Here is a 114,168-nt window from a genome sequence, read left to right as displayed (position 1 = left end):
TCGATGGCCTCGAAGCCCGCGGCGCCGATACCTCGAAGCTGCGCGTTTCGGCCAACGCCCATCTGGTGGCTCCATACCACCAGACCATGGACAAGGTCACCGAGCGCTTCCTGGGCAAGCGTGCCATTGGCACCACCGGCCGCGGCATCGGCCCCGCCTACATGGACAAGGTTGGACGCCTCGGCATCCGCGTGCAGGACGTCTTCGACGAGTCGATCCTGCGCCAGAAGGTCGAAGGCGCACTGCGCCAGAAGAACGAACTGCTGGTGAAGATCTACAACCGGCGCACCGTGATCGTCGAGGACATCGTGTCGTACTTCCTGTCCTATGCCGATCGCCTGCGCCCGTTGATGATCGATTCCACCTTCGAGCTGAACAACGCGCTGGACGAGGGCAAGGTGGTGCTCATGGAGGGCGGCCAGGCCACCTTCCTGGACGTTGACCACGGCACCTACCCGTTTGTCACCTCCTCGAACCCCACCGCAGGCGGCGCCTCGGTCGGTTCGGGCATCGGCCCGACCCGCATCAGCCGTTCGATCGGCATCATCAAGGCCTACACCACCCGCGTGGGCGCAGGCCCTTTCCCCACCGAGCTGTTCGACGAGATGGGGATCTACCTGCAGACCACCGGCGGCGAATTCGGTGTGAACACCGGTCGCCCGCGCCGTTGCGGCTGGTACGACGCGGTGCTTGCCCGTCACGCCTCGCGCGTAAACGGTTTCACCGATTACTTCGTGACCAAGTTGGATGTGCTCACCAACATTGAGGAGATTCCGGTCTGCGTGGCCTATGACGTTGACGGAGTGCGCCACGACGAGATGCCGATGACGCAGACCGAGTTCCACCACGCGAAGCCGATCTTCGAATACTTCCCGGGCTGGACCGAGGACATCTCCGAGGCGCGGAGCATGGAAGATTTGCCAGAGAATGCGCGCAACTACATCCTGGCCCTGGAGAAGATCAGCGGCACGCGGATCTCCGCCATCGGCGTGGGTCCGGACCGCGATCAGACCATCGTGCGCCACGATCTGCTTAAGGATTAATTCCTAGACATTTGGGAGCCGTCGCAGTTCATTGATTGATGAACTGCGACGGCTCTTTTTTCGTGCGCTCGAACCTAAGACGTGTTGGTAGTGGGATTCAGTCACCCCAAGATGAAGTTCTAGGATTGGATGGCGGGCATGGTGGTTTCTCCGAACATGCACACCCAGCCCGTGGGTGGATCAAGAAGAAACTCGAATTCCAGAACAGATTACTGTCAGCGGGCATTACCGGGCACGAGGCCGGGCAGGTTCTGGCAGTCCGCAAACGAGGTACGGCAACTTTCATGGTCCCGGGTGGCAAGCCTGAACCAGGCGAGTCTCCTCTCGATGCGGGCGTGCGCGAAGTGAGTGGGGAACTGGGGGCCAGCTCCCTTTTCGCTAGGCACTTGGCGGAGTGAGCCGGCCGATGCGTTTTCTGGTGTCATCGGCAACGTCGAGGATCATGGGGGTGAACCAGCCTTCTGCGCGCGATTGCTCGATGAGCGCCGGGAGCGCATCAAGCATCTCTCCCAGGACGGTACGGATCTGCCTGGCGGCAATTTTCGAAGGGACACCCCAGGAGGCCGCTTCATCCATCAGATGCCTTCCATTGACCTCGTCGATGTGCGCACCGGCGCCTACGTGCAGGGACAGCTCGCGGTCGGCGTGCGCCCATGCGGCGGTGGGGACCACATCGTAGGCCGGCGCCAGTCGCACGGTTCCGTGGTCGATGGTCAACCCGATGTTCCGGGCGTGCATGTCGCAGTTCCCCAAGGCCAGATTCACGGTCAGGTATTTGAGCAGCAGTTCTCGCTCTTGCGGAGGATTTGAAGCGTTGTCGGTGAGGACCTGGGCGATTAGCTTCAGCGTGGGGGAGTTCTCTGCGGGTTTCTGGTACTTCTGCTTCATGCCGAGCGCTTGGCAGAAGTCCTCCTGGTGGATGCGCCGCACCGGTTTGGATTGGGCGTCGCGGTCGTAGCGTTCAACCAGGATTGCTTTGCGGCCTTGGACGGTGATGGCTTCGGCGGCGGCGGCGATTTGGCGTTTGGAGCGGCTCAGGCGCACGGAAGCTTCGACCAGTCTCAGGCCGAACAGTTCCAGCTCGGCGATGGACGGCCATTGTTCGGTGCCGTCTTCATTCAGCCGCGCGGGTTTGAGGATGTGGGTGGTGGGACTGCCGTCCAGGGGCATGCCGATGCGGGGTCCGTCGCGGACTACGAGCAGCTTGCCTTGGAGTCCTCCCAGGCTCACCCGGATGGAGCTGTCGATGCCGATGCCCAGGGGTGCTGTGGGCAGGCTGGCGATGGCCGTGGCCAGTTCCTCGTCGGTGGTCCAGAGGATTTCGTGCGGTTCGTTGTTGGGTTCTTCGCCCAGGGGGAGCACCTGGACGGCGCCGGCGCAGTCCTTGCCGTAGGCGCCGAGCATCATGAAGGTATCATCATGCGGGATTCTCGCCTTGTCGGCGAGCATTTTGCGGACGTCGTCTTCTGGCAGCAGACCGTCCAGGAAGTGGACGCATTCGACCCAGGCGTAGGGTTCTTCCCGGATGGGTAGCTTGGTGGACAGCAGTGCGCTGCTGTTTTGGGCTTCGGGGGTGTACTGCAGGGATATGGTGCCGAAGCCGTGATCGGTGATGGTGGCCGTGTGCACTCCGTCGAACCATAGTGCCAGTTGCGGGTCTGCCACGTCAGCTCCTCTTGACTCGGTGGTGGATGCTGCGGGCGTTGCGGGCCATGCTGTTGCGGATGGCGTTGGTTTCGCCGGAGTGGCGCGGGGCGATGAGCAGATCCAGGCCGAGGAGGGACATGATTTCGAGCAGGATGTTGGCGTTGCCGAGCTTGCCGTTTTCGATCGCGCTGATGGTGTTGCGGGAGATGCCGAGCTGGTCGGCGACGTCCTCTTGGCTCAGTCCGAGGTCGATGCGCTGTTTGCGCAAGGTGCTTCCTATGGCTTTGGGGTCGTTTCGCATGCGCCCGCCTTTCTCTTAAAGCCCATTTTATCGTGAATTAACCCCAATGACATCATAATGTACTGATTTTTGCGCTTTAGTAGGTCGGTGGCTTTAATGAGCAGAATCTTGTGCATTAGTGCGTGGTGAGCATTAACGCCCAGAAGTTTGGTCTTTAATCGCTGCGCGCCGCTAAAGACCAAAAAACTGCGCATTACCGCTAAGGTGCCACAAGGCCAGCACCACCAGCAAGCTGATCATCATGCTCGGCCTAGGGCAGCTGCCGCACCTACTATTTCAGGTGATGAAAATATGAGCATTAACGACAGATCGGAAATAAAGGGTTTCAATTTGGCGGGAGCGATAAAGATGCCGAGATTCCAACGCTGCAAAACTGCCGTTTCCAAGTTCCCGTACGGCAAAGACGCGTCCTGCTGAATTGTGAACTCATAATTTCATGGCCCTCCCGGATTCCTGCGCAGCCTATTCCGTGACGCTGGATGCCGAATAACAAAACGAGCCCCGTGCTCAGCGACGTTCACGACTGAGCGCGGGACTCGAATACGAGGGTTCGCCCCGATGTTGCCTACTGGTCTAGAGTGCTGACTCCTGTGCCGTAGTGCTGGCCGGAGCGTCCTGGATCTTGCCTGCCACTCGTTGATTCCAATGCTCGATGACCTGCGCCGAGGTAGGCCGGGTGAGCAGGGAGACCATCACGAAGGTCAGCGCCGAGGCAATCAGGCCGTAGTAGATCGGCTCATTTGCGTATACGCCACCGAATTTTTCCTCGGCCTGGATCTCCAAGATGATCATGGTGCCCAGGGTGACGACTGTACCGGCCGCCATGGAGGCCGCGGCGCCGATGCCGTTTCCGCGCTTCCAAATCAGCCCGCCAATGATGGCGACCAGCAGGCCGCCGACCAGAATGTCATAGGCGATGGTGAGCGCAGCGACCACATCATCAACCAGAATCGCCAGCGAGACCGTGACTATGCCGAGGAGTAGGACCCAGATGCGGTTTGCGCGCACGTCATGCTCCGGATTTTCGTCGGAGTTGGCCTGGATGGTCTTGCCGAACCAGCTGGCAACAAAGGGTGTGACGTCGGCGCGTGCCACGGTGGCCGCGGCGATCAACGCGCCGGAAGCGGTTGACATCATTGCAGCCACCGCCGCGGCCATGACCAAGCCGCCGACGGCAACCGGAAGCAACTGGGTTGCAACCTCGGCATAGACCACATCCTGGTTGGAATCTGCCCCAGCGATGTCCGGTAGGGCTACCCGGGCAGCCATGCCGATAATCGCTCCGGCAGCGCCATAAATGATGCAGTAGATCCCGGCGGTGGTGCCGCCCCAACGGGCTACCTTGGGAGTTTTCGCGGTGAATACGCGTTGCCAGATGTCTTGGCCGATGAGCAGCCCAAGGGTGTAGACGACAAAGTAGGTGATGATTGACTGCAACCCGATGCCGGTGAAGCTGAAGAACTCGGCATCTACTCGTTCGCGGATGCCAGCCATTCCGCCGGCTGCGTTCAAGGCGAAGGGCAGCATCAGCAAGAAGATGCCGATCGTTTTGATGATGAACTGCACCTGGTCTGCCAGGGTGATTGACCACATGCCGCCGATAGTCGAGTAGACCACTACGATCGCGCCGCCGATGGCGATGGCGTGCCATTTCTCCCAATCGAAGAGCACCACGAAGATCGTCGCGTACGCGCTGGTGGATGTCGCGCAGAGCATCAGGGTGTAGGCGAGCATGACCATGCCCGAGGTATTGGTGGCCGACTTGCTGCCGTAGCGCAGGGTCAGCATTTGGGACACCGTGAAGACCTTGAGCCTTTGCAATGTCGGCGCGAAGCAGAGCGAGAGCAGGATGACTCCGGCCCCGATGGCGACCACCAGCCACATTCCCGAGATGCCCCATTTGTAGCCCAACCCGACGCCGCCCACGGTGGAGGCACCGCCGAGCACGACGGCCGCCATGGTGCCGGTGTAGAGGAAGGGGCCTAGCCGACGTCCGGCTACGAGGTAGTCGCTGCTGTTCTTGGTGCGCGATTTTCCCCACCATCCGAAGAGCAGCATTGCCGCCAAATAAGCTGCAACGATTATTCCGTTGATGTATTCCATGAAGGTGGCCTGTGTTCTGTGAGGGCGGGCAATCAAGATTACCGTAAGTAAACTTTTGTTGTTCTACAGGCTATTGGTGATAGCGGTGTGTCGTCAAACACATGAAGCTTGCCCGGTGGTTGTTTCGACAGTTGCAGGGTATTCGAGACGCGGCCCGGCCAGCTGCAGGCAAGGCGAGGTGCGACTCGTCTGATTTACCCTTGGTTGTTGTGATGGAACACACTGACTTGCCTGTCGTAATTTTATGGACAATTTGACGAGCGATATGCATGATCGTTGGGCAACGTGTCATATTTGCGTAGCAATCCATGGATCTTGTGCGATGCTGCGTGGACTCGAGTACTGTTTCACGACGACGCAACGTTGCATCCGGTGCCTCTGTGGCACCTTTTTTCGTATGCGCGTCCCCCGATTTTTCGATAGAAAGACGCCTAAAAGATGAGTGAAAATGGTCAGCCGTCGACAATGAAGTCGGCCGGACACGTCATTGTCGACACCCTTGCAGCCCATGGAGTGGAACGCGCCTACGTCGTACCGGGCGAAAGCTACCTCGACGTCCTTGACGGCCTGCACCACTCGGCCATCGACACCATCGTCTGCCGCCATGAAGGCGGAGCCACTTATATGGCCGAAGCCGACGGCAAAATGCACCAGCGCCCGGGAATCGCGATGGTCACCCGTGGCCCGGGTGCCGCGAACGCCCATGTCGGTTTGCACACCGCGTGGCAGGACTCCACTCCGCTGGTGCTCTTCGTGGGACTGATTCCCTTCGAGCACCGGGGCAAGGAGGCCTTCCAGGAATTCGATCCGAAGGCCTGGTTCGGTACCGGCGCCAAGCGCGTGATGATCCTAGACCATCCCGATCGCGCCTCGGAAATCGTCGCCGAAGCCATGTTCGCCGCCATGTCCGGCCGCCCCGGCCCGGTGGTGGTCGGACTGCCAGAAGACATCATCACCCGGCAGGTGCCTGCGGAGGTGCACCCTGCGATCCCTGTCGCTACCGGCGGCATGACCGTCACCGACTGGAAAGCGTTGAACGAGGCGCTGCAGGAAGCCGATAAGCCGCTGTTCATCTTCGGCGGCAACGACTGGTCCCATGAGGGAGCGGCAAACTTCACCAGCTGGCTCGAAGAGCACGACCTGCCGGCCGCCGCCGAATGGCGTTGCGAAGGAACCGTGCCGTTCAACTCCCCATCATATGTGGGGCCCATCGGGTACGGCCGTCCCAAGCCCACCTATGACCTGCTCGAAGAAACGGACCTGCTCATCTTCGTAGGCACCGTGCCCGGAGACGTGATTACCGACGGCTTCAACATCCGCCAAAACTGGGATAAGAAGAACTTCCTGGTGACTATCGACCCATCGCTGCGTGGCCGTTCGGGGCCCGTCTCGCACCAGATCGTGGCCAAGCCCGACGTGTTCGTCCGCGACCTGATGCTCATGGACCTGAAGGTCAAGGACTCCTGGCGCGCATGGACTGGCCGCATGCGCGGCGAGCAGGAGAAATTCGCGCAACTGCCTTCGGCGGTTCCGGGGGAGGGCCAGGCCCGGATGGCAACTCTCATGGCCAACCTGGTCGAATCCCTCCCGGAAGATGCCATGGTGACCTTCGGGGCCGGCGAGCACACCAACTGGGCGCATCGATACTTCCCCACCAACGGCTACGCCTCGATGCTCTCGGCGCGCAACGGCTCGATGGGTTATTCCATCCCCTCGGCGGTGGCCGCTTCGCTGTCCTACCCGGGACGCCGCGTGGTCACCATAGCCGGGGACGGCGAATTCATGATGAACGGCCAGGAACTGGCCACCGCCACCCAGTATGGCGCCACCCCGCTGGTTATCGTCATGGACAACCAGCAATACGGCACCATCCGCACCCACCAGGAACGCCACTACCCGGGCCGGGTCTCCGGCACGCAGTTGCAGAACCCGGACTTCGCGCTGATGGCCCAGGCCTTCGGCGGGTACGGCGTGCGCGTCGAAAAGGACGCGGACGTTCCCGCGGCAGTCGAAGCGGCGCTCGCCGCCATCGACGGAGAAAAAACCTTCGCGTTGATCCATTTGATCGTGGAGCAGGGCATCAAGGCCTACTAGGCGGCTCCAAGTCGCAGTGCTCAGCGAGCGCCCGGCGGCGCTCGCTGAGTGCTTTAACCCCTGCCATGTACCCGGAAATCGGCCCCCCGATCGATTCGAGAGCCGCCGCGGAGGACCAAGCGGCCTGCCGTTGGCGCGGCCTGCAACCCGGGCAATGATAAATCCCACGCCTATCGCCTTGGCATGCCCGGTGGGACGGTTTAAGCTGAATTCCTACGGAATACGAGAGCAATCCAATCCCAACCCACCAAGGCGGAGAATCAGATGGCACAAATGAGCGAAGAGCTCATTGAGCAGTGGGCCGATGCCACTGCCGAAATCTACAACGAATCCCTATCCGGCATCTCGCTGACCCGAATGCCGGGCGCCGTAGGGCAATACATTGAGCTATTTGCACAGAGTGAAAACCTGACCTTCAATCGGGCAGCCACTCCACTTGACTACTTTGAGCGCCACCCATTCCTTGCGGTGACAGCGATCCTGAACAACGACGAAGCGCTGGAAGCGCTCGACGATGATCAGCAGGAAGCCTTGGACGAGATGGTGGGCTTCACCGAAGCCTGGTACAACTTCGACCAGGAGCAGGAACCCGAATTGGGAACCTCCGAAGCCGATGACGAGGACGACTGGTAAACCCAGATCCACAAGTACGAAGCCGATCTGCCCATGGTTCGCCGTGGACGGGTCGGTTTTTTGCTCGTCGAAACCGGCAGGCCGGAGCGGAAAACGGATCCTGCTATTTCCATATCGGATGATTGGTGGGACGATGCCGTTATGAGCCAGTTCAGCGTCTTTGAAAGCACCGTGGTGATTCACCTGCCGGTGCACCGCGTCTGGGAACTGCTGACCGACTGGGCGGCCACCCCGTTATGGATGCCGGGCATTGCCACCATGCATTCCGACGACGTGCAGCTACGCGTAGGCACGCAGCTGATATATCGGGTAGGCAAGCACGAGCGCCACTACCGGATCCACGACCTGATCGAGAACCGCCTGCTGGTGGCGCACACTTCCGAAAATCCAGATGGCCTCTCTTACCGTTTTGATTTGAAAGACGATGCCGGGTACACCGAAGTGGTGCTCCAGGTGGCGGTGATCAATCCGGATCTCACCGTTGAGCAATGCGAAGAGCTTGCCGCCTCGGTGCGCGAGGCGGAGGGAGATATGCTCGATCAGCTCAGGCTCTACGCCGAGCAGGCGCCGTAGCAGAACCTATTGGCTGTGCGGCATGCTGCGCTTGGCGTAGGCCTTGGAATCCTTGAACTCGGTTCCGGCGAAAAGCTGCTCGACGGTCACCAGGGTGTAGCCCGCCTGCCGAAGTTCTTCCACCAGCTGCGGCACGGCCTGGACCGAACTTTCATGGATGTCGTGCATCAAGATGATGGAGCCGGGGTTGACTTCCTCCATGGCTATTTCCACGGTCTTTTCCGGGTCATGATGCTGCCAGTCCATCGTGTCCACATCCCACAGCACCAGCGGGTAGGGCACCAGCCGGTCATAAACCGCGCCGTGGGAGCCATAGGGTGGCCGGAGGATATCGGGGCGCACCCCGGAGGCCTCTTCGATCGCTTCCGCGGTCCACTGCACCTCCTGCTCGATGCCATCGGCGGTCAGCGTGGTCAGATCCTTGTGGTCAAAGGTGTGGCTGCCGATCTGGTGTCCCTCTTGGGCCATGCGCTCCAGGGTTTTCGGGTGCTTCTTGACGTTTTTGCCCAGCACAAAAAAGGTGGCCGGGGTGTGCTGCGCGCCCAATTCGTCCAAAAGCCTGTCGGTGAACTCCCCGGGCCCATCGTCAAAGGTCAGCGCGGCGCACTTGGTGGCCGCGCAGTCCACGGCTGCGGGGCTTGGCTCGGCGGGCGTCGGCTGCGCCGCAGGTTGCGCGGCGCAGCCGGCAAGCAAGGCGATGGCGATAGCCAGCACGGAAAAGCGGTAGCCGCGGCGGGAGAACGAACTCATTCTTCAACCATCTACCTCCAATGGCGCTGGCGCCAAGCTGCCACGCCCCACGGCGCGAATTTCACGGCTAACTCTGCGCAGCCGGTTGCGCGGCAGAGTCCAGCGGATGCTGCAGCTCGTCGCGCGCAAACTTCCCGGCCCGCCAGGCGAGCAGCCCGAAGAGCGGCGAGGCCACCCCGGCAATGATGAAGATTGCTTGCAGGCTCATCAGCTGGCTCAGCGGCCCGGCGACCGCCATGGATAGCGGCATCAGCGCCAAGGAGACGAAGAAGTCCAGGCTGGAGATGCGTCCCAGCAGGTGCTTCGGCACGCGTCGCTGCAGCAGGGTACCCCAGATGACCATGCCCACGGCATCGGTGATTCCGAAGAGCAATAGAATCGCGAAAAGCATCCAAGCGGCATCCACGTATCCCACCAGAGCCAAGGGCAGGGTGCCTAGGCACCAGCAGGCGGTCATCACGCTCAGATAGCGCCGCGGGAATTTCGACGAAGCGATGAGCAGCGAACCGATCGCCGAACCAGCGCCGAAGAAGGCCAGGGTGTACCCGAAGAGTTTCGCGTCCCCGCCAAGGTTGTCGCTGACGATAAATGGCAGCAGCACCTCAAATGGTCCGATGAAGGTGAATACCGAGATGACCGAAAAGATCAGGGTCCAGCGCAACCAGCCGGTGCGCAGGGTGTAGCCCACGCCCTCGCGCAGCTGACGCAGCACGCCGGGTGCAGCGGCCTGCGGATCGGCATGGCCCGGAGCATCGTATTCCTTGCGGTGGGCTATGGTGCGCAGGACAAAGATCGCGATCAGATGGCAGATGGCGATCCCCGCGATGGCGTGCGCCGGGGAGACCGCGGCCACGAGGAAGCCGGCAACCATGGGGCCAATGGCGGTATGGACCACCGGGCGCACGGTGCCTTCCAATCCGTTGGCGGCCAGCAGGTCTTCGGGTGGAAGCATTCGTGGCAGCAGCGCCGAATAGGCCGGGTAGAAGAACGCGGAACCCGCCCCGGCGAGAAAGCCGGTCACGATCAGATGCCACAACTCGATGACGCCGGTGAGTGCCAGCACCGCGGTGGCGCTCATGATAAGCAGCGAAAGCAGCTGAACGAAAATTACGATTCTCCGGCAGGAGTACCTGTCCGCCAGGATGCCGCCGAGCAAAACCAGGGCGAGCAGCCCCACGCTGCTGGCCGTGGCCACCATGGACAGCTCCATTGGTCCGCCGCCCAGGCGGCGCACCTGGTAGACCATCGCCACCGCCCACATGCCCGCGGCAAAGGTGGAAATGATTAGGGAACTGGCTAGCAGCGCATAATCCCGGTGGGCGAATGGCTTGACTAGACGCAGCACCGAGTCTTGCAATCTGCTCATGGGTGCTCCTGCATAAACGTGCGTAAGACCAATCATCCAGCCACTGATTGAATTTTGTCAATCAGTAAATTCGGGTGCACGCAAAAGCCCCGTGCCGTACCTTTGATGGGTGCTGCACGGGGCTAAGCAGAGAAGCGTTGACTACTCGGAGTCGTGGTCAATTTCCAGCAGCGTTACCAGCTGCTCCAGGGAGGCCTCGGCCCCTTCGCCTTCGGCGCGCAACACGACCTTGGTGCCGTATTCGGCTCCCAGCCCCATCAGCGAGAGGATGCTCGAGGCATCCAGCGCGTCCTCGGCAGGTTCTCCTTCCAAGGCGATGGTGACCTCGACCGGAAGCTCACCGGCGGCTTCGGCGAAGATTGCAGCCGGACGGGAATGCAGGCCAACCCGGCTTCCAATGATTGCTGTACGTTCTGCCATGATGGCTCCTTTTGATCGGTGGTATTCGTAAGCTTAAAGTACTTAGGTCTTCGGTTACAGTCCGAAACGGTCGAGCTCGGGCAGCTGCGCGCGCACCAGAGCGCGAGCCTCATCCGCCGAGGCCGCCCGCAGGGCGAGGCGTGCCAAATCCTGCGCGGCCGCCAGGTCCACGGTGCGAAGCACCGCAGCAACCGGAGCGAGCGCACGTTTATTCATCGACAGCGTGCTGACTCCCAGGCCTACCAGCACCACCGCGAGCGCGGGATCCGCCGCGGCTTCACCGCACACGCCTACCGGTTTGGCCCCGGCGCCTTGCGCCCCGGCGCAGGTGGCCGCGACCATGTGCAGCACCGCAGGCTGCCAGGGGTCGTTGAGTTCCGCCAGCGAACCCAGCTGCCGGTCGGCGGCCATGGTGTACTGCGTCAGGTCGTTGGTTCCGATGGAGACGAAATCGCAGCGTTCCAGGATCCGCTCGGCCAACAGCGCGGCCGAGGGCACCTCGATCATCACCCCGGCGGTGGGCAGCTCCGCCTCGGCGACCAGCGCCGCGAAATCCTGGGCCTCGGCGGGCGTGGAAATCATTGGGGCCATGGTCCAGACCTCGGCCTGGTGGGCGGCGGCCGCCTCGGAGATCGCGGTGAGCTGGCGGGCCAGCACGCCGGGACTGGTGGTATCGGTGCGGTAGCCGCGCACCCCGAGGGCCGGGTTCGGCTCGCTGGTATCGGTGAGAAATGGCAATGGCTTGTCGGCGCCGGCATCCAGCGTGCGCACCACGACCTTCTGCCGCGCAAACGCCGCGAAGACCGCACCGTAGGCCGCGACCTGCTCCTCGTGGGAAGGTTCCTTTTCGCGTCCCAGGAAGCAGAACTCGGTACGCAGCAGGCCCACGCCTTCGGCTCCGGCCGCGGCGGCCGCCTGCGCGTCCTCGCCGCTTCCGACGTTGGCCAGCAGCGGGACGCGGTGCCCGTCGGCCAGCACGCCGCTGCCGTCAAAGTCCGGCAGCTGCTCGCGGTTGGCGTAGGTTCGCGCGATGGCGACCTCGACCTCGGTGGGGTTGCGCACCACCAGCCCGTCGATGCCGTCCACATACACCCGGTCCGCATCATGCAGCGCGGTGGTCTCGCTCGCCGCGACGATGGCAGGCAAGCCCAGGGAGCGGGCGATGATCGCGGTGTGGGACTGCGGGCCGCCGTCGCTGGTGACCAGCGCCAAGACCTTGGCCGGATCCAGGGTGGCGGTATCCGCCGGGGCCAGGTCCACCGCAACGAGCACAAAGGGCTCGTCCGAATCGGGGATTCCCGGGGCGGGGACCCCGCGCAGCTGGGCCACGATGCGCGCCCGCACATCCAGCACGTCGCCGGCGCGTTCGGCCATGTAGCCGCCGAGCGCCGCAAGCTGGGTGGCCACCGCGTCGGCGGCTTCCCAGAGCGCCGACTCGGCGCAGGTGCCCGAGGCGACAAGCTTCGTCGCAGACTTCAGCAGGCTGCGGTCGCTGGCCATCAGCGCGGTGGCCTTGAGCACCGCTTGCGCGTCTCCGGTGGCATGCGCCGCGCGTTCCTTCAGCTGGGCCGCGACCGCCGCGGTGGCCTCGGCCAGGCGGGCGGTTTCGCTCTCCACGCTGGCCCCCGGGGCAAACGGGGCGCCGTCGGCCGGGGCACTGATCGGATCGGGCATGCGCCGCACGGTGCCGATGACCCGGCCCGCGCTGACCCCGACGCCGGAGAACTTTTCTACGCTGTGGGTGCTCATGCGCCGACCTTCGCATTCTCTACGCCCGGCGTCGCGGACTTGCGGACGAATTTCTTCAAGATGATCACCAGCGCCGCGGAAACCAGCGTGCCGATGAGCGTTGCCAGCAAGAACATCGGCCAGGTGTTGTTCATCGCGAAGAAGACGAAGGCTCCGCCGTGCGGCGCCTGGCTGACCACATCAAAGGTCATGATCAGCGAACCGGTGACCCCGGCGCCGACCATCGAGGCCGGGATGACGCGCAGCGGATCCGCCGCGGCGAAGGGGATTGCCCCTTCGGAGATGAACGCGGCACCGAGCAGCCAGGCCGCCTTGCCGTTCTCGCGTTCGGCCCCGGTGAAGAGCCTCGGGGAGACCGCGGTGGCCAGCGCCATGGCCAGTGGTGGAACCATGCCCGCGGCCATAACCGCCGCCATGATCATCAGCGGTGCCGGGTTATCGGTAATCGAGCCGGCTCCCAGCCCTGCCACGGCGAAGGAGTAAGCGACCTTGTTGACCGGTCCGCCCAGATCCACCGCCATCATCAGGCCGAGAATCAGTCCAAGAATTGCCGCGGCGGTGCCCGACATGCCCGAAAGCCATGAGTTCAAGGCTTCGGTGAGTTTTGCGATCGGGCCGCCAAGGAAGAGGATCATCAGCCCCGAGGCGATGATCGAGCCCAGCAGCGGCACAATCACCACCGGCATCAAGCCGCGCAGCCAGCGCGGAACATTCCACGAGCTAATCCAGCGCGCCGCGAGTCCGGCAATCAGGCCGCCGACGATACCGCCGAGGAAGCCGGCCCCCATGAACCCGGCCACCGCACCGGCGGTGAAACCTGGGGCGATGCCCGGACGGTCGGCGTAGGCGTAGGCGATGTAGCCGGCCAGCGCCGGCACCAGGAAGCCCATGGACAACCCGCCGATCTTGAAGGCGACCGCGCCGAGGAAGGCCAGGAGCCCCTCGTCCGGCAGATTGAACAGCGTAGTTTCCGCCAGGTACTGATCGGCCACTTCGGTGATGTCGTAACCGCCGAGCAGGAAGCCCAAGGCGATCAGCAAGCCGCCGCCGGCGACAAACGGGATCATGTAGGAGACGCCGGTGAGCAGTGCACGCTTCAGGTCGGCGCCGAAGCCTTGCTTGCCGCCGCCCTGTTCGGATTCCGCGGCGGCCGTGCCGGCGGGAACCTTGCGCGCGTTGGGATCGGTGGCCGCGGCGATGGCATCCTGCAAGAGCTTTTCCGGTTCGTCGATGCCGCGTTTGACGGGAACCTGGATCACCGGTTTGCCGGCGAAACGCGAGCGGTCACGCACGTCGACGTCTACCGCGAAGATCACCGCGTCGGCGGCTTCGATTACCGCCGGGTCCAAGGCGGTTGAGCCGGAGGAGCCCTGGGTTTCCACGGCGAAGTCGATGCCGAGCTCCTCGGCGCTTTGCGCCAGCGAGTCGGCCGCCATGTAGGTGTGCGCGATGCCCGTGGGGCAGGCGGTGACCGCAACGATCTTGGAGACCTTCGCGGTAGCAGCCGGCGCTTCGGGCTGCGCGGCAGGTGCGGTGCCCGCCGCGGCAGGCGCCGTGGGGCTATCGGAGATCACCGCGGAGACCAGTGCGACGATTTCCTCGTCGCTCTTGGCTTCACGCAGGGCGCCGGTGAAGGTCTTCTTGACCAGTGCGCGGGCCAGCTTGGAGAGCAGCTTCAAATGATCCTTGTCGGCGCCTTCCGGGGCGGCGATGAAGAAGATCAGATCCGCCGGGCCGTCCTTGGCTCCGAAGTCCACCGGGGTGGCCAGGCGCGCCATGGCCAGGGTCGGGATGGTCACGGCCGCCGAACGGCAGTGCGGGATCGCGATGCCCCCGGGGACGCCGGTTGCCGTTTTGTCTTCTCGGGCCAGCGCATGCTCGGCCAAAGCCGAGGCGTCGGTGGCGCGGGAGGCCTGGGCCACCAAATGCGCCAGATGGTTGATGACCTCGGAGGTCGAGGTGCCCAAGTGCGCGTCGAGGGTGACGAGCTGGGTGGTGATCAGGTCGCTCATAGCTATGATCCTTGCCTTGGGGTTAGTGCGAGAACGGTGACGGCGTCCACGGTGAGATCGGATGGTGCGGGAATGGTTGAGCCGGGAAGTGAGGCCGCCGCCGCGCCGTAGGCGATGGCGGAGCCAAGACACTGATCCGGTGCTGCCCCGGAGATGGCCGCGAGCAGGTAGCCTGCCAGCGAAGAGTCTCCGGCGCCCACGGTGCTGCGGGCGGTGATCGGCTGGTGCCAGCCATGCCAGGCGCCCTGGCCCGTTGCCAGCACGGCGCCGTGCGCTCCGAGGGTGGCAAGCACCGCGCCGGCCCCGCGTTCGAGCAGGTCGCGGCAGGTGCTCGCGGTCAGCTCGGCGTCGGCCTCGAGCTGCTCCTCGGTGAGCTGCGAGCCCACCAGTTCGGCCAGTTCCTCGGCATTTGGCTTGATCAGATCCGGGACGTGGCTTGGGCCGTGGGCAAAGAGCTGGCGCAGCGGTTCACCGGAGGTGTCCACGGCGATGTTCGGGCAATTCACCCCGAGCGCATCGCGCAGTGCCGCGGTGAGCTGGGCGTAGAAATCTGCGGGTGCTCCCGGTGGCAGCGAGCCGGCCATCACCACCCATTGGGCTGCGCCAGCGGATTCCAGCACCAGCGCGCTCAGTGCGTTCAGCGCCTCGGCCGTGAGCACCGGACCCGATTCGTTGATCTTCGTGGTGGTGCCGTCCGGGTCGGTGATGGCGATGTTGGTGCGCAAGGGCCCATCGATGGGCAGCGCCTTGAACTCAAGCCCGTCGCCGCGCAGCGCCGCGATCAAGGGGTCATTGGCCGCTCCGGGGAGCAATGCCAGGCTCTGGGCACCGGCGATCGAGATCGCCCGGGAAACATTGACTCCCTTGCCGGCGGCTTGGGTGTGGCTTCTGGCCGCGCGCTGGACCGCTCCGTGGGCCAGCGGATCCAGCAGCTCGATGGTCTTGTCCAGGGCCGGGTTGCAGGTCAGGGTGATAATCATGCGACCACTACCTCTACCTCGGCTAGTTCCAGGGCGCGGGACAGCTCGGCTTCCGGGGCGTGATCGGTGACGATCGTGTCCACCTGGTCCAGCCGCGCGAAGCGGACCAGGGTTTCCTGCTCGAATTTCGAGGAATCCACCAGGAGGACCACCCGGCGGGCGCTGGCGACCAGCGCCGTTTTGACGGCGGCTTCCAACGGGTCCGGGGTGCTCAGCCCGAAGCCGGCATGCAGGCCGTTGGTTCCGATAAAAGCAATGTCTGCGCGGTAGTTCGCGTATTCCTGTGCGGTGCGCGCCCCGCTGCTGGCGCCGGTGATTCCGCGAACTCGTCCGCCAATCATTTCCAAGGCAATCTGCGGGCTTTGCATCAGCGCGGTGGCGATCGGCAGCGCGTGGGTGATCACCACGAGCCCCGACCCTGCATTGGTTTTCACCATGCGTTCGGCGAGAATCTCGGTGGTGGTTCCCGCATCGAGAATGACCGAGGCATCGGAGACCGGGAGCAGGCTCAGCGCGCGCTGGGCAATCCGGGCCTTGGCCTCGGCGTGGATGGCAGTGCGGGCTACATAGCTTTCCTCGCGGGTGCTCGCCTCGCTGGCCGCGACCGCACCGCCGTGCACCCGGCGCAAGAGGTTCTCTGATTCCATCTGGGCCAGATCGCGGCGGACCGTTTCGGCGGTGATCTCGAAGCGCTGGGCCAGCTGAGCGACGGTTACTTTCCCGGCATTCGCCAACTGATCAGTGATTAGCCGGTGTCTTTCCTCGGCAAACATCTGCGCCTCCATGAAGTCATGATCTACAACACACGAATCTGTGTTTCCATGACTTTATGCCCGTTTGCGTGGGGTAGTCAAGATGAAATCCAAAAATATTGTGGATTAATCTTTGCTTGCGTGGGGTTATCCGTTCAAAAGACAAAAATCGGTGGGTCCTCTCCGCAGAGGGAACCCACCGATCGAGGTATTGAGCCGAGCGCTACGCCAGGATCTGGCGTTTGGAAGAAATGACTCCGGTGTTGAAGCCGGCCAGGCGCAAGCCGCCGTGGAAGCGTGCGTGCTCAATCTTGACGCAGCGATCCATGACCACGTTCAGGCCCGCCGCCTCGCCGCGTGCGGCGACTTCCTCATGCCAGGATCCAAGCTGCAGCCACAGCGTTTTCGCGCCCACCGCCACGGCCTCATCCAGTACGCCGGGAAGGTCATCGTGCTTTCGGAAGACCTCAACCAGATCCGGGGTCTCCGGCAGATCCGCCAGCGACTTGTAGACCGGCTGGCCCAGAATCTCGTCGAGCACCGGGTTGATGAAGTACACCTTGTACTTCGAGGAGGACAGCAGGTAGGTGGCGACGAAATAGCTCGCACGCGAGGGCTTATTCGAGGCGCCAACAATGGCGATGACCTTTGTATCGCGCAGGATCTGCAGGCGTTCGGCCGCGCCGGGCGCCTGCCAGGTGCGTTCTTCGATGCTCATTAGTTCGCTCCCTTCGAAGCGGCTGGCACGGCGCAGGCGGCGCCGTCATAGGTGGGAGTGTCGAGCTGTTCGTCCGCGGTGGCTGCCTGCGAGGCGCTCAGCGCCTGATCAAGGTCCCAGATGATGTCTTCGACGTCCTCCAGGCCAACCGACAAGCGGATCAGGTCCTCCGGAACGCCGGCGGCAATCATCTGCGCGGCGCTCAGCTGCTGGTGCGTGGTGGAGCCCGGGTGCAGCACCAAGGTGCGCGCATCGCCGATATTCGCCAGGTGGCTGGCCAGCTGCAACGCCTCGATGAACTTGGTGCCGGCCGCACGCCCACCCTTCACGCCGAAGCTGAAGACCGAGCCGACGCCCAGGGGAAGCAATTCGGTGGCCCGCTCATGCTGTGGGTGGGATTCCAGGCCCGCGTAGTTCACATAGCCGACGCGGTCATCGGCTTCGAGCCACGCGGCGATCTGCTTCGCGTTGGCCAAGTGGTTGTCCATGCGCTGCGGCAGCGTCTCCAAACCCTGCAGCAGCTGGAAGGCCGACTGGGCCGGCAGGGAGGGACCGAAGTCGCGCAGCTGCTCGCTGCGCAGCTTGGTCAGGAAGCCGTACTCGCCGAAGTTATCCCACCAGGACACGTTGCCGTAGCTCGGCACCGGTTCGGTCATAGTGGGGAACTTGCCGTTGCCCCAGTTGAAGGTGCCGGCCTCGATGACCACACCACCCAAGGTGGTGCCGTGGCCGCCGATGAACTTGGTCGCCGAGTGGATCACGATGTCCGCACCGTGCTCGATAGGGCGCAGCAGGTACGGCGGGGTCAGCGTGGAGTCGACCACCAGCGGCAGGTTGTGCCGGTGCGCCACCTCGGCCAGGCCCTTCAGGTCTGCAATGTCGCCGGAGGGGTTCGCCACGATCTCGGTGTAGACGGCCTTGGTGTTTTCCTGGATGGCAGCCTCAAAGTCGGCCGCCTCGTTGGAATCGACGAAGGTGGTGTTGATGCCGAAGCGGCGCAGGGAGACGTCCAGCTGGGTGATGGTGCCGCCGTAGAGCTTGGAAGAGGCCACGATGTGGTCTCCGGCCTGTGCCAGCGCCGCGAAGGTGACGAACTCGGCTGCCATGCCGGAGCCGGTGGCTACCGCGCCGATGCCCCCTTCGAGGGAGGCCATGCGCTCCTCGAAAGCCGCCACGGTCGGATTGCCGATGCGCGAATAGATGTTGCCGTATTTCTGCAGGGCGAACAGGTTCGCCGCATCATCGGTGTCTTTGAAGACGAATGAGGTGCTCTGGTAGATCGGCACGGCGCGTGCGCCATGCTCGGCATCGGGGGTGCCGCCTGCGTGTAGCGCGCGGGTGCGGAATCCAAACTTGTGGTCGGCCATGGTGGCTTACGACTCCTTGTCGACTGGGTCTTCGGCAGGAATCCCGGGTCAATGTCGCATAACCCCTGGAGTCCAGTGGAAAGCAGCTCCATCGGTTCTGGCGGTAGCACCTGATCCACCGGCTGTGGCAGGTTGCTGCGGCGTCATCAAACCAGATCTCTCGGCCGCTCGGGATGGTTAAGTAATAGTCTGTCAATATGTCCTGGGATGACCCAACAATGAGTCCTAAGGTTGCGAAGGTTGAAGCGCAGACTGATTCGGGTGCGGCGCCGCGGTTACCCTATGCTCGAATTATGGACACCGCGCTAGCACTGGTACGACACGGGCAGACCGACTGGAATCTTGCGGGTCGGCTCCAGGGCCGCACGGACATCGAGCTGAACGAGACCGGCCGCGAACAGGCGCGTGCGGCCGGGCGAGCGCTCATGGGGGAGGGGTGGGATCTGGTGCTCGCCTCCCCGCTGTCCCGCGCCCAGGAGACCGCCGCGCTCATCGCCGCGGAACTCGGCGTCGACACCGGTGCCCCGGTTGCTCACGCGGTTGAACGCGGCTTCGGTCCGCTCGAAGGGCGGGTCATGATCGAAGTGACCGAGCGGGAAGCGGCTGCGCTGGCGGGGCAAGCCGAGAGCCGTGAACTGGTGCTGCAGCGGATGCTGCTCGCCTTGACCGAACTGATTCAGGCAAACCCCGGCCGCCGCATGCTGGTGGTCAGCCATGGGGCCGCCATGCGCATCACCCGCGACGCGCTCGCCGGGACCCGCGCCGAGCGGGGAGTGGAAAATGGAGAAGTCATTCCGGTCAGCCTTGCCCGGCTCGCCGAACTCGTTCAGGAACACGATCTTGCGGACGCCCGCTAGGCTCGTTTGCCACCCAGTGATTATCCGGCACCGGGCCGGTACTGCTTAAGCACCGCTAGGCAGCCGCGGAGAATCTTTCTCGAAGAAAAATCCCCACGAAATCTCACAAAACATCGCGGCGGTACGTTTACATGGTGAAAGCACCGAACCAGGAGCAGTATGAAACAGCCATTCGAACGCATCGTCCAGGCCCACGGGCTGAGCGTCCTTCGGGTTTGCCGCGCCCTGCTCGATGAGCACCGCGCGCAGGATGCCTGGTCCGAAACGTTTCTCTCCGCGCTGAAGGCGTACCCGGAGCTGGATGAGGAGGCGAATGTCCAGGCGTGGCTGGTGCGCATCGCCCATCGCAAGGCCGTCGATGAGCTCCGCCGGCACAAACCAGAACTCAGCCAAGCAGAGGTCCAGCCAGCCACTCGGGCATCGTCCGAGACCAGCGCGGAGGACCACGTGGCAAACATGGAGCTGTGGCAGGCAGTGAAGCTGCTGCCACAAAAGCAGCGGCTGGTCGTGGCCTACCGTTATCTGGGTGGGCTCGGCTATGCCCAAATCGCCGAGATTCTCTCCGGCAGCGCGGATGCTGCCCGGCGTGCTTCAGCCGACGGAATCAAGAACCTGCGAACCCACCTGTCGCAGGATCAACTACCAGGAGGCGACCGATGAACACGCAAACTCCAGACTCCAACCCGACCTCATCCGAGGCGCAGCTGCTGCGCGAGCTCCATACGCGCCTGGAGCGTAGCGCGGGGGAGCAGCAGTTGATCGATATCGCCTATCGGGTAGTGGATTCGCCCATCGGGCGGCTGCTTATGGCCTGCACGGAGGTGGGGCTGGTTCGGGTCGCCTTCGAAAGCGAGGGGCATGAATCGATCCTCGATATCCTGTCCGGCAAAGTGGGTGCGCGGATCTTGCGCGCGCCAGCAAAACTGGACAATGTCGCCTGGCAGCTCGAAGAGTACTTTGCCGGGGACCGGCAGGAATTCGAAGTGCCCTTGGACCTGCGCCTCTCGACCGAATTCCGCAGGCAAGTCCAGCTGGAACTGAGCCAGATAGGCTACGGCGAAACCTGGAGCTATGCCCGGATGGCCGAAAGGCTCGGCAAGCCCAAGGCGGTGCGCGCGGTTGGATCGGCCTGCGCCACCAATCCGCTGCCTATCGTCCTGCCCTGCCACCGGGTCCTGCGCACCGATGGTTCGCTCGGCGGCTATCTGGGTGGGCTGGAGACCAAGACCTACCTGCTCCGGATGGAAAATCCGGATCGTTCAGAACAAGCCCCGGTCCTTTTCTAGCCCGAGCCACGGAGCTAAGCCGCACAGACCTGGGGATGGTGCTCGGGGAGCGCTTGATAGCTCGGTAACGCAATGAACTATTCATCCGCGAACTCCGCGGCAAAGTGCCTCCACCTCGGGGCCCGCCCCACATGTTTTCTACCGCCGTTCTGCCCGCGTACTGGTGGCGTATTCCAATCGCTGCCTGCCCGGTTCATGTTAGTGTTGAAGCATGCCCTTTTTGGTTTCGTCCCACGTGCAGCGGTTGATCGCTGCGGTGTTCCCGAACTCAAAATTACTGACGAAACGGGCTAGCGGCACTAACGGGTGGATGAGTTCCTGGGGAACCAATGCCCATGGCGAGATCGCCGGCTGTCCACCACCGCGCTCCTGATCTGCGCGGCTCTCTGCTCTCTTTCTTGATCGGTGGATTCCGCGCGCCATCGCGCCCGCATACCTCTTCTGAGAAAGACACCTTACTTTGTCGCACCATTCTTCCGACGTAATTCGTCAAGCACCCCATTCCATCTGGCGTGGAATCCACCAGACATTAAAGCAGGACTCGGTCGGCGGCTTGTTGCTGCTGTGCGCAACGGTCGCTGCGCTGATCCTCGCCAATTCCCCCGCCGCGTCCTGGTATGAGGATCTACGGAACTTCACTTTCGGCCCCGAAGCGCTGCACCTGAATCTTTCGGTAGGCACGTGGGCAGCCGACGGGCTGCTGGCAATCTTCTTCTTCGTGGTCGGCCTGGAATTGAAGGAAGAGTTCGTTGTCGGCAAGCTTCGCAACCCACGCACCGCGTTGGTCCCCATCGCTGCCGCAATCGGCGGCGTAGCCCTGCCTGCGCTGTTCTACGCGTGGGTGATCACCAGCGCCGGGAGCGACGCGATCAACGGCTGGGCGATTCCTGCTGCCACCGATATCGCCTTCGCGATCGCGGTCATCGCAGTCGTCGGAAAGTTCCTCCCGCCGGCGCTGCGCACGTTCTTGCTGACCCTTGCGGTGGTTGACGACCTCTTGGCGATTTCGATCATCGCGATCTTCTACACCGATGATCTAGCGTGGCTGCCGCTGGCTCTGGCCCTGATTCCACTGTTGGTGTTTGCGTTCGCCGTGCAGCGCGGCGTGCGTGCGTGGTGGATTCTGATGCCACTAGGCATTGCGGTGTGGGCGCTAGTGCATGCCTCGGGTATCCACGCGACCGTGGCCGGGGTGCTGCTAGGTTTCATGGTTCCGGTGGTCGCAACCTCGCGGGCGCGGGTGAAGATCGGCACGACCAATGACGGCCAACCGGTATATGACGGGCTAGCGGCGCATTTTGCGGACCGCTGGAGCGTGCCCTCATCGGTAGTCGCCATCCCCGTGTTCGCCTTCTTCGCCGCGGGCGTGGCCGTGGGCGGGCTTTCGGGGCTGGCCGAGTCACTGCTCAGCCCGGTGGCCGTAGGCATCATTGCCGGCCTGGTGCTGGGTAAATCCATTGGCATCACCGCCTCCACCTTCCTGGTCACGAGGATTCCGGGGATCACGCTGGACCGGTCGATCAAGTGGGTGGATGTACTCGGGATGGCCTTCGTCGCCGGAATCGGCTTCACGGTCTCGCTGCTGGTTGGTGAACTCGCCTTTGGCGCAGATGGTGCCGAGGCACAGTATGTCAAGGTCGGGGTGCTGTGCGGCTCGCTGCTTGCCGCCGTGATCGGCGCCTTGATCCTCGCAGTGCGTAACCGGAAGTACCGCGCAGACTCATCTTCTTCGGCATAGCTTCGAAAGCTATTGCCCGGGAGCCTGCCTGTGGTTCAAAAATTAGGTCCTGCAAGGGCCAGCGTAGTAGAAAGCAGTTGACCTGATGCCTGATATTTCTTCTCTGCATGCCGACCGAAACCTGGCCTTGGAGCTGGTGCGGGCCACCGAAGCGGCGGCTATCGCCTCTGGCCCGTGGGTGGGTGCGGGGGATAAGCTGCGCGCAGATGGGGCGGCCGTGGACGCGATGCGTTCGCTGCTTGCCTCGGTGCGATTCGACGGGACCGTGGTGATCGGCGAGGGTGAAAAAGATCAGGCACCTATGCTGTTCAACGGTGAACGCGTGGGCACCGGCGAGGGGGCGAAATGCGATGTGGCAGTCGACCCGATCGATGGCACCCGGCTGACCGCCATGGGCCTTGAAAATGCGCTGTCCGTGCTGGCCGTCGCCGAGGCCGGGTCAATGCTCGATGCCTCTTCGGTGTTCTATATGGAGAAATTAGTGACCGGCCCCGAAGCCGCGGAATACGTGGATTTGCGGTTGCCGGTGAAGGAAAACCTGCGGTTGATCGCGAAGGCAAAGTCGGTCGATATTCGCCAGTTGACGGTGAGCGTACTCGATCGTGAACGGCACCAGAATCTGGTTCAGGAAATTCACGCGGCCGGCGCTCGGACCAAGGCACTGGTCGACGGTGATGTGGCGGCGGCGATCGCGGCGGTACGTGAAGGAACCGGCATCGACGCGTTGATGGGCGTTGGCGGCTCCCCGGAAGGCGTGATCACCGCGTGCGCCGTCAAGGCCCTCGGCGGAGTGATCCAGGGGCGGATGCATCCAACCAGCGGCGAAGAGCGCGAACGCGGTCTGGCTGCGGGCCTGGATATGGACAAGGTGTATTCCACCGGTGACTTGGTCCGCAGCGACAACTGCTATTTCGCGGCCACAGGCATCACCGACGGTGACTTGCTGCAGGGCCTGCGGACCGGGCCGCGGACCATCCGCACGCAATCGATCGTGATGCGCTCGAAATCCCGAACGGTCCGCGTGATCGATGCGGAGCATTCAACCAGCAAATGGGCGTAGCGGCTAAACCCCGATAGCGAGGGCGGCCCGGCCATGCGCAATGGCGTGGCTGCGGCGCAGCAAACCAACGAATTGGATGCGTACCCTCGTGGCTCATTTAAGAACAATGGCCGCCACCCCGCAAGGGGTGGCGGCCATCGTCATGAGGCTAGAAACTACTTATTGCGCAGTTCGAAGCGGTCGGCATCCATGAGCTTGGCCCATGCTGCGGCGAAGTCCTTGGCGAACTTCTCCTTGGCATCGTCCGCGGCGTAGACCTCGGCCAGTGCACGCAGCTCGGAGTTCGAACCGAAGACCAGATCAACGCGGCTGCCAACCCAGCGGCCGTCGGTGGTCGAGTAGGTCTTCTCCTCGGCGTCCGGGGTCCACTCGAGGCCCAGCTCCAACAAGTTCGCGAAGAAATCGTTGGTCAGCGCGCCCGGGGTTTCGGTGAAGACGCCGGTGTTCGAGCCGTCCCAGTTGTTGCCCAGTACGCGCAGGCCGCCGAGGAGCACGGTCGCCTCCGGGGCGGTCAAGCCCAGCAGGTTGGCGCGGTCCAGCAGCAGGTATTCAGAAGGCAGCTGCAGGAAGCCCGAATCGTAGTTGCGGAAGCCGTCGGCTACCGGCTCCAGCCAGGCGAACTGCTCCACGTCGGTCTGCTCCTGGGTTGCGTCAACGCGCCCCGGAGTGAACGGAACGTTTAGCTGCTGGCCGGCGGCCAGCGCTGCCTGCTCGACACCCACGTTGCCGGCCAGAACCACAACGTCGGCGAAGGAAGCCTTCACGGCCGAGGTCGCGTTGAATTCGGCAACGATGCTTTCCAGCGCCGCGATGACCGGCTTGAGCTGCTCAGGCTGGTTCACCGTCCAGGAAACCTGTGGTTCCAGGCGGATGCGGCCGCCGTTGGCGCCGCCACGCTTGTCCGAGGAGCGGAAGCTTGCTGCGGCCTTCCACGCGGTGGAAACCAGCTGCTGAACCGACAGCCCGGATTCGGCGATCAGGGACTTCAATGCGGCGATCTCGGTGTCACCCAGGGTGACCTCCGGAGCTGCCGGCAATGGATCCTGCCAGGTGAGGTCCTCAGCCGGAACTTCTGGGCCGAAGTAGCGGGACTTCGGGCCCATGTCGCGGTGGGTCAGCTTGAACCAGGCACGGCCGAAGGCATCGGCGAACTTCTCCTGGTTGTTCTTGAAGTCCTCCGAGATTGGACCGTAGATCGGGTCGAAGCGCAGCGCCAGGTCACTGGTCAGCATGCGTGGTTCGCGGCGTGCGGCTGCGTTGTGGGCCATTGGCACCATGTCGTCGCCTGCCCCGTCCTTCGGGCGCCACTGCTGCGCGCCGGCCTCGGAGTAGAACAGCTCCCACTCGTAGGCGAAGAGGATGTGGAAGAACTCGTTGTCCCAGCGGGTTGGGTGGTAGGTCCAAGTGACTTCCAAGCCCGAGCCGATGGTGTCATCGCCGTGCCCGGTGCCGAAGTCCGACTTCCAGCCCAGTCCCTGCATTTCCAGCGGAGCCGATTCCGGATCGCCGCCCTTGTGGGATTCGGCGCTGGCGCCGTGGGTCTTGCCGAAGGTGTGGCCGCCGGCGATCAACGCGACGGTTTCCTCGTCGTCCATGCCCATGCGGCGGAAGGTTTCGCGGATATCGATGGCCGAAGCCAATGGATCTGCCACGCCATCCGGACCCTCTGGGTTCACGTAGATCAGGCCCATCTGGACTGCTGCCAGTGGCGCCTCCAGATTGCGTGCGCCGGTGTAGCGTTCGCTCTCCAGCCAGACCTTCTCCGGACCCCAGTAAATGTCGTCGTCGGCTTCCCAAACGTCCTTGCGGCCGCCGGCGAAACCGAAGGTTTCGAAGCCCATGTCTTCAAGGGCCACATTGCCGGTCAGCACGATCAGGTCGGCCCAGGACAGCGACTGGCCATACTTCTTCTTGACCGGCCATAGCAGGCGACGTGCCTTGTCCAGGTTCACGTTATCCGGCCAGGAGTTCAATGGTGCGAAACGCTGCTGGCCGGCGCCTGCGCCACCGCGGCCGTCATGCGAGCGGTAGGTGCCCGCCGCGTGCCACGCCATGCGGATGAAGAACGGACCGTAGTGGCCGAAGTCAGCTGGCCACCAGTCGTAGGACTTGGTCATCAGTTCGGCAATATCGGCCTTGACGGCAGCAAGATCCAGCGCCTCGAAGGCCGCGATGTAGTCGAAGTCGGGATCCAGCGGGTTGGTGGCTTCCTGGTTCTTCGAAAGAATCTTCAGGTTGAGCTTATTTGGCCACCATTCGGTATTCGCATGACCCTGGGTAGGGTGAACGCGTCCGGCTCCTACTACTGGGCACTGACCTGCAGTCGTTTCTGACATGTAGTCTTCCTTCCGATAAGGGATTGGCTTGGTACTCCGTCTCCGTGCGCCGTTGGCCCGCGGAGACGAAAATTAGTTCCTTGCGGTACTTCTTTTCAGACAGTTCCCGTAGCCGGCTGCGCTGTCTTGGCTTGTTGGCAGTCCGGGCAGAGCCCCCAGTAGATGACCTCTGCCTCGTCGATGCTGAAACCGTGGTGATCCGAGGCATGCAAGCACGGTGCGGCTCCGACGGCGCAGTCCACGTCCGCCAGCGTTCCGCAATTGCGGCACACCACATGATGGTGGTTGTCGCCTACGCGGGTTTCGTACCGGGCGATATGACCGTGGGGCTGGATTTGGCGGAGCAGTCCAAGGCTGGTGAGAAGCTTCAGCGAATCGTAGACCGCCTGGTGGGATACCAGCGGGTGCTCTTGGCGCACTGCCTCGATAATGGTTTCGGTATCCGCATGGGGATGAGCTGTCACCGCGGCGAGCACCGCGACGCGCGGGCGGGTGACCCGCATCGATGCTTCGCGCAGCACCTTCTCGATTCCCTCGGATGTTGTCATGGTACTAGCTTGCCCTATTTATTTTGAATGAGTCAAGATAATTACTCGTATCTTTTCGCTCCGCTGAAAATTCGTGGTCAGAATCGGTTAAATGAATCTGGCCGACCTTCGCAAGAGCGGATGAAGGTCGGCCAGATCCAGTGGCGGCTAGGGACGAGCGCGGCAGATCTCGTTGAGCCGGGCAATGCATGGTTCATTTTGCAAGCTGGTGGTGTCCCCTAGTCTGGTGCCTTCGAAAAGCTGGGTCAGCAGGCGGCGCATGATTTTGCCCGAGCGGGTCTTGGGCACATCGGGGACCAGGACAATATCGCGTGGTTTGGCGATCGGTCCGATCTGCGTGGTGACGGTTGCGCGCAGCTCGGCGATGAACTGCTGCTGGCGGACGAGCGTCTGCGCATCGGGTTGCGCCGCGACCAGCGAGGCATCCAGCGGCACCACGAACGCGGTGGCCGCGTGCCCGGTTTTCTGATCGGGGGTCGGGCAGACTCCCGCCTCGACCACACCTGGGTGGGTGACCAGTGCGGATTCGATCTCGATGGTGGACAGCCGGTGTCCGGAAATGTTGATCACGTCATCGGTGCGTCCCAGAATGTAGATGTCCCCATCCTCATCGAAGCGCGCGCCATCCCCGGCCAGGAACCAGCCCTGCGCGGCGTACTGCTCCCAGTAGCTGGTGTAGTAGCGTTCCGGGTTTCCCCAGACCGTGCGGGCCATGGACGGGCCGGTCTGGGTGATCACGATATTTCCCTGCTCGTTGGGCCCCACGCGGCCGCCGGAGGCGTCCACGATGTCCACCGAAACGCCGGGCAGCGCCCGCGAAGCGCAGCCGGGCTTGAAATGCTCGTCGGTAGGCAGCGGGGAGAGGACGGTTGCGCCGGACTCGGACTGCCACCAGGTATCGACCATCGGGATGCCGCCGGGGGTGTCGCGCCCCAGCTGAGCGCGCAGCCAGCGCCACGCCTCGGGGTTGACCGACTCGCCCACGGTGCCGCCCACCCGAACCGAGGACAGGTCATAGCCGGCCGGAACCCCCTCGGGGAACCAGCCCATCAGCGAACGGACCAGGGTCGGCGCGGTGTAGTAGCTGGTGACCTTGTAGCGTTCGATGATTTCGAAGTGGCGGCCCGGGTGCGGTGCGTTGGGCACGCCCTCGTAGATCACCTGGGTGACGCCGTTGGCCAGCGGGCCGTAGATCTCGTAGGTGTGCGCGGTGACCCAAGCCAGGTCCGCGGTGCACCAGTGCACGTCGCTCGCGCGTTGGGATTCGTCGGGGTTGCCGAACAGGAGATTGTGGCTGTACGCGGCCTGGGTCAGGTACCCGCCGGTGGTGTGCACCAGCCCCTTGGGCTGCCCGGTGGTTCCGGAGGTGTACATGATGAACAGCGGGGTCTCTGAATCGAAAGCCTGCGCTGCGTGCTCGGTGGACTGAGTTTCCACCGCCTCGTGCCACCACACATCGCGTCCGGCGGTCCACGGGATCTCATCCCCGGTCCGGCGGATCACCAGAACCTTTTCGATGCTGTTTTCCCCGGATACCGCAAGATCTGCGTTGGCCTTGACCGGAACCGAGGTGCCGCGGCGGAACTGGCCGTCGGTGGTGACCAGCAGCTTGGCCTTGGTGTCCTCCACCCGGAACTTCAACGCCTCCGCGGAAAAGCCGCCGAAGACCAGCGAATGGATCGCCCCGATGCGTGCGCAGGCCAGGGTGATGACGATGGTTTCGACAAGCACCGGCAGATAGATGACCACGCGGTCCCCCTTGGCCACGCCGAGCTCCTGCAGGGCGTTCGCCGCCTGGCTGACGCGCTCCTGGAGGTTCCGGTAGGTCACCGCGATGCGGTCACCGGGCTCGCCCTCGAAGTAGAGGGCGACCTTCTCGCCGTTGCCGGCGGCCACATGGCGGTCGGCGCAGTTCACCGCGGCGTTGAGCTTGCCCCCGAGGTACCAGGAGATCTGCGGGCCGCGCTTGGCTTGTGCGTCTGCCGGGATGATCTGGCTGGTGGTGTGCCATGGGGTGTCCCAGTCAAGCAGGTTCGCCGCCTCGTCCCAGAACTCCTGGCGTGCCTCGGCGTTGGAGGGCTGATTTGTACTGGCCAATTCGATGGTGGTCATTGCGGTCCTTGAACGTGATTCGAGTTGTTGGCTTAGGTCCAGCGGTTGATCGCCCAGCGTTCTGCTACCGAGAGCAGGGCATCGGTGATCTTTCCGAAGACGGCGAGCAGGATAATTGTCAGGATCAACCGGTCGATGCGACCGTTGTTCTGCGAGTCGGTGAGCAGATAGCCCAGCCCCATGGAGGCGCCGAGCAGTTCGGCGGCGACCAGGAACAGCCAGGCCTGGGCCAAGGCGAGGCGAAGCCCGGAGAAGACCGAGGGAACCACCGCGGGAAGCTGCACGGTGCGCAGCAGCTTCAGGCCGTTCAGTCCGAACGCGCGCGCGGCTTCGATGAGCTGGCGGTCCACGTGGCGCAGGGCCAAGGCAACGGTGGTGAACACCGGGAAGAATGCGCCGATGATGACCAGCGTGACCTTGGAGTCCTCGCCCATCTTCATCCACAGGATGAGCAGCGGAACCCAGGCCAGCGAAGGCACGGCGCGCAGCGCCCCGATGCTCAGGCCGAGCAGTGCGTCGGCGAGCCGGGACAGTCCGACCAGCGCGCCGAACAGCAGGCCGAGCAGCGAGCCGAAGAAGAATCCGAGCAGTACACGCTGGGTCGAAATGCCCACATGTTTGCCCAGCTCGCCGCCTTCGAGCAGTTCGCCGGCCGCGGCCACCACGGCCGCCGGAGTCGGCAAGGACCACGGCGCGACGATGCCGGTGGTCGTCACCACCTGCCAGGTGAGCAAGACGATGAGCGGCAGGATCAGCGCGAGCAGCCAGTGCGGTAGCTTCAGAAGCCTGGCGCCAAGGCTTTCGCGTGCCTGCACCGGCGTGCTGGCTTGCTGGGTTTGGTTCGCTGAAGACATGTTGCTTATTCCCCGGCGATCTTCGTCGCGTCGGCCTGGGCAGCGAACTGCTCATCCACCAGGGATTCCAGCGCTTGATCGACTGCGTCCTGGGTGGAGACGTCCTTGTTGGCCACGAAGGTAGGTCCGATATTGCGCAGCACCGAAATGAAATCCTCACCCGGCACGGTGTCCACGTCGAGGTTCGAGCGTTCCTCGATCACCTGGGTGGCGACCGGGGCCTCCAGACCTGCAACCTCGGCCAGAATGCTCGCCGTTTCACCAGGATTGGCGGCGGCCCATCCGCGAGCCTTCTCGTAGGAGTCCACCACCAGCTGGGCGAGTTCGGGGCTCTCCTCGATGAAATCTTCGCGGGCATTCAACGCGCCATAGGTGTTGAAGTCCAAGTTACGGTAGAGCAGCTTCGCGCCGTCCTGTTCGGCATCGGCCATGATCGGATCCAGGCCGCTCCAGGCATCGACCGAACCGTTGACCAGCGCGGTGCGCCCATCGGCGTGCTGCACGTTCTGCAAGGTGATGTCCGAATCGCTCAGACCGGCTTCGGCCAAGGATTGCAGCAAGAAGAAGTAGGGGTCGGTGCCCTTGGTGGCCGCGACCTGTTTGCCCTCAAGGTCCTTGACCGACTTGATATCCGAGTCCTCGTTCACCACTAGGGCGGACCATTCGGGCTGCGAATACAGCGAGATGGTCTTGATAGGTGAGCCGTTGGAGCGGGCCAGCAGTGCTGCCGAACCGGCGGTGGATCCCACATCCACGGCATCGGCGCGCAGCGCCTCGTTGGCCTTGTTCGAGCCGGCCGACTGGATCCATTCGACGCTGACCCCTTGTTCCTTAGCGGCGGCGTCCAGCCACCCCTTTTCTTTCAGGACCAGGCTCAGCGGATTGTAGGTGGCGAAGTCGATGGACAGCGTCTGGCCGTCGGCTGCGGCGTTCTCGCCCGCGCATCCGGTCAGCACCAGGGCCGAAATGCCAAGCGTTGCTACGGATAGTGCGGCGCGACGGGAAAAACGATTCGAGAGCATGGAAAATCCTTGATTTGTGCGAATGGAAGGCCCGCGGGACCAAATGAGTGCGGTAGAAAGTGCTAGTGGTTCGTCGGATCAACGCCGAGCAGGCTCAGCAGCGCTGTGCGGTGGGCGACGAATTCGCTGCTCGTATGGCTGCGCGGGTGCGCCGCGGACAGGACTCGATCCTCGATCACGGTCGCCGAGGCCTGGCCCTCGGGTCGGCCCAGCACGACGATGCGGTCGGCGAGAGTCAGCGCCTCATCGACGTCGTGGGTCACCAGCAGCACGGTAGTCGGGAAAGACTTATGGATGGCCAGCAGCAGATCCTGCATTTTCATTCGGGTCAGCGCATCGAGCGCACCAAAGGGTTCGTCGAGAAGCAGGACGCCCGGGCGCCGGGCCAACGCGCGAGCAAGCGAAACCCGCTGAGCCATGCCCCCGGAAATTTCACGTGGGCGCAGATCTGCTGCGTGGCTCAAGCCGGTCAGCTCCAGCAGCTCGGCGATCAGCTGGCGCCCGGATTGCTTGTCGGTTCCCGGCGCAAGGCCGATGGACACGTTGTCTCGGACCGAGCGCCAAGGCAATAGCCGTGGTTCCTGGAATGCAACGGCGCACCGCTCATCTATCCCCGTCACGGCGCGGCTTCCGATGACCACCGACCCGGTGGAGGGGCGGTCCAGGCCGGAGGCCGCCCGCAAGAGAGTGGATTTGCCGCAACCGCTTGCGCCGAGAATTGCAACAATCTGGCCCGCTCCGAGGCGCAGATTCACGTCGCGAAGCACCGTGTTGCTTTCCTTCTTGGCGGTGAAAGTACGCGATAGCTCGAGGAACTCCACGTCGAGCGCCGTTGCGCTTTGGACGGTCTCGGGCAAGGCAAAGGCTGTAGTCATTTTCATCTCCATCGTTCCTGGCGGTAGCACCGGACACCGTTTGGTTTATTAACCGTGTGTGGTGGTTGCTGCGGCGTCACAGAGCCAGATCTCTTAGCCGCTCGGGATGGTTACACGACTATTACAGGCCTTCGAACGATTTCAATGCAAATCTTTCGTAACATGATAAATATTCGATAGATGCGTCACATCATCGTGATGTTTCGATTTTTATTTCACTGATCGCGCATTTGGCCGAAAAATCGCTAAACGCTAGGCGTTGTGTTCGGCCGCGTTAGGCAAGTGCTGTCCTTGATGCATTTCAATCTCCATCCGTGCACGACGAAATGTGACTAACCGGGTTGAGGACGAAGTAGACCTCAGGCTACAAATGATTACGAACCATCCAGAGCGACCGAGAGATCTGGCTCGTCGACGTCGCAGCAACCACCCACCTAAATATTGGCGCGGGACGGTGCTACAGCCAGGACCGATGGAAAGAATTGAGGACTTTCGATGTCATTTGGCGATCCCGCTGGCGACTTTAATGCGCTCAGCGACCCGTCTATTGCGGGTAGCGCGGTGGAGCTTGACGACCTTCCACAGGAACTTCCTACCCGGCAGCTGCTGAAAATCACCCCGGGCCCCGGCGCTGACGAGCAGTATGAACGGCTTGCCGGCATTTTCCGTCCGGTGTTCGCACAGATCGCCGCCGGTGCAAGGGAACGCGACCGGCAGCGGATCCTGCCTTTCGAACAGGTTGGCTTGCTGAACCGTGAGCGCTTCGGTGCGCTGCGCCTGCCGGTTGCCGACGGCGGCCATGGGGCGCGCTTGAGCGATGTCTTCCGGTTGCTCATCGAATTAGCCGAGGCCGACTCGCATGTGGCTCAGCTATGGCGCGCGCATATTGCCTTCGTGGAAAATGCGGTGCGGCTGGAAGATGCGCAGCTCCGTAGCAAATGGGTTGCCCGAATCAGCTCCGGGCAGATCGTGGGCAACGCCTACACCGAGGAAGGCGGCAACGCCCTCGGGTTGCTCAACACCAAGGTCACCGAGGAGGGGTCGCGCTGGCTGGTCAATGGGCGGAAGTTCTATTGCACCGGCACCATCTTCGCCGACTGGACCACCGTAGCGGTGGCGCACCCGCAACTCCCAGGGCGCCAGATCGCGGTAGTTTCCACCCAGCACAGCGGCGTGAAAATCCTCGATGACTGGGATGGTTTCGGCCAACAGCTCACCGGTACCGGCAGCACCGAATTCCACGAAGTTCCGGTGGACACCTTCATGCCGGAGGATCCCACGGATCCGGAAGCCGCGATCTTCCAACTCGTGCTCATGGCGGTACAGGCCGGAATCGGACGGGCGGCACTGAACGACCTGCGCTCCTCCGTGCAGGCGCGTACCCGCAGTTTCAGCACCGGCACCGGAGTTCCGGTGCACCGCGAACCGCAGGTCTTGCAGCTCGTCGGGGAGGTTTCCGCCGAAATCTTCGCCGCGGAGTCCGTGGTCATGGGCGCGGTGCTGGAGGTCGAAGCGGCCATGGCCGACGCGAACCTGAACGCCGAGGAGCGCTTTGCCGTGTGCGAACTGGCGGCAAACCGTGCTCAGACGATCGTGCAGCCGCTGGTCATCGGAGCGACCAGCAAGCTCTTCGACGCGCTGGGTGCATCTTCCACTCGCAATAGCTGCAATATGGACCGCCACTGGCGCAACGCCCGAACCATCGCGACGCACAATCCGGCGATCTACAAGGCGCGCATCGTGGGGGACTACGAGATCAACGGCGTGCAGCCCCAACGGCTGTCCGTCACCGGCACGGTAACCGGAGCAAACCGGTTCGCCGGCAGCTAGGCAACACTCCTCGAACACAGATTTTTAGACTTACAAGATTTTTCTTCTATGGATAGGGGCACACCAATGAGCGAGAACAAGCGCGAAATCCTTTTTAACGCCTTCGATATGAACTGCGTGGTGCACCAGTCGCCGGGCCTCTGGCGCCACCCGGATGACAAGGCGTCGACCTACAACACCCTGGGCTACTGGACCCACCTGGCCAAGGTGCTGGAAAAGGGCAAATTCGACGGGCTGTTCCTCGCCGACGTGCTGGGCACCTACGACGTCTACAAGGGCACCAACGAGACTCCGCTGCGCAGCGGAGCCCAGGCGCCGGTTAATGACCCGATGATGCTCGTCTCCGCGATGGCCGCGGTCACCGAGAACCTCGGCTTCGGCGTCACCGCCGGCACCGCCTATGAGCACCCTTATGCCTTCGCGCGCCGCCTGGCCACCCTGGACCACCTGACCAATGGCCGTGTCGGCTGGAATGTGGTCACCGGCTACCTGCCGTCGGCGGCCCGAAATATGGGCCAGGAAGACCAGATGGAGCACGACGAGCGCTACAACCACGCCGATGAGTACCTCGAAGTGGTCTACAAGCTGCTCGAAGGTTCGTGGGAAGAGGACGCGGTGCAGAACAACAAGGAATCCGGCGTCTACACCGACCATTCCAAAGTGCACCCGATCAATCACGAGGGCAAGTACTTCAAGGTTCCAGGCATCGCGATTACCGAGCCTTCCACCCAGCGTACCCCGGTGATTTACCAGGCCGGCGCGTCCAAGCGCGGCACCGAATTCGCCGCGTCGAACGCCGAAGCGATCTTCGTGAATTGCCCTACCCGTGACCTGCTCAAAGAAGCGGTCGCCAAGATCCGCGACGCTGCCGAGGCCGCAGGCCGTGGCCGCCACGACATCAAGATCTTCGCCATGCAGACCATCATCACCGCCGAAACTTCGGAACTTGCCCAGGCAAAGTTCGAGGACTACAGCTCCTACGTGGATATCGACGGCGCGCTGGCATTGCTTTCGGGTTGGACCGGCATCGACATGTCCGCTTACGGACCAGATGACGTGATTGGCGACGACGTGAAGTCCAACGCCATCCAGTCCTCGGTGGAAACCTTCAAGAAGGCCAGCGGTGATACCGGAAAGCCATGGACCATCCGGCAGCTGGCCGAATGGATCGGCGTGGGCGGATTCGGTCCGGTCTCCGTCGGTTCGGGTGCCGAGGTCGCCGAGAAGCTCATCGACTGGGTGGACTACACCGACGTGGATGGCTTCAACCTCGCCTATGCTGTCACTCCAGGTACCTTCGAGGACGTCGTCGAGTACGTGGTTCCCGAGCTTCAGGCACGCGGGGTCTACAAGACCGAATACACCGAGGGCTCGCTGCGCCACAAGTTGTTCGGCGCCGGCGACCGCGTGAAGGACACCCACCGCGCGGCCCAGTACAAGATCTCCAACCGATTGGCCACCAAGGCCTAAATCCTTGAAGATCAAGCGCTAGCAAAGCCAGCGAGTCCCCGCGAAATGTTGAATTCCGCGGGGACTCGCTGGCTTTAACGGCTATTTGGCCGGGTTCACCACCATGGCCGAACCGCCTCCGCGGCGGTTTGGTTCAGCCGCCGCGATCAAGGTCCCGTCTGCGGCGATTTCCACCGCCTCAACCGCACCGATCTCAGCCTGCGGGGTGAAGGAATCACCGGCGGCGGTGAGCTTGTGCCCGAAAGCCTCAAGCGCCGGCCCATAGGCCTCGATGAATTCGGGCTCCGCCGTCACCGCCGCGGTATTGCGCTGCGAGGCGCGCGGGGCCGCGATGGCTTCGCTCAGATCCATGCCCAGGTCAATGCGGTTCACCAGGGTCTGCAGCACCGTGGTGATGATGGTGGAGCCGCCGGGGGAGCCGATGGCGAGCATCGGTTCGCCATCGCGCAGCACGATCGTGGGCGCCATCGAGGAGCGCGGACGCTTGCCCGGCTCGATCCGGTTCGGGTCGGCGGGATCGTACACCGTGGAGAAATCGGTCAGCTCGTTGTTCAGCAGGAAGCCGCGCTCGGGCACCACGATGCCCGAGCCGCCGGTCTGCTCGATGGTCAGGGTGTAGGAGACGACGTTGCCCCAGCGGTCCACCACCGACAGGTGGGTGGTGGAGATGTTCTCGGTATCCTGCTCAACCACCGGCTCGCTGGTTGCCGCCGGGCACACTGCGTCATAGTCCTCGATGTCGCCCGGCGCCACCGGCTTCTCCGCGGCCTGTTCGGGGTTTACCGCGCACGCCCGGTCGACGCCGAAGAGCTTGTCGGTCAGCGTATCGGTGGGAACATCCACAAAGGCCGGGTCGCCGACAAATTTGCCACGGTCGGCGTAGGCCAGGGCTGTCGCCTCGAAGTAGTGATGAAGCGCGGTGGGCCGCTCCATGCCGGCGAGGTCGAACTCGCCGAGAACATTCAGCGATTCACCGATGGTGGTTCCTCCGCTGGAGGATGGAGCCATGCCGTAAACATCGAGGCCGCGGTAGCTGACCTGGGTTGGCTGCTGCTCCACGACCTCGTAGTCCGCGAGATCGGCGGTGCTCACATAGCCAGCCGGAACCGGGAGTTCGGTGTCCGCGGACGTGGGCGGAGCCTGCACCGTCTGGGATATTTCTTCGGCCATTTCGCCCTGGTAGAACGCCGAGGGGCCCTGCTTCGCCAGCAACCGGTAGGTCTGGGCAAGATCCGGGTTCTTGAAGATGCTGCCAACGTGCGGCGCATCGCCATCGGGCAGGAATAGCTCGCTGGTGGAGCCGAAGGTCGCGAAGCGTTCCTTGTTATCCAGGGTCTGTTCGCGGAATGTTTCATCGACAACGAAGCCGCGTGAAGCTACCTGGGTGGCTGGGTGCAGAACTTTCTTCAGGCTTTGGGAACCCCAATTGTCCAGCGCGCGCTGCCAGGTGGCCAGGGTGCCGGGCACGCCGACCGCCACGCCGCTGGTCACCAGTTCGGGAGTGAAGTTGTAGGGCTCGCCGGTTTCCGGATCGATGAAGGCATCTTGGGGCATTGCTGCCGGTGCGGTCTCCCGGCCGTCGATGGTGCTGATTTTTCCGGTTTTCGCGTCGTAGTACATGAAGTAGCCGCCGCCGCCGATGCCCGCGCTATAAGGCTCGGTCACGCCCAGCGCGGCCGCCGTTGCGACCGCCGCATCAACCGCGTTGCCGCCTTTGCGCAGGATCTCGATTCCGGCGGCGGTCGCTTCCGGGTCTACGGAGGAGACTGCGCCGCCGCTGCCTTTGGCCGTAGGCGTTTTGTCGGTCGCCCTGGGATCGGCGCTGGCCGGAAGGGCGGTGAAAGTTCCCAGTCCCAGCGCCAGTGCCGCGGCGCTGGCGATAGCTCTCGTACTTGCTCGTGACATACTTTGATCTCCTGAAAAGGTGGGGATGAAGCAAGCGCCAATTTACGGGAGAAGCACCTGAGACTTAGGCTGTGACACGCGTCACCGCGCATGCTTGTCGCTCATTACGCTCAGGTGAAGACTTCACTAGCGTCGGATTCACCGCCGTCGCCTCAAGGGCTTCGGAGGGCATGCCGCCACCGCGGCAGCCAGCGATCCGGCCACCGAATACAGCAGCTTCGGTGGCCGGACTGCGTTTAGGCTAGGAGAATGAGCAATGAACCTACCTCCGAGCTGCCCCCGGTAGATCTCGCCGCCGCCGCGCAAATGTGGGCTGACTACCGAAACAGCTGTGCCACCGATCCGGGCGACTACGTGGTGGAATACTTCGGAGACAGCGCTGAGCTCGCCGAGGCACTGCTGCATCAGGTAACCCACGGGCAGAAACGTGCCACCTCAAGCCTTGAAAACGAGTACCTTGCCGAGAACGAACCGCTTCCGCGGGTCGGTTCGCACTGGATCGCCTGCGACGGCTCCGGGACACCGAAAATTATCCTGCGTACCAGCGAGGTGACGCTGAAATCATTCGACCAGGTGGATGCAGATTTTGCCTTTGCCGAGGGCGAGGATGACCGTAGTCTGGCCAGCTGGCGCCGGGAACACGAAAAGTTCTGGAAACGGACGCAGCAGGCAGATTTCGCCAAGCAGTGGGAACCGGCAATGACCGGCGTGCCCGGTGAGCGGATCGTGTGCGAACGCTTCGAAGTGGTCTGGCCGCGCAGCTAGCTTCCAGGCACCTAATTCATCTCCACCTTTCGGTTCTGGAAGCTTGCTTTGCGTTCAGGCCCAGGGGCGTCCTCGCACCCGCCGAGTTCTCCTGAGTCAAGATGCGAATTCAGCGTCGTCACGTGGCGACATATGACGGGTGAGTCGCGCATTTATGGCCGGTTTTCCGCCGATCTGCGCACCGAGGTCGACTTCATGACGCGTATATAACGTCATGGTTGTTCACGAAGCGGGCACGGGCACAGACTGAAACTGTTCGATTCACCTATCGAATGGTAACCATCCAGAGCGACCGAGAGACCTGGCTCAACGACGTCGCAGCAACCACCCTCACGGGGCCGGTGCTACAGCCAGGACCGATGGAGCAGTCTGAAACACCGGCTTTGTTCCCGAGATTCAGAGCCTGGCGAAAGCCAGCGGCATCCTGAATCCGTGGATCGTCGCTGTTTGAGACTCTGCGCGGTGCCAGCACCAAGGAGAACAAATGCAAACGACGTTATCTGGACGATCACATGATTGAGATTCGCCAGCTGCATAAGCACTACGAAACGGCCCAGGGCCGTGTGGAGGTCCTCAAGGGGATCGACCTGGACGTTCAATCGGGGACAATCACCGCGGTGGTTGGGCCCTCAGGCGCCGGGAAGTCCACCTTGTCCCATTGCATCTCGCTGTTGGAAAAGCCCAGCAGCGGTCAGATCCTGGTAGAAGGCAAGGACTTGTCGGTGCTCTCTGGCAAAGAACTATGCGCCGAACGTCGTGCCATCGGCACGATCTTCCAGAACTCGGCCCTTTTGCGCCGCATGACGGTAGCCGAAAACGTTGCGTTGCCGCTGCGAAACCTGGGAGTAGTCCACCACGAGATGGAAAACCGGGTCGCTGAACTCCTGAATCGCGTAGGTCTGGCGGATTGGGCAAATTCGTACCCCGGAGAACTTTCCGGTGGCCAACGCCAACGCGTGGGCATTGCCCGAGCGCTGGCGCTGCGTCCGCGTCTGCTGCTCTCCGATGAAGCAACCTCGGGGCTCGACCCGGAATCCACCACGCAGGTGCTGGAACTGCTTGATTCCCTGCGCACCGACTTGGGCTTGGCGATTATCTTGATCACCCACGAGATGGATGTGGTGCGCCATATCGCCGACCGCGTCGCGCAACTCGATGGCGGTCGAATCGCCGAGTACGGCGAACTTCGAGGCCTGGTAGCGGATCCGGGATCGGTGACCGGTTCAAAGCTTCTGCCATTGCGCCCCGATCTGGTGCCCGCCGGCTACGACTTCACGCTGACCGTGGCCTACCAGGCGGCAAATGTGGACCCAGCCTGGATATCCCGGCTGGGAACCGAACATGGCGCGCGGGTCGCGCTGCTCGGTGGCTCCGTGGAAGCACACCACGAGGGAACGCTGGGCCGCGTTGAAATCGGTCTCGCGGGCATTGCCGCAGAACGAGCTATTGCCGTCTTGGCTGGATGGGGATTGCGCGCCACGCCACGATCCCAGCAGCTCCTCGCGAGTGTGGCCGACCGCGCGGAACGCATCGAGGTGGCGGTATGAGAATCCCAACCGAAAGCGCAGCGGTCGGTACCGACACCCCATGGAACGAACTGCCCGCCCTGATGCTTCCTGCCTATGGACAGACCTGGGCAATGGTCGGCATCGTGATGGTCTTGGTGATCATTTTTGGCGGCATCATGGGTTTGGCGCTGTTCAACACCGACCGGCAGGGTCTCTTTCCGCACGACAAGAGCCATGCGGCACTGAGCTGGTTCGTCAACATGGGACGCTCATTGCCGTTCCTGGTCTTGATGGCGGCGATTATTCCATTCACCAAATGGGTGACCGGAACCACCATCGGCATTTGGGCAGCAGTGGTGCCGATGACCATTGCGGGCATTCCCTTCTTCGCGCGGCTCGTGCAGAACGCGCTCAATGATCTGCCTAAGGAGAACCTGGCCGTCGGGCTGGTGACCGGTGGATCGCCGCTGCAAATCATCGGGGCAACCCAGATCCGTGAGGCGCTGCCCGCCCTGGCCTCCGCCGTCACGCTGAACACCATCTCGATGGTCGAGTATTCGGCCATCGCGGGAACCATCGGGGCCGGCGGCATCGGCTATCTGGCGGTCACCTACGGCTATCAGCGGTTCGACATGAATGTCATGCTTGCCACGATCCTTGCGCTCATTCTGACCGTGCAAGCAGTCCAATTCCTCGGCGATCGCATCGCCCGCGCGCTGGCCCGCCCCTAAGCGCCCTAGAACAAACGAGAAGAACATGACGACTTCACCCAAAGGCCATGACCATGGCTTCACTCTGCGTAAAAACACCGCGAAACTGCCTTGGACCATCGCGGCATGCGCGACCATTGTGGCGCTCGTCCTTGGCGCGTTGCTGGTTCAGCAAAAGTCCGCTCCAGCGCTCGCGTCCACCGAGCCCGGCAAAACGAATTTCAAGGTCCATTTTGAACCGGCAATGGCCGGGGAAGAGAAGATCCTGAAATTCGTGGCCGAGACCATCGCGCCGGATTATGGAATCGAGATAGAACCCATTGGGCTTCAGGATCCAATCCAGGCGAACCGCGCCGTGGCCGAAGGGCAGTTCGACGCGACCATCTTTGAACATGAGTGGTACATGCGGCAATCGGCAGAAGCCGCCGGCGTGGAATTGACGCCAACCGTTGAACTGTACCAATGGGGCTTCGGTCTGTATTCCACCCGCTACGAATCGGTCGAGGTTCTCCCCGAGGGGTCGACGCTGCTCCTGCCTAACGACGTCGCCAACCAGGGGCAAGCGCTTTGGCTCCTGGAGCGCGAGGGACTGCTCGGCCTGAACCCCGACATCGAACCGCGTACCGCGAAGATGGCCGACGTGGTTGACAACCCGCGCGGCTTCGAGCTGAAGGAAGCAGACCTCCTCGCCATGCCGCGCATGCTAGACGATGTGGATGCAGCCATCGGATACGTGTCGCAGTTCGATGCCGGAAAGGTCGGCCGCGACAAGGGAATCCTGTTCCCGGAACCGCCTAGAACCTTCGCCTCCAAGCTGATCTTCGGCACCGAGTTCTCCAAAACTGCCGATGCAGCCAAGCTAATCGAGGTGTTCTCCGATCCAAGACTGCAGGAATACCTGAAGAACACCGAGGATCCGTTGGTCCAAGGAGTGCTGACTCCGGTATCCGCCGAGTAGGGCCGCTCACTGGAACTATGCGAACGGCCAGCCTGAACCAGAGAGGTTCGGGCTGGCCGTTCGCTTTTATCCCGAATGTTTCGTTGGCGAGCGAGCAAATCCACCCTTGATCACGCGGGGCCGGGGATACTGCTGTCAAGGAAATCTTTTCAGCAGCGTCACGAACTGACTTATGACGATTAGTGACCGGCTTCAGGGCTTGTATTAGTCCCAAAGTGTGTATTGGGATGACTTCGTGACGCGCATATAACGTCATGGTTGGTCACACCGCACCTGCGCGCGCAGACTTAAATTGTTCGGCAAAGACACCGAATGATAACCATCCAGAGCGACCGAGAGACCTGGCTCGTTGACGTTGCAGCAACCATCCCGGCAGGGAGCGGTGCTAAGGCCAGGACCGATGGAGATTGCTAGATTTCGCAACGGTCCGCACAGGGGAGAAGTCTGCCTTCTTCCCGCCCCGCAATACCGCGGCAGGATCGGGATTTCGGCGTAATCCTCGGGAACTTACCGAGAGGAACACCAGAAAATGCGCAACACACCACTGAGCCTGAAGGCCGCGGCACTACTCGCAGTTCTAGGTCTTTCGCTGACCGCCTGCGGCGGCAACAGCGCATCCACCGGGGGGAGCTCCGAGCCGGCAGCTTCCGCGGAAGCAGGCACGCCGGTAGCGGGCGGAACCTTCACCTTTGCCGAGGTAACCCCGATCAACAACTGGCAGACCCAGGCCGCTCGCTTCTACGAGAAGGCGAATGTGCTGAACTCGGTGCTGGACCGGTTGACCTATTTTGATACCGAGTCCGGCAAGCTCGTAGGCTGGATCGCCTCCGAGTTCACCGCCAATGAGGCACAGACCGAATTCACCTTCACCATTCGTGATGGCGCCACCTTCTCGGACGGCACGGCCCTGGATGCCGAAGCGGTCAAGGAAAATCTGGACGCGCTGGGCTTAGGCGTGAAATCCGCGCAGATTCAACCGAACGTCGACTTTTCAGCCTACAAGGGCTCCGCGGTCGTCGGCGAGGACCAGGTCAAGGTGACCTTGAAACGCCCGGATGCGAATTTCCTGCGCTCCACCTCCTCGGTGACCGCCGGGCTGGTATCCCCGGGCACCCTGGAACTGGACAATGCAGGGCAAACCGCAATATCGCAGATCGTCGGTTCCGGACCGTTCGTCTTCGAGTCCGAAAAGCCAGATGAAGAGGTCGTCTTCACCAGCCGCGATGACTATGCCTGGGCCCCGGAAACCGCAGCAAACCAGGGCGACGCGTACCTCGAAAAGCTGGTCGTCAAGTACCTGCCAGAAGTTGCCCACCGGGCCGGCGCGGCGCAGTCCGGCCAGGTCGATTTGGTCCGCGGACTGCAGCCCGTTGACGAAGAGGTGCTCAGCGCCGGAGGCGGGCAGATCTTCGCCGCCCAGGGGGTGGACCTGACGACCAACCATGCCGCGATTCGAATCGGTTCGGGCAAGCTGGCCGAGACCAAGGTGCGCCAGGCGTTGCAGGCGGGAATCGACCGCCAGGCGCTGAAGGACACGGTCCTCTCGGACAGCTACGTGCTCGCAGGTTCGATCCTCAACCACCAGGCACCGGGCTTCGTGGACCTGTCTGCCGAGCTCGGCTATGACCCGGAGAAGTCCAAGGCCTTGCTTGAAGAAGCCGGCTGGAGCGTTGGCGCGGACGGGATCCGTGAGAAGGACGGCAAGAAGCTTGAAATCACGGTGGCCAGCTCGAATAACTCCGTGGTCATCAAGCCAGCCTTCGAGCTGATCGAACAGCAATGGCGGGAGATCGGAGTGCAGCTGGTCAACCGTGCTGCGGACAATTCATTTTTGACCAACGCCATGGTCGATGACCAGATCGAATTCTTCGGAACCCGCCAGTTCGCCTACGGCGGCCTGGGGCCGGTCTACGCGCCGGCGACAAATAACCAGACGCTGAACGCCGACAAGGAACTGAACGAATTGTTCACCCGCGAGCAGGCGGCGACCACCGAAGAAGAGCATCTGAAGCTCATCGGCGAGGAGCAGCGCGCGCTGGTACTGGACAAGGCACTGACCCTCGTGTTGTGGGACGAAGTGCAGGTGTACGGCGCCAACAAGGACGCGCACATCGACTTCACCTCCGGCACCGCACCAATCTTCCAGGGCGCCTGGAAGAGCAACGGCTAAAGGAACTCATCATGGGTGGATACATCGCTCAACGCATCGGTCAGGCACTGCTGGTGATCCTGCTGGCCTACACCGCGGTCTTCCTCGCGGTGCAGGCCCTGCCGAACGACCCGGTCACGATCTTCCTCTCCGCCGACTCGTCCGCGGATCCGGCAACGATCGCGCAGATGAAGGCCTACTACGGCTATGACCAGCCGCTGATCGTGCAGTACTTCACCCAGCTCGGTGCGCTGCTGACCGGGGATCTGGGCTATTCCCTGTCCTCCGGCTCGGCGGTGTCCACCCGTATCGGCGAGGTCATCGGCTCCACACTGGTGCTCGCCGGGAGCGCCTTTGCCCTGGCGCTGGTGCTGGCGGTCGCGCTGACCGCCGCCGCCAGCCTGTCGCGCCGCACCCGGGTCCGCAACGCCCTGCTGAATCTGCCACCGCTGATGATTTCCATCCCGGTGTTCTGGCTCGGACTGGTGCTGCTTCAGGTGCTCGCGGTGCAGCTCGGGGTGATGTCGCTGTTCCCGGACGGCTCGTTCCTCTCGCTGGCGGTGCCGATCCTCGTTCTGGCCATCCACCTCAGCGCACCCATCACCCAGGTGCTGATCAAGAGCGTGCACGAGGTGAACACCCAGCCCTTCGTCGACGTCTTGCGGGCCAAGGGCGCCAGCGAGGCGTGGATCTTCTACCGGCACACGCTGAAAAACGCCGCACCGGCGGCGCTATCCATTGCCGGGATCACCATCGGCACGCTGCTCGCCGGTTCCGTCATCACCGAGACGGTTTTTGCCCGCGCCGGCCTGGGCCAGCTGGTACTGCAGGCGGTCACGGTGCAGGACATCCCGCTGGTGCAGGGACTGGTGCTGCTCACCGCCGCCGCCTTTACCGCGGTAAATCTGCTCGTCGACCTGATCCACCCGAAGCTTGATCCACGCATCATCACCTCCCACGCCGGTTCGCCTCGCGCGCTGGCGGCCTAGGGAAAGGAACCGATCATGAGTCTTTTGACCGAACGAGGCAACCCGGCCGTGGAGCTGGCCCCTGGCAGCGCGCTCCAACCGGAGCATGGCGCCACGCCCAGAACCACGCTGCTTGGCTGGTTGCGGAACTGGTGGGTGCTCCTCCCGCTGGCGCTCCTGCTCGCCTGGGCGGTATTGCCGGGGCTGTTCACCGGACAGGACCCGCTCACCGGGGTGCCGCAGCAGAAGCTCGCGGAACCGTCGCTGGCTCATCCCTTCGGAACCGACCACCTGGGGCGCGACGTCTATGCCCGGGTGGTCCACGGCACCAGCCAGACGCTGCTGACCGCCGGGCTGGCCTGCCTGATCGGCAGCGTGGTGGGCAGCCTGCTGGGTCTGCTCGCCGCCACCGCCGGCCGTTTCGCCGACTCGGTCGCGATGCGGTTCGTCGACGTGGTGCTGGCGGTGCCGGCCTTCCTGATCGCGCTGATCCTGGTCACCGCGACCGAACCCGGTCCATTCTCGCTGGGGCTCGGCGTGGGCATCGCCTCGATCGCGGCCTTCGCACGGCTTGTCCGCACCGAGGTGCTGCGCGTACGTTCGCGCGACTTCGTGCAGGCGGCGCTGATGAGCGGTGGCGGCTACCTCACCGTGCTGCGCCGCCATATCATCCCGCATGTGATCGGCCCGGTGCTCGCCCTCTTGGCGGTCGACCTGGGGGCGGCGATCCTGGCGATCTCCGGGCTTGGTTTCCTGGGGTTCGGCTCGCCGCCGCCAACACCCGAATGGGGGCTGCTGATCTCCGAAGGCCGCCAATACCTCACCGTCGCCTGGTGGCTGACCACCCTGCCGGGGCTGGTGATCGTCGCGGCAGTGATGCTCACCGCCGTGCTCGGCCGCGCAATCAACAAGGCATTCCGCTTCTAACCGGCACCGGGTACCCAAATTTGTGAAGGGATCAGATTATGACTACCAAGAACACCGGCACCAACCCGGTCGTGCGCATCGAGGATCTTTCGGTGCGGTACGCCCAAGGCACCCTCGCCGCGCAGGGGATCAACCTCGAAATCCCGGCCGGGCAGATCGTGGCAATCGTTGGCGAATCGGGTTCGGGGAAATCGACGCTGACCAAGGCGCTGATCGGGCTGCTTCCCCAGGACGCCAGCACCACCGGCAGCATCCGCTTTGGCGGCACCGAAGTCACCGCGCTGAGCTTGCGTCAATGGCGCGATATCCGGGGCGCCGGTATCGGGCTGGTCCCGCAGGACCCGGGCGCCTCGCTTGACCCGGTGAAGACCATCGGCTCGCAGCTCATCGAGGTGTTCCGCCTGCACCCGACCCGTTCGGTGCCCAAGAACCGGTGGCGTGAAAAAGCCATCGAACTGCTCGGCAGCGTCGGGATCGACCGGGCGGAGCAACGCCTGAGCCAGTACCCGCACGAGCTATCCGGCGGGCTGAAGCAACGCGTGCTGATCGCCATCGCCTTCGCGCTGAATCCGCAGCTGCTGATCGCCGACGAGCCAACCAGCGCACTGGATGTCACCGTGCAGCGCACGGTGCTTGAAGTCTTCGTGTCCCTGGCCCGGCAGAAGGGGACCACCGTCCTGTTCGTCACCCACGACCTCGCCGTAGCTACCGACATCGCCGACCGGGTGCTGGTGATGAATGGTGGCGAGGTTCTCGAAGACCGTTCGGTCCGCGAGCTGATTGCCAGCAGCACCAATGACTACACCAAGGCCCTGCTCGACCAGGCGTACGCCACCAACCAGCGCCGAGACACGGCCGAAATCAGCGACGTGGCGATTCGCGTGACGGACCTCGGCAAGGAGTTTGGACAGGGTTCCAAGGCGCATCAGGCGGTCCAGCAGGTCAGCTTCGAGGTGGCTCGCGGCACGACCTTCTCGCTGGTCGGAGAGTCGGGATCGGGAAAGTCGACGACGGCTAAAATCATCATGGGGCTGCTTGGCGCAAGCCAGGGCAGCGTCGAGGTGAACGGCCAGGACGTCAGCTCAATCGGCGGCAAGCAGCGCTACGCGCTGTGGCGCGAGGCGCAGCTGGTTTACCAGAACCCCGACTCGGCTCTGGACCCCCGGCAAACGGTCCGTTCGATCATCCAGGAGCCGATGCGCAACTACAGGCTTGGCGATTCAGCCTGGCGCGAAGCACGTACGAACGAGCTGATGGCGCAGGTGAACCTCGCCCCGGAACTGGCCGCCAAGCGCTCGCCGGAACTTTCCGGGGGCCAGCGCCAACGCGTGGCCATCGCCCGCGCCCTGGCCAGCGGCGCGAAGATCCTGGTCCTCGACGAAGCATTGAGCGCGCTCGATGTGCTCACCCAGGAACAGATCCTCAACTTGCTCGATCGGCTGCAGACCGAACAGCAATTGACCTACCTGTTCATCTCCCATGACCTGCACGTGGTCGAACGGATCAGCCACCGGGTGGGCGTGATGCGCCGCGGCGAACTGGTGGAAACCGGAACCGTTGAGCAGGTGTTCTCCAACCCCCGCCATGAATACACGCGCACCCTGCTTGCGGCGAACCCCGGCGCGGTGCTGCGCGAATTCGAGCACCTGCGCAGCGCCTGAGCGGCAGATTCATCCCAGACAGATTTCCAGTGACAAGGAATGAGAAGCACATGAGCATTGACCTCAGCCAAACCCTGAGTCCCGAAGCCACCTACCAGGCCCTGGCTGAGCGTTTCGCTCCGGTCTTCGCCCGCGTGGGCGAGGGCGCTACGCAGCGCGAGCAGCAGCGGATCCTGCCCTTCGAGCAGGTGCAATGGCTCAAGGACGCCGGCTTCACCACGTTGCGTGTGCCGCGCAGCCACGGCGGGGAACCGGTCAGCCACGAGCATCTTTTCCGGCTGCTGATCGAATTGGCCTCCGCGGATTCGAACGTCGCCCACCTGCTGCGCAGCCACTTCTCCTTTGTCGAAACGATCGCGCTGCAGCCCCAAGAATTCCAGGACCGCTGGTTCCCCCGCGTGCTCGCCGGCCAGATCTTCGGCAATGCGGCCACCGAACGTGGTGGCAACGCGCTGGGAACCACCAACACCCGGCTCAGCCGGGGCGCTGTCGGCTGGGTGCTCAACGGCGAAAAGTACTACACCACCGGCTCGATCTTCGCCGATTGGGTAGTCGTGATGGCCTCCACCGAAGGCGTCGAAGGCCGCCAGTACGCAATCGTTGACCGCCACGGCGAAGGGGTGGAGATCCTTGACGACTGGGACGGCTTCGGCCAGCCGCTGACCGGTACCGGAACCGGTATTTTTACCGAGGTTCCCGTTGAAGAGGCAAATATCCTGCAACGCAAGGTCGCCTCCACGCTGGAGCCCGCGTTCTTCCAGCTTTGCCTGCTTGCGGTACTCGTCGGCATCGGCAAGGCCGCGCGTGACGAGGCCGCCCGCATCGTGGAAACCCGCACCCGGACCTTCAATACCGGCTCCGGAGAATTGTTCCGCAACGATCCGCAGATTCAGGAACTGGTGGGCCGGCTTGCGGCGAACGTATACGCCGCGGAAGCTATTGTGGTCACCGCGGCCCGCGAACTGGATGCCGCCCACGACCCGGCGCTGAACCTGGATGACGAAGCCGCTTTCCTACGCGCGGAGATCGCGGTGCAGCAGGCACACGTCATCACGCCCAAGCTGGTGCTCGATGCGACGAGCGAACTGTTCGACGTCACCGGCGCCTCGGCGGTGTCCACCAGCAAGTCGCTGGACCGCTACTGGCGCAACGCACGCACCGTCGCCACGCACAACCCGGTGGCCTTCAAGGCCCGCTCGGTAGGCGACTACTTCATCAATGGCACGATTCCGACCGGCCTGAACTCAATCGGCGAAGCCAAGGGAGCAAAGTAAAATGGGTACCTTCGAAACACGACCACGCTTCATCCTCTCGGCCTTCCTGATGAATACTTCTAGCCATATCCTCGGCGGAATGTGGCGTCATCCGGAAGCGCAACAGGACCGGTTCCATGAGCTGGGGCTCTGGGTGGATCTGGCCAAGAAACTCGAAGATGCGAAATTCGACAACCTGTTCTTCGCCGACGTGGCCGGACTGTACGCAGATCACGAGGGCGGTTGGGCCTCCCTGGCACGCAAGGGAATGCAAATCCCGAGCCACGACCCGCTGGTGCTGCTTTCGGCGCTGGCCGCCAGCACCAAGGAGATCGGGCTGGCGATGACCAGTTCGGTCGTCCAGTCCCATCCGTTCCAATTCGCACGACAGATCTCCACGCTGGACCATCTCTCGCAAGGACGCGTGGCATGGAATATCGTGACCAGCGTGCTGGAGAACTCGCACCGCAATTTCGGCGCGAAGAACCTCATGGCCCACGACGACCGTTATGGGTGGGCCGAGGAATACGTCGATGCCGCCTACAAGCTCTGGGAAGGCTCGTGGGAAGACGATGCGCTGAAGGCCGACAAGGAATCCGGGATTTACGCCGACCCGGCGCGCATTAACAAGATCAATCACCGCGGCGAGATCTATTCGATCGACGGCCCGCATCAGGCGATTCCCAGCGCCCAGCGCACACCATTCCTCTTCCAGGCGGGATCCTCTCCTCGCGGAAGCCAATTCGCGGCCACCCATGCGGAGGCGACGTTCCTCTTCGCGCCGCACCCGGCGTATGTGGCCAAGAAGGTCGCCGCGTTGACGCAGAACCTCAACGCCGCGGGCCGCAGCCGCGAGGATCTGAAGGTCTTCGCAGGCCTTTCCTTCGTGGTCGGCTCCACCGAGGCGGAGGCCAAAGCGCTGGAAGCCGAATACGACCAGTACCTTGATCCGCACGCGATCATCGCTCACATCGGTGGCGGCATCGGCGTGGATTTGGGCGGATTGGATTTGGACACCCCGCTGGGCGAGGTGAAAACCGAGGGCGCCCAAGGCGTCCTGGAAGCCGCGCTGGCTTCCACCCCGGGCCGCAACCCGACGCTGCGCGACCTCGCGCACTACCGGGCCAAGGCCCAGCAGATCGTGGGAACTCCGGAACAGATCACCGACAAGCTGCTCGAATGGCAGGATGCGGGGATCGACGGGCTGAATGTCATCAACCACATTTTGCCTGGCTCCTATGACAACTTCATCGAGGGGCTGCTTCCCGAGCTGCGGCGGCGCGGGTTGGCGCAGAGCGAATATGCTCCGGGCAGCCTGCGTGCGAAGGTCTTTGGACGCGGAGACAAGCTTCCGGAGAACCACCCCGCGGCGCGGTACCGTGGCGCCTTCGGAGAGTTCTCCGCGACGAACACCGAAGCGGCGCTTCAGCATTAGCACGCAGACCGTTTAGGCCGCCGGGGCAAGCTGTGCACCGGCGGTCTTTTCGGATCCACACCCTGTAGGGTGACGAGCATGGACGAAAACCAGGTGAATGATCCCGAGCTCATCAGACGGTTATTGACGACTCCGGCACGCTGGGCGGTGGTGGGTTTGAGCGCTAACCCGCATCGCGTGGCGCCGTCGATTGCCCGGTACCTGCGCGACGAGTTGGGCATGGATATCATCCCGGTGTCCTTGCGCGCAGAAAATGCGCTCGGCGAACGAGGCTATGCCAAGCTCGCGGATATCCCTGGAAAGATCGATGTGGTGAACTGCTTCGTGAACTCGCACAAGGTGGGCGACGTTGTCGACCAGGCGATCAGCGTTGGCGCGTCGGCCATATGGATGCAATTGGGCGTCAGAGACGACGCGGCTGCTCAACGGGCCAAGGACGCCGGCCTGGAAGTTGTCATGGATACCTGCCCGAAAATTGAGTATCCGCTGCTCTGAAAAGCAGCTCTCTCCCACGGTCTGCCGGGAAAACTTGGTACCGTGGCAGGCAGCAACCCAGAGCCATAAATGAAGGGGCAGATCGATGGCCGAAGCTTCGATGGAAGAACTCCACGAACGGTGGCGTGCCCTCTGCCTGGAGTTGCCCGGGGCATTCGAGGACCACCCTTTTGGTGAAGACAGCACCGTGTTCAAGGTTGCCGGCCGCGACCGCGCTAAAGCCAAGATGTTCGGGCTGCTCATGGTGCACCGGGGCGAGCTGCTGCTGAACCTCAAATGCGAACCCGCGATCGCAGACCAGCTGCGCAGCGAATATGACGAGATCATCCCCGGATATCATATGAGCAAAAAACATTGGAATTCGGTGCGTCCGGGGTTGGAACCGCAGCACCTGCGGGAACTTGTCGAGGACTCCTACGACCTGGTGGTCGAAGGCATGCCGAGGCGTGACCGAGAATTCACCCGCATGCAAACAAAAATTGCGAACGAATCGCTAGACTGACTTACATGTACTTCATCGTCGTTAAATATCAGGTAAAGCCGGAATTTTCCGAAAGCTTCATGTCCCAAGTTGAGCAGTTCACTCAGGCTACCCGCGCCGAGGAAGGCAACTTGTGGTTCGACTGGTCGCGAAGTGTAGTAGACGCGAACGAATACGTTCTCGTCGAAGCCTTCCGCGATGACGAAGCCGCAGCGGCTCACGTTAACTCGGAGCACTTCGCAGCCGGGCTTGAGTCGATGCGTCCACTGCTCGTGCAGACCCCGAAGATCATCTCGCGCAAGATCGAAGGCGAAGACTGGGACGAAATGGGCGAGCTCCAGATCGGCTAGTCTTGCAGACAGCGAAGCGGCGCGGCCCGTAGTTGGAAGAAGTTCCAACTACGGGCCGCGCCTTTCTTATTCCCCGAGTCCATAGGTTGCTTTGGAGCTACACGCGGAGAAGACTCGGAGTGGAAGCGGAAAACCAATGGTGAGGACGTGGTTGTGGCTATGGAACTTGATGTCATTGTCATTGGCTGGGGCAAGGGCGGCAAAACTCTCGCCGGAACGCTAGCCAGCGCAGGACAACGGGTGGCTATCGTTGAGCAGTCGACGTCGATGTATGGCGGCACCTGCATCAACATTGGATGCGTTCCAACGAAAACCTTGATCCATGACGCAGAACAGCATCGGGGCAATAGGGCAGATGCCCACTACTTCTACAAGTCGGTCGAACGCCGCGACGAACTCACCGCGAAGATGCGCCAAAAGAACTTCTCGATGCTGAACGATCTGGACTCCGTTCTGGTGCTCACGGGCAGAGCCAGTTTCACCGGCCCGCACAGCATCAAGGTGGAAGGCGGCGAGGAACTACTAGAACTCAGCGCCCCGAGAATCATCATCAACACCGGGGCGCTGCCATCCGTTCCGCCAATTAGCGGCGCAGAAATTGGCGGGCGAATCCACGATTCAACGACTCTGCAACATGCTGAACTCCCGGCCAAGCTTCTTGTGGTGGGCGGCGGTTACGTGGGGCTGGAATTCGCTTCCATGTTCGCGCAATTCGGTGCGGAGGTGACCGTGCTGGATCGCGGAGCGCGGCCTTTGAAACGCGAAGACGAAGACGTTGCCGCCGAGGTGGCCTCGGCTCTATCTGATGCCGGAGTGAGCATCCTCGATTCCGCCAGTGTCACCTCGATGCGTCAGGATGCCGAAGGCGTCACGGTGACCTATCAACGAGATGGAATGGAGCGGAGCATCGAAGCCGACGCGGCGCTCCTGGCACTTGGACGAACACCTGCCACCCAGGATCTGAACTTGGAAAAGACCAACGTTCGTTTGGGCGAAAGGGGCGAGATCAAGGTTGATAAGTATTTGGCCACCAGCTCGGAGGGGATCTACGCATTGGGCGATGTCATCGGCGGGCCGCAGTTCACCTACACATCTTTAGATGACCAGCGGATCCTCAAAGACCAGTTCTTGGGGGAGGGCGCACGGAACCTCGAAGACCGGGTGGCGGTGCCAACCACCATGTTCACCACCCCGCCCCTGGCCCGGGTAGGTCTCAGCGAAGACCAGGGGCGTGCCCAAGGACTGGACATTAAGGTGGCGGTGAAAAAAGTCGCCGATATCGCGGCGATGCCACGGCCGAAAATTGTGCGGGATCCGCGAGGCATCATCAAATTTGTGGTGGATCGAAACAGCGACCAGATACTTGGTGCGGCGCTGATGCACGTAGACGCACAGGAGGTCATCAACCTGGTGGCGCTAGCCATGCGCTCCGGGATCACCGCCAGCACGCTGCGCGACTCGATCTTCACCCACCCGTCTTCGACCGAGGCGTTGAACGAGGTATTAGCAGGGTTTGACTAGTGCATAGTTCCTGAAAAGCCAACGGCACCCCGGATGGATTCCGGGGTGCCGTTGGCTTGCGCGTTCTTGCTTAGTGGGTGTTCTTCTTGCGGCTGCGAATCACCAGCAAGATGATCCCGGCGACCAGCACCACCCCTGCGGCGATGCCGATCCAGCTAGCGGCGAACCCGGTGTCCGCCAAGGAATCCTTGTCGCGAGGCTGCTCGCTAGGGGACTGCTTGCTGTCCTCGGAAGGCGTTGCGCTTGGCGACTGCGAAGGGCTTTGCGATGGCTCCTCGCTTGGGCTCTGCGAAGGTTCCTCGGTCGGTTCGGCGCTCGGAGTCGGCTCCGTGGCCGTCTCTATCACCGTGAAGTCCACCGAGATGTCCTCGCGCTGCACCTGGGAGAGGACCAGCGAGTTGGCCCCAAGCGCGGCATCGGCTGGAACGGCAAGCTCGAAGGAGGTCTTGCCTTCCGCATCCGCGGCAGGGATTTCAGCTACTGCCAATTCGCCGTCGAAAGCGGAGGCAGTTACTTCTGCTCCTTCTTCGAGGCCCATCACGGAGACCTGAGCGCTTTCGCCGGGAACGATCTCGGACGGCGAAATCTCCACGCTGGCCCAGTCGGTACCCGACAAGGTGGCGCGGCCCAAAGGTGCCGGGGAAACCACGTCGTGGGATTTGAAGTAGTTCACGGTGGCGTCCAGATCAATCTGGCCGCTGTCCGTGTGGCCGGTGGCTTCGGCAAAGGCGGCGAAGTTATCGCCGCCGGTTGCGAGGAACGCGTTGGCCGCGACCTTGAAGGATGCGCTCTCATCAAGTGGCTCACCGTTGAAGGCAATGTCCTTGATATGCTCTCCGGCAATTGCGCCTTCAACGTAGGTGTATTCCAATCCTTCGGAGATACCCAGATGCAGTTTGGTCCGTTCCGAGCCTTCCGGCTGCCACTGCTGCTCCAAAGCCTCACGGATCTGTTCGCCGGTCATCTCGAAGGTGATCAACGTATTGGCAAAGGGCTGGACGTCGGCGGCGGCCTTGTAGGTCACCGTGCCGTCTTGGCCGTAGAGCAGATCGGCGCGCAGGCCGCCTGGGTTCATGAACGCGATCTCCGCCGGCTCTCCGGCGAAGTTCTCGTTCGAGGTGGCCCACAGATGAATATCTGCCACAGTGTTTCCCAGTGTCGACTCGACACCGCGGTCGGATCCTGGCTCTTCGCCGCCGCGCAGGATGTCCTCGGAAATCTGGCCGACCTTCACGCTGCCGACTTCTTCCGACTTGTCTACGGCGTCATCGACAATCCCCTGGACCTCGACGTTTGCCTCGTAGTTTGGCGACCAATCGCCATTGGCGTCTTCGGTTGCCAGCGCGACGAGTTCCGTTGCACTCTCAACGACGTCACCGGTGGTGGCGTCGAGCTCTAGGGAAACCTTGCCCAAGGTGGTGCCGTACTGGTGCGACTGGATGACCGATCGGCCCGCGATATCGCAGTTATAGGCCTGATGCGTGTGGCCGGAGAAGATCGCGTCGATCTCGGGGCTGGCATCGCGGATGAGCGTGCCGTAATCGCTGTCCTCTTCGGCGATGACCTCGCAGGTATCGTTCTCCGAGCCGTTATGAGTCAGCAGGACCAGGACGTCGGCTTCGCCGTTGGCCTCGTCGCCATCCGAAAGCTGGGCCGCGACTCGGTTGGCCGCTTCCAGTTCGCTTCCGAAGTCAAGGGAGGAGATGCCATTCGGGCTGACCAGCGAAGGGACATCGGCGGTGACGGTGCCGATGATTCCGACGCGCAGCCCGTCCACCTCGCGGATCGCGTATTCACGCAAGGCGGGATCCTTGGTTCCCTTGTCATAGACGTTGGCGCCAAGCGCGTAGTCGGCGCCATCCATACCGGATTTTTGCCCGTAGCGTTTGATGACGCGGCCGCTGAGGTCCTCGTATCCGCCGTCGAATTCATGATTCCCTACAGCTGCGGCGTCCAAGCCGCCGGCGACAAGCGAATCGATGGTCGGTTCGTCTTCTTGAGAAGCAGAGGCGAAGGTTGATGCGCCGATGTTATCGCCGGCCGAGAGGAACAGGGTGTTCGGGTTCGCTGCGCGTTGGGCATCGACGGCGCCGGCCACTACCGCGGCGCCTGCCGAATCCCGGTCGGCTGCGATACGGCCGTGGAAATCGTTGATCCCGACGAGGTCGAGGGTGACATTTTCGCCAGCAGCGGGTGCTTCGGTGGTGGTCGCCTGAGCGGCAATTGCGCCCGAGCTGAGCAGGGACAATGCGGCTAGCGAAGCTAGCCCAGTGTTCCTTATCTGCTTGAATGCAGACATAGGTCCTCCTAGTAGTGTGCGAGTGACATGCATCATGTCTATCGCATGCAGGTGAACCTGTCGATGACTTCTCGTGAAATTTGTCCATCTATATGGAAATTACGCCGATTCCGGTATGGGCGCTACCGGCCGGCTCGCCGCTTGGCTCTCCAGGGTGAGGTAGTCGGTCGCCAGCGTTGATAGGATTTTGCCCATGAGTGAAACCTTGCCGCCGTGCCCCGAATGCTCTAGCGAATACACCTATGCCATGGACTCGCTACTTGTCTGCCCCGAATGCGCGCACGAATGGAATGCGCACACTTCTGGGGAGGAAGGCGGCAATTCCGTGGGCGCCGAAATAAAGGATGCCGTGGGCAATATCTTGCAGGATGGCGACTCGGTGACCATTGTGAAGACCATGAAGGTCAAGGGCGCGCAAGCTGCGCTGAAGTCCGGAACCAAGGTGCGTAATATCAGGCTGACTCCGGGCAGCGGTGACCATGACATCTTCGCCAAGGTCGATGGCTTCGGACCGATGGAACTGAAGTCTTCCATCGTGAAGAAAGCCTAGTCCGCTAGACCTTTCGGCGGCGCGGATCGCCGGCGGTTACTTCGGATCTATCCAGCGTGCTGGTCACCAGAATCATTGCCGAGACAATGAACATCAGTGATGAGGTCACCCAGCAGGCGGTCGCGATCTCGCGTTGCTGGACGTCCAGGGCGAGCATGAAGACGCAGACGCTGGCGGCTAGAAGTATCGAGCCGAGCAGTCGTGCCTTCATGGTGCACCAGTTTCTGTAGATTCGTGTTCATCGCGTCGGGAGTTATTCCCAAAACGCTGGACTAATACAATTCTGCCACAGGTTCACCGATTTGAATATAAAACTTTTGGTGCAATTATGGCCTATTGCCCTCATCCTTTTGTATGAGGGAGAGGCGATTGTCTGAGTTTTACAGGCATGACCTGAGGGTTTTGGCAATTGCAGTGTGTTCTGCCGGGGTCATCCACGCGCCGTATTTTGCCTTCACCTGAGTCTGGCGTGAAACGTAAGCACAGCGGAAGCTCTTGTTTGGTGGAAGCCAGGTAGCCGCATCCTTGTCACCTTTGGAGGCATTTGCCGACCCATCCGAGGCAAGAAGGTTCAACGGGTCATTGGCGAATTCGAGCCGAGTCTGTGCATCCCATTTCTGTGCGCCCTTTTGCCACGCATCAGACAACGCGACTACGTGGTCGATCTGAACTTCGGAGCTGGTTCCTTGCCCGCGCCGGAACTCGATGGTTTCTCCCGTATACGGATCATGGAAGATGCCGCTGAGCACCACGCAGTCGACCCGTGCCCGCTTGAAGACCACGTCTTCCAGATCGCGGGCCAAGATATCGTTGCGCGCATCGCAGCCGTTGCGGTCTGGGTCCTTCCAGCCTTTGCCGAATTGATCACGTGCATAACCGGTTTTTGGCGCTCGCCCCTTGCTCTCGATCTGTTCAAGCAGGGTGAGGGAATTCGCGAACTCATCTTTATCGCCCAGCGTGGTTGTCGGTTGGGCGGTGGCCTCGGGGACCAGCTCTGAAAGCTCCAATGATCCAAGCGAAGCGCAAGCACTCAAGCCAAGGGTGGCGGCTACCAGCGTGATGGAAATAATTCGTCGCGATAAGCGCATGCCCGGGGAATTCTCCTGCTTCGATAGGACCTTGGTGGATTCGTCTTCCGCCTGTAGAACTCTATTCGTTGCCACCGACAAGAGGAGTTGTTCACCTGCGTGTTCAAATGTGAGATGATTCGAGCCGCGATCTTGGGGGAGCAGCAATAGAGAACTCCTGATCTGACGCGCCTTGTCTAGAATCGGCCAGGCCACGGTCAGTGGAATGCTTCACGGCATTGGGAGCAGGACAGACCGAGGATGACGACCGTCACGCCGCTGCCCCAATCGGCAATTTGGCTCTGCCGTCGAGCTCCACAGCAGACTTCAGAGTTGGAGAAACGGATCGTTCTTGATTAAGCAGCGAGAGGCCCGAATTGCCCGTCACGGTCCGGAACTTCGCCCGGTGGCTAGTTGGCGGGTGCAGTTTCCACGTTCTTGTTCCCCCGCCAGCAATTCCTTGGTCCATTGCACGAGATCATGATTCAACGGTGAATTTTCTCCGACGAGCCCCAGATGATCTAGGCCGTCATATTCGCGGTAGAGCAGATCGCTTCCAGCTGCGCACGCGTCGACGCGCCACGCGCGTTGCATGGAGGGGAGCACCAGCGAATCGGCAGTTCCCTGTGAGACAAAAGTTGGTACAGAAGTCACTTGTGGCGCCGAGTTCTCTCGCAGTAGATCGCCGATGGGTCCAGCCAAGGCTTCTTCGCCGATGACCGCGTCGAATAGTTGAGAGCTGGTGGCCAGCGCGGTGAGTACGTCTTTGCCGGAGAAGCACAACTGTGAAATGTGCTCGACGGCGGAGCGGACCGATGAGTTCTGTTGCGCGGAGATCTCCAATTGGGGGTAGATCTTCTCCCAGGCGGAGGCAATATAGCTGGTGACGATCTTTCCCGAAGCCTCGTCCTTGATTCCTGTCGCAAGTCGAGTCAGATCCGTTGCCGGAGCCATCCCGGCAGTACCGAGCACTTCCAGTTCAGGAGCATATCTCTTGGCACGAGCCGCACCGAAAAGGGCCGCATGACCGCCTTGCGAATGCCCCCAAAGCACTGTTTGCTGGCTTAGATTCACCTCGGGAAACTCGCCCGCCGCACGGGTCGCGTCCAAGACCGCGTAGGCCTCGGAATCGCCGACCAAATAGGGGTGTGGGCCTTTGGTCCCTAGGCCGACGTAGTCGGTTGCGACTACCGCCCAACCAGACTTCAGGATCTCATTGCGTGCAACGCCGGGTCCATCTTCGTAGGGGGCCTCTGACTGCGACAGCCCGCAGCGGGGAATCAGGCCCTTGGTGCCGTTGGCCCAAGAAATGACCGGATGCCTGGCATCAGGGTTTCGGAGCGGAACGGTGACCACTGCCGAAGCTATGGCGGGACGGTTATCGGCAAGCGTGGTTGTATAAAGGATGCGCCAGGCCTGCGTATCGCTCGGCCTCTCTCCTTCGAGCACTGCCGAACGGATCAGCCGGCCGGGTTCGTCGGGAACCGAGCTTGGTGGCAGGTAGAACTGGTCCGCAACCGCCTGTCCGTTGCTGGAATAGAGCCATGCGGTGGCAGCGCCGGCGGCAAGCAGGAGCACGAGGCAACCGGCGATGGCAAGGGTGAGTCCCTTCTGCCCCAGCCGGGAGAGCCACCGGGGGATCTTGGGAAGCCGGTGTGCAAAAGTTTCGTAAATATTGTGCAGTCCCAAGAGGACCAGCCAGGCGCCAAAGGCTACGCCGAGTACCCACAGCGACAGCCTAGGCCAGAAGATAACCAGCACCGAACCAAATAAGCCAACCATTACGGTCAGCACCCCACGCACCGAGGGCTTGCGCTCGCCTTGAACTACCGGGAGCGCTCTGAGCAGTCCGCCGGCGAAGAGCGCAAGCGAGACGAGCAAAGCGAGCATCGGCAGGGATGCGGAGCGCCAGATGAGCAGGGCGATACCAGCGAGGATCAGCACAACTGGGCCAGAGAGATGTGCCGCTCGCCGGCTGCTTGCCTGCCACGCGGCTGGCAGACGCAATAGGCCGGTGAGAATCAACCCCGAGCAGAGCAACAGGACGATGAGAGATACCGAAGCTGCGGAGTTGGTTGCCAGCGCGAGCCCGATAATGACCAATAGCAACCCGCCGAAGGCACCGAGCAGTCGCCGGGTGCGGGGGAGCTGAGCCATTAGTTGATCCTCGGTTCACTTCGAAAAGATACCGCTCCCTACGATATCGCTCGCTGACCTGAGGCGCTAACGCTAACGCTAGCGCCTCAGCGTCCAGTAGGAAGAAACGTGGACGTACTTCTTATTCAGACCCCATTGAGCGGTGATATTCGAGATGGCTTTCGCGGTGGATCGCTCGGCGTGTGCCATCACGCTTGTCCCGGGGCCGGGCTGTCCCAGCGCTAGAAGCGCCGGGGGAAGCAGATCGCTGGTTCCGGGGCGAAGACCGTCCCGGTGCAACCAGCGTAGCTCGATCCCGGCCGGATGCTCGATTTCAAATTCGCTCGCGGCCCCGGCCACTTCCAACAGCGCAATTCCTTGGGCATCCGCACGCAGCATACTCAACGCCACGGAAACGGCCGGAATTCCCGCCTCATCGGCTGCGAACAGATAGTTCCCGGCCTTCGAGCTCGGCGTGAATTTGCCACGTGGGTCCGAGATTACCAGTGGGTCGCCCGGCAGTACCTTGGCGGCCCACGAGCCACCGTAACCACGGTCTCCATGCACTACGAAGTCAATGGCCAGCTCTTCTGCCGACCGGTCGACCCAGCGGATGGTGTAGGAACGTGAGCGTGGAACCTGCTCGCGGGGCAGTCGATGGCGCAACGCCTTCAAATCGTAGGGGGCGGTGAGCCCCAGCTCGCGATCGGCAAAGTACACCTTGACGTACTGATCCGCCTTGCCGTTCGGACGGAACCCGGCGAGTCGATCGGCTCCGGCGATCACCCGGATCATTTCCGGACTCAAATGCTCCACGCGTTTAACCGCCAGCACGTGTTGGCCCATGCCGTGGTTCAGAGGAGCTGGCTCGGTGAGTTCGAGGCGGCCCTTCTTGTGCTCGGAGATCTCGCCGGGATTTTTGATCTGCCTGCCCTGGACGCTCTTGCCCAACACGCGTCGTGCGGCGGCCAATGCCGCCGCAGCTCCGGCGCGTTCGGCGGCCTGGAGCAGTTCGTCGGTCTGTTGCTCGGAAAGCTCGAACCCTTCATGCTGCGCGTTCTTCAGTTCCTTCTTGGCAATCTTGTAGCCGAGTTTTCCGCCCGCCCTTTCGGCACGATTGACCGCCTGCAGGATGAAGTGCTCCGATGCGGACACGACCAGTTGCGGAGCGTGCTTGCTGTATCTGTGATGCTTTGACACGACCTGTGCTCCCGACTCTTGCGCCCGCTGGAAATGTTCTTGATCCGAGTGTGCGCTGTCTAGAGGGAGCAAACAAGCCCCACAGGGAAGGCAAGGCAAGGTTCCGCAACAACTCCCGGTGGCCTTGTCTTTCGAATGCGCCAATTTCGCTCCGGGAGGACGGAGTTCAAGGGCAAAAATTCTTCACCCGCCAAAGGCAATTCCTGAGATTTAACCGAGAGCTATCTGGAATAGGTAGCCAGATGAAGAGCTCCTGCCTAGGCTGGGGATCGGGTGAAAGGAGCACGTCATGAAGAAAATCCTCATGGTACTAACCAGTGTTTCCGAGATCGGCGACACGGGAGAAAAAACCGGATACAACGTGGCCGAGGCCGCGCATCCATGGAAAGTATTCAAGGACTCCGGGCATTTCGTAGACTTTGCCTCGATCAAGGGCGGACAGCCACCCCAGGACACGGTGGACACCGAGGACCCAATCCAAGTGGCATTCACGCAGAATGAGGCTACGCGGGCGGGCCTTTACAACACCGCGCGGGTCCAGGTCGTGGACCCCGGACAATATGATGGCGTCTACCTGGTCGGTGGCCATGGAACCATGTGGGACTTCCCAGAGAATGAGGGGCTGCAGAAACTTGTAGCCAGCGTCTACGATGCAGGGGGACTGGTCGGTGCGGTTTGCCACGGTTCTGCTGGATTGCTCGACGTCGAATTGAAAAATGGGTTGCGCCTCATCGAAGGGCGAACCGTCGCGGCATTCACCAACGAAGAAGAGGTCGCCGTCGGCAAGGACAAGGTTGTCCCGTTCCTTCTCGTCGACAGGCTGGTGGAACAAGGCGCCATTCACGAGGCGGCTGAAAACTTCGAAGAAAAGGTGGTCGTCGACGAGCGTCTGGTCACCGGCCAGAATCCGGCGTCCGCAGCTGGTGTGGCCAAGGAGATGGAGAAGCTTTTCGCTCAAGTGATTCAGCAGGAGAAAGCCGCCGAGCAGCATGACGCCGAAGACCTTCGCGCCCAGCATGATGCCAAGAAGTCGGCATCGCGCAGGGAACACGATGAGCACAAGCACCACTAAAACCGCTGGATCCCGAGCCGGGGAACACCTCGAATCGGCATGAATACGGCGAACGGCCCGTCTCCTCACCGAGGAAACGGGCCGTTGGCCGTATTGGGCTATTAGCGCGGAGGCTTAGCCGAAGTACTTCTCCATGGTGCCTTCGTGCGCGGCACGCAGGTCCTCGACGGACACGGTGAATTCACCCTGTACCTCCAAGGCCCTCGATTCCGCATCGACGATGCCCAGGCGAGCCACGGTCACACCGCGGGCGCTGGTCATGTCGTTGAAGCGAACCTCTTCGCTGCGCGGAACCGCAACCAGTGCGCGGGACTGCGACTCGGAGAACAGCGCGGTGAACGAATCGACACCGTCACGCTTCTTGATGTCGTCCAGGGCCACACGGGCACCGACACCGTAGCGCAGGACCATTTCCGACAGCGCGGCCGCAAGGCCGCCCTCGGAGAGGTCATGCGCCGCGTCGACCATGCCGTCGCGGCTGGCGTTGATCAGGATCGCGCCGAGTTCCTTCTCAACCTCCAGGTCCAGCTTCGGCGGCAAGCCGCCGAGGTGTCCGCGCAGGTTGGCGAATTCGGAACCGTCCAGCTCGTCGAAGGTCTCGCCGATCAGGTAGATCGCCTGGCCGTCGGCCTCTTCGCGCCAGCCCGATGGGGTGCGGCGTGCCACGTCATCCAGCTTGCCCAGGGTCGCAACGACCGGGGTCGGGTGGATCGCGGTGGTGCCGGTCTGGTTGTACAGCGAGACGTTGCCGCCGGTCACCGGGACGCCGAGCACCTTGCAGGCGTCGGACAGTCCGCGGATGCCTTCGGCCAGCTGCCACATGACATCCGGATCCTCGGGGGAGCCGTAGTTCAGGCAGTCCGAGACCGCCGCAGGGATCGCGCCGGAGGTGGCGACGTTGCGGTAGGACTCGGCCAGCGCCAGCTGGGCACCCAGGTAAGGGTCCAGGTAGGTGTAGCGGCCGTTGGCATCGGTAGCGATGGCTACGCCAAGCCCGGTTTCCTCATCGATACGGACCACGCCTGCATCATCCGGGGAAGCCAGGGCGGTGTTGCCACCGACGTAGCGGTCGTACTGGCGGGTGATCCAGGACTTGTCGCACATATTCGGGCTGGCGATCAGCTCGAGCACCGCAGCCTTCAGCTCTTCACCGGTGGCCGGAAGGTTCGCCCCGGCCTCCGAGGACCTGAAGGTATCTGCCTGCAGGGCGTCCTGCCAGCTTGGGCGAGCATACGGACGGTCATAGACCGGGCCGTCGTGGGCGACGGTCTTCGGATCCACGTCCACGATGACTTCGCCATCCCAGGTGATGATCAGGCGGTTGGTGTCGGTGACCTCGCCGAGCCAGGAGTACTCCACGGAGTACTTGGCCATGACGGCTTCGAAAGCCGCGACGTTCTCCGGGGTGACCACGGCCATCATGCGTTCCTGGGACTCCGACATCAGGATTTCGCCCGGGGTCAGGGTCGGGTCGCGCAGCAGCACATCGGTCAGCTCGACACGCATGCCGCCCTCGCCGTTGGAGGCGAGCTCGGAAGTGGCGCAGGAGATGCCGGCGGCACCCAGGTCCTGGATGCCCTCGACCAGGGAGGCCTTGAACAGGTCCAGGCAGCACTCGATGAGCACCTTCTCGGCGAAGGGGTCACCGACCTGCACGGCCGGGCGCTTGGAAGGCTTGGTGTCGTCGAAGGACTCGGAAGCCAGCACCGAGGCGCCGCCGATTCCGTCGCCGCCGGTGCGCGCGCCGAAGAGCACCACCTTGTTGCCCACGCCCGAGGCGTTGGCCAGGCGCAGGTCTTCGTGGCGCAGCGCGCCGACTGCCAGCGCGTTGACCAGCGGGTTGCCCTGGTAGATCGGGTCGAAGACGGTTTCGCCGCCGATGTTCGGCAGGCCCAGCGAGTTGCCGTAGCTGCCGATGCCGGAGACCACGCCGTGCACCACGCGCTGGCTGTCGGGGTGGTCGATCGCGCCGAAGCGCAATGGGTCCATCACGGCGATCGGGCGGGCGCCCATGGAGATGATGTCGCGCACGATGCCGCCGATGCCGGTGGCCGCACCCTGGTGCGGTTCGACGAAGGAGGGGGAGTTGTGCGATTCGATCTTGAAGGTCACGGCCCAGCCGTCGCCCAGGTCGGTGACGCCGGCGTTTTCGCCGATGCCGACCATCAGGTCCTTCTTCATCTCCTCGGTGACCTTGTCGCCGAATTGGCGTAGGTGGTTCTTGGTGGACTTGTACGAGCAGTGCTCGGACCACATCACCGAGTACATGGCCAATTCGGCCGCGGTCGGGCGGCGGCCCAGGATCTTGATGATCTCCGCGAACTCGTTGTCCTTCAGGCCCAGCTCGGCCCACGGCAGTTCCACATTCGGGGTGCCGGCCGCGTTATCGACGGTGTCGATATTGAATTCCTTGGTCACTTCCTGGCTCACTTCTTGCCTCCAACGAGGTGGGTCAAAACACTGGTGAAGAACGTCAGACCATCGGTGCCGCGGTGATCCGGACCGAAACCGGCCTCGATGGCGTGCTCCGGGTGAGGCATGAGGCCCACCACGTTGCCCGCCGCATTGGAGATGCCGGCGATCGAACGGCGCGAGCCGTTCGGGTTCCAGCCCACGTAGCTGAACGCCACGCGGTTCTCGGCCTCGAGCATGTCCAGGGTCTTCTCGTCGGCCACGTACTGGCCGTCCTGGTTCTTCAGCACGATGGTGATCTCCTGGCCGGCTTCGTAGCCGTTGGTCCAGGCGGTCTGGTTGTTCTCCACGCGCAGCAGCTGATCGCGGCAGAGGAACTTCAGGTGGTCGTTCTTGATCATCGAACCGGGCAGCAGGTGCGACTCGGTGAGGATCTGGAAACCGTTGCAAATGCCCAGCACGGGCAGCTTGGCTTCGGAGTTCGCGGCATCGACGATCTTGGACATCATCGGTGCGAAACGGGAGATCGCGCCGGCGCGCAGGTAGTCGCCGTAGGAGAAGCCGCCGGGGATCACCACGGCGTCAACGTCCTGCAGCTCGGTGTCGGCGTGCCACAGGGACACCGCTTCGGCACCGGCTGCGCGCACCGCACGAGCGGCGTCGCGGTCATCGAGGGTGCCCGGGAAGGTCACCACGCCGATGCGCGCTCCAGAAAGTTCGGAAGTTGGCGTCGAGTAGTCGCCAATCAAGGGAAGTTCTGTGCTCATTAGTCTTCGACTACCTCGACGTTGACAACGTCCTCGATGACCGGGTTCGACAGCAGGGTCTCCGCCGCTTCGCGCGCCTGGGCGAGGATTTCTTCGGTCACCTCGCCGTTGACGGTGAGTTCAAAGCGCTTGCCCTGGCGGACAGCTTCGAAGGAGGTGAAGCCTAGGCGGGGAAGTGCTCCCGCGATGGCCTTGCCCTGAGGGTCAAGGATTTCTGGCTTGAGCATGACATCTACAACGATGCGGGGCATCCGGCATATCTCCTGTTGGCGAGGTTAAGTTAAATGCCACACGGAGTTGCCGTCTCACACCAGGGGGATTTGGCGCTCCGCGAGCTTGCTTTACAAGTCTACCGGGTATGTGACGCGCAAAACGCAGGGGTGTGTGCAACTACCGCTTTAGCGGCGATTAAGACGTGTGATATTCGGCTCGTGGGCTGGGTCACCGGAGCGTGCAAGTAAGCTGGATACGTGCAAAACTCCAAGGAAACCCGCTGTCCCTGCCGTGAATTGGACGCAGTGCAGCGCAGCTACGCGCAATGCTGCCAGCCCTTTCATGACGGACGGACCGACCGGTCAGCGCTGCCCGACACCGCAGAAGAGCTGATGCGCTCGCGTTATAGCGCTTTTGCCTTGGGACTGCGCCGGTATTTGCTTGAGACCTGGCATGAGACCACCCGGCCCAAGGAACTGGAGCTGGATGCCCAAATGCGCTGGCTGGGCATGGTCATCCTTGCAACCCGTGCAGGAGGCGCCACCGCGACGCGTGGAGTCGTGGAATTCGAGGCGCACTACAGCCTCGGGCAGGATCGGGACAGCCAGCGCGAAGTCAGCTCGTTCGTGCGGGAAGACGGAGCCTGGTTCTACGTCGACGCCCTGTAGCGGAACTCGCCGCGCTATTTGCTGGAGTTGCGCAGGGCCGAAAGCATCTGCGGCTGGTTGCGCTTCTCGGCAAGTTCGAAGGCGTTGGATCCGGAAGGGTCGGTCAGGTGCGGATTAGCCCCGGCGGCCAAGAGTAGGCGGGCTATGGACAGCGAATTATTCGAGCCCTGGCCCAAGGAGATGGTCACATGCAGTGCGCTCCAGCCAAGATCATTGACCTTGTCCAGCGGGATATCGTGCTGCAGCAGGACACGAACCGATTCCACCTGTCCGGCTTCGCTGGCCACGAACAAGGCGGTGCTGCCCAGCCGATCGACGCTGTTTACGTCGGCGCCGTGGGCCAGTGCGGAACGCAGCACGTCTTCGAGGCCAAAGGCGCTGGCTCGCAGAAATGGTGATTCCTGGGACTTGTTTTTTGCGTTAGGACTCGCCCCATCGGCCAGCAGCAGCTTGGCGATCTGATGATCGCGGTTGAGCACCGCGCGCATCAGCGGAGTGTTCCCCCGTGCGTCTTTGGCTTCCAGCTCGGCGCCGTCTTTCAAGGCTTTACGCACCGAGTCGACATCGCCTTCGGCAACCGCCGCAAATAGAGCGGTGGTTGAGGTCGAATGGATCGGTCCGCTTTGGGTCAACGGCTTGATGCTGGCAGATCCAGAGGAAGCTGCACTCGACAAGGGGGCAACGCTTCCTTGGGAAGCGGCGGGGTTCGACGTCGACTTGGCGCGCGCGCTCGTGGCGGATTTGGTTGCCAGGCCGGTGCTGGAACTGGTGGCGGCAGATGGCTTGCTCTGCGCGCTGGAGGGAGCAGCAGCAGGACTTTGCACCGGCAAATTTGTCGGGCTATTGGAAGAGGTGGCCGACGGGACGGGGGCCGCTTGGGGGACTGAAGAAGCGCAACTGCTGCAAGCTCCAAGTACGGCGGCCAAGGGGAGCGCTAGCAATGCGTAGCCACGTCGTTGCGTGGAATGCCCGTGTCGAAGTGCCATCTTTCCTTTCAATGATCCGCGGTTTTCCGGTAGCGGTGATGTTCCTGCCGAATGTCGATCTGCTAGTGAGCATATCGGGGAAAGCTGAAAATTTGCGGTCAATAACCGTCGAAATCTCTTTGCGCCCCAGGCTCAGGCTTCTTCGCTAAAATTGGAGGCACCATGGAATGCCTTTACTTCTCCGCCGGACGTTGCCGTTCATGCACCCAAATGACGGTGCCGTACGTTGACCAGCTCCAGGCCAAAGCCGACCACTGCGCCACCGCGCTCGCGCAGTTCCCCGACCTGCAATTCTTGCCGCCGCAGGCCAGCTCCGAATCGGGCTTCCGCAACAAGGCGAAAATGGTGATCTCCGGAACTACCGAGAATCCGACCATCGGAATCCTCGACGCCGACGGCCACGGCGTAGACCTGCGCAACTGCGGGGTTTGCGCTCCCGAACTGCGCGCGCTGTTCCCGGTGATCGAGCGCTTCATCAAGGAACTGAAACTCATCCCCTATGACGTGCCCAAGGGCAAGGGACAGCTCAAGCACGTCATCCTCACTCTTTCGGACACCGGAGCGGTCATGGTGCGCTGGGTGCTGCGCACCAAGAAGCACTTCGTGGCCCTTCGCGATTCCCTGCCTCAATTCCTCGAGCTGCTCCCGCGCCACAGCGTGGTTTCGGTGAACTTCCTGCCCGAGCACAAGGCCGTCTTGGAGGGTGAAGAAGAAATCATCCTCACCCGCCGCACCACCTTGGAATTCGGCCTGAATGGCGTGCCGATGCACCTGCGCCCGCAGGGGTTCTTCCAGACGAACACCGAGATTGCCGCCGCGCTGTACCGCCAGGCGCGCCAGTGGATTACCGATGCGAATCCTGCCAGCCTCTGGGACCTGTACAGCGGGGTGGGCGGCTTCGCGCTGCACTGCGCCGAAGGCGGGCGTCGGGTGCAGGGAATCGAAACCAGCACCGAGGCGGTGGCCGCGGCGCAGGTCGCGGTGGAGGAGCTGGGCCTGGAGAACACAACGTTCACCGCCACGGACGCCACCGAATTCGCATTGGCTGCCGAGCAGGCGCCGGAAGCGGTCATCGTCAATCCGCCGCGTCGGGGCATCTCGTCCGAGTTGGCGCAGTGGCTCAACGATTCGACCGTGCAGCATGTGGTGTACTCCAGCTGCAATTCGGTTTCGCTGGCCCGGGACCTCGCGAGGCTGGACAAATTCACCGCGAAGCAGGCCCGGGTGATGGACATGTTCCCGCAGACCAATCACTACGAGGTGATCGTTCGTCTCGAACGCGCCGCAGGCTAAACGCCCATAGATGCGCAAAGGGTGGCCGGAACCATTAGCAGGTTCCGGCCACCCTATTGCGTGCTAGCGGTCCAAGGTGGCCGTGCGCATATCGAGGCGCTGCATGATCTGGTCAACCATATGCGGGTCAACCCCGGGCTCGCGCCGGGCACGGAGCAACTCGTCGCGGGCCGCCGCCAGTGCCGTGGACTGAATCGCATCGGCCTTGGTGATCACCGCGCGCAACTGGGTGTATTTTTCATCGGTGATCGCGTCATGCGTATCCGGATCGGTCAGCAAGATGTTGTGCAGGTCGTGCATGCGTCGGGTGACCACATGGCGGTAGTTCTCCGGCAGCTGCTGCAGCTCAATATTCTGCTTCAGGGTCTGCACCGCAACTTCTTCGGCCCGGCGAGCGAGCGCCCGGCGGGCCTTCTTGGTGGCCTGGTCATTGCCGCGCAGCTTGAGCGCCCGCATCAGCATCGGCAGCGTCAGCCCCGGGACCACGAGGGTGGCGAGCAGTACGGAGCAGGCGGCAACCACCACGAAGTTCCTTCCCTCGATGGGGGCACCTTCCGCGGTGAACTTCGGCAGAGCCAAGGCGAGCGCAAGGGTAGCCAGTCCGCGCATGCCGCACCAGGTGAGCACCAGCGAATCCTTGGCCGCGGAGACCTTCTCCATCCCGCGCCGGGCATTTGGCAGATAGTAGGTGCCGAACATCCAGAGCGTCCGAACCAGGATCACTACGACACAGATGGCAAGGATTCCGGGAATGAACCCGAGCAGGTTGCTGCCCTCTTCCTGGATGACCGAGTTCATCTCCAGGCCCATGAGGCCAAAGGCCAGACCGGTGGCCAGCATTTCGAGCACCTCCCAGAAGGCGTGCCGGGTCAAGCGTTCTTGCGAGTCCTGCGGACGGTCGCGGCGGCCCAGCTCCAGGGCCAGCACCACGACCGCGACCACGCCGGAGGCATGGACTTCCTCGGCCAGCATGTAGACGGCGTAGGGTGCCACCAAGGTTGCCGCGCAGCGCGCCGCCAGGTTAGGCACGAAGCGGTTCAGCCAACCAACAATCCAGGCCATGGCGATGCCCACGATGATGGCCACCGCCGCACCGATCAAGAATTTCGGAATGAGATCCAAGCCGACCTCGGTGCCATTCAGCGTGGCGGTGACCGCAAGCTGGAAGAGCACGATGGCCATCGCGTCATTGAACAGTCCCTCGGTCTCCAGCAGGGAGGTGAGCCTCCGCGGCATTTTCACCTTCGTCGCAATCGCGTCCACCGCTACCGGGTCCGGCGGGGCGACGATGGCGCCGAGGGCGATCGCCAAGGGAACCGACAGGAAGGGCGCGAAGGCCAGCGAGGTTGCCGCCACCGCGCCGGCGGTTACCACGATCAGCACCACCGCGAGGCGGATCAGCGCCTTCCAGCGCAGCCGGAACACCGACCAGGAGCTGCGCTGCGCGGTGGCAAAGAGCAACGGCGGCAAGAAGATGGGCAGGATCAGTGCCGGATCGATATGCAGTTCAGGCATGAACGGGAGAAAGCCGGCCAAGGTGGCGAGGATGAGCATCAGGATTGGATAGGGGAGCTTGATGCGCTCACCCAGCCCGACAATCAAAATAGTGGCGAACAGCAGCGCGATGATCAGCAGGAAGAACTCCATAGTCTTCCTATTCTAGTCGCTGGAGCTATCCGTGGCGGCATCTAGAGGAGGATATAACGGGTTATTTCATGCCCTCGCCCAGCAGCGGGGCCAATGCATCCCATTCGCTAATCGCGCAGCCATTGTGGCGGTCGAAGCTCGTATCGACTTGTTTCCCACCTAATTTTCCGCTGATCCTTGCCGTCGCGGGCCCGCCATAGATCTCGGTGCAGCTTTGCTGCGGCGAGCGTTGCGGGGTGAGCACTTCGGGATTCTTGGCCAATAACGCACAGGCGGCATTCGACTCGGGCAGCGTACTGGAATCAGCGGCCTGGGCGCCGCGGCAGGATAGATGGTATTCGCTGTCGACGGATTTCCCCTCGAAGCTGATGCTGATCTTGAGGTCTGCGTCAGCGCCAACGGGTGAGGTGCCCGCGGTGGGAGCCGAACTGGCGCAACCAGCGAGCAGCAGCCCGGCCAGTAGCGGAGCTACGAAAACCAGGCCCGTGTGCGCCTTCCGATTCTTCAGTCGTCCCATGAACCAATTGTGCTTCCCTTTTAGTTCAACACGCTAGCGTTCCGAGGCAATTGGCAGGCTGAGCACCACCTGCAATAGTTCCATCCGCAGCTTCTCCGCCCGCAGGGCGAACTCCTTTTGCAGACGCACATAGTGCGCCTTGCCCTCCGGAGTCTCGATTTGGATCGGCTCTTGGCCCCAATCCCCAAGGTCATAGGGCGAAGCTTGCATGTCCATGGTGCGGATATCCCACGCCAGTTCAAAGCAGTCCATGACCAGATCGCTGGGAACTGCCGGGCTCAACTTGTAGGCCCATTTATACAGGTCCATATTTCCATGCAGGCAGCCCGGCTGTTCGAGGTCGCGTTGCGTCTCACGGGTTGGCTGCAGCTCGTTGAGCGGCACCGCCTCCGGAGTGTAGAAACGGAAGGCATCAAAATGCGTGCAACGGATCTTATGGTTTTCCACGACCTCGTCCGTGCCCGTCGCGCCGAGGCGAAGCGGCAGGTATTCGTGGCGTATCCCGTTGACCTCGGACTTGTAGGCCATCGCCCATTCATGCAATCCGAAGCAGGAGAAATTCGCCGGCTTCTGTACCGTATTGCGCAGCAGGATGCGGGCAAATTCGATCACCCTGGCCCGTGACTGGGAGAATTTCTCAAGATCGAGTTCTACCCCCGGTCCTGCCGGGGCTTCCACGCTGCGGTAGAACTTCCAATCTTCTCGTTCGTGGGCCTGCTCGCCGAGCAGCGCCACGCCAACGCCCGGGTGCCAACGGTAGAGCTGGCCTGGCTTCTGCGTGTAGTAGGTGAAAAGGAAATCCTCGATGGGATGTTTGGCCCCGGTCATTCTGCGCTGCACAAATGGTTCGCCAAAGGCCCGAGCACGGACCTCATGCGCGGCGGCACGCTGCATCCAGTGCGGGGCTTCCAAAGCTGTGGCGGTTAGGGGCATACTTCTAATTATTCAATTCATGGGCCGGCGAAACCAGTTTGGTACGCCAACTCACACATCCTGCATAGGAGTACACCATGGAAAACTTCCCTCCCTGGGAGCCGCCAATGGACGGCACCGAGGAAGCGCACCTGCTCGGCATGCTCGACCGGTTGCGCACCACCTTCAGGTATAAGGCCGACGGACTGGACATCGAGCAACTAGCGGCGAGGCTGCCGAGCAGCGATCTGAGCATCGGTGGACTGCTGCAGCATCTGGCGGTAGTCGAAGATGAAAACTTTGCCTACTTGATCGCCCGCGGACAACCGGAGATCGTGCTTGAATTCTCTGCCGAGGGGCGCGACCAGTTCGCGGTGAACGCCGAAGAGAACCCGGAAGCGCTTTATGCGCGCTACGACAAAGCCGTGCTTAGGAGCAGGGAGGTTCAGGCACAGGTAGTTGCCGCGGGTGAACTAGATGCGCCCTCTGCCTTGGAATACGAGGGAAAACACGCGAGCGTACGACGATTAATCTGCGATGTGATCGAGGAATACGGCCGGCATACCGGTCACGCGGATCTGCTGCGCGAGGCGATCGACGGACGGGTGGGCGAAGACCCTCCCTTTGAATACCGTCCACCTTGGTAGGCGTGATTTAAGGTTTCGGCTAAGCAAGCTTGAATCGCGAGATAGCTTGAATGAAAAAGTGGACAGTGCCGAATCGGGATTGCTTTTTTGGATCGTCCAGCTGCTTTCTAAGCGCATCTAGCAAGTCGTTGGGCATCAGCTTAAATATGTCTCGCAACGGAGGTCATGTACGTGATTCCTCGGGACCGTTTACAAGACATAGTTGCAAGAATTGAAAGTGCTGAATAGTCGCGGTTCAGCGAACAGGCCTGCGTGCTCTGGCGGGACGTCTCACAACCCTTAGGTTGCAAGACGTCTCACCGAGCACCACGCCGCCAGCTTGTGGATGATTGGCGGCGGCGCTCTTGCGCTGCTCATCCTAGGAGTGGTGCTGTGGACGCTAGGATCGATCCTTGACCCGAAAGTTGAAAACGCCTCAAATAACCCGGTACAGATCCTCATGGATCAAGGCCGGGGTTACCTTCCGGCCGCCGGCCTGCAAATCACCGTCTTTGCCATCTGCATGCTGCTAATCGCCGTGATCCTCATGCTAGTCGTGGTGTGACGGCGCAGCCGGGGCACCACTTCACGCATTGAGCACTTGGCCAAGGAGATGAGCCACTCCAAAGATTTCCGCTCCTTGGGCGAAGATACTGCGTGTCAGGATGCGACACGTCTCGGCGCGCAGAACGCCGGTGTCGGTGTTCCCTTGGCCGTTTTGGTCAACAGCCGTAAGCCTTTGTATGGGTCATGGGAATTGGTTCAGATCTGGTTGATGGGACCGCGCGCCGGTAAAACCTCCTGCGTGTGCGTTCCGCAGATCATGGAAACCCAAGGCCCGGTGTTGGCCACCTCGAATAAGCGGGACATCGTGGATATGACCCGTGGCCCGCGTGCCCGGGTGGGCACCGTGTGGGTGCACGATGTGCAGGGCATCATCGGTGAAGAACGCTCTTGGTGGTGGAATCCCCTATCTTTCGTGACCGATATGGAAACCGCCGAAAAGCTCGCTGATGTATTCGTGTCCTCAGCCACCGATGCCGGGGCAAAGCAGGATGCCTATTTTGAGTCAGATGGTAAGCGTCTGCTCTCGCACCTGTTCTTTGCCGCCGTCGTAGGGCAGCGTCCCATCACTGATGTGTTCATGTGGGCGCAAGACCCAGAAGATTTCACGGGCCGTGATCTGCTTAAAGCCCAAGGGCACCTCAATCTAGCCCAGTCTCTAGAGCAGATTCAGAAGCTCACCCCGAAGCAGCGTGACGGTGTGTATGGCACGATGCGTCCGTGGGTGAATGTGCTCTCCTATGAGAAAGTCATTCCGTGGATTCGCCATAACGGCTCGCAGCGGGCCGAATTTGATCACCGTAAGCTGGCTACCGGCACCGATACCTTGTATCTGGTATCGAAGGAAGGCGGCGGATCTGCCCGTGCGATCACCGCTGCCCTGGTCATGGCGGTGATGACCGAAGCGGAGAAAACCGCTGCACTACAGCCTGGTGGACGGCTCAAGCGTCCCATGATGGCGGTATTGGACGAAGCAGCAAACGTGGTGCGCTGGCGCGAACTGCCGGATGTGTATTCGCACTACGGTTCACGTGGCATCGTCGTTTCCACATTCTTCCAGTCCTACAGCCAAGGCGTGGAAGCCTACGGAGAGAAAGGTATGAATAAGCTCTGGGGCGCAGCCAATATCCGTGTGGCGGGATCTGGACTGTCTGACGATAAGTTCTTGCCCTTCCTTTCCCAGCTCGTAGGTGAACGGGACGTGCTCAAACGATCTTCAAGCACCAGCGGCCGCAGCGGGCGTTCGGTGTCTAGCTCGATGCAACGCGAAAAAATCTTGGACGTATCCGACCTCGCGGCGCTGCCTCGGGGCCGGGCTATTCTCACCAGTTCGGGCATGCCAGCCGGATTGATCGAGCTACAGCATTACTCCACCAAGCCGTATAGGGAAGATGTAGAAGGGTCGAAAACCTACTATGAGGCCGTCGCTACGCAGAAAGGCATTCAGAAGCCCCTTTGAAAGTCTTCCTTTGATTGCCCCTCTATTTGTTTAGCAACGGACTAGAGCACTTGGCCATACCAAAAACCTCATGAATATATGAAGATCGTTACATCACCATCTTGGTGAATTTAAAACAACAAGCCATCATGACTCTGTTTAGTAAAATTTTAGGATAGATTTATCTCGTGGATCTATCCACGACTCATCACACGTCAGATACATGGAGGAGAGTTTTGTCTAAAATACTCAACAAGTTCTCAAAGAAGATGGCAGTCGCTGCTATCGCGGCCGCTTTATTCATTCCCGTGACTGGAACTGCTGCTCAAGCAGTCACCGGATGGACTTACGGGACGTCCGGCATATCATGGAATTTCAGTGAACGTTGGGCCTGGTCACAGTTTACGACTTCGGCAGACTTCCATGGCTCAAGTGTCTTCGGCGACCGCGGCGGCCTTGTGCGTTCTGATTGCATGAATAAGGGCGCAAAAGCCTACGCGCAGTCGAAATACAGCGCCTTTGGCGGCTCACAGAAGCCGTACTACCGCTACTGCTAATTCCATTCATTGAAGCGTGTGGGGTCCAAATACGGGTCCCACACGCTTATTTAAGAAAGACAAGATGAAAAATACCGGACTACGTCTGGCCGTCGCTGTAGCTGTTTTATACGCATTGTTCGTCTCATTCATGGTTACCAAAATTGCTGATGAATCGACTCTGCCTGGCTCAAGTCAAATCACCGTTTCTGGAGCTGATATAACCACGGCTGGCGAAGGCTTGAATGCGATGATTCAAGGCGCAGCCGACTCGTCAGGTGCCACCGTCGTGCGAGAAGTTCGCGATCTGCATGATGCATCGGCACGTCACTTTTATGTAGCGACCAGCCCTGGGCGACAAAGTGAAAGCAAATGGTTAGAAGATGGCTACCCTGGGTTTAGTCATAATGTGTCCACATTTGTTCATCCTGCCAAGGATCTTAAAGGCGTTGATCCTAGGGGAAAATATTACATCGTCGGCCCCAACGATGCTTTAGGCTCTGTGTCGCAAGTTTTTCAAAACCTCGATTACGCAGTAGAGACGTCCAAAAGCGTCGTCTCTACCCGCGCTATCATCAGTACAATCCTGGTTGGATCTCTTGGTTCAGCTACTTTCGTTGCACTACTTCTAGTGACATTGCTGACTGGGTTCTCGGTCTTCTCCCGAGTAAAAAATTACGCAATCCTGCGACTACACGGCGGTACTATCCCTGTTGCATTGAAACGTGACCTGCGTCAAGAATTGCCCGCTACGATCCGAACATCGCTTTTGTTGACGTTCTTGAGTCTCGTTATATTGTTTTTTTACAACGGCTGGAACCAATTGGGAAGATACTTCTCCCTAGCCATCATCGTTATAGCGGTAGCTTTAGTTGTCATTGGATGCTTGTACGTAGCAACTCTGTATGTTGCTTTTGATTCGAAACTACTTGAAGCGATTAAGGGCCGACTAGGATTTAGAGTTGCAGTTCCTGCCACCTATCTGATTCGTATACCTAGTTTGATACTTGCAGTCTCATTAATTGCCTCGACTTTTGCTGCTGCTATGTCTGCGCACCAGGCAAAGCAAAGCCTTGATGCAATGGCTCAGACCGGATCAGCAGCACGCATAGTTTTCGAAGGCCACGTGTCCCCTGAAGAAATGGATAAGTTAGCCTACGAATCAGGGAAATGGCTCAAAGAGCAAGACAACGCCGGTAACACCATCATGGCAAAACCTCTATTGGAAAAATCTGATGGAACTGACTTTAACGAGGATGTTCTGATGGTCAACCGCGGTTATCTGCAGCGCAATCCGGTGATAGATATTGATGGAAAAGCAATTGATGATGTTCCTGAAAAAGGAATTACCGTCATGCTTCCCGAACAAGCATCAACCACAGTGGACGACGTAACGAATGCGCTCCTGGCAAATGTTCGCGGTAACTACACACCACGCATCAGCAATGTACAACTGCGAGATCATCAGAGGCATCCTCTTTATGGGATCTCGGAAGACGGCCGGAACGGAAATAGCTCACAGGAAAATACTGTCATTGTTGCCGTCGGTTCAGACTCAGGTTTGATCTCGGATGATAATTACATGTCATCTGCCAGCCAGGGATGGGTCCTTATGGCCGATGCTGAACAAGCTCGGACGGAAACCCCTAAAGAATTCCTAGGGACTTGGATAGCAGCCTATATCCCGATCGGCCAAATAGCTGCTAACGAGTCTGCGGACCGCTTAGAAGCACTACGTTTGCAGATGACTAGCGCGTTGGTGGCCCTCCTAGTGTTACTGGCAACAGCAGTTGGACTGGCTCAGATCCATGTCCGCGGCAATTCCCAGTCCATTTTGGTACGTTACTTGCATGGTTGGGGATTCTTCTCGACACACCGTTGGCTTTTCAAAGGCGAAGCAATTGTCCTTGCCATCGCTATTGGCTGGGCAGTTGTCACAGGAATTTGGGCCGCAGTGCAGGCCAGCATTTCCAATGGCCCGTCCAGCTCTGTTGACCTTTCTATCTACCAGTGGCAACCAATAGTGGTTCTAGTAGTCGCAGTCATTAATCTTTTACTACTTCTTTTCATGGTGCGCCGTCGCACAAATGCCATGATTCGTACTCACAGTGAGGAAACCGCATGAGCAACATCGTTGTTCAGGAAGCTACCAAATCATTCGGTGACAAGACACTTTATGCCAATTTATCGATAACTGTGCCAGCTGGCCAGATGATGGCTGTTATGGGTGCTTCAGGATCAGGAAAGTCGACGCTGCTGAACTGTATTGGCTTACTCGACACATTAGATAGTGGGAGTGTTTGGGTTGACAATGAGAATATCACCAGCTTGTCTGCTGAAGGGCAGCGTAAATTCCGTCGGGATTCACTGGGATATATGTTCCAGAACTACGCACTAATCGAAAACGCATCGATTCAAGAGAACTTGGAAGTAGCGTTAGCTGCTCAGGGTAAAGAAGCCCTCAGAAAGGCAGATTTCAACGGCGCGTTGGAACGAGTCGGCCTGGCTGGACGTAATAAAGAGAAGGTGTATTCACTGTCAGGCGGTGAACAACAGCGTGTGGCATTGGCACGATTGATAGTCAAGCGCCCAACAATCATCCTTGCAGATGAACCTACCGGAGCTCTAGATTCGGCTAATGAGGCCATGGTGATGGAAGAATTGCGCGCAATTGCTGCTGAGGGAACCGCAGTATTTGTTGCCACGCACTCACATGAAGTAATGCGCTTCTGCGACACAGTGTTAGAACTCTACTAACACTCTTTTGCACTGAGTATCGCCCATTAGTCGTCAGCCGCTGTTTGAAGTTCCCATTTGTATATCGGATTCATCGCTAGCACTGTGGGCTCTCGCATAGGATGCCAAGAGCGCGGCATCTACGAAGGGAACGCTTTCTGAATCAGCCTGGGTCCAGGAAGTCCCCATCGATGGCGGCCAGCCTCGCCATGTGGTTACTGTGGTGATTCATGGAAACCGCATTACCCCTCGAATGATGAAGAGCAACTAGCCGCCTTCTTCCGAGACATGCGACTTTTGTCGTTTTCAGAAGGCAACTGCACTGCGATGCGTCGTCCTTTAGCGGAAGGGCCCTCTGGATAGCCGCGTGGCGCATGTGCAATTTCAGAAATTTGCTGCCTCATTGACCCGGCATAGAAGGAAATATATAGTCTTCTGGAGCGAGCGTATTGTCAGAAAGTTGGGAGCGCTGGCTAACCCAATGGGTTAGCCAGCGCTCCCAACTTTCTCTACCAGTATCGGATGCTCACAGAACGTGAACAATCTCGATTGCGGGTGAACCGTCCCTGATTTGATGCCGCTGTCTTTCGAGAGAAAGATAGAAACCATGCCCAAGAAGTATCCTGCCGAAGTTCGTGACCGCGCCGTAGCGATGGTTGTGGACCGGCTCTCTGAATATCCTTCCGTGTATGCAGCGTGCAAGGCTCTGGCTCCGAAGCTGGATGTCGGTCCCGAATCATTGCGTCGCTGGGTGCTCCAAGCCCAGGTCGACACCGGTGAGAAGGACGGCCCAACCACTACCGAACTCGATGAGCTCAAGGCGTTGCGGGCGGAGAATCGGGATTTGAAGGAAGCCAACGAAATCTTGAAAGCTGCATCGATTTTCTTCGCGAGGGAACTCGACCCTCGCCGCCGCTAATCTGCCGATTCGTTGATGAGCAGCGGGCCGAAGGTCATGCGGTCGAGTCGATCTGCGCCGTCCTGCGCGAGCAGGGCGTGCAGGTCGCCGCACGAACCTACCGGGCCTGGAAAATAAGGATTCCGGCCCTGCGAGCAGTTGAAGATGCCAAGGTCATTGACACGTTACGCAGCCTCAAAGTGTTAGACGCTAAAGGAAGACCGAAGCCAGAAATCCTTTATGGCCGGCGAAAGATGACCGCTTGGCTGCGGCGCAACGGCTTCCCCGAGGTCTCCAAACACACCGTTGACCGACTCATGCGTGACGAGGGCATGAACGGCCTGATTCGTGAAGTAAGACCCGCACCACGATCCCTGGCAAGGACGGCAAACGAGCTGGCGACCTACTGAATCGGAACTTCAGCGCCAGTGCCCCTAACCGTATTTGGGTCACAGATTTCACTTACGTGCCGGTGTATTCCGGGTTCGTATACGTGGCCTTGGTGATCGATCTGTATTCACGGGCGATCGTCGGGTGGGAAACCTCCACGGTGAAAGACACCGCCTTCGTGGAACAGTGCTTGAAGATGGCTTTATGGCGCCGAAAACACACCAAAAGACCAGTTGACAAGGGGCTTCTCCATCATTCGGACGCTGGCTCGCAATATACCTCGATCCGTTACACCGACACCTTAGAAATTGAGGGGCTGGTTCCGTCGATTGGCAGTGTCGGGGATGCGTACGACAATGCGGCTGCCGAAACGGTCATGGGATTATTCAAGAATGAAGCCGTGCCCAAGGGTTCTCCCTTCCGCAGTGGTGCGTTGAAGACCGAATCAGATGTCGTTGAGGTCGTCTTCGACTGGGTCTTTTGGTACAACAATGATCGCTTGCATTCCTCGCTGGATCACCAAACTCCCGAGGAATTTGAGCGTGCCTACTATGATGAAATGACAGGCTCGTTACCCGACGCTGCCGCACATAAGACGGCGGCATGATTTCCGGGACGGTTCAGGGTGCCTCTAGCTTTTCACAAGACCCCTGCGGGGTTTTGCCAACAATGCTGAGACAGTAAATCCTATTCAGCGGTTTCTGCAATAGGATAACTTTACATAATCAGAATTATCGGCCTAGCGATAGCCAGGGTAAAAGTAGTTGCGCAAACTCCCGTCAACCGCTGATTCGAAGGTCAGTAATGGTACCTAGCTTGCAGAATTGTCAAGGCGCGGTCATCGGCGATATAGATCAGCCGATTCGCTTCGTCGATGCGGCGCGACCAAGCGCCCGCTAGGGCATGCTTCAGCGGTTCGGGTTTGCCGATGCCTTCAAACGGATCATCGCGCAGCACATCTTCGATGAGCGTATTGATGCGCTTAAGGGTCTTGCGGTCTTGAGTTTGCCAATAGAGGTAATCTTCCCAGCCCTCGGCAGTCCAGATAAGTTGTCTGTCGCTCACGGATCAACAAGTCCGCGTTCTAGCGCCTGGCCATCACGTGCCGCTTCAAGAGCAGAGAGCAGGCGCACCGCATTCTTAGGTGAGCGCAGAAGATAGCTCGTTTCAACGAGAGAATCGTATTCATCTTTCGACATGAGCACCGCAGATCCACGCTTGGACATGATCTCCACTTCGGTGTGATCAAGATTCACTCGTTCAATGAGACCAAACAGGTCACGACGCGCTTCGCTGGTTGTGATTGCCATACCGCCTCCTAGTGGTACTAGATATGGTACCACTGAATGGATGGTTCCACTCGGTTGCCGATTGCCGGACTCGTTCAAACCTTCTAGCTTCTATCCGCCGTGCTTATTGTGCCTGGATATCCATAGCCAGAGGACTTTTCGGACCTGCTTCAAGCTTGTATTCAAAAGCTTGGCCGCAGTTCCCGGCGAGTTCTAACGGTCGTTGCAACTCCTGATTTATCAGGGTGTTGCAACTGTGAGAGTTACTTGTAGCTGATCTACGTCTCACAGGCAGGAAAGGAATCGGCCCAATGAATTGTGGGCTTATTGCTTACGCGAGAGACGTGGTTACGGGAAGTTGATTTCTAGTTATTCCCCGAATTTGGTAGCGAGCGTTTGGTATTTGTCTCTGAACTGTTGTTCAGTTCCTTCATGTTGGGCGGTGAGCATCATGCGATTGTTTCCTGTCACGAAGTGGCAGGTCATGATGTTGTCGTAGGTGTCCTATGGTTCGCATACTTTTCCGAGGCGTTCTGCGAAATATTCTTTATCCGCTGACAAATCTACGTCGGTATTTTTGAGCAACGCGATACGGATGACACCGCCGGTAATCGTCATTGAGAGATCGCGGTTATTGCATTCGCCTTCGGCGGAGGGAAGCTGATGCTTTGCTTCTAAGTAGTGAAAGAATCCGAAATATTCTGTCTCTGTAGACATTTCTTCCTGCGCAGGGGTTCCCGTACAGAAGCAACTGGCTTCTGCCTCTTATTGGGTGACGAACTCGTAGCCGTCGATGGTCTTTGGAGCTTTCGAGTTGAGTTGTGTTCCTGTTTCAACGAGGGGGCTTATGCAACCGGCGAGCAGTAGAGCTGAGGCGAGGGATGCGGCTGCGACTGGTTTTCGCATGGAGATGTTCCTAGGTGTTTTGTTCAGAGGTGGGCGTTCCAATCCTGTTCAGCTCCGCTTGTGTCCAGCCCTTCTTCAGCGCAACCGTGAGAGTTCGCTCGACGTCCACCGCCTGATCTCCCACATCGCAACTATAGACTGATCGGCTTGTTAGACGGCTCAAGGCAAAGTCATAGGCAGATCCTAAAACAGCGAATTCTGTCATTTTCCTCGTCCAACCGACAATGGCCTGCCAGCTGGTCTTCGTCGCGCAATGGGCACGCGACAACAGCTGGCCTTGTAGTTGTGCGCGGCGCGGCCAGCTGGTGCTACTGCTAGGTCGAGGGATTGATCCCGACGTACTCGTGGATAGTCGACGTTACGGTTGTTTGTTGGGTGTGGAACCGGTTAGTGGGGCCGGTTGGCGGCGCTTTCCGAGGAAGAAGGTGCCTTTGACGGCCAACATCGCAATGACACCGGCCGTGGTGAACGCCGTTTGTCCTACGGCGACGGTTTGCGAAACGGTCAGGGCTCCGGTCTGTGCTGCGTTTGCTCCGATCGTGTACATGGCAACGAGGACCGCGCCGCCGGCGGCACCGGCGAGTAGCTGCGCGGTAGTGAATGCAGCGCTCCCGTACGGGTAGAGCTCGGGGCGCAGGGACGATAGGGCCAAGGTGGTTATCGGTGCCCACATCATCGCCTGGGATGCAGAGAGGACAAGATAGGCGGCGAGGTACAACCAGCCGCTGTTGCTCTCATCGAGTGTGCTGAGGAACCAGATGCTCGCCGCCCAGATAATTCCGACGGGGACGACCAATGGCCGTGGGCCGAAATGGTCGTAGATCCGGCAGCCCGCTGCGGAGACCAGCGCGATCAGGACGCCTCCCGGGACAAGGAAGAGTCCGGTAGTCAATGTGCCCATTCTCAACGCCTTGGTAGGTGCGAGGGGGAGGGCCAAGCCGATGCCAAGCACGGATAGAACGAGCGAGAATACGTCGTGAGTCGTGTGTTCCGGTGTCGTGATGTTCTTGCGCTTGACGGCTCCCAGTATGAGAGCGATCACGGCGATGGGCAGGACGAGGATGACCGGATGAACACACGGGATTTGTAGCGGTCTTCCCAAGCGTTGATTGGTTCAAGGTTGGGTGAACCGATAAACCACAACTACAGTTCGTCCAATGTCCGGTTGGCTCAAGAACATCTCCACGTATTTTCCCGAGAGGAAGGACAGGGAGGCCCAAGAACATGGACTCGGCTCTAGAACCGAAAGTGTGCGGCTCGGATTCCCTCCCGCTCCTTAAACACCAAGTTCCGCGGTACTCGGTAAAAATACCGAGTCTCGCGGAGCTTGGCTGACGACGGACCAATAGGTCCTGGGGGTTTAGCCCATGTGGATTGCGCCGAAGAGCACGCCCGAAGCGAGCATGACCAGGCTGACCACGGCCGCACGCCACAGCACCTTCTTGTGGTGATCGCCCAGATCCACACGAGAGAGCGAGACCAGCAAGAGGATTGCCGGGACGAGCGGAGATTGCATGTGCACCGGCTGTCCGGTGATGGAGGCGCGAGCCATATCCACCGCGGGAACGCCGAAGTGCGCGCCGGCCTCGGTGAGGACCGGAAGAATGCCGAAGTAGAAGGCGTCGTTGCTCATCAGGAAGGTGGCCGGAATCGAAATCAAGCCGGTGATGACCGCCATGTACTGGCCCAGGGAGTCCGGGATGATGTTGACCAGCCAGAGGCTCATCGCGTCGACCATGCCGGTTCCGGAGAGCACACCGGTGAGTACCGCCGCGCCGAGCACCATGGAGACCACCGCGATGATTTCGCTGGAGTGCGCGGCGATCATCTTCACCTGGTCGCTGACCTTCGGGAAGTTGGCGACCAGCGCGATGGCGGTACCGACCATGAACAGGTAGGCCAGCGGCAGCACGTCGACGATGAGCAGCACCATGATGGCCACGGTGAGCGCCAGGTTGAAGTAGAACATCTTCGGGCGCAGGGTCTCGCGGTCCGGATCGAGCACGGTGCCGTCCATGGTCGCGGCCTCCGAGCCATCCCCCTTGCGGGCTACGGATTCAAGGACTGCCACCGAGGAGCCCGAAGGCGAGGTGCCGTCCTTGGGCTTGCCGCCGCCCAGGTTTCCGCCGCCGAAGCCGGTGCCCCACAGCTCGGGGCGATCCTTCTGCAGCCGGCGGCGCTCGGAGAGCCCAAGCTGCCAGGCGAAGATGGCAATCACGATCAGTGCGACGCCCAGCGATGGGAGCATCGGCACGAAGATGTCTGCCGCGTCCACGCCCAAGGCTGCCGCGGCGCGAGCGGTTGGACCGCCCCAGGGCACGATGTTCAGCGTGCCGTTGGTCAGGCCGGCCACACAGGTCAAGACGACCGGGCTCATGCCCAGACGCTGGTAGATGGGCAGCAGGGCGGCGGTGACCACGATGAAGGTGGTGGAGCCGTCGCCATCCAGCGAGATGATGGCGGTCAGCAGGGCGGTGCCGATGACGACCTTCGCCGGGTCGTTGCCCACGAGTTTCTGGATTCCCGAAACCAGCCGGTCGAACAGGCCCACGTCGATCATGATGCCGAAGTACATGATGGCGAACATGAGCAGGGCGGCGGTGCCCGACATCGACTTGATCGCGTCCATGATCATGTCGCCGAGGCCAAAGCCGGCGCCGGTGAACAGGCCGAAGATGGTGGGAACTAGGATGAGCGCCAACAGCGGCGTCATTTTTTTGGTCATGATCAGCGCCATGAAGGTGATGATCATGAGGAATCCGAGAGCAACTAGCATTGCGCGGACCTCCTGAAGTGTGTGGCAAGTGATGATGCCAGCAGGGGTGCGGGCACTTATCCAAGCTACGTGGCGGCGCTCACGTATCCGGGGTTGTTCGTTTTCTGATCCCTTTAGGTTTTTGCAATCTTTTTGCTCATTAAAATCACGGACGGTTTATGCTGGACAGATGCCGCATTCCACAGCCACCTTGCACTTTGCCTCGCGGATCATGCGTCCGCAGTTCGTGGTGCTCGGCGTACTTTTCGCGCTGGTGACTACCGCGACCCTGCTGGTGAGCTACAACAGGGTCTTCGACCAGGGCGAAGACACCTCCCTGGGGATTGCGCGTTCGGTCGCCGCCTTGCCGGAGGTGGTGCGCGAGGTGACGGACTACGCGCAGCGCGATGAGCTGGACCTCGAAGAGCTGCGCAGCGGAAAGCTGCAAGAACTGGCTGAGGCCGTGCGCGAAGGAAGCCAGGCGACCTTTGTGGTGATCACCGAGGACCGCGGTCTGCGACTGAGCCACCCGAACCCGGACGAGCTGGGAAAGCTGGTCTCCACCGACCCGGTGGCGTTGAGCGGAGTGGAGGACATTGCCCGCGAGCATGGCACTCTCGGGGAATCGGTGCGCGCCAAGGTGCCCATCCGGTCCGTCGACGGACGGGTTATCGGCGAGGTGTCGGTGGGGGTGGCCACCGAGTCGCTGACCGGTGCACTGGTGGCCTCCTTCGGCTGGATCGTGCTGTTCGCGGTGCTTGCCGCGCTGTTGGCAACTCTGGCCGGACGCTTCACCGTGCGCACCCTCAAGCGCCAGACCCTGGGGTTGGAGCCCGCAGAAATCGCTCAACTGGTGCGTGATCAGCAGGCGGTGCTGTACGGGGTGAGCGAGGGCGTGATCGGACTGGGGCCGGACGGCACGGTGACCGTGCGCAATAAGGCTGCACGCCAATTGCTTGGATTGCCGCACCGTACCGAGCTGGCGGACATCATTGGCCGGCACTATGAGTCGGCCGATCTCGACCCGCGTTTGGTGAAGGCAATCAAAGACCATGAGCCGGCTCCCATCAGGCTGGAAGCCAACTCGAATGCGATCGTTGCCCGCGTCTCGGATGTGGTGCGCGACGGGGTGGATCTTGGCCAGGTTGTCTTGCTCCACGACGTCAGCACCGTCGAAGCGCTCGGCACCAAACTGGATGCCGTGCAGGATATGGCCGACGCGCTGCGCGCCCAGCGCCACGAGTTCGCCAACCGGATGCACGCGGTCCTCGGACTGATTACCTTGGGCAAAACCGATCAGGCCGAGGAGTACCTGCGCGAAGTGATGGACGCCGGCCCGGTGATTGCACCGGTCGGCGGCCTGGAACTGGTCAAAGACGCTTACCTTTCCGCATTCCTTTCGGCCAAGGGGGTGCGCGCCCACGAGCTGGGCATCGAGCTGCGGGTCTCGCCGCAATCCATGCTCTTCGAACAGATCGCATCGGCCAGCGACGCCCAGGACGTCACCGCGGTGCTGGGGAACCTGTTGGACAACGCCTTCACCGCGAGCCTGTGCGGAAGCAAGGATCCGTGGGTTGAGGTGGATCTGCTCTCCGAGGGGAGCACCTTGCACCTTGCGGTCGCCGATTCGGGGCCGGGGATCAGCACCGAGGAAGATATCTTCGCCCCGGGGGTGAGCACCGGGTCCTCGCTCGGCGAGGGGCACGGCTCCGGCGTGGGGCTGCCGCTGATTCGCCGGTTGGCCCGTTCGCGCAGCGGTGATGTGTGGATTGCCGACGCCGGCGGGGAACAGGGCGGGGCCGTGATCGCGGCCCGGCTTCCAGCGGTACTGAGTGAACCGAAGAACTTCTCATGAATAAGGGAACGAAAATGACACAGAATGCCGTGGGGGACTACCGGGTATTGATCGTTGACGATGACTTTCGCGTCGGGCAATTGCACGCCGACATGGTCAATGAGATCCCCGGGTTCCAAGCCCTGGAACCGGTGCAAGACCCCCGCACCGTGCCCAAGCTTGTCGCGTCACTGCAACCAGATCTGCTGCTGTTGGACCTCTACCTGCCGCATGTCAGCGGCATCGAACTGCTGCGTGAAATCGAAATCGACTCGATTATGATTTCTGCCGCCACCGAACCGGCCAATGTTGCGGCGGCTCTTCAAGCAGGCGCCCTGGCTTTCATCATCAAGCCCTTCGGAGCCAAGACGCTCGCGGCAAAACTCAAGGGGTGGGCTCGGTACCGCCGGCAGCTGGCGGCCGCTACCGACCTTGACCAGCAAGGCGTGGATCGGTTGTACCGGACCCTGCAAGGGATCGAAGATGCGCCAGCTGCCGCTAATGCTGCACCTACCGAGCAGGCGGTCATGGCGTGCGTCAAAGCATCCAGCGAACCGCTGAGCGTGGCCGAGGTCGCCGAAGCCGTGGGCGTCGCACGGGCGACTGCCCAACGCTACCTCGCGTCGTTGGTCGCCAGCGAGATGCTCGACCTGCAGTTGGGTTATGGGACCAGGGGACGTCCCGAGCACCGCTACCTGGCGAGGTAATCGCGGACGAAACTATTACGAGCGCTGGATGAATTCTCGGTTCCTCACCCAAAAAGCAAACCAGATGACAGCCGGGATAGCGGCTAAGAGCGCCACGATTCCAAACGGAATTGTTATCGGCGCCGTCAATGCGAAGGCCGTTGCGAGCATGGACAACGTACCAGCCGCAATTCCTAGCATTGCCGAGTTCGGGGCAGCTTTACCAGCATTCGCAACGGCCGTAATTCCGGTGATGGTGGCCCCGAATGCGGCGAGCAAAGAAACCACGAACAGTCCGTGAGCGCCGGTGAATATAGATCCCACGCTAAAGCACGCTGCCACGAAGACCTTGAGACCCATTGGCATCCCCAACGGTTCGTTTGAATGCATCGTAGCTACCTCCAGCCAGGTTTTGTCCAGCAATCTTAAGAGAACTGCGCGTTCAAATCTCAGCATATCTATTTCTGTTAGGTCAAGACAGCGCATATCGGATGAATTATCGAGTTCAATCCTCAACCTTAAGTAGGACAGTCCAGCGTTGGACTCGTACCTGGCTCAAGTTTCTTGTTGCAAGCGGCCACATTGGGGTAGCGTCTCTTTCTATGGAACATCCAGACGGGCGCGGGAACACTCTACTGAGCAAATATTCGACCGGATTCTTCATCGCCATATTCGTATCGATGTCCCTCGCTTGGAACCAGCGAATTCCTGACCCGTGGGGCTTGTACCTGATTCTCCTCTCCGTAGGAGGCCACACCGTCACCCTCGTATGCCTGGCGGTCGAGAAATCTCGCGTGGAATCACGAGAGACCTGAACTGCGCGCAAGCTGTTGGCAAGGTTGAGGCGAAACTAGTGGAGCGGGGCCAGAAACCTTCGCCTTTGTGATACGTCCGCTTGGACGAGATATGCAGCAAAAGTCATGCAATGTTCGTTGGCGGCAGGGGACCCAGGGCGGTGGGAGCTGTTCCGGAAAATACCTGCCGAGCCACCTCATTGAATCTGCGCATGGCTCGGAACCAATAATGCGCGGGATTCAGGCTGCATGCCCGTAGGGCCTGAGCGTGGTCGAAGCAGACAACAACTGCCGCGCCTGCCGCCACCACCGACCAGATTCCACGTACGACATGTTTCAGCGGCTTGGGCGTAAACTCAAACCCCTGACGCAGACGGTCGATCTGGAAACGAAGGTGGTTTCGTTCGTCTGAGGCGATTCTTCTTCCCAGCCCGCGCAGTGTCGCAGCCGGTGCATGGCTTGCTAGGGCCTCGAAATATCCCATGGCGACGCTTTCAGCAATGAGGAACAGCCCGAGCTCGGTACGCAACCCCAACATTCGCCGCAGCAGGGTGAAGGCCTTATCCGACCAGTGCGATTCCAAGCGTGGGGCATCCAGGTAATCCAGCGCTTGTCCGAACAACCGAGAATGCTGCTGTTCTTCGCGCACCAGGAGCTCAAGTGCTCGTACGTAGGTCGAGTCGCCGGCCCGCTCCGCCAAACCTAGCAAGTGCCTGCCTTCGCCGCTTTCGCCAAGCTCAAGACGCTGGAAAGAGCGGATGAATCCGCGTCGTGCATTCTCCGTTAGCGCCGGAACACCGCTCCAGTTCAGGTGCGCGTTCATCGTGTCATGCAGCCTCGAGTTTGCTTCAAAATATGCCAACCATGATGTGAATTGCATAGCTCCACGGTAGCCGTGGGATGGGTCAGCACGAGCCGTTGAAACATTAAACATCAGTACCGTGTTTCGTGAGCTGTTCACGCAGCTGACACCATGCGGCTAACTCGCCGCGAAATACTGGTGATCATGACACAAATTTCACGGCGCAATCTGCTCACTGGCGCCTTGGGCGCCGGTGCTCTGACGCTTATTTCCCCGGCCGGTTCGGCACTGGCCGCAAATAGTCCGCGCCTGGTCCGTTCGCGGCTAGGCCTCACCAATGGCTTCTCGATGGGAGATGTCTCCACCAACAACGCGGTGCTTTGGGCACGCGCCACCGGTGAAGGCCGGCTACGGGCGCAACTGCGTGCCATCGACGAGGCGGGAGCGATTATTCGCGGCCGCGGATCATTCGAACGAACCCTGCGCGGTGCGCAGGCGAACTCCAACACCGACTTCACCGCCAAGATTTCCGCATCCAACCTGCCGGCGGGCACCCGATTCGCGGTGACCATCGGTTTCGAGGACGAGAACGGGACCCTGGGAGAAACCAACACCGGTTCCTTCCTCACCGCGCCTTCGCTCACCGGCCGCCGGAACCACAGCGCATCGATGGCGCAAAGCTTCGTCTGGTCTGGCGATACGGCAGGCCAAGGCTGGGGCATCAACGAGGAAATCGGCGGCATGCGGGCCTACGCGGCCATGCACGCGACCAAGCCTGACTTTTTCGTGCACAGCGGCGACACCATCTACGCCGATGGCCCGATCGCCGCCGAAGTTATGGAGCCAGATGGCCAAATCTGGCGCAACCTGGTCACCGAGGAGGTCTCGAAGGTCGCCGAAACCCTGGCGGAATTCCGTGGCCGGCACCGCTATAACCACATGGATGCAAATGTGCGCGCGATGTACTCCGAGGTTCCGGTCATCGCGCAGTGGGATGACCATGAGACCCACAACAACTGGTGGGCCGGGGAGACAATCGAAGACGAGCGATACACCGTGCGGGATGTCAATACCCTCGCTGCCCGCGGTCGCCGCGCCTGGCAGGAATACCAGCCCATCGCCGATCCGCGTGCCATGCGCGGGGGCACCGGGTTTGAGCCTGCCCGGATCTACCGCAAGATCTCCCGCGGACCGGCCTTGGACCTCTTCGCCCTGGACATGCGCAGCCACAAGTCGGAGAATACCGCCGGACTGGAAGCCGAAGAGACCACGACCCTCGGCGAGGAACAGCTGAACTGGCTCGTTGAGGGCCTGCAGAAGTCGAAGGCCACCTGGAAGGTGATCCTCAACGACCTGCCGCTGGGCGTCATCGTTCCGGACGGCAAGGCCCAGGAATCGATCGCCAACGCCGAGCACGGCGAACCGCTGGGCCGCGAGCTGGAGCTCGCCAGGCTGCTCAAAGCGATCAAGGACCGCGGCGTGAAAAACGTGGTCTTCTTGACCGCGGACGTGCACTATTGCGCGGCCCACCACTATTCCCCGGAGCGCGCCGCCTTCGGCGACTTCAACGAGTTCTGGGAATTTGTGGCCGGTCCGGTCAATGCAGGATCCTTCGGTCCGAACAAGATGGACGGGACCTTCGGACCCAAGGTGGAATTCGCGCTCGCCGGAACCACCAACCAGTCGCCGCGCGACGGCAAGGGCCAGTTCTTCGGCCATGTCGACCTCGACGAGTCCGAGCGATTCACCGTTTCGCTGCGCAATGGCCTCGGCGAGACCGTCTACGCCAAGACCTTGGAACCGGCGCGCTAATCCGCCACCGTAACTGCTGCATTAAAAAGCGGCGGCGCAGATCCTCAAGATCTGCGCCGCCGCTTTCGCTGGTATTTAGCGTCCGGTGCCGCCGTACACGGTGGCCTCCACGTCGGTGTCCAGATCGAAAGCGGTATGGATGGCGCGGACCGCGTCATTGAGCTTGTCCGCGTCGGTTACCACCGAAATGCGGATCTCCGAGGTGGAGATCATGTCCACGTTGACCCCGGCCTGGTGCAGCGCCTCGAAGAAGGTGAAGGAAACTCCTGGGTTCGAGCGCATGCCCGCACCGATGAGCGAGAGCTTGCCGACCTCGTCGTTGTGCTCGATATCCTCGAAGCCGATTTCGCCGCGGGAGGTTTCCAGCGCCGCGAGAACCCGTTTGGTCTCGGTCATCGGCAGGGTGAATGAGATATCGGTGGAGCCGGTACCGCGAGTCGAGATGTTCTGCACGATCATGTCGATATTTGCCTGCGCGGCCGCGATAACCCCGAAAATCTGTGCTGCCTTGCCCGGGATGTCAGGCACGCCAATGATAGTGACCTTGGCTTCCGAATGGTCGTGGGCAACACCGGAGATGATTGGCTGTTCCAAGGGTTCTCCCTCTTGAATCTTGATCTTGTCGTTGGGGTCCGGGAGCACCCAGGTGCCCTCGTTGGTGCTGAATGAGGAGCGCACGTGCAGCGGCACGCCGAAACGGCGGGCGTACTCCACGCAGCGCAGGTGCAGGATTTTGGAGCCGCTGGCCGCCATCTCCAGCATTTCCTCGCTGGAAATCTCGTCGATCTTCTTCGCGGCACCGACCACGCGAGGATCGGCGGTGTAGATGCCGTCAACGTCGGTGTAGATCTCGCAGACATCGGCGCCGAGGGCGGCCGCAAGGGCCACCGCGGTGGTGTCCGAGCCGCCGCGGCCCATGGTGGTGATGTTCTTCGATTCCTTGCTCATGCCTTGGAAGCCGGCGACGATCGCGATGAAGCCGCGGTCGATGGCGCGGCGGATACGCTGCGGAGAAACCTCCATAATGCGTGCCATGCCGTGGGTTGAGTCGGTGATCAGCCCCGCCTGCGATCCGGTGAAGGAGACCGCGCTCTCGCCGAACTGGTCGATGGCCATGGCCAGCAGCGACATGGAGATGCGTTCGCCGGCCGAAAGGAGCATGTCCATTTCGCGAGCGGGGGCGTCCTCGGTGAGCTGGGCCGCGAGGTCGAGCAGTTCGTCGGTGGAGTCGCCCATTGCGGAAACGACCACAACGACTTCATGGCCCTGCGCCTTGGTATCAATAATTCGGCGCGCGACGCGTTTGATGCCTTCGGCATCGGATACGGACGAACCGCCAAATTTTTGAACTATCAGGCCCATGGGCGCACACTCCAACTGATGAAAGTTGTTGATGCGCATCGTGCTGCCAGCACAGATGCGACATATCTACCGTAGATAATTGTGTCAGTACCGCGGGTGCATCACCTAGTTGTGAAGGTAACCATTGGTCATATTGCCTAGCCTTTGGTGTTTCGATGCCTGGAAATGCGGGTCATTTGCGCGCTGTGGCTAAGATTTGTCGCCAAAATGACTTCCAGCCATCCAATACCTGAGGGTTGGAGAGCCGTGAATGCTCAGCGCTTACGCTTGCCTTGTCGCCCTTGAGTGAGATGTTCACGCTCACCCGGCTTCCGTCGCTGAATTCGGCCTTCCAATACCGCCATCGATCCGAACCGCTGACGGAGGCTTCCCCCACCAGCTGCGCGCCGTTGAAGTCGGTTCGCACGCCGACGGCCTCCACCCAGCGAGCCAGGGCGCCGTCCAGATCGGCGGCCATGGTGGCCGAAACGGAGCCCTTGAAGGTGCCGTCGCTGGACTGGCCCGGGACCCGGCGTCCGATGTGCTGCTCGTAGGCGATGGCCACGGACTGGGCCCACCAACCGGGATTGGAAAGTTCGGCGGGCATCATCTCGTAGGCCAGCGAGGCGAGCGGTTTATGCGCCAGCTCGCTGGCTCCGCCCGCTTCGAGCCGGCTGACCCATTGGTCCCACCCGGTGCCGGTGGCCTTGGCGATTGCCTCGATATTGCTGCCCTTGATTGCCATGAAACGAGTGTAGCCACTGCAGCCAAGGACTAACCAGCCCGCATGTAGCCTGGCGGCCAAGGTCGCTGCCGGGTCATCAGCCGATCCGGGCGCGCAAATGGCGCGGAGCCGCGGCCTTCACCGAAGGCCGCGGCTCCGCGCCAATGGTTCACAGTTCGCGCAAATCCGTGTTGAGCCTGCCGAGCAAGCCAACCAAATGATCCAAGTCGTCGTCGGACCACTGCGTAATGCGTTCGCGCAAGCCCTCGCGCCAGGACTGCAGCCATCCGTGCCAGCGTTCCTTGGCCAGTTCGGTGGGCAGCAGGTTGGAGACCCGGCGGTCGGCTTCATCGACCTGCCTGCTGACCAGTCCGAGCTCTTCGAGGCGGGTGACCAGGCGGGAAAGTGTGGCCTTGTCCGTCATGAGGTGCTCGCAAATTTCGGACTGCGTGATGCTCTGGCATTTGAGGATCATTCCCAGCACCGGCACCGCCGCGGGCGGCAGCCTTTCATCGAGCCGGGCGGCAAGGGTGCGTCGCGACTTGGCGGTCACCGAGATCAAGGTGAACAGTTCTTGCTCGGCGTCGTCGAATAGCACCCCGCGCCGGGTCTCCGGCTGCGCTTCATCCAAGGTATCCACGGTGGCTAGGCGTCGGTATCCGCGGTGGAAGAAGCGTCGGATTCCTCGGCCAGCCGCTCGGTATTGGTCTTGGTGTTCAAGTGCTGGTTAGGCAGCAGGATCACCGCGACGACGGTGATCAGCGCGAGCGGCGCGGCCAAGGCGAACAAGCCTGCCACTCCATCGCCGTAGATCGATTCGAGAATTATCCGCACGGGTTCGGGCAGCGTGGAGATCGTCGGCAGGGAACCGGAGCTCAGCGCCGCACCGACCTCGGCGGCCTTGTCGCCCAGCGAGGCGATGGCGTTGGTCAGCTCGCCCTGGCGCTCGGCGATCATATTCGGAATGGTGACCGCGAGCATTGCGCCCAGCCCTGCGGTGCCTGCGGTGCCGCCCAAGGTGCGGAAGAAGGTGACCGCTGAGGAAGCGACGCCGAGGATCTTTGGATCCACCGAGTTCTGCACCACCAGCACCATATTCTGCATGACCAGGCCTACGCCCGCGCCGAGGATGAACATGTAGAGGCCCACCAGCCAGAAGGCGGTGTCGTAGTGGATGGTGCCCAGCAGGTACAGGCCGATAACCTGCAGTACGGCACCGGTGACCACAAAGGCCTTCCATTTACCGTAACGCGAGATCAGTGCGCCGGCGATGGTGGAGACGACCAGGAGGCCGGCCATCATCGGGAAGGTCATCAGACCGGCCTGGGTGGCGGTGGCACCACGGGCCATGATCATGTACTGGCTGAGGAACACCGAGGTGCCAAACATCGAGATGCCCACCACGAGCGAGGCGATCACCGCGAAGGTGAAGGTGCGGTTCTTGAACAGCTGCAGGGAGATCAGCGGGTCTGCAACCTTGAACTCGACGAGCACGAAGACTGCCAGCAGGATGATCGAGCCGATCACCATGAGGTAGCTGGTGGCCGAGTTCCATTCGAACTGGCTGCCGCCCATGGAAAGCCAGATCAGCAGCATTGCCACGCCCGAGGCGAGCAGCATGATGCCTAGGTAGTCGATCTGGACCTTGCGCTTGGCGATGGCTGGTAGGTTCAGCGTGCGCTGGATCAAGATGATTGCCACGACGGCGAAAGGCAGCGCGACGAAGAAGTTCCAGCGCCAGTTGATGGTGTCGGTGACGAAGCCGCCGATCAGCGGCCCGCCGACGGTACCCAGCGCCATAACGGCCCCGAACAGGCCCATGTACTTGCCGCGTTCGCGCGGCGAGAGGATATCTGCCATCACGATCTGGCTCAGCGCGCCCATGCCGCCGCCTGCCAGGCCCTGGATCACGCGCATGGAGATCAAGAATTCGGTGTTCTGCGCGAAGCCGGCGGCCGCGGAGGCAAGCACGAACATGGCCAGGGCAATCTGCAATAGCAGTTTGCGGTTGCCCAGGTCGGCGAGCTTTCCCCAGATCGGGGTGGAAATTGTGGTGGCAAGCAGGGTGGCGGTAACCACCCAGGTGAACGCCGTCTGGCTGCCGTTCAGGTCAGAAACGATTACCGGGAGGGAGCTGGACACTACCGTGCCTGCAAGGATTGAAACGAACATGCCCATAAGCAGACCGGTCAGCGACTGCATGATCTGCCGGTGGCTCATCTTGGGTTTTTCGACCGGTGCTACTGCGGTCATGCGGACTCCAAAGGACTCAAAGATAAAGTTGACTGATATCAACTATATGTCGATAGTTGACCATTATCAACCAATGTGGTTGAGTCCACAGACAAGAAGGCCCGGACCATCTGGTGATGGACCGGGCAGCATGAAATATGCTCGTGTGGCAGGGAACCTAGGCCCGTGAAGTGCTCGGTGCGATGGTGTTGCGTCGCCCTTCGAAGGCGCGGGCCAAGGTGACCTCGTCGGCGTACTCCAGGTCGCCACCCACGGGCAGGCCAGAAGCCAGACGGGTGATCTTGATGCCCAGCGGGCTGAGCTGACGCACCAGATAGATTGCGGTGGCCTCGCCCTCCAGGTTCGGGTCGGTGGCGAGGATCAGCTCGGTGATCGAGCTGTCACCCAGGCGGGTGACCAGCTCACGAATGTGCAGCTGTTCCGGGCCGATCCCGGCGATCGGATTAATCGAGCCACCCAGCACGTGGTATTTGCCATTGAAGGCGCGGGTGCGCTCGATGGCGAGCACGTCCTTGGACTCCTCGACGATGCAGATCTGGCTGGTATCGCGGCGCTCGTCGCGGCAGATCCCGCAGGTGTTCTGCTCGGAAATGTTGAAGCAGATCTCACAGAAGCGGACCTTCTCCTTGGCCTGCTGGATGGACGCGGCAAGGCGCGTCATATCCTCGGCGTCGGCATCGAGAATGTGAAAAGCGATGCGCTGCGCCGATTTAGGACCGATGCCGGGTAGCCGACCGAGCTCGTCGATCAGTTCCTGAACAGCACCTTCGTACACCTAATGCCCACTTTCCTGACAGCTCAAACGTCCATTGATCTTGCGGTGCCATAATTGGCCTGCGGTGGTATCCCACCGTCCTATACCCTAGTGTCTCACCTAGACAGTTTGGCGGTTAGAGCCCGCGCTTAATTTCCACGACATTTCCGTTAACGTCACGCTGCTCGATGACCATGCCGCCGAGCAGCCGCTCTACCGCGGGGACGCCGATGAGTGCCGAATCCTCGACCTCGATGTCGTCTTCGCTGGGCGTGAACTCCTCCGGCTCTGGGGCCGGGGACGGAGGCTGGGCGCGATCCGGCGTGCCCCAGTTGCTGGCGGAACTTTCCACCGGCACTGCCGGAGCGCTGTCCTTGGCCTGGCTCATCAGCTGCTGGTAGCGGCTGAGCCGCTGTCCGGCGGTCGGCGCCGGGGCCTCGGCAATTGGCTGCTCGGCCGGTTCGCCGGGTGCGCCCCATGCGGGAGCGGACTCGGTGGCAGGCTGCACGGAAGGCTTCGGCGGTGCCACCCGAACAGGCTCGGGGGCAACCGGCGCCGGCGTTGGTGCCTCCGGCTCCGGCTCGCGGATCGCCTTGGACTCGAAGGTATCGGTGGTGCTGCCCGGATGCAACGGTGTGGAAGAAACCGGACGCGAGATTACCGGGGCTCCCACCTCTGCCTGGCGTGCGCTGAGCCCGGCGGTCAGCCGGGGACGCGGGGCCACCGGGGGGCCGTCAAAGGAGCGCGGAGCGGTACCTCGCGGCGCTGGAGCCACGGGTTCCAGCACGGCCGCAGCGAGTTCGGATGATGCGCTAGCTTCCTGCGGCTTTGCTGGTTGCGGGCTTGCCGCTGAGCCCGTCGCCGGAACGGTGGGAGCCTGCGGCGCTGGGCTGCCAGACGTGCCGTACCCGTCGTCGGGGTACGGGGGCTCGTCCATATACGGCTCGTCCAGCGGAGGCGGCACATCGTCGTAACTGCTGACGTACCCCGAATCACCTGATGGCGATGGCTTGCTGGCCGGAGCCGGAGCCGGAGCCGGAGCGCCGGCTGGTTGCGGGCGCGACGGAGCGTTGGGCGCTACCCCAGCGATCGGAGCCTGTACGTTGGTGGCTGCTGCTGGGGAGGACGCCGGTGTTGGCCGGCGTTCACCTTTTGGGGAACCACCACCGGCGGGTGCCGATCCGCCCTCGGCAAGTACGACTTCGATCTGTTGGCCTGCCACCTGGCACAGGATGCCTACCAATATCTGCATCATGTCCGGACGATTGCGCAGATTAACAATCGGACCGGTATTGCTGAACGCGATCGTCAGCGTGCGGCCATCGAAACCGGCGACCGAACCATAGTTGGCGACCATGGAATGGAGCACCCTGGAGCTTGACTGCAGCTGCTCCAAGACCGCCGGCCAGGCCTGCTGGAACTGCTGAACCGATGCCCCGGCAGCATTCGACTGCTGTGCTGGCGGCGTGGATTGCTGGACCGGTTGCTGTGGCGCCTGCTGCTGGGCAGTTCGAGCGGCTTGTGCGCGTTGCTGCGCTTCGGCTTGCTCGCGTGCCGCCTTCTCCTGGGCAGCACGCTGTGCTGCAGCTTCCCGTTCTGCAGCGGCGCGTTGCTCGGCCTGCTCGCGTGCGAGCTTTTCTTGCTCGGCCCGTTCCGCTGCGGCACGTTGTTCGGCCTGCTCGCGAGCTGCCTGTTCCTCGGCGCGGCGGCGTGCCTCGTGGGCTGCCTGTTCCTGTGCCTGGTTCTGCGCCTGCTGCTGAGGCTGCGCTTGGCCTTGAGCTTGTTGATCTTGCTGCGGCTGTTGCTGCTGCATCTGGCGAGGGTCAACCTGCTGCGGGGCTTGCTGAGGACGATTTTCAGCCGCACGGCGAGTGAACTCGGCCATCGCCGCATTTTGCTTCACGTCATCGATGGAAACACCAGTACCGAAGGACAAGTCTTCCCCTGCGGCCGGATCTGGAACCAGGCTGAACGGCGCGACGCCTTCCGGACGAGCTTCGGGAACGCTCGGACCCGGCTGCACCGGAGTGGTGACCGGATTCAAGTCTTCCTTCGGGCCCCAGGTGGCTCCCCAATCGGCCGCTTCGCCGGTGTTGAGTGAACGGGCGGCGTCCGGATCCAGCGGAGCGTTAATATCTGGCTCTTCTTGCGTCACCGGCGGCTGCTGTTCGCGAGGCTGACCTGGCTGTTGCTGCGCCTGCGAAGGCTGTTGAGCTCGTGCTTCCTGGTGCTGCTGTTCGCGTGGCGCGGGTTCTTGCTCCCGCGGCTGGACGTTCTGTTGCTCGCTAGGGGCAACTTTCTGTTCCTGCTGCGCCTGAGCTGGCGCGGTCGGCTGCGTCTGGGGCTGGGAGGCGCTGGGCTGCTGCGCCGGCGTTACGGGAGTGCCGGCGGAGGACTGTTCCTGGGCTGCCGGCTCGACGCCGCCATTGCGCAACTTCGCGGCGGCAAGGGCCTCGCGTACCGCGGCCGCTCCTTGGCGGGCCGCCGCGGGGGAGGGGGCAACGCCCGATGACTGCGTTGGCATTTCGCCTTCCGGGAGCTCTGGAAGCGCGCCGCCGGTCATCGCATGACGTTCCAAGCGATCGAGGCGTGCGGCGAAAGAGCTCGCCGAGTTTTCCGCTCCAGGCAGCATCAAACGCGCCGCCAACAGTTCCAAGTGCAATCGCGGAGAGGTCGCGCCGGTCATCTCGGTCAGCGCCTGGTTGGTCACATCGGCCCAACGGCTCAGTTCACCGGCGCCGACCAGCGAGGCCTGCATGTGCAGCGACTCCAGTTGATCGGCTGGGGTGCCTCGCAGAATTTTCTCCAGGCCTTCAGGCATCGCCTTGGCGATGATCAGATCGCGCATGCGTTCCAACAGATCTTCAACGAAACGTCGCGGATCCAAGCCGGTTTGAATGATGCGGTCGATGGCGCCAAAGAGCGAAGCGCCGTTGGCCTCGTGCAGGGAGAGGATGACCTCATCGAGCAGCGTGGAATGGGTATAGCCGAGCAAGGCAATGGCGGTCTCATAGTCCACGCCTCCTTCACGGGCACCAGCCATCAACTGGTCTAGCACCGAGAGGGTGTCGCGCACCGAACCGCCGCCGGCGCGAATCACCAGCGGAAGCACGCTGTCGGCGACCACTACGTTTTCGCGTTCGCAGAGCGTCTTGAGGTATGCCAGCAGTGCCTCGGGCGGCACCAAGCGGAACGGATAGTGGTGGGTGCGCGAACGGATGGTGCCGATGACCTTGTCCGGTTCGGTCGTCGCAAAAATGAACTTGATATGTGGTGGTGGCTCTTCGACGATCTTCAACAGGGCGTTGAAGCCCGCCGAGGTGACCATGTGGGCCTCGTCGATGATGAAAATCTTGTAGCGGTCGCGGGTAGGCGCGAAGGTCGCACGTTCACGCAGATCACGGGCGTCTTCGACACCACCGTGGCTGGCGGCGTCGATCTCGATGACATCCAAGGAACCGGGGCCGCCGTTTGCCAGCTCGACACAACTGGGGCAGGTGCCGCACGGGGTAGGAGTCGGCCCCTGCGCGCAGTTCAGGCAACGCGCCAGAATGCGTGCGCTGGTCGTTTTGCCGCAACCGCGCGGACCGGAAAACAGGTACGCGTGATTGACCCGGTTCTTTTCCAACGCAGTCATCAACGGGGTCGTGACATGTTCCTGCCCGATGACCTCGGCGAAAGTGTCTGGACGGTATCTGCGATAAAGCGCTGTACTCACACCGGTACCCTATCGGTTGTGCGATGCCGGAGGCATCAACTGGTCAACAATAAATTCTGGTTCTACGACCCAAGGCTCGCGAGGCAAAGCTGAAGGGTTGAAGGAGTCCAAAGCTGCCTGCAAAGACGTGCCGGGCAAGCCCAATGACTCTAACAAGTAGGCGCGGATCTGTGCGCCATTTAGTCCTTTTTCGGAAAGGTCTTCGAGCGTAACCGCACCATCGCGTTTAGCCAGACGTTGGCCTTGAACGTTTAATGCCAACGGGACGTGGGCGTACGTAGGAATAGGCAATCCGAGCAGCTGCGCTAGGTATGCCTGGCGTGGGGCGGAGGACAGCAAATCGTCACCGCGAACAACCTGGTCAATGCCGGAGGCGCCATCATCAACGACCACTGCAAGGTTATAAGCGGGGGAGCCGTCATTGCGCAGCAACACAAAATCATCCACCACGCCGGTGTAAGGCCCGAAAAGCTCATCGTGAATGGTGAACTGGTCAACCGTGGAACGAAGGCGCAGAGCAGCCGGCCGTTGTCGGGCTCTTTCGGCACGTTCTTCGGCAGTGAGATTTCGGCACGTGCCGGGGTATGCGCCGGGTGCCGCGTGCGGCGCGCTGGCAGCCTCTGAAATGTCTTTGCGCGTGCAAAAACACTCGAAGACCAAGCCGTTTTCGCGAAGAGCTTGGATTGCTTCGAGATAAATGGGGAGGCGATCGCTTTGGCGGACCACGGGAGCATCGAACTCCAAGCCGATGGAAGCCAACTCCGAAAGCTGTTGCTCCTCGGCGCCGGAGCGCACTCGGTCAAGGTCTTCGATGCGCAGAAGGCATTGCCGATCGGTGGACCGGGCAAAAAGCCAAGCAAGAATTGCGGTGCGCAGATTGCCCAGGTGGAGTTGCCCGGTCGGGCTTGGGGCGAAACGACCAACGCCCACGCGAACTCCATTCGGCTTGCTAGAAAAATCAAAGACCCCTCATGCACCTGCCAGAGCCCATCTACCCTTGCTACCTTCCGGTCCTGGGGGAGTTCAACAGGATGACACCACACGAGGGGTCACAGAAGATACTACCCGAAAGTTGGGGGTGGATGAAAATCGGTAGCCGTGCGCTTGCTCTCAATCCAACCCCTGAAAGGAAGGAGGCTATGTCACCCGGCTTTCGAATCCGGCGGGTCAAACCAACCTAGAATCCGGCGAACTCGAGCAGGCAATTCCGAGGCGGGGAGCATCGGGGTTTGGCTCCGTTCAAAGTCGAAGTTCTGCACGCTGGTGACGCTACCCGGTAGCTCAACCTGCAAGATTCCGTTCGGCGAACGCCAATTGACCGAACCGTCGGCCATGTATGTGGCCTGCCAACCTAAGGCGTGCTTATACATTTGGTGCCGCTTGCACAGTAGCTGCGAGTTGTCGCGGTTCGTATGCCCGCCTTTGGCCCAGTCATCGACATGGTCGATTTCACTGGAATCCGGAAGTCTGTTGCAACCAGGGAACCTGCAGTGGTTATCCCGTAATCGCAGGAGGTCCTTGAGGGCTTTCGTTGGGCGGTACTTCTTTCGCCCGACGTCGATGACGGCACCGGACCAAGGGTCGGTGAGCACCGTCATCAGCGAAGGAGCATCCTTTGCCAGTCGCAAGGCTGCACCTAGGGCGATTGGCCCGTAGCCTTCCAGATCGGCCAACGTTCGAGTCGGATCTGCGAGCATTTGCAAGGCGGGGATGGTCAAGGCCACCCGCGCTTTGAGCGGAGTGCCGTTTCCGGCCGGCCAGCCATCGAGCAAAGCGTCCCGGAAAATATCGGCGCGGCGTTGTTGCTCGTTGCGCAGATCATCAGGGTCATCATGTTTCGTGGCGTGCCAGTTGATGGTGTTGATGATTGCCAAGGCATCCTCGGCTGGAAGTCGAATTTGAAGCACGGCCATGCCGTCGGCCTCCGGCCACCAGATCACCGAACGAGATTCACGCCCTTTTTCATGTCTCGTCTCCGCAGGTTCTGGCAAGAAACGTTCACGCATTTTGCGAGCACGATCCTTCACCGTGCGATCCGAGCCGGTGCGAGCGATCGGCAAGAGTACTTCTTGCATCTGTTGCACGTTCTCGGGCTCAAGGTCCTGCGCCTGGTGAACGATCTCCGTGGCGCTCTTGGTGGTGATGGCGCCCTTTCCTAGCTCGTTCAAGGTATCGGGGCAGAGGTGACGAAGCCCCTCGGCGTTGAATAATTTGCCTTGGACTATGCGTTCGCTTTGCCGCAGTGCACCAGATGCCTCGGAAATGAATGACGAACGAACCAAAGGTTCCGCTTCGGGATCAATTCCGAAATGCACTGCAGACTGCGTTTGCAAAGTGTCTTCGACTAAAGGGTCCTGAGTGCCGGACAAGGCGGCTTGTTTGCTAGTCAGCTCGTAGGTATCGGCCAGCAAAGCAGCTTCTGCCGCATCCAACATACTGCGTATCCGACCAAGGGTTTCCAGTTGTTTGAGCCCGGTGGCTGGTTCGATTGCCCTGCCCTGCTCATGAAGGCTCTTGATAGTTGCTGCTAGCTTCGCGAAGATCGTTTCTTGCTCAACGTGGGCAGCCCACACGCCGTCGGTACCTGGATCGGTTCTGGTGCCCGGCGGACTTATATGCAGCCGATGAGGATCATCGCCGCTATGAAATACCTCTCGTTTGTTCATGTTTTAAGTATCCAGCGCCGCGGAAAGGGGCTTTGGTGGACGCGTGCCAGATGTGGATAAACTAGATAATCCCCGAAATTTCGCCAATTTTTTGCTGAAAATACGCGTAGTTGAACCCACAACGCCCTCGATTCGTGATTGTGGAGATATTTAGATATGCTGGTACCTGCTCCACGGAGCAAACTGAGGAGGATTCGCCTAGCGGCCTATGGCGCACGCCTGGAACGCGTGTTGGGTTAACGCCCTCAGGGGTTCAAATCCCCTATCCTCCGCCAAAGAAAACCCCCGAGAAATCGGGGGTTTTCGCATTTAAGCCCGGGCTTGGGAGTAGTATCCCGACGCATAAGGTAATCGAGGGGACAGCAAATCGCTTTTCCTCCGTCATGTGGGAGATTGAAAATGGGTTGCAGGTTCGCAGAACTGGCCATTGACTGCAAGAATCCGGTACTGATCGCCCGTTTTTGGGGCGAGGTCTTCGATTATTCGGTGCTCAGCGAAGAAGCTGGCCTGGTGACGATAGGTCCTGCCGAGGCAACTAAAGATTCGCATGCTCCGGTCTTGGCCTTCGCTCAGGTGCCGGAGGAGAAAACCATCAAGAACCGCGTACATCTTGATGTGCGCCCGGTCGACTGCACGCAAGACGAAGAGGTTGAGCGGCTCTTGGGGCTCGGAGCGAAATATGCGGAAGTCGAATCCAGCGATTTCCCATGGATCGTCTTGCTTGATCCGGAAGGCAATGAATTCTGCGTTTTGTCGGAGCAGGAGGCCTAGGCAGACGCGAAGAACGCCTCCATCCGGTAGCATGGATCTTCACGCAATGCGTGATCCGTGTCACCAAATGGGGGTTGTGGCTAGCTTGGCAGGGGACGTCCGTAAAGCCGTAGTTATCGAGCACGAGTTTGAGGTTCGCGCGGTGTTGTCGCGCCTGCTAAAACAAGTTGGATTTGTCGTGCACGAGACGTCCTCTGGAGAAATTGGAGTAGAGCTAGCCGAACGAATCAACCCTCAGGTGATTGTGGTTGGCTCCGGACTTCGGGACATCGACGGCCATGAGACCCTGCGCCGACTCTCGAATCGCGTTAGTGCCCATTTGCTTGCGGTGCTTGATTCCGATGAAGAATTCGACGTAGTGCACTCCTTTGACGCGGGGGCCGACGGCGTGATGGCCAAGCCGTTGCGTGAGCGGGAATTCAGGGCGCGACTCGATTCCTTTGTGCGCCGCCAGGCCACCACCAGTAGGTTGCTGGCCTTAGGCGAGAGCCAGGCGGGTCGGATACTTAGCCATCGGAATCTCACGTTGAACGTCGTGACGTGGCAGGTAATGATCGATGCAGAGCCGGTGGAGCTGACCGCTACCGAATTTTCCTTGCTGCGCGCGTTGCTGCTGCACCCAGGGCATGTGCGGAGCAAGAAGGAACTGGCCCGAATGCTGAATGACGAGGATGGGGCAGGTGCGGTGGATCTATACGTGTCACCCGCCGCCGTGCGAAGCATTGAAGTGCATATCGCAAATCTGCGACGAAAACTGGGCGATTCGGCGCGAACGGAACTGTGGATCGAGACGGTGCGCGGGGTTGGATACCGGATGGTCGGCGAGCAGAACTCGCGTTCCTAGCCGCAGCGAAACATTGAGCTGATCTTGAGCATTCGATAATCAACCCTTGAGGATTATCGAGCAGAATAATCACCATGGCCTTGTGCCATAGGGGTGCTGTGCCGAATGAGGTTGGATCTTGGGGGATTAACTGGCTGCCGCGCAAGGCGGCAATCATTACTGGTACCCATTTAAGTGCGTGAAGGCTTCGAAATGGTAGCGCAATACCAAGTCGAAGCCTTCACGCATGGTGGGGCCGCCTGCGGCTAAGCGCTGGTTTTTTTGCTGCTCAGTTCCGGGTAGTGAATGGCAGCGGTTTGCGGGTGGGCGCGTAGCCAGCCCTTGAGAACGTTCGCACCGTAAGAGGCGAGCATTGCATTATGCGGATCATCCGATACGCCGCGGGCTACGGCCGCAAGCTCCGCCGGAAGCTGCACCTTGTCGACCACCGCGTCGAGGCGCGGGGAGTAGAAAAACGGCACAGAGTAGCGGTCGACGCCAGCTGGCGGGGCGACCACTCGGTGGATGGTGGCCATCAGATAGCCGTCGGTGGCCACTTCGAGCATCTCGCCGAGATTTACCACCAGCGCGCCCGGGGTCGGAGGCACCGAAATCCATTCCTCCTGGCCGTAGGGCTGCACCTGCAGTCCGCCAACCTGGTCCTGAAGCAGCAGGGTCACGAAGCCGTAGTCCGCATGCAGGCCCACGCCTTGGTTGCCGGCGTCGGGTACGACGTCGCCGGAAACATAGTGCACCAGCTTGCCCATCCATGACGGGGTGTCAGCGAATGGCTCGTCGAAGTGCTCTTCGGGCAGGCCCAGGCCCACTGCGATGGCCGAGAGCAGCTCGTGGCCGGTCTGGTTCATCAGCTCGGCCCACGCCAGGGCACGTTCCTCAAGCTGCGGGAAATCTGCCGGGAACTGGTTGGGGCCCTGCAGGTTCAAATAAGGCTTGTCGGCAGGGACCTCGGACAGGGTCTCGCGCTCCGGTCCGTAATCAATCTGCTCGCGGGCATCGGCTCGGCCACGGGTGATTTCGGTGCCCATGCGGGTGTAGCCGCGGAACTGGGCGCTGTTGCGGTTATCGAGCTTGATCTTCTCAGCGACGGGCTTCTTGAAGAACTCGGCAATCGTATCCAGCAGTTCCTGGTCTTGGTTCGCATGTGAGGCGTAGCCAACGATCTGGAAGAACCCTACGCGGTGCGCGGCATCGCGCAGTGCTGCGACGAAGGCTTCGTTGAAGCTTCCGTCGGCGTTGCGTGAGGTTGAGATGTCGAGGACTGGGATCTCGGTGACTACGTTGTTCATATCCCTAGACTGCACCCAAAAACTCAATTGTTACTAGCGTCCGTTACGCCGGGTTCCTCCAAGTTTCTCCCGTCGTAACAATCCTTGCTTTTTGCTTCATAGAGGCGCAAGCTACGCGCTGGCGAATCTTCCAAGGGGTTTTCGCCGGGTGTTCTCGGCACTGCCCGTCACCTGTTCACGCGCTAGGCGTCCGCGATGAATAATGCGCCCCAACGCCTGGGAATGTGTTTTTGCCGGTGGGGTTCCATATGCTTGGAAGGTGATCTTCCGAGCCGTTGGCGCTTCGCGCCCTTACCCAGAGCATCAATTAACTACCTCTCGGCAGTGGAGCGAAATTCCGCCGCAGCAGGTGAAGCTCGACGAACTGGTGACCACGAAAACTGTGCTCGATTTGGAGGCGCTGCTCTCGGAGGACTCGACCTTCTACGGAGATCTTTTCCCCCACGTGGTGCTCTGGCAGGGAACGCTGTATCTGGAGGATGGGCTGCATCGGGCGCTGCGCTCGGCCTTGCACCATCGATCGGTGCTGCACGCAAGGGTGTTGGATTTGGACGCCTAACGGGTAGGCTCGGATCAAGATAGCCTCAGGGCGCAGGCCGAAAGGTGCGCAGGGAAGGTAGGCCAATGACCGAGCCGAAGGATCGTCGTGATCCAAGCAGTTGGCATGGGCAGCATATCGTCAGCGAATCCGAGCTAGCCTTCCAATCGGATCTGCAGGCCAAGAAACGCCGCCGCACCCGGCAGAACGTGGTGTTCTCCGTGATGGCATCGCTCGTTGTGCTCGGCTTTGTGGCCGCGGTGCTGATTTTTACCGGGAACTGGCCGCTGGCCCAGGAGCCGGTGGAGGACGCGGTGGCCGATGCGCCGGTCGACATCGAAAATCCGGTATGCCCCGACGTTGAGTTCAAGGTGCAGGATCCGGCCTCGGTGCAGGTCAGGGTGCTGAATACCACCGGAAAACCGGGGCTGGCCGGGGCGACCGCCGAAACGCTCGAGGAGCGCGGCTTCACCATCACCTCGATCACCGAATCCGCGAGCGACTACGCCGACGAGGTGGGTGCGGTGATCGCCGGCCCCAAGGGGTATGCCCAGGCGCTGAGCGTTCAGCGCCAGTTGCCCGGGGCGGTGTTCGTCTTCGACAAGGAACGCCGTGACGCGCGCATCGACCTGGAGGTCGGGGCGAAGTTCGAGGGGCTGGAGAAGGAACGAAAGCTCAATGACGCCCCCGGAAAGCTGCACTGCGCCGAGTCGGAATAGCGGCGGCGAAGATCCCCGGGGGCTGTCAGTGCGCTCAGCCGGTGCGCGAAGCTAGTTCACCGCTCCGGCATGCGCCTGGGTCAGCGCATTGGTGAAGGCCTCGGCCGGTTGCGCCCCGGAGATCCCGTATTTGCCGTCGATCACGAAGAACGGCACTCCGCTGATGCCCAACTGGCGTGCCTGGGCGATGTCCGCGTTCACTTCCTCGGTGTAGGCCGTCGATCCGAGGGTCTCCCGCACCGCCGCCGCGTTGAGCCCCACCTCGGCCGCGAGCGCCGACAGAACCTGGCGGTCCCCGGTGTCCAGGCCGCGTTCGAAGTGCGCCGAAAGCAGCGTCTCCTTCAGCTCGCTGCCCTTGCCCTCGGTCTTTGCGTGTTCCAGCAGGCGCAGCGCGGTGAAGGAGTTCGCCGGGCGCAGCGCGTCGAAGTTGTAGTCCAGCCCTTCGCCGGCCGCCTGTTCGGTGACATGCGCCAGCATCCCCTTGACCTGCTCGGGATCCATGCCCTTGACCTCGGAGAGGTACTGCACCTCGTCGCCGTCATAGCGCTCCGGAAGGGTGGGGTCCAGCTGGTAGGCGTGCCAGAAGACGTCGACGTTCTCGGAGAATTCGAACTGTTCAACGCCCTTTTCGAAGCGGCGCTTGCCAATGAAGCACCAGGGGCAGGCGATATCGGACCAGATGTCCACACGGACTCGTTTTTCACTCATGAAAGCTTCAACAATTAGCCGCCGTGCAACATTCCCGCCGCGGCGATGGCAAGATGGAATAGGCAGAACCTATGCACCGTCAGGAGGATGATGGCCAAGTCGTTGAGCTATAAGGGCGTTATTTTTGCCGGCGGAATCACCATGATGGCGGGCTTCGTCGACGGGGTGGGGTTCTTGCACTTCTCCGGGTACTTCCTCTCCTTCATGTCCGGGAATTCCACCCGGTCCTCCGCGGCCCTGGCCACCGGGGACGCGAGCGGATGGTTGCTGGCCATGGGATTCGTGGCGAGTTTTGTCTTCGGAGTCATGCTCGCAACCCTGCTTTCCGCCCGGGCCAGACGCTACCGGCGGCCCCGGGTGATGTATCTATCCGCCACGTTGCTGCTGTGCGCGGCCGTACTGGGTGCGGCCGGAAATGTGCTGACCGCCTGCCTGCTGGCCGCCGCCATGGGCGCGGTCAACGTCAGCTACACGCGCTCCGGGGAGGTCTCGCTGGGACTGACCTATATGACCGGCACGCTGGTGAAACTCGGCCAGCACCTAGCCGGGGCGCTGTCCGGGGCCAACCGTGCGCTATGGGTGCCCTACGCGATCCTCTGGGCGATGATCACCCTCGGCTCGGTCTGCGGGGCCTTCGCCTATCTGCAGCTGGGATTGTCAGCCCTGTGGTTGGTGGCCGGAGGCATGCTGGCCTGGGCCAGCCTCGGGCTGTGGCGCGAACGCCGGATGGATAGCACCACCATTTAACCGCGATGCACCCGCGGACCGGAGCGGTCCGCGGGTGCATCATGTGGCGTTCTCCGAAACTTATTTGCTGGAAACCAGCCCGGCCTGCGGAGTGCGGACCAGGAACTTGTAAGCCACCGCGAGCAGCACCAGCCAGCCGGCGCCCGCGTAGAGCGCAATGCGGGTCTCGGCGCTCAGGGCCAACAGCAGCACCACGAAGGCCATGAATACCAGCGCGATCCAGGCGCTGGCGGTGCCCCCGGGAACCGCGAATTCGCGGTCCACCACGACGCCGGACTTTTCCTGGCGGCGCATCGCCAAATAGGAGGTGAGGATCATGATCCACACCCAGACGGTGGCGAAGGTCGCGATCGAGGCGATGATCATGAACAGCGATTCGGGCAGCAGGGCGTTGAGCAGCACGCCGACCAGCAGCACGATGGACATGGTCAGCACCGTCATCCACGGCACCCCGTGGCGTGAGATCTTCGCGAAGGAAGCCGGCGCGTGGCCCTCGCGGGACATCGCGAACATCATCCGCCCGGCGCCGAAGGTGTCCGCATTGATCGCCGACACCGCGGCGGTGATGACCACAGCGTTGAGCACGTGAGCGGCCGCCGGGAGGCCCAGCGCGTCGAAGATCTGCACAAACGGCGAGGCCGAACCGTCGATCTGGCGCCAGTCGAAGAGCATCATCACGATCGCCAGCGAAGCCACGTAGAACAGCAGAATGCGCCACGGCACGGTGTTGATCGCCGCGGGCACCGACTTGCCCGGATCCTCCGCTTCGCCGGCGGTGATGCCGATGGTTTCGATGCCGCCGAAGGCGAACATCACCACCGCGAAGGACAGCAGCAGGCCCATGAAGCCGTTGGGGAACAGCGTGCCGGCGCTCATCAGCGTGGCAAAGCCGGTGGCCGTTTCGGCGTCCGGGGCGCTGAAGCCGAAGACGATCAGCGCCGCGCCGCCGACGATCATCGCGATGATCGCGGTGACCTTGATGACCGCCAACCAGAATTCGGTTTCGCCGAAGACCTTGACCTTCATCAGGTTGATCGCGGCAATCAGCAGCACCACGGCCAGCACCCAGATCCACTGCGGCACCTGCGGGAACCAGAAGCGCATGTAGATGCCGAAGGCGGTGACGTCGGCGATCGCCACGATCGCCATCTCGAAGGTGAACGTCCACCCGGTGACGAACCCGGCGAAGCGGCCCAGGTAGCGCGAGGCGTAGTGGGCGAAGGATCCGGAGACCGGATGCTTGACGGCCATCTCGCCCATGGCGCGCATGACGATGAAAACCGCCGCGCCGCCGATCATGTAGGCGAAGAGCACGGCCGGGCCGGCTGCCTGGATGGCGGCGGAGGAGCCGTAGAACAATCCGGTGCCGATGGCCGAGCCGAGGGCCATGAAGCGGATGTGGCGGGCCGTGAGCCCGCGGGCGAGGGACGCCTTGATATCGGTCACGATGAAATACTCGGATCTACTTTGAGGTGCATGTGATCTGCGGCCGGAGACTTGAAGGTTCAAGCCAGCTGGTGCCTCAAGAATTTTACGTGGTGCATGATGCTGGACGGGGTTGTTTGTGGCCAAGCTCTATCGTGAGATAGCTCATCTGCGATGGGGAGACCACTGATTCCGCGATGTTCGGATGATTAAGCGGGAGCAGTTCAAAAATCGATCATTGACCGCTCCTTGTGTGCTGTGAATAAAGACGTTTTATCTGGTCAGCAACGTGTTGTGCCAAAGTTCAATAGATCCAGCTCAGGTATATTGAAGCGCGTATGTTGTGCGGAGCAATGGTAGACAGCGGATCGCATGAGTTCGGACTCCGGCAACCGGAGACAACCGCCGGCAGAAAGAACAAATGAAAAATACCGGACTACGACTAGCTGTCGCAGTAGCCCTTCTGTACTCGTTATTTGTGTCTTTTATGCTTACAAAGTCCATTGATGAGTCGACGCTGGCGGGCGCTAGCAGAATTCTCGTCTCGGGTACGGAGACTATGTCCGGCAACCAAGGACTATGCGAACTGGTCCAGGGATCCGCTGCAGAGTCCGGCTCAATCATCGTGCGTGAAAATCGTGACTTGCATGATGCATCGGTGCGTCACCTCTATCTGGCCAGTGGCAACAACGCCCAAAAAGAGGCGCAGTGGTTGGACACCGGTTTCCCGCAATTCAGCCAGAGCGTCAGCACTATCGTTCACGCAGCAACTGACCTTGATGGGATGGATCCGCGCGGAGAGTACTTCATCTTCGGCAATTCGGCCGCGCTGCGCATGGTTGAGCAAGACTTCACCGAGTTGGGTTATTCGGTAGAGACGTACAAGTCCGGCACCTCATTTCCGGCCCTTGCCGGCGAAATTTTCTTTGGCTTCTTAGGGCCGGCAACGATCGTTGCCTTATTGCTCGTGGCCTTATTGACCGGTTTTTCGGTTCTTTCACGGGCCAAGCACTACGCGATTTTACGGTTGCATGGCGGCACCATCAATACAGCCTTAAAACGAGATTCCCGGCAAGAGATAGTTGCCATCACGGTCATTCTTGCCTTGGGCTTCACGGCAGCATTGCTGGGGCTACTGCTATACAACGGATGGAACCAGCTGGGGAGATATCTGGAAACGGCGTTCAGCCTCGTGGGGCTCATGCTGCTGGTCATCACATGTTTGCATATTGGGGCGCTACATTTGGCGTTCGACGTGAAAATTCTCGACGCGATCAAAGGAAAATTCGGGTTCAAGGTTGCGGTGCCAGCCACCTATATTCTACGAATCCCGAGCATCATCTTGGCGGTATCACTTATCGCCTCGGCATTCGCTGCCAGTAGCGCGGCCGCGCAAGCACAGAGAAACCAGGATTCTTTAGCCGACGTAGGCAACGTGGCAAAGATTGTCTTTGAGGGACTTTTTGCTCCGCAACAGATAGACAAATTAGCCTTCGACACTGGGATTTGGCTTAAAGAGCAAGACCGTCTGGGGCACACCATCATGGTGAGCACGCTGGCAGAACACTCGGCAGACACCACGCTTCAAGACGAGGTGCTGCTAGTCAACCGAGGCTATCTGCAACGCAACCGAGTCCTTGATGCGCAAGGGCAGCAAATAACCAGTGTCCCGGACGACGAAGTTGTCATTATGGTCCCCGAATACTCCAAGCGCTCGGCTGAAGAGGTGGAAAGTGCACTGCTGGAAAACTATGGGGGTAGCCAATTACCCACGATAAGTACTGTGACGCTGCGTGATGCTCAGAGACACTTCCTCTACGGCAGCGCGGCCGATCGCCCAAACAAGGAAAGTCATCTGAATAACGCTATCGTTGTCGGTATCGGTGCCAACTCCGGGTTCATCGCGGACGATGAATACATGGGGCAAGCCAGCAGAGGACTAGTCTTGATGGCGGATGCAGAACAAGCCCGAATCGATACACCCCCAGAATTCTTGGGAACGTGGATTTCTGCCTACCTCCCGATCGCTCAAATGGCCGCCGACGAATCCGCGACGCGCCAGGAAGGACTTCGCTTTCAGGCAGTATGCGCCGTCGTAGCACTGCTGGTGCTCCTCGCTACCGCAGTTGGAATGGCGCAGATTCATGTCCGGTCCAATGCGCAAACGATCTTGGTGCGATATCTGAACGGCTGGTCTTTCTGGTCCACCCACCGGTGGCTCATCAAAGGTGAAGCTGTTGTCTTAGCGCTAGCCGTCGGATGGGCGGCGGTGACAGGAATTTGGACTGCTGTTCGTGCGAAGTCCTTCGGCGAGGTGTCCCATGCAGCCAGTGATTTGGCCGTCGCCCAATGGCAGCCTGTAGTGGTTCTGGGTGTCGCCCTTATTAATCTGTTGCTGCTTTTTGCTGTGGTGCACGCTAAGACTCAACGCCTGATTCGTACCCATAGTGAGGAAACCGCATGAGCACTATCGAAGTTCACGGGGCCACGAAATCTTTCGGTTCCAAGACGCTATTTCGTAACCTGACTTTTAGCGTGCCGACCGGGCAGTTGATGGCGGTGATGGGGGCTTCTGGATCAGGGAAATCGACTCTTTTGAACTGTCTAGGCCTGCTTGAAAGACTAGATGGCGGAAGCCTCATTGTTGGTGGTGAGAAAATTTCGGCATTCTCCAGCCAAGAACAACGGCGCTTTCGGCGGGACTCATTGGGTTACATGTTCCAAAACTATGCGCTGATCGAAAGCTCAACGATTCGGGATAACCTCGAAGTTGCATTGGCACCTGCGGGAAAAGCGAAGATCCGAACGACCGATTTTGACGGAGCCCTGGAACATGTAGGTCTCGGCGGGCGGGGTAAAGAGATGGTCTATTCCCTTTCCGGTGGCGAACAACAGCGGGTGGCCTTAGCCAGACTGATCGTTAAACGCCCTGCGCTAGTCTTAGCTGATGAACCTACCGGCGCGTTGGACAGCACTAATGAGTCCATGGTGATGAAGGAGCTTCGTAATATCGCAGCTGGGGGAGCCACCGTGTTAATCGCAACGCATTCGACGGCTGTGATGAACCATTGCGACACGGTTCTGGAATTGAGCTAGGTATACGCTGTCACCGGTTTGGGTCAGAATAGAGGCCGGACTCAGGGGCAGGCACCTGGGACGCGTTAATTATGTTGGCCCCCGGTGGCAGAATGGCCCTATGGAACTCGGATTTATCAGGCATGGACAGACCCGCTGGAACCTCGAAGGCCGATTGCAGGGAAGCAGCGATATCGCCTTGAACGACACCGGGCGCGGGCAGGCCCGCGAGGCGGTGGCGGTGCTCGGCGCCGGACGCTGGGACGCGATCGTCTCCTCCCCGCTGAGCCGCGCGCGGGAAACGGCGCAGATTATTGCCGACGGGTTGGGGCTGGAGCTCGGCCCGGCCTACGACCTGCTGATCGAGCGGGACTACGGCGAGGGCGAAGGGGTGCTGGAGACCGAGGCGGCGGAGCGCTGGCCGGGCAAGCTGGGCGGGGGCATCGAAGCGCTGGAATCGGTGGTGGACCGCGGGCGCCGGGCGATCGAGCAGATCGCCGCGGACTACCCGGGGCAGAACGTCGCGGTGGTCTGCCACGGCACGATCATCCGCTACACGCTCTCGCATTTCGCCGGCTACAAATTGGATACCATCCGCAACGGCTCGGTGGCGATCCTCGCCCGCCGCGCCGCGGGCTGGGAGCTGGAACTGGTCAACGACCGGGTGCCGCAGCCTCCGGTCACCGCACCGTAGCTAGCCGCCCACGGTGCGCCGCACGCTGCGCGCAAGCGACGAGTCGGCCTGCCGGTTCTTGACCGTGGCCAACCAGGAACCCAGGCGCAGGTAGGCCGCGGAGCGCACCGGCGCGGCGGAGAGGAACACGTCGTGCAGCGCATCGGGCAGCCGCACCAGGTGCAGCTCGCGGCCCAGGTTGATGCTGCGCTGCGCGACCACCTGCACGTTCAGCGCCACATCTGAGCGGGTGGCCGCGTCACTCCAGCGCGGCAGCAGGTAGTCCCGGGCGCTGAGCATCACCAGCACCGGCTGGCGCAGCTCCAACCCCTTTTTCACCTTCGCCTGGGCGGCGAATACCGCGGAGATGAATCCGGTGCTGAGCGTGAATCCGTTGGCCGGACGCCATTGCAGGTCATAGTCCCATTCGCCCTCGAAGCGGTTTGAGACGGTGCGGGTGTAGAAGCCCGGGTCGATGGTTGGCAGGTTCCGGTGCGGATTGCGCCCGCTGGCCACCGCCAGGAGCTTCGCCAGGGCGGTGCGCCCCAACTCGGAGGCCTGGAATTCCAGCCAGGGGCTGTTCAGCGCCAGCGCGTCCACCTTTGCCGGGTGCGCCGCGGCATACAGGGCGGCGCTCAGCCCGCCGGTGGAATGGGCGAGCATCACGAAGCGGGTTCCCGGGTGGGCGCTGGAGATGATCCGGTGCGCCGCATCGAATTCCTCGAAGTAGTCTTCCAGGTCGGTGATGAACCCCGGGGTGCTGTCCGCGGTGAGGTTGCGCCCGTAGTTGCGCAGATCCAGCGCGTAGAAGTCGGCTCCCGCGGTGCTCAGGAACTGCGCCAATTCGCGCTGGAAGAAGTAGTCGGACCAGCCGTGCACGTAGAGGATCGCCAGCCCGCGCAAGGGCGGGGCGAATTGCGGCCGCGCGGATTTCGGGCGGTGGCGGATCAGCGTCGCGGTTGACCCGTCGGACAGCGGGAGCGTGCGCCGGGTGAAGCCCTCGCCCAGGAGGTCCGCCTCCCAGCGGCCGGCGGCGGGGGAACGAAATTGGAAGGCCATGGAAACATCCTACGGGGCACGAAAAACGGCATCCCCCGGATGGGCTGGTTACCATCCGATGAATGCCGTTATTCGTGGCCGTACATTGGTAGTGCTCAGTCCGCTTGCGACGTGGGTCGCCTAGGTGCAGGAAACTTCTTGACGATCCACAGCAACAAGATGAACAACAATGCTGAGACTGCTGAAGCAACCACACAAGCCACCCAAGAGTAGAAAAACCCCGAGTAGCAAACAGTCATGACAACAAATCCGGTGGACCATGATGCGGCTTCTCGAAGAGGCTTGTTGCCTGGAAGTTTCGACTTGAGTACAGCTTCAATGATTCCGGCGACAATCGCAGTCGCAATCAACGTGCCCATCGCCCAGTAAACGAACCAACCAGCAATATCTTGACGAACTTGTTCCATTCCAAAAATCAAAATTGAACTTCCGATGCCCGCCGAAAGCGGAAGCGAGATGAACACCAAGACTGCAAAGAGAACCAGTATCACCCAGAAAATCGCGATGGCCTTGTTCAAAGGTTTATCGTCGTCGGTAGTTTCAGCCACAAATTCTCCATACCATTTAAAACGTCTAACTTACCATCTGGCTGGTATCAACTAGATGATGATGTTCATGATGCCCCACGCCGCGTCCTTCGCAAGGTCATATGGAATTCCAGCTGCTTGGAACGCGATGATCAACTCATTTTCGGATTTCAATTCCGCTTTGCGAACGAGAAGCGCCAGAGGTCGAGCGGTGAATGCCTAGCATGGCGTGGCAACTACGGGGCACGAAAAACGGCATCCCCCGGATGGGCTGGTTACCATCCGATGAATGCCGTTATTCGTGGCCGTACCGCTTCGCTTGTTGAGTTCAGGCGCGTGCAGCCGAGTTGGTGTCCTGGATTAGCCCGCTATCTCGTAGGCCGGAGCCGGGGTGTCCAGGTAGCGCAGGTAGGCGTTCTTGGTCAGGAAGGTCGGGAAGTCGTCGCGCAGCGCGCTGGCCTCGAAGATCTCCACCGCCTGCTCGAAGCGGTCCCCCTCGAAGCGCTCGATCCGCTCCATGGTTTCTTCGGCCAGATCCTGCACCCAGCGGCGGGTGATGATCTCGCCCTCGTCGGTGATGGCCGACTGGTGGATCCACTGCCACAGCTGGGAGCGGGAGATTTCCGCGGTGGCCGCATCCTCCATCAGGTTGCGCAGCGCCACCGCGCCGTTGCCGCGCAGCCAGGACTCGATGTAGCGGATGGCGATCTCGATGTTCTCGCGGATCCCGCGCTCGGTGATCCGGCCCTCCAGGCCTGCCACGTTCAGCAGCTCGCTTTCGGAAACTTCCACGTCCTCGCGGGTCCGGGAGATCTGGTTCGCGTTGGCGCCCAAAACCTCGTCGTACACCTCGCGGGCCACCGGCACCAGGTCCGGGTGGGCCACCCAGGAGCCGTCGAAGCCGTCGTTGGCCTCGCGGGACTTGTCCTCGGAGACCTTCGCGAAGGCGAGCTGGTTGATGGAGGCGTCCTTGCGGCTAGGCACGAAGGCGCTCATTCCGCCGATGGCGCTGGCGCCGCGGCGGTGGCAGGCACGGACCAGCTGCTCGGTGTAGGCGCGCATGAACGGGCTGGTCATGGTCACCAGGTCCCGGTCCGGGAAGACGAAGCGCGGGCCGCGGGAACGGAAGTTCTTGATGATCGAGAAGATGTAGTCCCAGCGTCCGGCGTTCAGCCCGGCCGAGTGCTCACGCAGCTCGTAGAGGATCTCCTCCATCTCGAAGGCCGCGGTGATGGTCTCGATGAGCACCGTGGCGCGGATGGTGCCGCGTTCGATGCCCAGCAGCTGTTGGGCCAGCAGGAACACGTCGTTCCACAGCCGCGCTTCCAGGTGGTTCTCCAGCTTCGGCAGGTAGTAGTAGGCGCCGCGGCCCGAATCGATCAGCCGCTGGGCGTTGTGGAAGAAGTGCAGGCCGAAGTCGACAAAGGCGCCGGCGATCGGCGTCCCGTCGATCAGCAGGTGCTTCTCCGGCAGGTGCAGCCCACGCGGGCGGACCACGATGGTTGGCAGCTGCGACAGCTCGTAGCTGTGCAGCTTGTAGTCCCGGCCGTCCGGGGCGGTGAAGTCGAGCTCGCCGTCCAGCACGCGCAGCAGGTTCACCTGGTTCTTGATCACGTTCTGCCAGGTCGGTGAGCAGGCGTCCTCCATGTCGGCCAGCCATACGTTCGCGCCGGAGTTCAACGCGTTGATCGCCATCTTGCGCTCGATCGGTCCGGTGATCTCCACCCGGCGGTCCTCCAGGCCCGGAGCGATCGGGGCCACCTGCCAGCTTGAATCTTCGCGGATGTGGCGGGTTTCCTCCAGGAACTTCGGGTCCTTGCCATTGGCGATGCGCGCCCGATTCAGCTGGCGGCGCTGCATCAGCTCGGCGCGGCGGCCTTCGAACGCCTGGTGCAGGGCGGCGATGAATTCAAGGGCTTGTGCGGTGAGGATCTGCTCCTGGTAGCGCACTGGGGTAGCGGTGATCTGGATCGGGTTCAGGGAGGTGGGGGTTGGCATGATCTTTTCCTTAAAAGTTTGAGGGCGGTGGGGCCGGCGTCATTGCCGGCCCCACCGTCCGGACCGCTGGGGTCCGAGTTAGTGGAACTGGCCTTCTTCGGTGGAGCCGACCAGAGCGAGGGTGGAGGCATTGGGGTTCAATGCCGTGGCGATCGCGTCGAAGTAGCCGGTGCCTACTTCGCGCTGGTGCTTGGTTGCGGTGTAGCCGCGGGACTCGGAGGCGAATTCGCGCTCCTGCAGTTCGACGTAGGCGCTCATGCCTTCGCGGGCATAGCCCTCGGCGAGGTCGAACATCGAGTGGTTCAGCGCGTGGAAGCCGGCCAGCGTGATGAACTGGAAGCTGAAGCCCATCGCGCCGAGTTCGCGCTGGAACTTGGCGATCGTCGCGTCGTCCAGGTGCTTCTTCCAGTTGAAGGAAGGCGAGCAGTTGTAGGAGAGCATCTGATCCGGGAAGTCGGCCTTGACCGATTCGGCGAACTTGCGGGCCATTTCCAGGTCCGGGGTTCCGGTTTCCATCCAGATGAGGTCGGAGTACGGAGCGTAGGCCTTGGCGCGGGCGATGCATGGTTCGATGCCGTTGCGGACCTTATAGAAGCCCTCCGCGGTGCGCTCGCCGGTGATGAATTGCTGATCGCGTTCGTCGACATCCGAGGTGATCAGGGTTGCCGCCTCGGCGTCGGTGCGGGCGATGACCACCGAGGGAGTGCCGGCCACGTCGGCCGCCAGGCGGGCCGCATTCAGCGTGCGGACGTGCTGCTGGGTAGGGATCAGCACCTTGCCGCCGAGGTGGCCGCACTTCTTTTCCGAAGCCAGCTGGTCTTCCCAGTGGACTCCCGAGGCACCGGCGGTGATCATCGACTTCATCAGCTCGTAGGCGTTCAGCGGGCCGCCGAATCCTGCCTCGGCATCTGCGACGATCGGGACCATCCAGTCCTCGACGCTTTGGATGCCCTCG

The 114,168-nt window shown here is 61.3% G+C and carries 103 protein-coding genes, 1 tRNA gene, 1 other RNA gene, 1 pseudogene and 4 riboswitches (2 of these 110 cut by a window edge); of the genes and pseudogenes, 51 read left to right on the top strand and 55 right to left on the bottom strand.

Annotated features, from left to right (window positions below; genetic code table 11):
• Together CQ017_RS09835 and CQ017_RS18115 are read left to right on the top strand one after the other, a co-directional pair.
• A protein-coding gene (locus CQ017_RS09835; RefSeq protein WP_105553548.1) for an adenylosuccinate synthase crosses the window boundary here: on the top strand, positions 1-1,043 show its 3' portion. The gene continues 247 nt to the left of window position 1, outside the view; only the last 1,043 of its 1,290 coding nucleotides appear in the window; the start codon falls outside the window, past its left edge; it ends in the stop codon at positions 1,041-1,043.
• A 38-nt stretch (positions 1,044-1,081) separates the two neighbouring features.
• Positions 1,082-1,441 carry an NUDIX domain-containing protein gene (locus CQ017_RS18115; RefSeq protein WP_181150530.1) on the top strand — a complete coding sequence of 120 codons (360 nt, stop codon included), beginning with the start codon at positions 1,082-1,084 and terminating at the stop codon, positions 1,439-1,441.
• On the opposite strand, the gene CQ017_RS09825 is transcribed toward CQ017_RS18115, so the two are convergent.
• From CQ017_RS09825 to CQ017_RS09815, 3 genes are all read right to left on the bottom strand, one after another.
• Positions 1,422-2,708 carry a HipA domain-containing protein gene (locus CQ017_RS09825; protein WP_105553547.1) on the bottom strand — a complete coding sequence of 429 codons (1,287 nt, stop codon included), beginning with the start codon at positions 2,706-2,708 and terminating at the stop codon, positions 1,422-1,424. The two genes, CQ017_RS18115 and CQ017_RS09825, sit on opposite strands and share 20 nt — an antisense overlap.
• A gap of 1 nt (position 2,709) precedes the next feature.
• Entirely contained in the window at positions 2,710-2,991 is a 282-nt protein-coding gene (locus CQ017_RS09820) for a helix-turn-helix domain-containing protein (RefSeq protein WP_096285740.1), read from the bottom strand.
• A 573-nt stretch (positions 2,992-3,564) separates the two neighbouring features.
• Positions 3,565-5,094 carry a sodium:solute symporter gene (locus CQ017_RS09815; RefSeq protein ID WP_105553546.1) on the bottom strand — a complete coding sequence of 510 codons (1,530 nt, stop codon included), beginning with the start codon at positions 5,092-5,094 and terminating at the stop codon, positions 3,565-3,567.
• Positions 5,095-5,532: 438 nt separating this feature from the next.
• Between CQ017_RS09815 and CQ017_RS09810 the strand changes: the two genes are divergently transcribed.
• The 3 genes from CQ017_RS09810 (at position 5,533) to CQ017_RS09800 (ending at position 8,394) form a co-directional block, all read left to right on the top strand.
• Positions 5,533-7,188 carry a thiamine pyrophosphate-dependent enzyme gene (locus tag CQ017_RS09810; RefSeq protein WP_105553545.1) on the top strand — a complete coding sequence of 552 codons (1,656 nt, stop codon included), beginning with the start codon at positions 5,533-5,535 and terminating at the stop codon, positions 7,186-7,188.
• 264 nt (positions 7,189-7,452) lie between these two features.
• Positions 7,453-7,821, top strand: coding sequence for a hypothetical protein (locus CQ017_RS09805; RefSeq protein ID WP_105553544.1), 369 nt, complete (start codon positions 7,453-7,455; stop codon positions 7,819-7,821).
• A 141-nt stretch (positions 7,822-7,962) separates the two neighbouring features.
• Entirely contained in the window at positions 7,963-8,394 is a 432-nt protein-coding gene (locus CQ017_RS09800; RefSeq protein ID WP_176484155.1) for an SRPBCC domain-containing protein, read from the top strand.
• A gap of 6 nt (positions 8,395-8,400) precedes the next feature.
• Here the strand turns inward: CQ017_RS09800 and CQ017_RS09795 are convergent, their stop codons facing one another.
• The 9 genes from CQ017_RS09795 to CQ017_RS09755 form a co-directional block, all read right to left on the bottom strand.
• On the bottom strand, positions 8,401-9,144 hold the full coding sequence (locus CQ017_RS09795) for a polysaccharide deacetylase family protein (protein ID WP_105553542.1): 744 nt from the start codon (positions 9,142-9,144) through the stop codon (positions 8,401-8,403).
• Between the two features lie 67 nt (positions 9,145-9,211).
• Positions 9,212-10,510: an MFS transporter gene (locus CQ017_RS09790; protein ID WP_105553541.1), complete on the bottom strand. Its 1,299-nt coding sequence runs from the start codon at positions 10,508-10,510 to the stop codon at positions 9,212-9,214.
• A gap of 141 nt (positions 10,511-10,651) precedes the next feature.
• The gene (locus CQ017_RS09785; RefSeq protein ID WP_105553540.1) at positions 10,652-10,930 is read right to left on the bottom strand and encodes an HPr family phosphocarrier protein; all 279 of its coding nucleotides are present in this window, start codon (positions 10,928-10,930) and stop codon (positions 10,652-10,654) included.
• Positions 10,931-10,984: 54 nt separating this feature from the next.
• Entirely contained in the window at positions 10,985-12,679 is a 1,695-nt protein-coding gene (ptsP, locus tag CQ017_RS09780) for a phosphoenolpyruvate--protein phosphotransferase (protein WP_105553539.1), read from the bottom strand.
• Entirely contained in the window at positions 12,676-14,691 is a 2,016-nt protein-coding gene (locus tag CQ017_RS09775) for a fructose-specific PTS transporter subunit EIIC (protein WP_105553538.1), read from the bottom strand. Before CQ017_RS09775 ends, ptsP begins: the two co-directional genes overlap by 4 nt.
• 2 nt (positions 14,692-14,693) lie before the next feature.
• Positions 14,694-15,671: a 1-phosphofructokinase family hexose kinase gene (locus CQ017_RS09770; protein WP_105553537.1), complete on the bottom strand. Its 978-nt coding sequence runs from the start codon at positions 15,669-15,671 to the stop codon at positions 14,694-14,696.
• Positions 15,668-16,444: a DeoR/GlpR family DNA-binding transcription regulator gene (locus CQ017_RS09765; RefSeq protein ID WP_096286019.1), complete on the bottom strand. Its 777-nt coding sequence runs from the start codon at positions 16,442-16,444 to the stop codon at positions 15,668-15,670. The genes CQ017_RS09770 and CQ017_RS09765 overlap by 4 nt, the downstream gene beginning before the upstream one ends.
• Before the next feature lie 202 nt (positions 16,445-16,646).
• Positions 16,647-17,141, bottom strand: a complete 495-nt coding sequence (locus CQ017_RS09760; RefSeq protein ID WP_096285719.1) for a CoA-binding protein — start codon at positions 17,139-17,141, stop codon at positions 16,647-16,649.
• Complete coding sequence (locus tag CQ017_RS09755; protein WP_096285717.1) at positions 17,141-18,508, bottom strand: O-acetylhomoserine aminocarboxypropyltransferase/cysteine synthase family protein; 1,368 nt, start codon at positions 18,506-18,508, stop codon at positions 17,141-17,143. The genes CQ017_RS09760 and CQ017_RS09755 overlap by 1 nt, the downstream gene beginning before the upstream one ends.
• 218 nt (positions 18,509-18,726) lie before the next feature.
• Here CQ017_RS09755 and CQ017_RS09750 point away from each other — a divergent pair, with 218 nt between their 5' ends.
• From CQ017_RS09750 to glpX, 5 genes are all read left to right on the top strand, one after another.
• A complete protein-coding gene (locus CQ017_RS09750) occupies positions 18,727-19,365 on the top strand; it encodes a histidine phosphatase family protein (protein WP_181150529.1) in 639 nt (212 codons plus the stop codon).
• Between the two features lie 159 nt (positions 19,366-19,524).
• Positions 19,525-20,025: an RNA polymerase sigma factor gene (locus CQ017_RS09745; RefSeq protein ID WP_105553535.1), complete on the top strand. Its 501-nt coding sequence runs from the start codon at positions 19,525-19,527 to the stop codon at positions 20,023-20,025.
• Positions 20,022-20,651, top strand: coding sequence for a methylated-DNA--[protein]-cysteine S-methyltransferase (locus tag CQ017_RS09740; RefSeq protein ID WP_096285711.1), 630 nt, complete (start codon positions 20,022-20,024; stop codon positions 20,649-20,651). The genes CQ017_RS09745 and CQ017_RS09740 overlap by 4 nt, the downstream gene beginning before the upstream one ends.
• A gap of 460 nt (positions 20,652-21,111) precedes the next feature.
• Entirely contained in the window at positions 21,112-22,389 is a 1,278-nt protein-coding gene (gene nhaA, locus CQ017_RS09735; protein WP_181150528.1) for a Na+/H+ antiporter NhaA, read from the top strand.
• 85 nt (positions 22,390-22,474) lie between these two features.
• Positions 22,475-23,449, top strand: coding sequence for a class II fructose-bisphosphatase (gene glpX, locus CQ017_RS09730; protein ID WP_096285709.1), 975 nt, complete (start codon positions 22,475-22,477; stop codon positions 23,447-23,449).
• A gap of 155 nt (positions 23,450-23,604) precedes the next feature.
• On the opposite strand, the gene katG is transcribed toward glpX, so the two are convergent.
• From katG to CQ017_RS09700, 6 genes are all read right to left on the bottom strand, one after another.
• Positions 23,605-25,785: a catalase/peroxidase HPI gene (gene katG / locus CQ017_RS09725; protein WP_096285707.1), complete on the bottom strand. Its 2,181-nt coding sequence runs from the start codon at positions 25,783-25,785 to the stop codon at positions 23,605-23,607.
• A gap of 95 nt (positions 25,786-25,880) precedes the next feature.
• Positions 25,881-26,333 carry a Fur family transcriptional regulator gene (locus tag CQ017_RS09720; RefSeq protein WP_096285705.1) on the bottom strand — a complete coding sequence of 151 codons (453 nt, stop codon included), beginning with the start codon at positions 26,331-26,333 and terminating at the stop codon, positions 25,881-25,883.
• Between the two features lie 147 nt (positions 26,334-26,480).
• Positions 26,481-28,445 (bottom strand): acetate--CoA ligase, encoded by a 1,965-nt coding sequence (acs, locus tag CQ017_RS09715; protein ID WP_096285703.1) that lies wholly within the window; start codon positions 28,443-28,445, stop codon positions 26,481-26,483.
• 32 nt (positions 28,446-28,477) lie between these two features.
• Positions 28,478-29,299: an ABC transporter permease gene (locus tag CQ017_RS09710; RefSeq protein ID WP_096285701.1), complete on the bottom strand. Its 822-nt coding sequence runs from the start codon at positions 29,297-29,299 to the stop codon at positions 28,478-28,480.
• 5 nt (positions 29,300-29,304) lie between these two features.
• A complete protein-coding gene (locus CQ017_RS09705) occupies positions 29,305-30,321 on the bottom strand; it encodes an aliphatic sulfonate ABC transporter substrate-binding protein (protein ID WP_096285699.1) in 1,017 nt (338 codons plus the stop codon).
• Positions 30,322-30,383: 62 nt separating this feature from the next.
• The gene (locus CQ017_RS09700; protein WP_105553676.1) at positions 30,384-31,196 is read right to left on the bottom strand and encodes an ABC transporter ATP-binding protein; all 813 of its coding nucleotides are present in this window, start codon (positions 31,194-31,196) and stop codon (positions 30,384-30,386) included.
• Between the two features lie 5 nt (positions 31,197-31,201).
• Positions 31,202-31,309: riboswitch (SAM riboswitch) on the bottom strand.
• Positions 31,310-31,574: 265 nt separating this feature from the next.
• Positions 31,575-31,675, top strand: a riboswitch (SAM riboswitch).
• Positions 31,676-31,691: 16 nt separating this feature from the next.
• Between CQ017_RS09700 and CQ017_RS09695 the strand changes: the two genes are divergently transcribed.
• Complete coding sequence (locus CQ017_RS09695) at positions 31,692-33,026, top strand: acyl-CoA dehydrogenase (protein ID WP_105553534.1); 1,335 nt, start codon at positions 31,692-31,694, stop codon at positions 33,024-33,026.
• 66 nt (positions 33,027-33,092) lie between these two features.
• On the top strand, positions 33,093-34,496 hold the full coding sequence (locus tag CQ017_RS09690; RefSeq protein WP_105553533.1) for an LLM class flavin-dependent oxidoreductase: 1,404 nt from the start codon (positions 33,093-33,095) through the stop codon (positions 34,494-34,496).
• Positions 34,497-34,577: 81 nt separating this feature from the next.
• Here the strand turns inward: CQ017_RS09690 and ggt are convergent, their stop codons facing one another.
• A complete protein-coding gene (gene ggt / locus CQ017_RS09685; protein ID WP_105553532.1) occupies positions 34,578-36,401 on the bottom strand; it encodes a gamma-glutamyltransferase in 1,824 nt (607 codons plus the stop codon).
• Between the two features lie 249 nt (positions 36,402-36,650).
• On the opposite strand from ggt, the gene CQ017_RS09680 reads away from it, so the two are divergent.
• From CQ017_RS09680 to CQ017_RS09615, 14 genes are all read left to right on the top strand, one after another.
• On the top strand, positions 36,651-37,166 hold the full coding sequence (locus tag CQ017_RS09680; RefSeq protein ID WP_096285690.1) for an ASCH domain-containing protein: 516 nt from the start codon (positions 36,651-36,653) through the stop codon (positions 37,164-37,166).
• Positions 37,167-37,442: 276 nt separating this feature from the next.
• A riboswitch (SAM riboswitch) is annotated at positions 37,443-37,532 on the top strand.
• 146 nt (positions 37,533-37,678) lie between these two features.
• The gene (locus tag CQ017_RS09675; protein ID WP_096285688.1) at positions 37,679-38,713 is read left to right on the top strand and encodes a methionine ABC transporter ATP-binding protein; all 1,035 of its coding nucleotides are present in this window, start codon (positions 37,679-37,681) and stop codon (positions 38,711-38,713) included.
• On the top strand, positions 38,710-39,405 hold the full coding sequence (locus CQ017_RS09670) for a methionine ABC transporter permease (RefSeq protein ID WP_096285686.1): 696 nt from the start codon (positions 38,710-38,712) through the stop codon (positions 39,403-39,405). Before CQ017_RS09675 ends, CQ017_RS09670 begins: the two co-directional genes overlap by 4 nt.
• A 25-nt stretch (positions 39,406-39,430) precedes the next feature.
• Positions 39,431-40,342, top strand: a complete 912-nt coding sequence (locus CQ017_RS09665) for a MetQ/NlpA family ABC transporter substrate-binding protein (RefSeq protein WP_096285684.1) — start codon at positions 39,431-39,433, stop codon at positions 40,340-40,342.
• A 316-nt stretch (positions 40,343-40,658) separates the two neighbouring features.
• Positions 40,659-40,749, top strand: a riboswitch (SAM riboswitch).
• Between the two features lie 122 nt (positions 40,750-40,871).
• Positions 40,872-42,512: an ABC transporter substrate-binding protein gene (locus CQ017_RS09660; RefSeq protein ID WP_105553531.1), complete on the top strand. Its 1,641-nt coding sequence runs from the start codon at positions 40,872-40,874 to the stop codon at positions 42,510-42,512.
• An 11-nt stretch (positions 42,513-42,523) separates the two neighbouring features.
• Positions 42,524-43,480: an ABC transporter permease gene (locus CQ017_RS09655; protein ID WP_105553530.1), complete on the top strand. Its 957-nt coding sequence runs from the start codon at positions 42,524-42,526 to the stop codon at positions 43,478-43,480.
• 15 nt (positions 43,481-43,495) lie between these two features.
• The gene (locus CQ017_RS09650) at positions 43,496-44,386 is read left to right on the top strand and encodes an ABC transporter permease (protein WP_105553529.1); all 891 of its coding nucleotides are present in this window, start codon (positions 43,496-43,498) and stop codon (positions 44,384-44,386) included.
• Between the two features lie 38 nt (positions 44,387-44,424).
• The gene (locus CQ017_RS09645; protein WP_105553528.1) at positions 44,425-46,047 is read left to right on the top strand and encodes an ABC transporter ATP-binding protein; all 1,623 of its coding nucleotides are present in this window, start codon (positions 44,425-44,427) and stop codon (positions 46,045-46,047) included.
• 50 nt (positions 46,048-46,097) lie between these two features.
• Complete coding sequence (locus CQ017_RS09640) at positions 46,098-47,321, top strand: acyl-CoA dehydrogenase family protein (protein WP_105553527.1); 1,224 nt, start codon at positions 46,098-46,100, stop codon at positions 47,319-47,321.
• Position 47,322: 1 nt separating this feature from the next.
• Positions 47,323-48,735 carry an NtaA/DmoA family FMN-dependent monooxygenase gene (locus CQ017_RS09635; protein WP_105553526.1) on the top strand — a complete coding sequence of 471 codons (1,413 nt, stop codon included), beginning with the start codon at positions 47,323-47,325 and terminating at the stop codon, positions 48,733-48,735.
• A 78-nt stretch (positions 48,736-48,813) separates the two neighbouring features.
• Complete coding sequence (locus CQ017_RS09630; RefSeq protein WP_105553525.1) at positions 48,814-49,230, top strand: CoA-binding protein; 417 nt, start codon at positions 48,814-48,816, stop codon at positions 49,228-49,230.
• Between the two features lie 85 nt (positions 49,231-49,315).
• Positions 49,316-49,732: an MmcQ/YjbR family DNA-binding protein gene (locus tag CQ017_RS09625; protein ID WP_105553524.1), complete on the top strand. Its 417-nt coding sequence runs from the start codon at positions 49,316-49,318 to the stop codon at positions 49,730-49,732.
• Between the two features lie 5 nt (positions 49,733-49,737).
• Positions 49,738-50,061 (top strand): putative quinol monooxygenase, encoded by a 324-nt coding sequence (locus tag CQ017_RS09620; RefSeq protein WP_181150527.1) that lies wholly within the window; start codon positions 49,738-49,740, stop codon positions 50,059-50,061.
• Positions 50,062-50,220: 159 nt separating this feature from the next.
• Positions 50,221-51,582, top strand: coding sequence for an FAD-dependent oxidoreductase (locus CQ017_RS09615; RefSeq protein ID WP_105553522.1), 1,362 nt, complete (start codon positions 50,221-50,223; stop codon positions 51,580-51,582).
• Positions 51,583-51,652: 70 nt separating this feature from the next.
• Here the strand turns inward: CQ017_RS09615 and CQ017_RS09610 are convergent, their stop codons facing one another.
• On the bottom strand, positions 51,653-53,881 hold the full coding sequence (locus tag CQ017_RS09610; RefSeq protein WP_105553521.1) for a bifunctional UDP-sugar hydrolase/5'-nucleotidase: 2,229 nt from the start codon (positions 53,879-53,881) through the stop codon (positions 51,653-51,655).
• Between the two features lie 193 nt (positions 53,882-54,074).
• Here CQ017_RS09610 and CQ017_RS09605 point away from each other — a divergent pair, with 193 nt between their 5' ends.
• Complete coding sequence (locus CQ017_RS09605) at positions 54,075-54,431, top strand: zinc ribbon domain-containing protein YjdM (RefSeq protein WP_105553520.1); 357 nt, start codon at positions 54,075-54,077, stop codon at positions 54,429-54,431.
• 4 nt (positions 54,432-54,435) lie between these two features.
• On the opposite strand, the gene CQ017_RS09600 is transcribed toward CQ017_RS09605, so the two are convergent.
• From CQ017_RS09600 to CQ017_RS09585, 4 genes are all read right to left on the bottom strand, one after another.
• Entirely contained in the window at positions 54,436-54,642 is a 207-nt protein-coding gene (locus CQ017_RS09600) for a hypothetical protein (RefSeq protein WP_096285657.1), read from the bottom strand.
• Positions 54,643-54,811: 169 nt separating this feature from the next.
• Positions 54,812-55,594, bottom strand: coding sequence for an HNH endonuclease family protein (locus CQ017_RS09595; RefSeq protein WP_258133572.1), 783 nt, complete (start codon positions 55,592-55,594; stop codon positions 54,812-54,814).
• Positions 55,595-55,882: 288 nt separating this feature from the next.
• Positions 55,883-57,655, bottom strand: a complete 1,773-nt coding sequence (locus CQ017_RS09590) for a lipase family protein (RefSeq protein ID WP_105553519.1) — start codon at positions 57,653-57,655, stop codon at positions 55,883-55,885.
• 78 nt (positions 57,656-57,733) lie between these two features.
• Positions 57,734-58,834 carry a siderophore-interacting protein gene (locus CQ017_RS09585; RefSeq protein ID WP_105553518.1) on the bottom strand — a complete coding sequence of 367 codons (1,101 nt, stop codon included), beginning with the start codon at positions 58,832-58,834 and terminating at the stop codon, positions 57,734-57,736.
• 289 nt (positions 58,835-59,123) lie between these two features.
• Between CQ017_RS09585 and CQ017_RS09580 the strand changes: the two genes are divergently transcribed.
• Positions 59,124-59,906 carry a type 1 glutamine amidotransferase domain-containing protein gene (locus CQ017_RS09580; protein ID WP_105553517.1) on the top strand — a complete coding sequence of 261 codons (783 nt, stop codon included), beginning with the start codon at positions 59,124-59,126 and terminating at the stop codon, positions 59,904-59,906.
• A gap of 114 nt (positions 59,907-60,020) precedes the next feature.
• Here the strand turns inward: CQ017_RS09580 and purL are convergent, their stop codons facing one another.
• From purL to purS, 3 genes are read right to left on the bottom strand one after another with little or no spacing between them, the layout of a single operon-like run.
• Positions 60,021-62,336, bottom strand: a complete 2,316-nt coding sequence (gene purL, locus CQ017_RS09575) for a phosphoribosylformylglycinamidine synthase subunit PurL (protein WP_105553516.1) — start codon at positions 62,334-62,336, stop codon at positions 60,021-60,023.
• Positions 62,333-63,085, bottom strand: coding sequence for a phosphoribosylformylglycinamidine synthase subunit PurQ (gene purQ / locus CQ017_RS09570; RefSeq protein ID WP_105553515.1), 753 nt, complete (start codon positions 63,083-63,085; stop codon positions 62,333-62,335). The genes purL and purQ overlap by 4 nt, the downstream gene beginning before the upstream one ends.
• On the bottom strand, positions 63,085-63,336 hold the full coding sequence (purS, locus tag CQ017_RS09565) for a phosphoribosylformylglycinamidine synthase subunit PurS (protein WP_096285640.1): 252 nt from the start codon (positions 63,334-63,336) through the stop codon (positions 63,085-63,087). The genes purQ and purS overlap by 1 nt, the downstream gene beginning before the upstream one ends.
• 219 nt (positions 63,337-63,555) lie before the next feature.
• On the opposite strand from purS, the gene CQ017_RS09560 reads away from it, so the two are divergent.
• Entirely contained in the window at positions 63,556-63,966 is a 411-nt protein-coding gene (locus CQ017_RS09560) for a YchJ family protein (RefSeq protein ID WP_105553514.1), read from the top strand.
• 14 nt (positions 63,967-63,980) lie between these two features.
• Here the strand turns inward: CQ017_RS09560 and CQ017_RS18110 are convergent, their stop codons facing one another.
• Positions 63,981-64,598, bottom strand: a complete 618-nt coding sequence (locus tag CQ017_RS18110; protein ID WP_181150526.1) for an ankyrin repeat domain-containing protein — start codon at positions 64,596-64,598, stop codon at positions 63,981-63,983.
• Between CQ017_RS18110 and CQ017_RS18105 the strand changes: the two genes are divergently transcribed.
• Both CQ017_RS18105 and rlmC read left to right on the top strand, forming a co-directional pair.
• Positions 64,561-64,914, top strand: a complete 354-nt coding sequence (locus tag CQ017_RS18105; protein ID WP_181150536.1) for a hypothetical protein — start codon at positions 64,561-64,563, stop codon at positions 64,912-64,914. The genes CQ017_RS18110 and CQ017_RS18105 overlap by 38 nt on opposite strands.
• A gap of 200 nt (positions 64,915-65,114) precedes the next feature.
• A complete protein-coding gene (rlmC, locus tag CQ017_RS09550; protein WP_105553512.1) occupies positions 65,115-66,245 on the top strand; it encodes a 23S rRNA (uracil(747)-C(5))-methyltransferase RlmC in 1,131 nt (376 codons plus the stop codon).
• A gap of 63 nt (positions 66,246-66,308) precedes the next feature.
• Here rlmC and CQ017_RS09545 read toward each other — a convergent pair whose 3' ends face one another.
• From CQ017_RS09545 to CQ017_RS09535, 3 genes are all read right to left on the bottom strand, one after another.
• Positions 66,309-67,892, bottom strand: a complete 1,584-nt coding sequence (locus tag CQ017_RS09545) for a sodium:proton antiporter (protein WP_105553511.1) — start codon at positions 67,890-67,892, stop codon at positions 66,309-66,311.
• 61 nt (positions 67,893-67,953) lie between these two features.
• Positions 67,954-68,409 carry a hypothetical protein gene (locus tag CQ017_RS09540; protein ID WP_096285630.1) on the bottom strand — a complete coding sequence of 152 codons (456 nt, stop codon included), beginning with the start codon at positions 68,407-68,409 and terminating at the stop codon, positions 67,954-67,956.
• Between the two features lie 33 nt (positions 68,410-68,442).
• Positions 68,443-69,342: a 3-methyladenine DNA glycosylase gene (locus CQ017_RS09535; RefSeq protein ID WP_096285628.1), complete on the bottom strand. Its 900-nt coding sequence runs from the start codon at positions 69,340-69,342 to the stop codon at positions 68,443-68,445.
• A 77-nt stretch (positions 69,343-69,419) separates the two neighbouring features.
• On the opposite strand from CQ017_RS09535, the gene CQ017_RS09530 reads away from it, so the two are divergent.
• The 7 genes and pseudogenes from CQ017_RS09530 to CQ017_RS09505 all read left to right on the top strand — a co-directional run bounded on the left by CQ017_RS09530 (position 69,420) and on the right by CQ017_RS09505 (position 77,116).
• Complete coding sequence (locus CQ017_RS09530) at positions 69,420-69,968, top strand: DUF664 domain-containing protein (RefSeq protein WP_105553510.1); 549 nt, start codon at positions 69,420-69,422, stop codon at positions 69,966-69,968.
• Between the two features lie 367 nt (positions 69,969-70,335).
• Positions 70,336-70,512, top strand: a complete 177-nt coding sequence (locus CQ017_RS18380; protein ID WP_258133571.1) for a hypothetical protein — start codon at positions 70,336-70,338, stop codon at positions 70,510-70,512.
• A 48-nt stretch (positions 70,513-70,560) separates the two neighbouring features.
• Positions 70,561-71,970: a type IV secretory system conjugative DNA transfer family protein gene (locus CQ017_RS09525; RefSeq protein WP_258133570.1), complete on the top strand. Its 1,410-nt coding sequence runs from the start codon at positions 70,561-70,563 to the stop codon at positions 71,968-71,970.
• 215 nt (positions 71,971-72,185) lie between these two features.
• The gene (locus CQ017_RS09520; protein ID WP_105553509.1) at positions 72,186-72,506 is read left to right on the top strand and encodes a hypothetical protein; all 321 of its coding nucleotides are present in this window, start codon (positions 72,186-72,188) and stop codon (positions 72,504-72,506) included.
• A 64-nt stretch (positions 72,507-72,570) separates the two neighbouring features.
• Positions 72,571-74,610 (top strand): hypothetical protein, encoded by a 2,040-nt coding sequence (locus CQ017_RS09515; RefSeq protein WP_146112466.1) that lies wholly within the window; start codon positions 72,571-72,573, stop codon positions 74,608-74,610.
• Entirely contained in the window at positions 74,607-75,242 is a 636-nt protein-coding gene (locus CQ017_RS09510) for an ABC transporter ATP-binding protein (RefSeq protein WP_105553507.1), read from the top strand. The genes CQ017_RS09515 and CQ017_RS09510 overlap by 4 nt, the downstream gene beginning before the upstream one ends.
• 586 nt (positions 75,243-75,828) lie before the next feature.
• Positions 75,829-77,116, top strand: a pseudogene (locus tag CQ017_RS09505) (IS3 family transposase).
• A gap of 191 nt (positions 77,117-77,307) precedes the next feature.
• Here the strand turns inward: CQ017_RS09505 and CQ017_RS09500 are convergent.
• The 6 genes from CQ017_RS09500 to CQ017_RS09475 all read right to left on the bottom strand — a co-directional run bounded on the left by CQ017_RS09500 (position 77,308) and on the right by CQ017_RS09475 (position 81,480).
• Positions 77,308-77,574 carry a Txe/YoeB family addiction module toxin gene (locus CQ017_RS09500; RefSeq protein ID WP_096285622.1) on the bottom strand — a complete coding sequence of 89 codons (267 nt, stop codon included), beginning with the start codon at positions 77,572-77,574 and terminating at the stop codon, positions 77,308-77,310.
• On the bottom strand, positions 77,571-77,819 hold the full coding sequence (locus CQ017_RS09495; RefSeq protein ID WP_096285619.1) for a type II toxin-antitoxin system Phd/YefM family antitoxin: 249 nt from the start codon (positions 77,817-77,819) through the stop codon (positions 77,571-77,573). Before CQ017_RS09495 ends, CQ017_RS09500 begins: the two co-directional genes overlap by 4 nt.
• Positions 77,820-78,302: 483 nt before the next feature.
• Positions 78,303-78,515, bottom strand: a complete 213-nt coding sequence (locus tag CQ017_RS09490; RefSeq protein ID WP_096285617.1) for a hypothetical protein — start codon at positions 78,513-78,515, stop codon at positions 78,303-78,305.
• A 48-nt stretch (positions 78,516-78,563) separates the two neighbouring features.
• A complete protein-coding gene (locus tag CQ017_RS18100; RefSeq protein ID WP_176484149.1) occupies positions 78,564-78,704 on the bottom strand; it encodes a hypothetical protein in 141 nt (46 codons plus the stop codon).
• Between the two features lie 358 nt (positions 78,705-79,062).
• A complete protein-coding gene (locus CQ017_RS09480) occupies positions 79,063-79,746 on the bottom strand; it encodes a multidrug efflux MFS transporter (RefSeq protein ID WP_146113362.1) in 684 nt (227 codons plus the stop codon).
• 318 nt (positions 79,747-80,064) lie between these two features.
• On the bottom strand, positions 80,065-81,480 hold the full coding sequence (locus CQ017_RS09475; RefSeq protein WP_374954791.1) for a CitMHS family transporter: 1,416 nt from the start codon (positions 81,478-81,480) through the stop codon (positions 80,065-80,067).
• A gap of 169 nt (positions 81,481-81,649) precedes the next feature.
• On the opposite strand from CQ017_RS09475, the gene CQ017_RS09470 reads away from it, so the two are divergent.
• Both CQ017_RS09470 and CQ017_RS09465 read left to right on the top strand, forming a co-directional pair.
• Positions 81,650-83,314 carry a sensor histidine kinase gene (locus CQ017_RS09470; RefSeq protein WP_105553504.1) on the top strand — a complete coding sequence of 555 codons (1,665 nt, stop codon included), beginning with the start codon at positions 81,650-81,652 and terminating at the stop codon, positions 83,312-83,314.
• 14 nt (positions 83,315-83,328) lie between these two features.
• Positions 83,329-84,000, top strand: coding sequence for a response regulator (locus tag CQ017_RS09465; protein WP_105553674.1), 672 nt, complete (start codon positions 83,329-83,331; stop codon positions 83,998-84,000).
• Positions 84,001-84,015: 15 nt separating this feature from the next.
• Here the strand turns inward: CQ017_RS09465 and CQ017_RS09460 are convergent, their stop codons facing one another.
• Positions 84,016-84,369: a hypothetical protein gene (locus CQ017_RS09460; RefSeq protein WP_146112464.1), complete on the bottom strand. Its 354-nt coding sequence runs from the start codon at positions 84,367-84,369 to the stop codon at positions 84,016-84,018.
• 212 nt (positions 84,370-84,581) lie between these two features.
• On the opposite strand from CQ017_RS09460, the gene CQ017_RS17885 reads away from it, so the two are divergent.
• Complete coding sequence (locus tag CQ017_RS17885; RefSeq protein WP_146112463.1) at positions 84,582-84,794, top strand: hypothetical protein; 213 nt, start codon at positions 84,582-84,584, stop codon at positions 84,792-84,794.
• 103 nt (positions 84,795-84,897) lie between these two features.
• Here the strand turns inward: CQ017_RS17885 and CQ017_RS09455 are convergent, their stop codons facing one another.
• Complete coding sequence (locus tag CQ017_RS09455; protein ID WP_219843925.1) at positions 84,898-85,596, bottom strand: ferritin-like domain-containing protein; 699 nt, start codon at positions 85,594-85,596, stop codon at positions 84,898-84,900.
• Positions 85,597-85,779: 183 nt separating this feature from the next.
• Between CQ017_RS09455 and CQ017_RS09450 the strand changes: the two genes are divergently transcribed.
• Positions 85,780-87,387: an alkaline phosphatase gene (locus CQ017_RS09450; RefSeq protein ID WP_105553673.1), complete on the top strand. Its 1,608-nt coding sequence runs from the start codon at positions 85,780-85,782 to the stop codon at positions 87,385-87,387.
• Positions 87,388-87,462: 75 nt separating this feature from the next.
• Here CQ017_RS09450 and CQ017_RS09445 read toward each other — a convergent pair whose 3' ends face one another.
• From CQ017_RS09445 to CQ017_RS09405, 9 genes are all read right to left on the bottom strand, one after another.
• Entirely contained in the window at positions 87,463-88,749 is a 1,287-nt protein-coding gene (locus CQ017_RS09445; RefSeq protein ID WP_096285600.1) for an aspartate kinase, read from the bottom strand.
• A 172-nt stretch (positions 88,750-88,921) separates the two neighbouring features.
• Positions 88,922-89,473 (bottom strand): hypothetical protein, encoded by a 552-nt coding sequence (locus tag CQ017_RS09440; RefSeq protein ID WP_105553501.1) that lies wholly within the window; start codon positions 89,471-89,473, stop codon positions 88,922-88,924.
• A gap of 148 nt (positions 89,474-89,621) precedes the next feature.
• Complete coding sequence (locus CQ017_RS09435; protein WP_105553500.1) at positions 89,622-90,092, bottom strand: MarR family winged helix-turn-helix transcriptional regulator; 471 nt, start codon at positions 90,090-90,092, stop codon at positions 89,622-89,624.
• Between the two features lie 5 nt (positions 90,093-90,097).
• Positions 90,098-91,705, bottom strand: a complete 1,608-nt coding sequence (locus tag CQ017_RS09430) for a DHA2 family efflux MFS transporter permease subunit (protein ID WP_258133569.1) — start codon at positions 91,703-91,705, stop codon at positions 90,098-90,100.
• Between the two features lie 157 nt (positions 91,706-91,862).
• Positions 91,863-92,480: a recombination mediator RecR gene (gene recR / locus CQ017_RS09425; RefSeq protein ID WP_105553499.1), complete on the bottom strand. Its 618-nt coding sequence runs from the start codon at positions 92,478-92,480 to the stop codon at positions 91,863-91,865.
• Between the two features lie 115 nt (positions 92,481-92,595).
• Positions 92,596-96,177, bottom strand: a complete 3,582-nt coding sequence (locus CQ017_RS09420; RefSeq protein ID WP_105553498.1) for a DNA polymerase III subunit gamma and tau — start codon at positions 96,175-96,177, stop codon at positions 92,596-92,598.
• 9 nt (positions 96,178-96,186) lie between these two features.
• Positions 96,187-97,107 carry a tRNA glutamyl-Q(34) synthetase GluQRS gene (gene gluQRS, locus CQ017_RS09415; RefSeq protein ID WP_105553497.1) on the bottom strand — a complete coding sequence of 307 codons (921 nt, stop codon included), beginning with the start codon at positions 97,105-97,107 and terminating at the stop codon, positions 96,187-96,189.
• Positions 97,108-97,134: 27 nt separating this feature from the next.
• Positions 97,135-97,231, bottom strand: an RNA gene (ffs, locus tag CQ017_RS09410) — signal recognition particle sRNA small type.
• A gap of 88 nt (positions 97,232-97,319) precedes the next feature.
• Positions 97,320-98,843: an HNH endonuclease signature motif containing protein gene (locus CQ017_RS09405; RefSeq protein ID WP_105553496.1), complete on the bottom strand. Its 1,524-nt coding sequence runs from the start codon at positions 98,841-98,843 to the stop codon at positions 97,320-97,322.
• A 187-nt stretch (positions 98,844-99,030) separates the two neighbouring features.
• Between CQ017_RS09405 and CQ017_RS09400 the strand changes: the two genes are divergently transcribed.
• The 3 genes from CQ017_RS09400 (at position 99,031) to CQ017_RS09390 (ending at position 100,458) form a co-directional block, all read left to right on the top strand.
• Positions 99,031-99,118: transfer RNA gene (locus CQ017_RS09400), tRNA-Ser, on the top strand.
• A 124-nt stretch (positions 99,119-99,242) separates the two neighbouring features.
• Entirely contained in the window at positions 99,243-99,614 is a 372-nt protein-coding gene (locus tag CQ017_RS09395) for a VOC family protein (protein ID WP_096285585.1), read from the top strand.
• Between the two features lie 76 nt (positions 99,615-99,690).
• Positions 99,691-100,458 (top strand): response regulator transcription factor, encoded by a 768-nt coding sequence (locus CQ017_RS09390; RefSeq protein ID WP_176484148.1) that lies wholly within the window; start codon positions 99,691-99,693, stop codon positions 100,456-100,458.
• Between the two features lie 245 nt (positions 100,459-100,703).
• Here the strand turns inward: CQ017_RS09390 and CQ017_RS09385 are convergent, their stop codons facing one another.
• Positions 100,704-101,744, bottom strand: coding sequence for an isopenicillin N synthase family oxygenase (locus tag CQ017_RS09385; RefSeq protein WP_096285581.1), 1,041 nt, complete (start codon positions 101,742-101,744; stop codon positions 100,704-100,706).
• Positions 101,745-102,003: 259 nt separating this feature from the next.
• On the opposite strand from CQ017_RS09385, the gene CQ017_RS09380 reads away from it, so the two are divergent.
• Complete coding sequence (locus CQ017_RS09380; protein WP_176484147.1) at positions 102,004-102,303, top strand: type II toxin-antitoxin system VapB family antitoxin; 300 nt, start codon at positions 102,004-102,006, stop codon at positions 102,301-102,303.
• A 65-nt stretch (positions 102,304-102,368) separates the two neighbouring features.
• Positions 102,369-103,001 (top strand): LytR C-terminal domain-containing protein, encoded by a 633-nt coding sequence (locus CQ017_RS09375; RefSeq protein ID WP_096285577.1) that lies wholly within the window; start codon positions 102,369-102,371, stop codon positions 102,999-103,001.
• A gap of 51 nt (positions 103,002-103,052) precedes the next feature.
• Here CQ017_RS09375 and CQ017_RS09370 read toward each other — a convergent pair whose 3' ends face one another.
• A complete protein-coding gene (locus CQ017_RS09370) occupies positions 103,053-103,709 on the bottom strand; it encodes a DsbA family protein (RefSeq protein WP_096285575.1) in 657 nt (218 codons plus the stop codon).
• Positions 103,710-103,799: 90 nt separating this feature from the next.
• Between CQ017_RS09370 and CQ017_RS09365 the strand changes: the two genes are divergently transcribed.
• Positions 103,800-104,456 (top strand): YoaK family protein, encoded by a 657-nt coding sequence (locus CQ017_RS09365; RefSeq protein ID WP_105553671.1) that lies wholly within the window; start codon positions 103,800-103,802, stop codon positions 104,454-104,456.
• Positions 104,457-104,516: 60 nt separating this feature from the next.
• Here CQ017_RS09365 and CQ017_RS09360 read toward each other — a convergent pair whose 3' ends face one another.
• Positions 104,517-105,845 carry an amino acid permease gene (locus CQ017_RS09360; RefSeq protein ID WP_105553670.1) on the bottom strand — a complete coding sequence of 443 codons (1,329 nt, stop codon included), beginning with the start codon at positions 105,843-105,845 and terminating at the stop codon, positions 104,517-104,519.
• Positions 105,846-106,302: 457 nt separating this feature from the next.
• Here CQ017_RS09360 and CQ017_RS09355 point away from each other — a divergent pair, with 457 nt between their 5' ends.
• From CQ017_RS09355 to CQ017_RS09345, 3 genes are all read left to right on the top strand, one after another.
• Positions 106,303-108,345, top strand: coding sequence for a hypothetical protein (locus CQ017_RS09355; protein WP_105553495.1), 2,043 nt, complete (start codon positions 106,303-106,305; stop codon positions 108,343-108,345).
• Positions 108,342-108,977, top strand: coding sequence for an ABC transporter ATP-binding protein (locus tag CQ017_RS09350; RefSeq protein ID WP_105553494.1), 636 nt, complete (start codon positions 108,342-108,344; stop codon positions 108,975-108,977). Before CQ017_RS09355 ends, CQ017_RS09350 begins: the two co-directional genes overlap by 4 nt.
• A gap of 100 nt (positions 108,978-109,077) precedes the next feature.
• Positions 109,078-109,650, top strand: a complete 573-nt coding sequence (locus tag CQ017_RS09345) for a histidine phosphatase family protein (protein ID WP_105553493.1) — start codon at positions 109,078-109,080, stop codon at positions 109,648-109,650.
• Here the strand turns inward: CQ017_RS09345 and CQ017_RS09340 are convergent, their stop codons facing one another.
• The 4 genes from CQ017_RS09340 to aceA all read right to left on the bottom strand — a co-directional run.
• Positions 109,651-110,688: an alpha/beta hydrolase gene (locus tag CQ017_RS09340; RefSeq protein WP_105553492.1), complete on the bottom strand. Its 1,038-nt coding sequence runs from the start codon at positions 110,686-110,688 to the stop codon at positions 109,651-109,653.
• 95 nt (positions 110,689-110,783) lie between these two features.
• The gene (locus CQ017_RS09335; RefSeq protein WP_105553491.1) at positions 110,784-111,236 is read right to left on the bottom strand and encodes a hypothetical protein; all 453 of its coding nucleotides are present in this window, start codon (positions 111,234-111,236) and stop codon (positions 110,784-110,786) included.
• 339 nt (positions 111,237-111,575) lie between these two features.
• The gene (aceB, locus tag CQ017_RS09330; RefSeq protein WP_105553490.1) at positions 111,576-113,213 is read right to left on the bottom strand and encodes a malate synthase A; all 1,638 of its coding nucleotides are present in this window, start codon (positions 113,211-113,213) and stop codon (positions 111,576-111,578) included.
• Positions 113,214-113,291: 78 nt separating this feature from the next.
• Positions 113,292-114,168 carry the 3' portion of an isocitrate lyase gene (gene aceA / locus CQ017_RS09325; protein ID WP_105553489.1) on the bottom strand. The gene runs 425 nt beyond the window's last position, so only the last 877 of its 1,302 coding nucleotides appear in the window; the start codon falls outside the window, past its right edge — the gene reads right to left on this strand; the stop codon is at positions 113,292-113,294.

Source organism: Arthrobacter sp. MYb224 (genome assembly GCF_002975455.1).
Lineage (GTDB): Bacteria > Actinomycetota > Actinomycetes > Actinomycetales > Micrococcaceae > Glutamicibacter.
This window is presented reverse-complemented; position numbering and strand designations above follow the sequence as displayed.

What these genes read in the sequence shown, in the direction of transcription:
- CQ017_RS09650 (WP_105553529.1), top strand. Translation starts at nt 43,496, where the DNA reads ATGAGTCTTTTGACCGAACGAGGCAACCCGGCCGTGGAGCTGGCCCCT.
- CQ017_RS09805 (WP_105553544.1), top strand. Translation starts at nt 7,453, where the DNA reads ATGGCACAAATGAGCGAAGAGCTCATTGAGCAGTGGGCCGATGCCACT.
- CQ017_RS09635 (WP_105553526.1), top strand. Translation starts at nt 47,323, where the DNA reads ATGGGTACCTTCGAAACACGACCACGCTTCATCCTCTCGGCCTTCCTG.
- CQ017_RS09405 (WP_105553496.1), bottom strand. Translation starts at nt 98,843, where the DNA reads ATGAACAAACGAGAGGTATTTCATAGCGGCGATGATCCTCATCGGCTG.
- CQ017_RS09785 (WP_105553540.1), bottom strand. Translation starts at nt 10,930, where the DNA reads ATGGCAGAACGTACAGCAATCATTGGAAGCCGGGTTGGCCTGCATTCC.
- CQ017_RS09620 (WP_181150527.1), top strand. Translation starts at nt 49,738, where the DNA reads ATGTACTTCATCGTCGTTAAATATCAGGTAAAGCCGGAATTTTCCGAA.
- CQ017_RS09750 (WP_181150529.1), top strand. Translation starts at nt 18,727, where the DNA reads ATGAGTCCTAAGGTTGCGAAGGTTGAAGCGCAGACTGATTCGGGTGCG.
- CQ017_RS09680 (WP_096285690.1), top strand. Translation starts at nt 36,651, where the DNA reads ATGAGCAATGAACCTACCTCCGAGCTGCCCCCGGTAGATCTCGCCGCC.
- CQ017_RS09820 (WP_096285740.1), bottom strand. Translation starts at nt 2,991, where the DNA reads ATGCGAAACGACCCCAAAGCCATAGGAAGCACCTTGCGCAAACAGCGC.
- CQ017_RS09355 (WP_105553495.1), top strand. Translation starts at nt 106,303, where the DNA reads ATGAAAAATACCGGACTACGACTAGCTGTCGCAGTAGCCCTTCTGTAC.
- CQ017_RS09660 (WP_105553531.1), top strand. Translation starts at nt 40,872, where the DNA reads ATGCGCAACACACCACTGAGCCTGAAGGCCGCGGCACTACTCGCAGTT.
- CQ017_RS09640 (WP_105553527.1), top strand. Translation starts at nt 46,098, where the DNA reads ATGAGCATTGACCTCAGCCAAACCCTGAGTCCCGAAGCCACCTACCAG.
- CQ017_RS09625 (WP_105553524.1), top strand. Translation starts at nt 49,316, where the DNA reads ATGGCCGAAGCTTCGATGGAAGAACTCCACGAACGGTGGCGTGCCCTC.
- CQ017_RS09360 (WP_105553670.1), bottom strand. Translation starts at nt 105,845, where the DNA reads ATGGCCCTCGGCTCGGCCATCGGCACCGGATTGTTCTACGGCTCCTCC.
- CQ017_RS09800 (WP_176484155.1), top strand. Translation starts at nt 7,963, where the DNA reads ATGAGCCAGTTCAGCGTCTTTGAAAGCACCGTGGTGATTCACCTGCCG.
- CQ017_RS09760 (WP_096285719.1), bottom strand. Translation starts at nt 17,141, where the DNA reads ATGAGCATCGAAGAACGCACCTGGCAGGCGCCCGGCGCGGCCGAACGC.
- CQ017_RS09540 (WP_096285630.1), bottom strand. Translation starts at nt 68,409, where the DNA reads ATGGGACGACTGAAGAATCGGAAGGCGCACACGGGCCTGGTTTTCGTA.
- CQ017_RS09495 (WP_096285619.1), bottom strand. Translation starts at nt 77,819, where the DNA reads ATGGCAATCACAACCAGCGAAGCGCGTCGTGACCTGTTTGGTCTCATT.
- CQ017_RS09605 (WP_105553520.1), top strand. Translation starts at nt 54,075, where the DNA reads ATGAGTGAAACCTTGCCGCCGTGCCCCGAATGCTCTAGCGAATACACC.
- CQ017_RS09375 (WP_096285577.1), top strand. Translation starts at nt 102,369, where the DNA reads ATGACCGAGCCGAAGGATCGTCGTGATCCAAGCAGTTGGCATGGGCAG.
- CQ017_RS09770 (WP_105553537.1), bottom strand. Translation starts at nt 15,671, where the DNA reads ATGATTATCACCCTGACCTGCAACCCGGCCCTGGACAAGACCATCGAG.
- CQ017_RS09530 (WP_105553510.1), top strand. Translation starts at nt 69,420, where the DNA reads ATGGAAAACTTCCCTCCCTGGGAGCCGCCAATGGACGGCACCGAGGAA.
- CQ017_RS09710 (WP_096285701.1), bottom strand. Translation starts at nt 29,299, where the DNA reads ATGTCTTCAGCGAACCAAACCCAGCAAGCCAGCACGCCGGTGCAGGCA.
- CQ017_RS09535 (WP_096285628.1), bottom strand. Translation starts at nt 69,342, where the DNA reads ATGCCCCTAACCGCCACAGCTTTGGAAGCCCCGCACTGGATGCAGCGT.
- glpX (WP_096285709.1), top strand. Translation starts at nt 22,475, where the DNA reads ATGCCTGATATTTCTTCTCTGCATGCCGACCGAAACCTGGCCTTGGAG.
- CQ017_RS09720 (WP_096285705.1), bottom strand. Translation starts at nt 26,333, where the DNA reads ATGACAACATCCGAGGGAATCGAGAAGGTGCTGCGCGAAGCATCGATG.
- CQ017_RS09455 (WP_219843925.1), bottom strand. Translation starts at nt 85,596, where the DNA reads ATGAACGCGCACCTGAACTGGAGCGGTGTTCCGGCGCTAACGGAGAAT.
- CQ017_RS09630 (WP_105553525.1), top strand. Translation starts at nt 48,814, where the DNA reads ATGGACGAAAACCAGGTGAATGATCCCGAGCTCATCAGACGGTTATTG.
- CQ017_RS09580 (WP_105553517.1), top strand. Translation starts at nt 59,124, where the DNA reads ATGAAGAAAATCCTCATGGTACTAACCAGTGTTTCCGAGATCGGCGAC.
- CQ017_RS18115 (WP_181150530.1), top strand. Translation starts at nt 1,082, where the DNA reads ATGAACTGCGACGGCTCTTTTTTCGTGCGCTCGAACCTAAGACGTGTT.
- CQ017_RS09370 (WP_096285575.1), bottom strand. Translation starts at nt 103,709, where the DNA reads ATGAGTGAAAAACGAGTCCGTGTGGACATCTGGTCCGATATCGCCTGC.
- CQ017_RS09510 (WP_105553507.1), top strand. Translation starts at nt 74,607, where the DNA reads ATGAGCAACATCGTTGTTCAGGAAGCTACCAAATCATTCGGTGACAAG.
- CQ017_RS09430 (WP_258133569.1), bottom strand. Translation starts at nt 91,705, where the DNA reads ATGACCGCAGTAGCACCGGTCGAAAAACCCAAGATGAGCCACCGGCAG.
- CQ017_RS09600 (WP_096285657.1), bottom strand. Translation starts at nt 54,642, where the DNA reads ATGAAGGCACGACTGCTCGGCTCGATACTTCTAGCCGCCAGCGTCTGC.
- CQ017_RS09350 (WP_105553494.1), top strand. Translation starts at nt 108,342, where the DNA reads ATGAGCACTATCGAAGTTCACGGGGCCACGAAATCTTTCGGTTCCAAG.
- CQ017_RS09775 (WP_105553538.1), bottom strand. Translation starts at nt 14,691, where the DNA reads ATGAGCGACCTGATCACCACCCAGCTCGTCACCCTCGACGCGCACTTG.
- CQ017_RS09490 (WP_096285617.1), bottom strand. Translation starts at nt 78,515, where the DNA reads ATGTCTACAGAGACAGAATATTTCGGATTCTTTCACTACTTAGAAGCA.
- CQ017_RS09690 (WP_105553533.1), top strand. Translation starts at nt 33,093, where the DNA reads ATGAGCGAGAACAAGCGCGAAATCCTTTTTAACGCCTTCGATATGAAC.
- CQ017_RS09790 (WP_105553541.1), bottom strand. Translation starts at nt 10,510, where the DNA reads ATGAGCAGATTGCAAGACTCGGTGCTGCGTCTAGTCAAGCCATTCGCC.
- CQ017_RS09525 (WP_258133570.1), top strand. Translation starts at nt 70,561, where the DNA reads ATGAGCCACTCCAAAGATTTCCGCTCCTTGGGCGAAGATACTGCGTGT.
- CQ017_RS09815 (WP_105553546.1), bottom strand. Translation starts at nt 5,094, where the DNA reads ATGGAATACATCAACGGAATAATCGTTGCAGCTTATTTGGCGGCAATG.
- CQ017_RS09745 (WP_105553535.1), top strand. Translation starts at nt 19,525, where the DNA reads ATGAAACAGCCATTCGAACGCATCGTCCAGGCCCACGGGCTGAGCGTC.
- CQ017_RS09545 (WP_105553511.1), bottom strand. Translation starts at nt 67,892, where the DNA reads ATGGAGTTCTTCCTGCTGATCATCGCGCTGCTGTTCGCCACTATTTTG.
- CQ017_RS09700 (WP_105553676.1), bottom strand. Translation starts at nt 31,196, where the DNA reads ATGACTACAGCCTTTGCCTTGCCCGAGACCGTCCAAAGCGCAACGGCG.
- CQ017_RS09610 (WP_105553521.1), bottom strand. Translation starts at nt 53,881, where the DNA reads ATGTCTGCATTCAAGCAGATAAGGAACACTGGGCTAGCTTCGCTAGCC.
- ptsP (WP_105553539.1), bottom strand. Translation starts at nt 12,679, where the DNA reads ATGAGCACCCACAGCGTAGAAAAGTTCTCCGGCGTCGGGGTCAGCGCG.
- CQ017_RS09440 (WP_105553501.1), bottom strand. Translation starts at nt 89,473, where the DNA reads ATGGCAATCAAGGGCAGCAATATCGAGGCAATCGCCAAGGCCACCGGC.
- acs (WP_096285703.1), bottom strand. Translation starts at nt 28,445, where the DNA reads ATGACCACCATCGAATTGGCCAGTACAAATCAGCCCTCCAACGCCGAG.
- CQ017_RS09475 (WP_374954791.1), bottom strand. Translation starts at nt 81,480, where the DNA reads ATGCTAGTTGCTCTCGGATTCCTCATGATCATCACCTTCATGGCGCTG.
- purQ (WP_105553515.1), bottom strand. Translation starts at nt 63,085, where the DNA reads ATGAGCACAGAACTTCCCTTGATTGGCGACTACTCGACGCCAACTTCC.
- CQ017_RS09755 (WP_096285717.1), bottom strand. Translation starts at nt 18,508, where the DNA reads ATGGCCGACCACAAGTTTGGATTCCGCACCCGCGCGCTACACGCAGGC.
- CQ017_RS09465 (WP_105553674.1), top strand. Translation starts at nt 83,329, where the DNA reads ATGACACAGAATGCCGTGGGGGACTACCGGGTATTGATCGTTGACGAT.
- CQ017_RS09675 (WP_096285688.1), top strand. Translation starts at nt 37,679, where the DNA reads ATGATTGAGATTCGCCAGCTGCATAAGCACTACGAAACGGCCCAGGGC.
- ggt (WP_105553532.1), bottom strand. Translation starts at nt 36,401, where the DNA reads ATGTCACGAGCAAGTACGAGAGCTATCGCCAGCGCCGCGGCACTGGCG.
- CQ017_RS09655 (WP_105553530.1), top strand. Translation starts at nt 42,524, where the DNA reads ATGGGTGGATACATCGCTCAACGCATCGGTCAGGCACTGCTGGTGATC.
- CQ017_RS09395 (WP_096285585.1), top strand. Translation starts at nt 99,243, where the DNA reads ATGGGTTGCAGGTTCGCAGAACTGGCCATTGACTGCAAGAATCCGGTA.
- CQ017_RS09450 (WP_105553673.1), top strand. Translation starts at nt 85,780, where the DNA reads ATGACACAAATTTCACGGCGCAATCTGCTCACTGGCGCCTTGGGCGCC.
- CQ017_RS09385 (WP_096285581.1), bottom strand. Translation starts at nt 101,744, where the DNA reads ATGAACAACGTAGTCACCGAGATCCCAGTCCTCGACATCTCAACCTCA.
- katG (WP_096285707.1), bottom strand. Translation starts at nt 25,785, where the DNA reads ATGTCAGAAACGACTGCAGGTCAGTGCCCAGTAGTAGGAGCCGGACGC.
- CQ017_RS09810 (WP_105553545.1), top strand. Translation starts at nt 5,533, where the DNA reads ATGAGTGAAAATGGTCAGCCGTCGACAATGAAGTCGGCCGGACACGTC.
- CQ017_RS09795 (WP_105553542.1), bottom strand. Translation starts at nt 9,144, where the DNA reads ATGAGTTCGTTCTCCCGCCGCGGCTACCGCTTTTCCGTGCTGGCTATC.
- CQ017_RS09460 (WP_146112464.1), bottom strand. Translation starts at nt 84,369, where the DNA reads ATGCATTCAAACGAACCGTTGGGGATGCCAATGGGTCTCAAGGTCTTC.
- CQ017_RS09670 (WP_096285686.1), top strand. Translation starts at nt 38,710, where the DNA reads ATGAGAATCCCAACCGAAAGCGCAGCGGTCGGTACCGACACCCCATGG.
- CQ017_RS09340 (WP_105553492.1), bottom strand. Translation starts at nt 110,688, where the DNA reads ATGGCCTTCCAATTTCGTTCCCCCGCCGCCGGCCGCTGGGAGGCGGAC.
- CQ017_RS09765 (WP_096286019.1), bottom strand. Translation starts at nt 16,444, where the DNA reads ATGTTTGCCGAGGAAAGACACCGGCTAATCACTGATCAGTTGGCGAAT.
- CQ017_RS09740 (WP_096285711.1), top strand. Translation starts at nt 20,022, where the DNA reads ATGAACACGCAAACTCCAGACTCCAACCCGACCTCATCCGAGGCGCAG.
- CQ017_RS09645 (WP_105553528.1), top strand. Translation starts at nt 44,425, where the DNA reads ATGACTACCAAGAACACCGGCACCAACCCGGTCGTGCGCATCGAGGAT.
- aceB (WP_105553490.1), bottom strand. Translation starts at nt 113,213, where the DNA reads ATGCCAACCCCCACCTCCCTGAACCCGATCCAGATCACCGCTACCCCA.
- CQ017_RS09445 (WP_096285600.1), bottom strand. Translation starts at nt 88,749, where the DNA reads ATGGGCCTGATAGTTCAAAAATTTGGCGGTTCGTCCGTATCCGATGCC.
- CQ017_RS09665 (WP_096285684.1), top strand. Translation starts at nt 39,431, where the DNA reads ATGACGACTTCACCCAAAGGCCATGACCATGGCTTCACTCTGCGTAAA.
- CQ017_RS09590 (WP_105553519.1), bottom strand. Translation starts at nt 57,655, where the DNA reads ATGGCTCAGCTCCCCCGCACCCGGCGACTGCTCGGTGCCTTCGGCGGG.
- CQ017_RS09470 (WP_105553504.1), top strand. Translation starts at nt 81,650, where the DNA reads ATGCCGCATTCCACAGCCACCTTGCACTTTGCCTCGCGGATCATGCGT.
- CQ017_RS09615 (WP_105553522.1), top strand. Translation starts at nt 50,221, where the DNA reads ATGGAACTTGATGTCATTGTCATTGGCTGGGGCAAGGGCGGCAAAACT.
- CQ017_RS09365 (WP_105553671.1), top strand. Translation starts at nt 103,800, where the DNA reads ATGGCCAAGTCGTTGAGCTATAAGGGCGTTATTTTTGCCGGCGGAATC.
- rlmC (WP_105553512.1), top strand. Translation starts at nt 65,115, where the DNA reads ATGGAATGCCTTTACTTCTCCGCCGGACGTTGCCGTTCATGCACCCAA.
- CQ017_RS09515 (WP_146112466.1), top strand. Translation starts at nt 72,571, where the DNA reads ATGAAAAATACCGGACTACGTCTGGCCGTCGCTGTAGCTGTTTTATAC.
- CQ017_RS18100 (WP_176484149.1), bottom strand. Translation starts at nt 78,704, where the DNA reads ATGCGAAAACCAGTCGCAGCCGCATCCCTCGCCTCAGCTCTACTGCTC.
- purS (WP_096285640.1), bottom strand. Translation starts at nt 63,336, where the DNA reads ATGCCCCGCATCGTTGTAGATGTCATGCTCAAGCCAGAAATCCTTGAC.
- CQ017_RS09345 (WP_105553493.1), top strand. Translation starts at nt 109,078, where the DNA reads ATGGAACTCGGATTTATCAGGCATGGACAGACCCGCTGGAACCTCGAA.
- CQ017_RS09695 (WP_105553534.1), top strand. Translation starts at nt 31,692, where the DNA reads ATGTCATTTGGCGATCCCGCTGGCGACTTTAATGCGCTCAGCGACCCG.
- CQ017_RS17885 (WP_146112463.1), top strand. Translation starts at nt 84,582, where the DNA reads ATGGAACATCCAGACGGGCGCGGGAACACTCTACTGAGCAAATATTCG.
- CQ017_RS09705 (WP_096285699.1), bottom strand. Translation starts at nt 30,321, where the DNA reads ATGCTCTCGAATCGTTTTTCCCGTCGCGCCGCACTATCCGTAGCAACG.